The sequence below is a fragment of the Kribbella sp. VKM Ac-2568 genome, from assembly GCF_004345365.1.
Lineage (GTDB): Bacteria > Actinomycetota > Actinomycetes > Propionibacteriales > Kribbellaceae > Kribbella > Kribbella orskensis.
This window is the reverse complement of record NZ_SLVF01000013.1, coordinates 1-113,718: the sequence shown is the minus strand read 5'-3', so window position 1 is coordinate 113,718 and position 113,718 is coordinate 1. Positions and strand designations below refer to the sequence as shown.

The 113,718-nt window shown below is 68.4% G+C and carries 107 protein-coding genes and 2 pseudogenes (1 of these 109 only partly in view); 50 read left to right on the top strand and 59 right to left on the bottom strand.

The window, feature by feature from the left end; genetic code table 11:
- The 3 genes from EV648_RS44400 to EV648_RS32650 all read right to left on the bottom strand — a co-directional run.
- Nucleotides 1-66: the beginning of an EamA family transporter gene (locus tag EV648_RS44400; RefSeq protein ID WP_241995813.1), read on the bottom strand. The gene continues 288 nt to the left of window position 1, outside the view; only the first 66 of its 354 coding nucleotides appear in the window; the start codon lies at nt 64-66; its stop codon lies beyond the left edge, outside the window.
- Nucleotides 15-647: an EamA family transporter RarD gene (gene rarD / locus EV648_RS32655; RefSeq protein WP_241995811.1), complete on the bottom strand. Its 633-nt coding sequence runs from the start codon at nt 645-647 to the stop codon at nt 15-17. Before rarD ends, EV648_RS44400 begins: the two co-directional genes overlap by 52 nt.
- A gap of 159 nt (nt 648-806) precedes the next feature.
- Entirely contained in the window at nt 807-1,454 is a 648-nt protein-coding gene (locus EV648_RS32650) for a dihydrofolate reductase family protein (RefSeq protein ID WP_132298971.1), read from the bottom strand.
- Nucleotides 1,455-1,573: 119 nt separating this feature from the next.
- Here EV648_RS32650 and EV648_RS32645 point away from each other — a divergent pair, with 119 nt between their 5' ends.
- Entirely contained in the window at nt 1,574-2,437 is an 864-nt protein-coding gene (locus EV648_RS32645; protein WP_132298970.1) for a LysR family transcriptional regulator, read from the top strand.
- A gap of 9 nt (nt 2,438-2,446) precedes the next feature.
- Here EV648_RS32645 and EV648_RS32640 read toward each other — a convergent pair whose 3' ends face one another.
- Nucleotides 2,447-4,459 carry a translation factor GTPase family protein gene (locus tag EV648_RS32640; protein WP_132298969.1) on the bottom strand — a complete coding sequence of 671 codons (2,013 nt, stop codon included), beginning with the start codon at nt 4,457-4,459 and terminating at the stop codon, nt 2,447-2,449.
- A 218-nt stretch (nt 4,460-4,677) separates the two neighbouring features.
- Between EV648_RS32640 and EV648_RS45350 the strand changes: the two are divergent.
- The 3 genes and pseudogenes from EV648_RS45350 to EV648_RS42800 all read left to right on the top strand — a co-directional run.
- Nucleotides 4,678-5,256: pseudogene (locus tag EV648_RS45350) on the top strand (LLM class flavin-dependent oxidoreductase); the annotation flags it as partial.
- A gap of 95 nt (nt 5,257-5,351) precedes the next feature.
- On the top strand, nt 5,352-5,771 hold the full coding sequence (locus EV648_RS44395) for an LLM class flavin-dependent oxidoreductase (protein WP_241995809.1): 420 nt from the start codon (nt 5,352-5,354) through the stop codon (nt 5,769-5,771).
- Between the two features lie 210 nt (nt 5,772-5,981).
- Entirely contained in the window at nt 5,982-6,155 is a 174-nt protein-coding gene (locus tag EV648_RS42800; RefSeq protein ID WP_158294121.1) for a hypothetical protein, read from the top strand.
- Here the strand turns inward: EV648_RS42800 and pyrH are convergent.
- Together pyrH and EV648_RS32620 are read right to left on the bottom strand one after the other, a co-directional pair.
- Nucleotides 6,148-6,855 (bottom strand): UMP kinase, encoded by a 708-nt coding sequence (gene pyrH / locus EV648_RS32625; RefSeq protein ID WP_132298966.1) that lies wholly within the window; start codon nt 6,853-6,855, stop codon nt 6,148-6,150. The genes EV648_RS42800 and pyrH overlap by 8 nt on opposite strands.
- A gap of 111 nt (nt 6,856-6,966) precedes the next feature.
- Entirely contained in the window at nt 6,967-7,932 is a 966-nt protein-coding gene (locus tag EV648_RS32620; protein WP_132298965.1) for a tyrosine-type recombinase/integrase, read from the bottom strand.
- Between the two features lie 226 nt (nt 7,933-8,158).
- Between EV648_RS32620 and EV648_RS42795 the strand changes: the two genes are divergently transcribed.
- Together EV648_RS42795 and EV648_RS32605 are read left to right on the top strand one after the other, a co-directional pair.
- Complete coding sequence (locus tag EV648_RS42795; RefSeq protein ID WP_158294120.1) at nt 8,159-8,497, top strand: putative quinol monooxygenase; 339 nt, start codon at nt 8,159-8,161, stop codon at nt 8,495-8,497.
- A gap of 434 nt (nt 8,498-8,931) precedes the next feature.
- Nucleotides 8,932-9,441, top strand: a complete 510-nt coding sequence (locus EV648_RS32605) for a hypothetical protein (protein ID WP_199234940.1) — start codon at nt 8,932-8,934, stop codon at nt 9,439-9,441.
- A 22-nt stretch (nt 9,442-9,463) separates the two neighbouring features.
- On the opposite strand, the gene EV648_RS32600 is transcribed toward EV648_RS32605, so the two are convergent.
- A complete protein-coding gene (locus EV648_RS32600) occupies nt 9,464-10,171 on the bottom strand; it encodes a VOC family protein (protein ID WP_132298963.1) in 708 nt (235 codons plus the stop codon).
- 284 nt (nt 10,172-10,455) lie between these two features.
- On the opposite strand from EV648_RS32600, the gene EV648_RS32595 reads away from it, so the two are divergent.
- Nucleotides 10,456-11,037: a GNAT family N-acetyltransferase gene (locus EV648_RS32595; protein ID WP_132298962.1), complete on the top strand. Its 582-nt coding sequence runs from the start codon at nt 10,456-10,458 to the stop codon at nt 11,035-11,037.
- Nucleotides 11,038-11,172: 135 nt separating this feature from the next.
- Here EV648_RS32595 and EV648_RS32590 read toward each other — a convergent pair whose 3' ends face one another.
- Both EV648_RS32590 and EV648_RS43445 read right to left on the bottom strand, forming a co-directional pair.
- On the bottom strand, nt 11,173-11,577 hold the full coding sequence (locus EV648_RS32590; RefSeq protein WP_132298961.1) for an NUDIX hydrolase: 405 nt from the start codon (nt 11,575-11,577) through the stop codon (nt 11,173-11,175).
- 413 nt (nt 11,578-11,990) lie between these two features.
- Nucleotides 11,991-12,152, bottom strand: coding sequence for a hypothetical protein (locus EV648_RS43445; protein ID WP_199234939.1), 162 nt, complete (start codon nt 12,150-12,152; stop codon nt 11,991-11,993).
- Between the two features lie 172 nt (nt 12,153-12,324).
- On the opposite strand from EV648_RS43445, the gene EV648_RS43440 reads away from it, so the two are divergent.
- Nucleotides 12,325-12,582, top strand: a complete 258-nt coding sequence (locus EV648_RS43440) for a hypothetical protein (protein ID WP_199234938.1) — start codon at nt 12,325-12,327, stop codon at nt 12,580-12,582.
- Nucleotides 12,583-12,847: 265 nt separating this feature from the next.
- On the opposite strand, the gene EV648_RS32580 is transcribed toward EV648_RS43440, so the two are convergent.
- Together EV648_RS32580 and EV648_RS32575 are read right to left on the bottom strand one after the other, a co-directional pair.
- Nucleotides 12,848-13,489, bottom strand: coding sequence for an HAD family phosphatase (locus EV648_RS32580; protein WP_132298960.1), 642 nt, complete (start codon nt 13,487-13,489; stop codon nt 12,848-12,850).
- A gap of 444 nt (nt 13,490-13,933) precedes the next feature.
- Nucleotides 13,934-14,578, bottom strand: a complete 645-nt coding sequence (locus EV648_RS32575; protein ID WP_132298959.1) for a GNAT family N-acetyltransferase — start codon at nt 14,576-14,578, stop codon at nt 13,934-13,936.
- Between the two features lie 161 nt (nt 14,579-14,739).
- Between EV648_RS32575 and EV648_RS45345 the strand changes: the two genes are divergently transcribed.
- The 6 genes from EV648_RS45345 to EV648_RS32545 all read left to right on the top strand — a co-directional run bounded on the left by EV648_RS45345 (nt 14,740) and on the right by EV648_RS32545 (nt 19,793).
- Nucleotides 14,740-14,982 carry a GNAT family N-acetyltransferase gene (locus EV648_RS45345; protein WP_132298958.1) on the top strand — a complete coding sequence of 81 codons (243 nt, stop codon included), beginning with the start codon at nt 14,740-14,742 and terminating at the stop codon, nt 14,980-14,982.
- Nucleotides 14,983-15,096: 114 nt separating this feature from the next.
- Nucleotides 15,097-16,605 carry a serine hydrolase gene (locus tag EV648_RS32565; protein ID WP_241995806.1) on the top strand — a complete coding sequence of 503 codons (1,509 nt, stop codon included), beginning with the start codon at nt 15,097-15,099 and terminating at the stop codon, nt 16,603-16,605.
- A 99-nt stretch (nt 16,606-16,704) separates the two neighbouring features.
- On the top strand, nt 16,705-17,301 hold the full coding sequence (locus tag EV648_RS32560) for a dihydrofolate reductase family protein (protein WP_132298957.1): 597 nt from the start codon (nt 16,705-16,707) through the stop codon (nt 17,299-17,301).
- A gap of 101 nt (nt 17,302-17,402) precedes the next feature.
- Nucleotides 17,403-17,726: a YciI family protein gene (locus tag EV648_RS32555; RefSeq protein ID WP_132298956.1), complete on the top strand. Its 324-nt coding sequence runs from the start codon at nt 17,403-17,405 to the stop codon at nt 17,724-17,726.
- On the top strand, nt 17,723-18,955 hold the full coding sequence (locus tag EV648_RS32550) for an RNA polymerase sigma factor (protein WP_132298955.1): 1,233 nt from the start codon (nt 17,723-17,725) through the stop codon (nt 18,953-18,955). Before EV648_RS32555 ends, EV648_RS32550 begins: the two co-directional genes overlap by 4 nt.
- 112 nt (nt 18,956-19,067) lie before the next feature.
- Entirely contained in the window at nt 19,068-19,793 is a 726-nt protein-coding gene (locus tag EV648_RS32545; protein WP_132298954.1) for a VOC family protein, read from the top strand.
- A gap of 7 nt (nt 19,794-19,800) precedes the next feature.
- Here the strand turns inward: EV648_RS32545 and EV648_RS32540 are convergent, their stop codons facing one another.
- On the bottom strand, nt 19,801-20,646 hold the full coding sequence (locus tag EV648_RS32540) for a phosphotransferase family protein (RefSeq protein ID WP_241995805.1): 846 nt from the start codon (nt 20,644-20,646) through the stop codon (nt 19,801-19,803).
- Nucleotides 20,647-20,717: 71 nt separating this feature from the next.
- Between EV648_RS32540 and EV648_RS32535 the strand changes: the two genes are divergently transcribed.
- Nucleotides 20,718-21,671 (top strand): YafY family protein, encoded by a 954-nt coding sequence (locus tag EV648_RS32535; RefSeq protein WP_132298953.1) that lies wholly within the window; start codon nt 20,718-20,720, stop codon nt 21,669-21,671.
- Here the strand turns inward: EV648_RS32535 and EV648_RS32530 are convergent.
- Nucleotides 21,650-22,111, bottom strand: coding sequence for a GNAT family N-acetyltransferase (locus EV648_RS32530; RefSeq protein ID WP_132298952.1), 462 nt, complete (start codon nt 22,109-22,111; stop codon nt 21,650-21,652). The two genes, EV648_RS32535 and EV648_RS32530, sit on opposite strands and share 22 nt — an antisense overlap.
- Before the next feature lie 238 nt (nt 22,112-22,349).
- Here EV648_RS32530 and EV648_RS32525 point away from each other — a divergent pair, with 238 nt between their 5' ends.
- On the top strand, nt 22,350-23,252 hold the full coding sequence (locus EV648_RS32525; protein WP_132298951.1) for a toxin-antitoxin system, toxin component: 903 nt from the start codon (nt 22,350-22,352) through the stop codon (nt 23,250-23,252).
- A gap of 60 nt (nt 23,253-23,312) precedes the next feature.
- On the opposite strand, the gene EV648_RS32520 is transcribed toward EV648_RS32525, so the two are convergent.
- Nucleotides 23,313-23,846, bottom strand: coding sequence for a helix-turn-helix domain-containing protein (locus EV648_RS32520; protein ID WP_132298950.1), 534 nt, complete (start codon nt 23,844-23,846; stop codon nt 23,313-23,315).
- A gap of 83 nt (nt 23,847-23,929) precedes the next feature.
- On the opposite strand from EV648_RS32520, the gene EV648_RS32515 reads away from it, so the two are divergent.
- On the top strand, nt 23,930-26,065 hold the full coding sequence (locus EV648_RS32515) for a VWA domain-containing protein (RefSeq protein ID WP_241995804.1): 2,136 nt from the start codon (nt 23,930-23,932) through the stop codon (nt 26,063-26,065).
- Here the strand turns inward: EV648_RS32515 and EV648_RS32510 are convergent.
- The 3 genes from EV648_RS32510 to EV648_RS32500 form a co-directional block, all read right to left on the bottom strand.
- Entirely contained in the window at nt 26,062-27,717 is a 1,656-nt protein-coding gene (locus tag EV648_RS32510) for a serine/threonine-protein kinase (RefSeq protein ID WP_158294118.1), read from the bottom strand. The genes EV648_RS32515 and EV648_RS32510 overlap by 4 nt on opposite strands.
- A gap of 96 nt (nt 27,718-27,813) precedes the next feature.
- Nucleotides 27,814-28,236: a nucleoside deaminase gene (locus EV648_RS32505; protein ID WP_132298948.1), complete on the bottom strand. Its 423-nt coding sequence runs from the start codon at nt 28,234-28,236 to the stop codon at nt 27,814-27,816.
- Nucleotides 28,237-28,247: 11 nt separating this feature from the next.
- On the bottom strand, nt 28,248-29,099 hold the full coding sequence (locus tag EV648_RS32500) for an LLM class flavin-dependent oxidoreductase (protein WP_132298947.1): 852 nt from the start codon (nt 29,097-29,099) through the stop codon (nt 28,248-28,250).
- A 94-nt stretch (nt 29,100-29,193) separates the two neighbouring features.
- Here EV648_RS32500 and EV648_RS32495 point away from each other — a divergent pair, with 94 nt between their 5' ends.
- The 4 genes from EV648_RS32495 to EV648_RS32480 are packed head-to-tail and all read left to right on the top strand — an operon-like array spanning nt 29,194 to nt 31,714.
- Nucleotides 29,194-29,652 (top strand): Lrp/AsnC family transcriptional regulator, encoded by a 459-nt coding sequence (locus tag EV648_RS32495; protein ID WP_132298946.1) that lies wholly within the window; start codon nt 29,194-29,196, stop codon nt 29,650-29,652.
- Nucleotides 29,652-30,503, top strand: a complete 852-nt coding sequence (locus tag EV648_RS32490; protein ID WP_132298945.1) for a hypothetical protein — start codon at nt 29,652-29,654, stop codon at nt 30,501-30,503. Before EV648_RS32495 ends, EV648_RS32490 begins: the two co-directional genes overlap by 1 nt.
- A gap of 24 nt (nt 30,504-30,527) precedes the next feature.
- Nucleotides 30,528-30,947, top strand: coding sequence for a hypothetical protein (locus tag EV648_RS32485; protein ID WP_132298944.1), 420 nt, complete (start codon nt 30,528-30,530; stop codon nt 30,945-30,947).
- Complete coding sequence (locus EV648_RS32480) at nt 30,944-31,714, top strand: sugar nucleotide-binding protein (RefSeq protein WP_132298943.1); 771 nt, start codon at nt 30,944-30,946, stop codon at nt 31,712-31,714. The genes EV648_RS32485 and EV648_RS32480 overlap by 4 nt, the downstream gene beginning before the upstream one ends.
- 435 nt (nt 31,715-32,149) lie before the next feature.
- Here the strand turns inward: EV648_RS32480 and EV648_RS32475 are convergent, their stop codons facing one another.
- The 6 genes from EV648_RS32475 to EV648_RS32450 form a co-directional block, all read right to left on the bottom strand.
- A complete protein-coding gene (locus EV648_RS32475) occupies nt 32,150-32,515 on the bottom strand; it encodes a YciI family protein (protein WP_132298942.1) in 366 nt (121 codons plus the stop codon).
- A 2-nt stretch (nt 32,516-32,517) separates the two neighbouring features.
- The gene (locus EV648_RS32470) at nt 32,518-32,955 is read right to left on the bottom strand and encodes an OsmC family protein (protein WP_132298941.1); all 438 of its coding nucleotides are present in this window, start codon (nt 32,953-32,955) and stop codon (nt 32,518-32,520) included.
- 51 nt (nt 32,956-33,006) lie between these two features.
- Complete coding sequence (locus EV648_RS32465) at nt 33,007-33,663, bottom strand: SDR family oxidoreductase (protein WP_132298940.1); 657 nt, start codon at nt 33,661-33,663, stop codon at nt 33,007-33,009.
- A gap of 85 nt (nt 33,664-33,748) precedes the next feature.
- Nucleotides 33,749-34,171 carry a VOC family protein gene (locus tag EV648_RS32460; RefSeq protein ID WP_132298939.1) on the bottom strand — a complete coding sequence of 141 codons (423 nt, stop codon included), beginning with the start codon at nt 34,169-34,171 and terminating at the stop codon, nt 33,749-33,751.
- Nucleotides 34,172-34,214: 43 nt separating this feature from the next.
- A complete protein-coding gene (locus EV648_RS32455) occupies nt 34,215-34,409 on the bottom strand; it encodes a hypothetical protein (protein ID WP_132298938.1) in 195 nt (64 codons plus the stop codon).
- A gap of 81 nt (nt 34,410-34,490) precedes the next feature.
- Complete coding sequence (locus EV648_RS32450) at nt 34,491-36,371, bottom strand: propionyl-CoA synthetase (RefSeq protein ID WP_132298937.1); 1,881 nt, start codon at nt 36,369-36,371, stop codon at nt 34,491-34,493.
- Nucleotides 36,372-36,523: 152 nt separating this feature from the next.
- On the opposite strand from EV648_RS32450, the gene EV648_RS32445 reads away from it, so the two are divergent.
- The gene (locus EV648_RS32445; RefSeq protein WP_132298936.1) at nt 36,524-37,444 is read left to right on the top strand and encodes a threonine/serine dehydratase; all 921 of its coding nucleotides are present in this window, start codon (nt 36,524-36,526) and stop codon (nt 37,442-37,444) included.
- Nucleotides 37,445-37,450: 6 nt separating this feature from the next.
- On the opposite strand, the gene EV648_RS32440 is transcribed toward EV648_RS32445, so the two are convergent.
- Together EV648_RS32440 and EV648_RS32435 are read right to left on the bottom strand one after the other, a co-directional pair.
- Nucleotides 37,451-37,891: a GNAT family N-acetyltransferase gene (locus EV648_RS32440; protein ID WP_132298935.1), complete on the bottom strand. Its 441-nt coding sequence runs from the start codon at nt 37,889-37,891 to the stop codon at nt 37,451-37,453.
- Nucleotides 37,892-37,979: 88 nt separating this feature from the next.
- Nucleotides 37,980-38,600: a rhomboid family intramembrane serine protease gene (locus EV648_RS32435; protein WP_132298934.1), complete on the bottom strand. Its 621-nt coding sequence runs from the start codon at nt 38,598-38,600 to the stop codon at nt 37,980-37,982.
- A gap of 207 nt (nt 38,601-38,807) precedes the next feature.
- On the opposite strand from EV648_RS32435, the gene EV648_RS32430 reads away from it, so the two are divergent.
- Nucleotides 38,808-39,992, top strand: a complete 1,185-nt coding sequence (locus EV648_RS32430; protein ID WP_132298933.1) for a Cmx/CmrA family chloramphenicol efflux MFS transporter — start codon at nt 38,808-38,810, stop codon at nt 39,990-39,992.
- Here the strand turns inward: EV648_RS32430 and EV648_RS32425 are convergent.
- Entirely contained in the window at nt 39,985-41,391 is a 1,407-nt protein-coding gene (locus EV648_RS32425) for an APC family permease (RefSeq protein ID WP_132298932.1), read from the bottom strand. The two genes, EV648_RS32430 and EV648_RS32425, sit on opposite strands and share 8 nt — an antisense overlap.
- A 104-nt stretch (nt 41,392-41,495) precedes the next feature.
- Here EV648_RS32425 and EV648_RS32420 point away from each other — a divergent pair, with 104 nt between their 5' ends.
- Nucleotides 41,496-42,461, top strand: coding sequence for a DUF389 domain-containing protein (locus EV648_RS32420; protein WP_132299117.1), 966 nt, complete (start codon nt 41,496-41,498; stop codon nt 42,459-42,461).
- 118 nt (nt 42,462-42,579) lie between these two features.
- Here EV648_RS32420 and EV648_RS32415 read toward each other — a convergent pair whose 3' ends face one another.
- Nucleotides 42,580-45,828, bottom strand: a complete 3,249-nt coding sequence (locus EV648_RS32415) for a S8 family serine peptidase (RefSeq protein ID WP_132298931.1) — start codon at nt 45,826-45,828, stop codon at nt 42,580-42,582.
- Between the two features lie 180 nt (nt 45,829-46,008).
- On the opposite strand from EV648_RS32415, the gene EV648_RS32410 reads away from it, so the two are divergent.
- Entirely contained in the window at nt 46,009-46,956 is a 948-nt protein-coding gene (locus tag EV648_RS32410; protein WP_132298930.1) for a LuxR C-terminal-related transcriptional regulator, read from the top strand.
- Between the two features lie 435 nt (nt 46,957-47,391).
- Here EV648_RS32410 and EV648_RS44390 read toward each other — a convergent pair whose 3' ends face one another.
- The 3 genes from EV648_RS44390 to EV648_RS32395 form a co-directional block, all read right to left on the bottom strand.
- A complete protein-coding gene (locus tag EV648_RS44390) occupies nt 47,392-47,697 on the bottom strand; it encodes a hypothetical protein (protein ID WP_241995803.1) in 306 nt (101 codons plus the stop codon).
- A 158-nt stretch (nt 47,698-47,855) separates the two neighbouring features.
- The gene (locus tag EV648_RS32400) at nt 47,856-48,623 is read right to left on the bottom strand and encodes a YaaA family protein (RefSeq protein ID WP_132298929.1); all 768 of its coding nucleotides are present in this window, start codon (nt 48,621-48,623) and stop codon (nt 47,856-47,858) included.
- A complete protein-coding gene (locus EV648_RS32395; protein ID WP_132298928.1) occupies nt 48,620-49,564 on the bottom strand; it encodes an aldo/keto reductase in 945 nt (314 codons plus the stop codon). Before EV648_RS32395 ends, EV648_RS32400 begins: the two co-directional genes overlap by 4 nt.
- A 58-nt stretch (nt 49,565-49,622) precedes the next feature.
- Between EV648_RS32395 and pepN the strand changes: the two genes are divergently transcribed.
- On the top strand, nt 49,623-52,082 hold the full coding sequence (gene pepN, locus EV648_RS32390; protein WP_132298927.1) for an aminopeptidase N: 2,460 nt from the start codon (nt 49,623-49,625) through the stop codon (nt 52,080-52,082).
- A 201-nt stretch (nt 52,083-52,283) separates the two neighbouring features.
- Nucleotides 52,284-53,756: a septation protein SepH gene (gene sepH / locus EV648_RS32385; protein ID WP_132298926.1), complete on the top strand. Its 1,473-nt coding sequence runs from the start codon at nt 52,284-52,286 to the stop codon at nt 53,754-53,756.
- A 1-nt stretch (nt 53,757) separates the two neighbouring features.
- Here sepH and EV648_RS32380 read toward each other — a convergent pair whose 3' ends face one another.
- Nucleotides 53,758-54,312, bottom strand: coding sequence for a TetR/AcrR family transcriptional regulator (locus EV648_RS32380; protein WP_132298925.1), 555 nt, complete (start codon nt 54,310-54,312; stop codon nt 53,758-53,760).
- Nucleotides 54,313-54,439: 127 nt separating this feature from the next.
- On the opposite strand from EV648_RS32380, the gene EV648_RS32375 reads away from it, so the two are divergent.
- A complete protein-coding gene (locus EV648_RS32375) occupies nt 54,440-55,393 on the top strand; it encodes an NAD(P)-dependent alcohol dehydrogenase (protein ID WP_132298924.1) in 954 nt (317 codons plus the stop codon).
- 262 nt (nt 55,394-55,655) lie between these two features.
- Entirely contained in the window at nt 55,656-56,102 is a 447-nt protein-coding gene (locus EV648_RS32370) for a hypothetical protein (RefSeq protein WP_241995802.1), read from the top strand.
- Nucleotides 56,103-56,140: 38 nt separating this feature from the next.
- On the opposite strand, the gene EV648_RS32365 is transcribed toward EV648_RS32370, so the two are convergent.
- The 3 genes from EV648_RS32365 to EV648_RS32355 form a co-directional block, all read right to left on the bottom strand.
- On the bottom strand, nt 56,141-56,788 hold the full coding sequence (locus tag EV648_RS32365) for a response regulator transcription factor (protein WP_132298923.1): 648 nt from the start codon (nt 56,786-56,788) through the stop codon (nt 56,141-56,143).
- A complete protein-coding gene (locus EV648_RS32360) occupies nt 56,779-58,017 on the bottom strand; it encodes a sensor histidine kinase (RefSeq protein ID WP_132298922.1) in 1,239 nt (412 codons plus the stop codon). The genes EV648_RS32365 and EV648_RS32360 overlap by 10 nt, the downstream gene beginning before the upstream one ends.
- Nucleotides 58,018-58,102: 85 nt before the next feature.
- A complete protein-coding gene (locus EV648_RS32355; protein WP_132298921.1) occupies nt 58,103-59,344 on the bottom strand; it encodes an erythromycin esterase family protein in 1,242 nt (413 codons plus the stop codon).
- A gap of 174 nt (nt 59,345-59,518) precedes the next feature.
- Between EV648_RS32355 and EV648_RS32350 the strand changes: the two genes are divergently transcribed.
- Nucleotides 59,519-63,397, top strand: coding sequence for a glycosyl hydrolase family 28-related protein (locus EV648_RS32350; RefSeq protein ID WP_199234936.1), 3,879 nt, complete (start codon nt 59,519-59,521; stop codon nt 63,395-63,397).
- Nucleotides 63,398-63,420: 23 nt separating this feature from the next.
- Entirely contained in the window at nt 63,421-64,515 is a 1,095-nt protein-coding gene (locus EV648_RS32345) for a Gfo/Idh/MocA family protein (RefSeq protein WP_132298920.1), read from the top strand.
- A 1-nt stretch (nt 64,516) separates the two neighbouring features.
- Here the strand turns inward: EV648_RS32345 and EV648_RS32340 are convergent, their stop codons facing one another.
- The gene (locus tag EV648_RS32340) at nt 64,517-64,936 is read right to left on the bottom strand and encodes a helix-turn-helix domain-containing protein (protein WP_132298919.1); all 420 of its coding nucleotides are present in this window, start codon (nt 64,934-64,936) and stop codon (nt 64,517-64,519) included.
- 107 nt (nt 64,937-65,043) lie between these two features.
- On the opposite strand from EV648_RS32340, the gene EV648_RS32335 reads away from it, so the two are divergent.
- Nucleotides 65,044-65,736, top strand: coding sequence for a DsbA family protein (locus EV648_RS32335; protein ID WP_158294117.1), 693 nt, complete (start codon nt 65,044-65,046; stop codon nt 65,734-65,736).
- 97 nt (nt 65,737-65,833) lie between these two features.
- Nucleotides 65,834-66,691 (top strand): sigma-70 family RNA polymerase sigma factor, encoded by an 858-nt coding sequence (locus EV648_RS32330; protein ID WP_199234935.1) that lies wholly within the window; start codon nt 65,834-65,836, stop codon nt 66,689-66,691.
- 12 nt (nt 66,692-66,703) lie between these two features.
- Here the strand turns inward: EV648_RS32330 and EV648_RS32325 are convergent, their stop codons facing one another.
- The 8 genes from EV648_RS32325 to EV648_RS32290 all read right to left on the bottom strand — a co-directional run bounded on the left by EV648_RS32325 (nt 66,704) and on the right by EV648_RS32290 (nt 75,042).
- Complete coding sequence (locus tag EV648_RS32325; protein ID WP_132298917.1) at nt 66,704-67,264, bottom strand: GNAT family N-acetyltransferase; 561 nt, start codon at nt 67,262-67,264, stop codon at nt 66,704-66,706.
- On the bottom strand, nt 67,261-68,535 hold the full coding sequence (locus tag EV648_RS32320) for an ROK family transcriptional regulator (RefSeq protein ID WP_132298916.1): 1,275 nt from the start codon (nt 68,533-68,535) through the stop codon (nt 67,261-67,263). Before EV648_RS32320 ends, EV648_RS32325 begins: the two co-directional genes overlap by 4 nt.
- A 114-nt stretch (nt 68,536-68,649) precedes the next feature.
- Nucleotides 68,650-69,915 (bottom strand): enolase C-terminal domain-like protein, encoded by a 1,266-nt coding sequence (locus EV648_RS32315; RefSeq protein ID WP_132298915.1) that lies wholly within the window; start codon nt 69,913-69,915, stop codon nt 68,650-68,652.
- Nucleotides 69,915-70,793 (bottom strand): NAD(P)-dependent oxidoreductase, encoded by an 879-nt coding sequence (locus EV648_RS32310; RefSeq protein ID WP_241995801.1) that lies wholly within the window; start codon nt 70,791-70,793, stop codon nt 69,915-69,917. The genes EV648_RS32315 and EV648_RS32310 overlap by 1 nt, the downstream gene beginning before the upstream one ends.
- Nucleotides 70,790-71,758 carry a carbohydrate ABC transporter permease gene (locus EV648_RS32305; protein WP_132298914.1) on the bottom strand — a complete coding sequence of 323 codons (969 nt, stop codon included), beginning with the start codon at nt 71,756-71,758 and terminating at the stop codon, nt 70,790-70,792. The genes EV648_RS32310 and EV648_RS32305 overlap by 4 nt, the downstream gene beginning before the upstream one ends.
- Nucleotides 71,755-72,678, bottom strand: coding sequence for a carbohydrate ABC transporter permease (locus tag EV648_RS32300; protein WP_132298913.1), 924 nt, complete (start codon nt 72,676-72,678; stop codon nt 71,755-71,757). The genes EV648_RS32305 and EV648_RS32300 overlap by 4 nt, the downstream gene beginning before the upstream one ends.
- Nucleotides 72,679-72,682: 4 nt before the next feature.
- Nucleotides 72,683-74,062, bottom strand: coding sequence for an ABC transporter substrate-binding protein (locus EV648_RS32295; protein ID WP_132298912.1), 1,380 nt, complete (start codon nt 74,060-74,062; stop codon nt 72,683-72,685).
- Nucleotides 74,063-74,262: 200 nt separating this feature from the next.
- Nucleotides 74,263-75,042: an alpha/beta fold hydrolase gene (locus tag EV648_RS32290; protein ID WP_132298911.1), complete on the bottom strand. Its 780-nt coding sequence runs from the start codon at nt 75,040-75,042 to the stop codon at nt 74,263-74,265.
- A gap of 116 nt (nt 75,043-75,158) precedes the next feature.
- On the opposite strand from EV648_RS32290, the gene EV648_RS32285 reads away from it, so the two are divergent.
- A complete protein-coding gene (locus EV648_RS32285) occupies nt 75,159-75,542 on the top strand; it encodes a VOC family protein (protein WP_132298910.1) in 384 nt (127 codons plus the stop codon).
- A gap of 33 nt (nt 75,543-75,575) precedes the next feature.
- On the opposite strand, the pseudogene EV648_RS32280 reads toward EV648_RS32285, so the two are convergent.
- The 3 genes and pseudogenes from EV648_RS32280 to EV648_RS32270 all read right to left on the bottom strand — a co-directional run bounded on the left by EV648_RS32280 (nt 75,576) and on the right by EV648_RS32270 (nt 78,292).
- Nucleotides 75,576-76,483, bottom strand: a pseudogene (locus tag EV648_RS32280) (DUF4185 domain-containing protein).
- Between the two features lie 328 nt (nt 76,484-76,811).
- Nucleotides 76,812-77,645 carry a sulfurtransferase gene (locus EV648_RS32275; protein ID WP_132298909.1) on the bottom strand — a complete coding sequence of 278 codons (834 nt, stop codon included), beginning with the start codon at nt 77,643-77,645 and terminating at the stop codon, nt 76,812-76,814.
- Nucleotides 77,642-78,292, bottom strand: a complete 651-nt coding sequence (locus tag EV648_RS32270; protein WP_132298908.1) for a thymidine kinase — start codon at nt 78,290-78,292, stop codon at nt 77,642-77,644. Before EV648_RS32270 ends, EV648_RS32275 begins: the two co-directional genes overlap by 4 nt.
- A 179-nt stretch (nt 78,293-78,471) precedes the next feature.
- Between EV648_RS32270 and EV648_RS32265 the strand changes: the two genes are divergently transcribed.
- Complete coding sequence (locus EV648_RS32265) at nt 78,472-80,154, top strand: S8 family serine peptidase (RefSeq protein ID WP_199234934.1); 1,683 nt, start codon at nt 78,472-78,474, stop codon at nt 80,152-80,154.
- Between the two features lie 3 nt (nt 80,155-80,157).
- On the opposite strand, the gene EV648_RS32260 is transcribed toward EV648_RS32265, so the two are convergent.
- From EV648_RS32260 to EV648_RS32240, 5 genes are all read right to left on the bottom strand, one after another.
- Nucleotides 80,158-81,279: an alkaline phosphatase family protein gene (locus EV648_RS32260; RefSeq protein WP_132298907.1), complete on the bottom strand. Its 1,122-nt coding sequence runs from the start codon at nt 81,277-81,279 to the stop codon at nt 80,158-80,160.
- Nucleotides 81,280-81,285: 6 nt separating this feature from the next.
- On the bottom strand, nt 81,286-81,909 hold the full coding sequence (locus tag EV648_RS32255) for a DUF5998 family protein (RefSeq protein ID WP_132197136.1): 624 nt from the start codon (nt 81,907-81,909) through the stop codon (nt 81,286-81,288).
- Between the two features lie 52 nt (nt 81,910-81,961).
- Nucleotides 81,962-83,869, bottom strand: a complete 1,908-nt coding sequence (locus tag EV648_RS32250) for an FtsX-like permease family protein (RefSeq protein ID WP_132298906.1) — start codon at nt 83,867-83,869, stop codon at nt 81,962-81,964.
- Complete coding sequence (locus EV648_RS32245) at nt 83,866-84,678, bottom strand: ABC transporter ATP-binding protein (protein ID WP_199234933.1); 813 nt, start codon at nt 84,676-84,678, stop codon at nt 83,866-83,868. The genes EV648_RS32250 and EV648_RS32245 overlap by 4 nt, the downstream gene beginning before the upstream one ends.
- A 147-nt stretch (nt 84,679-84,825) precedes the next feature.
- Complete coding sequence (locus EV648_RS32240; protein WP_132298905.1) at nt 84,826-86,085, bottom strand: P1 family peptidase; 1,260 nt, start codon at nt 86,083-86,085, stop codon at nt 84,826-84,828.
- A 57-nt stretch (nt 86,086-86,142) separates the two neighbouring features.
- Here EV648_RS32240 and EV648_RS32235 point away from each other — a divergent pair, with 57 nt between their 5' ends.
- Nucleotides 86,143-86,655 (top strand): DUF2087 domain-containing protein, encoded by a 513-nt coding sequence (locus EV648_RS32235; RefSeq protein WP_132298904.1) that lies wholly within the window; start codon nt 86,143-86,145, stop codon nt 86,653-86,655.
- A gap of 665 nt (nt 86,656-87,320) precedes the next feature.
- Here EV648_RS32235 and EV648_RS32230 read toward each other — a convergent pair.
- The 4 genes from EV648_RS32230 to EV648_RS32220 form a co-directional block, all read right to left on the bottom strand.
- Nucleotides 87,321-89,066 (bottom strand): HNH endonuclease signature motif containing protein, encoded by a 1,746-nt coding sequence (locus tag EV648_RS32230; protein WP_132298903.1) that lies wholly within the window; start codon nt 89,064-89,066, stop codon nt 87,321-87,323.
- 941 nt (nt 89,067-90,007) lie between these two features.
- A complete protein-coding gene (locus EV648_RS42790) occupies nt 90,008-90,160 on the bottom strand; it encodes a hypothetical protein (protein WP_158294116.1) in 153 nt (50 codons plus the stop codon).
- Between the two features lie 60 nt (nt 90,161-90,220).
- Entirely contained in the window at nt 90,221-90,496 is a 276-nt protein-coding gene (locus EV648_RS32225; protein WP_132298902.1) for a hypothetical protein, read from the bottom strand.
- Nucleotides 90,496-93,213 (bottom strand): GNAT family N-acetyltransferase, encoded by a 2,718-nt coding sequence (locus tag EV648_RS32220; protein ID WP_132298901.1) that lies wholly within the window; start codon nt 93,211-93,213, stop codon nt 90,496-90,498. The genes EV648_RS32225 and EV648_RS32220 overlap by 1 nt, the downstream gene beginning before the upstream one ends.
- A 44-nt stretch (nt 93,214-93,257) precedes the next feature.
- Here EV648_RS32220 and EV648_RS32215 point away from each other — a divergent pair, with 44 nt between their 5' ends.
- The 4 genes from EV648_RS32215 to EV648_RS32200 all read left to right on the top strand — a co-directional run bounded on the left by EV648_RS32215 (nt 93,258) and on the right by EV648_RS32200 (nt 97,349).
- On the top strand, nt 93,258-94,406 hold the full coding sequence (locus EV648_RS32215; RefSeq protein WP_132298900.1) for an SLC13 family permease: 1,149 nt from the start codon (nt 93,258-93,260) through the stop codon (nt 94,404-94,406).
- A gap of 172 nt (nt 94,407-94,578) precedes the next feature.
- The gene (locus EV648_RS32210; protein ID WP_132298899.1) at nt 94,579-96,288 is read left to right on the top strand and encodes an AMP-binding protein; all 1,710 of its coding nucleotides are present in this window, start codon (nt 94,579-94,581) and stop codon (nt 96,286-96,288) included.
- Nucleotides 96,289-96,336: 48 nt separating this feature from the next.
- Nucleotides 96,337-97,104: an ABC transporter permease gene (locus tag EV648_RS32205; RefSeq protein ID WP_132298898.1), complete on the top strand. Its 768-nt coding sequence runs from the start codon at nt 96,337-96,339 to the stop codon at nt 97,102-97,104.
- Entirely contained in the window at nt 97,101-97,349 is a 249-nt protein-coding gene (locus EV648_RS32200; protein ID WP_132298897.1) for a DUF2630 family protein, read from the top strand. The genes EV648_RS32205 and EV648_RS32200 overlap by 4 nt, the downstream gene beginning before the upstream one ends.
- 123 nt (nt 97,350-97,472) lie before the next feature.
- Here the strand turns inward: EV648_RS32200 and EV648_RS32195 are convergent, their stop codons facing one another.
- The 4 genes from EV648_RS32195 to EV648_RS32180 are packed head-to-tail and all read right to left on the bottom strand — an operon-like array spanning nt 97,473 to nt 100,391.
- On the bottom strand, nt 97,473-97,895 hold the full coding sequence (locus EV648_RS32195) for a TIGR03667 family PPOX class F420-dependent oxidoreductase (protein ID WP_132298896.1): 423 nt from the start codon (nt 97,893-97,895) through the stop codon (nt 97,473-97,475).
- Between the two features lie 32 nt (nt 97,896-97,927).
- On the bottom strand, nt 97,928-98,341 hold the full coding sequence (locus EV648_RS32190) for a CoA-binding protein (protein WP_132298895.1): 414 nt from the start codon (nt 98,339-98,341) through the stop codon (nt 97,928-97,930).
- 44 nt (nt 98,342-98,385) lie between these two features.
- Nucleotides 98,386-99,039, bottom strand: a complete 654-nt coding sequence (locus EV648_RS32185) for a response regulator transcription factor (protein WP_132298894.1) — start codon at nt 99,037-99,039, stop codon at nt 98,386-98,388.
- Nucleotides 99,021-100,391 carry a sensor histidine kinase gene (locus EV648_RS32180; protein ID WP_132298893.1) on the bottom strand — a complete coding sequence of 457 codons (1,371 nt, stop codon included), beginning with the start codon at nt 100,389-100,391 and terminating at the stop codon, nt 99,021-99,023. The genes EV648_RS32185 and EV648_RS32180 overlap by 19 nt, the downstream gene beginning before the upstream one ends.
- 109 nt (nt 100,392-100,500) lie before the next feature.
- Between EV648_RS32180 and EV648_RS32175 the strand changes: the two genes are divergently transcribed.
- From EV648_RS32175 to EV648_RS32135, 10 genes are all read left to right on the top strand, one after another.
- Complete coding sequence (locus EV648_RS32175) at nt 100,501-101,268, top strand: ABC transporter ATP-binding protein (RefSeq protein ID WP_132298892.1); 768 nt, start codon at nt 100,501-100,503, stop codon at nt 101,266-101,268.
- On the top strand, nt 101,268-103,244 hold the full coding sequence (locus tag EV648_RS32170) for an FtsX-like permease family protein (protein WP_132298891.1): 1,977 nt from the start codon (nt 101,268-101,270) through the stop codon (nt 103,242-103,244). The genes EV648_RS32175 and EV648_RS32170 overlap by 1 nt, the downstream gene beginning before the upstream one ends.
- A 204-nt stretch (nt 103,245-103,448) precedes the next feature.
- Nucleotides 103,449-105,899, top strand: a complete 2,451-nt coding sequence (locus EV648_RS32165) for a DNA topoisomerase (ATP-hydrolyzing) subunit A (protein WP_132298890.1) — start codon at nt 103,449-103,451, stop codon at nt 105,897-105,899.
- 4 nt (nt 105,900-105,903) lie between these two features.
- Nucleotides 105,904-106,611, top strand: coding sequence for an LppX_LprAFG lipoprotein (locus EV648_RS32160; protein WP_132298889.1), 708 nt, complete (start codon nt 105,904-105,906; stop codon nt 106,609-106,611).
- Nucleotides 106,612-106,711: 100 nt separating this feature from the next.
- On the top strand, nt 106,712-108,391 hold the full coding sequence (locus EV648_RS32155; RefSeq protein ID WP_241995800.1) for an MFS transporter: 1,680 nt from the start codon (nt 106,712-106,714) through the stop codon (nt 108,389-108,391).
- 46 nt (nt 108,392-108,437) lie between these two features.
- Entirely contained in the window at nt 108,438-109,379 is a 942-nt protein-coding gene (locus EV648_RS32150) for a sucrase ferredoxin (RefSeq protein ID WP_199234958.1), read from the top strand.
- Nucleotides 109,376-109,939 (top strand): carbonic anhydrase, encoded by a 564-nt coding sequence (locus tag EV648_RS32145; protein WP_132192231.1) that lies wholly within the window; start codon nt 109,376-109,378, stop codon nt 109,937-109,939. Before EV648_RS32150 ends, EV648_RS32145 begins: the two co-directional genes overlap by 4 nt.
- Nucleotides 109,939-111,531 (top strand): beta-L-arabinofuranosidase domain-containing protein, encoded by a 1,593-nt coding sequence (locus tag EV648_RS32140; protein WP_241995799.1) that lies wholly within the window; start codon nt 109,939-109,941, stop codon nt 111,529-111,531. The genes EV648_RS32145 and EV648_RS32140 overlap by 1 nt, the downstream gene beginning before the upstream one ends.
- A complete protein-coding gene (locus EV648_RS44385; protein ID WP_241995798.1) occupies nt 111,510-111,872 on the top strand; it encodes a hypothetical protein in 363 nt (120 codons plus the stop codon). The genes EV648_RS32140 and EV648_RS44385 overlap by 22 nt, the downstream gene beginning before the upstream one ends.
- A gap of 302 nt (nt 111,873-112,174) precedes the next feature.
- Nucleotides 112,175-113,461, top strand: coding sequence for a hypothetical protein (locus EV648_RS32135; protein WP_241995796.1), 1,287 nt, complete (start codon nt 112,175-112,177; stop codon nt 113,459-113,461).
- Nucleotides 113,462-113,718 lie beyond the last annotated feature (257 nt).

Here is a 113,718-nt window from a genome sequence, read left to right as displayed (position 1 = left end):
CGGGCCGGCGCCGATCAGGAGCAACGTCGTCGACCAACCGTCGTGCCCGAACGCGGCCCGGCCCATGAGCTCAAGCCACACCAGATAGCCCAGCACGACCGGCAAGATGATCGTCGCCTCGACGGCGAGGCTTTCGACCGCCCCGTCGCTGCCTTCTTCTTCAACACGCCGTACGTCGCGAAAGTGAGCGCCAACCCGACCGCCACCCACGGCACGCGGCCGTAGTCGAACGTAAGCCACGCCACCGCCGCCGCGGCCAGGCTGAGCGCGAGCCTCTGCGGCCGCCGCAGTCGCTCGCGGAACAGAACCACCCCGACCACGACCGTGACCAGCGGGCTGATGAAGTACCCGAGCGACGTCTCCACCACCCGCTCGTGGTTGACGCCCCAGATGTAGATGTACCAGTTGAACGCGATGACCACCGCGGCCGCGGCGAGAACCCGCAGCGCGGCGGGCCGCTGCCTCAAGGCGCGCCACCAGCCGGCGCGCGGACGTACCCAGAGCAGCAGCGCGATGATCCCGAGCCCCCACACGAACCGGTGGGCGAGCACCTCGACCGCGCCGGCGTCGTCGAGCAACCGCCAGTACAGCGGCAGCAGCCCCCAGATCCCGTAGGCGGAGGCACCGAAGAGAAGGCCTCGGTTCATTGACGCGGGACCGTCGGCTTCTGGCACTCGGACCTGTGATCCGGTCGCTGAGGTGGATACAGACATCCTGGGTTCCTCCTTACTCGGCCGGCAACTGCTCGTGAACCATGGGGCGCGGCACGCGACGCGGCGGATCGTTGCTCCCGGCGACGACTCAGGTCAGGTCACTACCCGGTACTTGAGGTGCGTGACGCCGGGCGCCTCGACGGCACGGACCTGCTCCAGTCGCACCTCCGCGTCCCCGCGGCTGGGGAAGAGGCGAGCACCGTCGCCGAGCAACACCGGAACGACGTGGAGCTCGAGCTCGTCCAGCAGTCCCGCTGCCAGGTACTGCTGAGCGATGTGGCCGCCGCCCCAGAGCATGACGTCCTTGCCGCCGGCGGCCTCCTTCGCCTGTTCGAGCGCGGACTCGATTCCGTCGGTGACGAAGTGGTACGTGGTCCCTCCCTCCATCTCCACGGATTCACGCGGGTGATGGGTGACGACGAACACGGGGTAGTGGTACGGCGGGTTGTCGCCCCACCAGCCCGTCCACTGCTCGTCGCCCCAAGCACCACCGCCGATAGGGCCGAACATGTTCCGGCCCATCACCGCAGCGCCGATGTTCTCCTTCGCTTCCTCGACGATCCGTGCGCTCTCGTTCACCTCGCCCCCTTGCCGGCCGTGGGCTTGGCGCCAGGTGGCCAGCGGAACCACCCAGTCGTGCAGCCGCTCGCCGCCCTCGCCGAGCGGGTTCTCCTCGCTCTGGTTCGGGCCGGCGACGAAACCGTCCAGCGAGATCGAGATATGACACCTCAGCTTGCTCATCGCGCCTCCTCAGTCGGCGGCCGCTGCGGCCGCGGGAACCTTGATACCTAGAGCATGGATCGACAGATAGATGACGTCTAATGCCAATCCTGCGAAGATCACATTGATATCTTTGATCTATGCTCAACCTGGTTCATCTCAAGGTTCTGGCCGCGGTGGCCCGACACGGGTCCGTGACCGAAGCGGCGAAACAGTTGCACTACTCGCAACCGTCGGTGAGTCACCACTTGTCTCGCCTGGAAGCCGCGACCGGCGTCAAGCTCGTTCAGAAGGTCGGTCGTGGGATCCGATTGACCCCGGAAGGGCAACTGCTGGCCAACCGGGCCACCGAGATCATCGGACGGGTCGAAGCCGCGACCAACGAGCTGGAAGCACAGGTCGGCTTGCAGGCCGGGCGGGTTCGCCTGGCCGCCAACGCGTCGGCGCTGAGCACGATCGCGCCCAAGGCCGCCGCCACGCTGGCCGAAGCACACCCAGGGCTCGAGCTGAGCCTGATCGACCAGCACCCGGTCGAAGCGCTACAGATGCTGCGTCACGGCGAGATCGACGTCGCACTCATCTTCCGCTACGCCGACGCCCCGGTGGAGGAAGAGGGATTTCGCCTCGTCCACATCGGCGACGACCCGATCTACCTCATCAGCCGAACACCCGACGACAGCATTGCGAACCATCGCCACTCCGCCTGGATCGGCGGTTGCGAACGGTGCCAGGAAGAGCTGACCACCGTGTGCCGACAAGCAGGCTTCACCCCACGCATCGGATCACTCAGCGACGACATAGTCGTCGTGCAAGCCCTCGTCGCCGCGGGCGTAGGCGTCACGACCCTGCCCGGCCTTGCGCTCCAAGCCCACCGCCTACCCGACGTCCATACCACCGAAATACCCAACTACCGACGACAGATCTACGCCGTCACCTACGGCGAGCCGCCAGACCCGCCCGCCACCACCGCCTTGATCCAAGCCATCCGGGACTCCGTCCGATAGCGGCGCTGATCAGACGCGACGGAGGACGTGGAGGAGGTAGTCGCGACGGTTCAGCGGGTCGTGGTCTGTGCGCGTCCGGTCGGGGATCGGGCCGGTGACCGGTTGGTGGCGCTCAAACGACGACTCGAGAACACCCTCGCCACGGGTCAGAGCGGGAAGCTGCTGCTCCAGTTCGTAGACCGCGGCGGCGGGGATTTCTCCTTCCAGGACAGAGGTTTCGGTGCCCAGCGCCGGGACCTGCGGGATCGCGCGGAGACGGGACAGAGCCGCCAGTACAGCGCGAACGGTGTCTGTCGGGATCTCCAGCTCGAAGCGGTGCATCGGCTCGTACACCGTCGTACCGGCCTGCTGGAGAGCCGTCATCAGGACCAGCGGGGTGAGGTTGCGGAAGTCCCCGGCTGTGCTCGACATGCTCTTGTCGAAGACAGCGTGAGCGTGGCTCTGGCGCGCCGAGTAGCCCGAGTGCGTCATCACCACGGTCGCGTCGGGGATCTGCCAGCCGTGGATCCCTTGCTCGAGCGTCTCGTACACGGTCTCCTCGACCGCCTTGATGAACGCGTACGGCATGGAACCGAGTTCGACCTCCAGGCTGAAGCTCACGCCCGAGTTGACCGGGGCTGGCTCGACGCGTAGGCCGACGGTGGCCAGGAACGGGTTCCCGTCCTTCTTGTTGAACTCGACCGCCGCACCGACACCCTCCAGCCGCTCGATGCAAATGGTCGTCGTCTCGCGGAAGGTGACGTCGATGCCGAAGTCGTCGGCGAGCGTGGTCTGGATGACCTCCTTCTGCACCTCGCCGTACAGCGACACGAACGTCTCCTGCCGGATGTCGTCCTGACGCAGGTTGATCAGCGGATCCTGCTCGGCCAACTGGGAGAGCGCGACCTGCAGATTCCCCTTGTCCGACGGCCGAGTCGGCGCGATCACCGTCTCCAGCGTCGGGGGAGCGAAGTACGCGCTCTCTCCCGCTCCGGCCCTGTCTCCTCCGTCATCCGACTCGCCGGCCGCGCCGAGCTTGTCGCCGATGCGGATCTCGCCGAGTCCCCAGAGCTTGCCGATCTCACCGGCGACGACCTCCGGGCGGGTCAGCACCGAGCCGTTGTCGAAGACGCTGACCGAGGTGACCTTGGCTTCCTTGTCGCCGTGGAACCGAAGCCGGTCCCGGGTCCGGATCGCGCCTGAGAACATCCGGACGAACGCGATCTTCTCGCCCGCCGGACCCCGCTCGACCTTGAACACGGACCCGTCCACCGGGCCCTCGACGTCGCCTTGCCCGGCCGGCAGCAGTTCCCGGATCCCCGCGATCAGCGCGTCCGTCCCGGCACCGGTGATCGCCGAACCGAAGTACACCGGATGCACCAGCGCCTGCTGGGTCTGCTCCGCCAGCCGCGCCCGGAGTACGTCGTACGAGAGCGCTTTCTCGTTCTCCACGTACGTCGCCAGCATCTGGTCGTCCCGCTCGGCCAGCAGGTCGAGCATGGCGAAGGTGAAGCTCGTGTCGTCCCGCCCGTACGGCGTGAACGCGGCGCCGGGCGTGCCGAGTCGGTCGGTCGACCCCATCGGGATGACCGCCGCGGAGAGCCGGTCCGCGACGCTCTTCAGCAACGAGCAGTACTGCGCTCCGGCCCGGTCGAGCTTGTTCACGAAGATCAGCGTCGGGATACCGAGGCGCTGGAGGGTGCGCATGAGCACTCTGGTCTGCGCCTGGACGCCTTCCACCGCGGAGATGACCAGCACCGCGCCGTCGAGCACGCTGAGCGCCCGCTCCACCTCGGCGATGAAATCCGGGTGACCGGGAGTATCGATCAGGTTGACGGTGATGTCGTCGATGGCGAACGAGACGACCGCGGACTTGATCGTGATTCCGCGTTGCCGCTCGAGTGCCAGCGAGTCGGTCTGGGTGTTGCCGTCATCGACGCTGCCGACCTCGTCGATGACCCCGGCGGCGAAGAGGAGCCTCTCGGTCAGGCTGGTTTTACCGGCGTCTACATGCGCCAGGATCCCCAAGTTCAGTGTTCTCACGCAGCTTCATGTCCCTTGAACAGGTGAATGTGCCTTTCTGGGTCGACATGAAGTCAGGTCGCATGACTGCGCTCCTCGAGAACGTGAACGGCCGGTTCGGCCTGCTGGTGATCCGTCCGCGAGTACAGCAGAGAGCGCGAACCACGAGCAAACAGTTTTCTCCTGGTCGAAGTGGATTGAAAGGGTTGATTAATCGGACTATGGTCCGGTAGTTTCATATGTGGACTGCAGTCCGAATGGGTTTCATGGGATCTGGAGAGGGACTGATGGATCGTCTGGCGGGTCGCCGGATCGGTGTCGTGTTCGGGAGTCTGACGCCGCCGGAGGAGTTGGCTCGTGGGGCGGCGCTGGCGGAGGAGCTCGGGTTCGGCGACTTGTGGTTCTCCGAGGACTGTTTCTTCTCCGGGGGAGTGTCGGGCCTGACGCAGTTGCTGGCGTCGACATCCACGGCGACTGCCGGCCTCGGTCTGGCGAGCGTGGTCACGAGGCATCCCGCGGTGCTCGCGATGGAACTGGCCGGTCTGGCGCGGATGCACCCGGGCAGAGTCCGCACAGCCGTTGGCCTGGGCAACAACCACCAGATGGGCCTGCTCCCCGCACGTCCACTCACCGCCGTCACCCAGACCTTCGAGATACTGCGCTCACTCCTCGCCGGCGGCCAGGTCGACCGCCGGACGGTCACCCACGAGTACAACAACCTCAAGCTCGACTACCCACCAACCCGGCCACCCGAACTCTGGATAGGCGCCGTCAACCAACAAGCCCTCCAAACCGCAGGCAGGTTGGCCGACGGCGTCCTCCTCTCAGTCCTGGCAGGGCCGCCTATGTCAGCTGGGCAACCGAACAGGTCGCCAGCGGAGCCGCCGCCCGAGCAGGCGCGAGGGGGCAGGGCGTGGTGGGAGCGGCCGGGGCAGAGGGTGGCGGGGGAGCGGGCGACTTCGTCCCGCCGGTTGCGGCGTATGTGTTGGCGGCTGTGGATGAGGACGGGGCGGTGGCTCGGGAGGCGGTTCGGGGGGCTGTGGGGTTCTTTCTTCGGGCTGAGTCGGAGTGGGCGTTGGTGGGGCAGTCGAAGTACGGGGTTGAGGTGAGGGAGCGGATTGCGGGGGTTGGTCCGGGTGAGGAACTTGTGGTTGAGGACGAGTGGGTTGATGAGTTCGCCGTGGCGGGTGACCCCGCGACGGTGAGCGAGCGTCTCCAGCGTCTGCTCGACGCGGGTGCTGACTCGCTCGGGCTTTGGTTGTTTCCGCCGGCGCGACTCGGCGACCAACTCAAGCGATTCGCCGCTGACGTATTACCTTCGGTCGGTGATTGATCCCCGCCTCGTCGCCACAGTCGGAGCACGGACCGTCGGCCCGATCGCCTCGGTCGAACCCAGTCCAGGGCTTCATCGGCATCACCCGCGACACATCGACGCGTCTGGTGAAGAACTGACTGGATCATCGACTGGGGCGACGCGGCTTTCGGTGATCCGCTGTTCGATCTCGGGCGGTTCTCGCGGGCGGGATCGGCCTCGACCGATGCCTTGCTCAACGGCTACGGCCTCGAGCGGCCTCCCGAGCTCGAGTGGACGCTTACCTTCTACCGGGTCGTCTGGTCGGTGATGGCCCTGCACTGGGAGCACGAGGCCGACGGCGACTGGTTCGCGCCGCACCTGGATGCGATCAACGCGGACCTGCCGCTCGTGGGGCTCAGCTGATGACCGTGCCGATGTGCTCGCCGGAGCTGATCGCGGCCGCGGCGCCCTGACGGTCGATGTCGAAGACGTGCAGCGGGAGCCGGTGGTCGCGGGCGAGGATGAACGCGCTCTGGTCCATCACACCAAGGCCCTTGTCGATGACCTGCTGATAGGTGAGACGGTCGAAGCGTTGTGCGCCGGCGACCTTGTTCGGGTCCGCGTCGTAGACCCCGTCAGCCCCGTTCTTCGCGACGAGCAACGCATCGGCGCCGAGCTCGATCGCACGCTGAACTGCGGGGTAGTCGGTCGTCGTGAACGGCTGCCCGTTCCCGCACCCGAGCAGGACGATCGACCCCTTCTCCAGATGCCGGAGTGCTCGCAGGCGGATGTACGGCTCGGCCAGATTGTTGATCGGGATGGCGGTCATCAGCCGCACATCCTCCTCACCCATCGCCGCCAACCGACCGCGTAGCAAGACGGCGTTGATCACCGTGCCGAGCATGCCGATGTTGTCCGCCTCGACCCGGTCGATTCCCCAGTCCTCGGACTGGTTGCCGCGGAACACGTTCCCGCCGCCGACCACCACGGCCACCTGTACGCCGGTGTCGCGCGCGGCGATCACCTCCCGGGCGAGATGCGTGAGGCTGTCGCTGTTGAAGCCGAACTGGGCTGATCCGGCGATGGATTGGCCTGACAACTTGAGCACCAGCCTGCGGTACATCGCTTCTCCTGTCGTTGGACTCGCCACATTCTGTCCGCAACCACGTGCGACGGCTCCCCATTAAGCAACCGGCGTGCACTGCGTATCAGTCGTCCGCCGTGTACTGCGTTGCTACGCGTCCGGGGTGATCACCTCGGTGAGGGAAAGGTAGGTGCGGTTGCTCGCGGCGGCGGCTCGTTGCTCCCGGCCGGTGGCTTCGATGTAATTCTGACTGGTGGCGAGGCTCGCGTGGCCGAGCAGTCGCATGATCTCCGAGGCGGTGGCGCCGTCCTCGGCGAGCCTGGTGGCGAAGGTGTGGCGGAGCGCGTGCAGGTTCGCACCGACTGGGACGCGGTCGTGCAACCCGGCCCAGCGGTAGCACGACTTCACCAGATACTCGAGGCCGCCTCGGCCGATCGGTTCACCGGTTCGGTCCAGTAGCAGCTTGGTGGACCGGCCGAACCGTTTGCTGGGAAAGCGTCGCGCACAGGATTCGACGTACGTCTCGATGATCTTCTCCATGATCGGCTCGACGGGGATCGAGCGGTCGCGGCTTCCTTTGCCGTGGATGTGGAGGCGCATCTCGCCAGGGCGGCCGGCCAGCGAATCGGCCGTCAGCGTGCGCATCTCGGCCGAGCGGAGTCCGGCGACCAGGCCGAGCGCGATCACCAGGACATCGCGCTCGGGCCAAGGGTCTCGTGACTGCCTCGTGCCGTCGGCCGCTGAGCGCAGGAGCTTCTCCGGTGTGTCCTCGCCACGGAGAGGCTTGGGGGAGAGGGGAGGGGTCTTGGGCCGGGCGACCGCTCCCATCGGATTCCCCGCGAGCAGTCCGTCGGACACACAGAAGGTGAGGAACTGGTTCCACGTCGACCAGGCCCGAAGTACGGAACTCTTCGCGTGGTTGTCGGCGAAGGCGCCGAACGCGGCTCGCAGTACGGGTGCGGTCAGGTCTTCGACATCGAGGGTCTCCGGGTCGTCGTCGGACAGCAGTGCGGTGATGCCGGCCAGGTCGCGGCGGTAGGCGTCGGTGGTGTGGGGGGAGTCCTTGCGGGGACGCCGGGCAGCGAAGAACGCCGACTGTGCTGCGAGAACCTTCATGGGGAACTTCTACCGGCCGCCACCGACAGTTCTCCGGTGGTCTGACTCCCCCGGTCGCTTTATTTGCATAAGGCAACTATTGGATCGGTCGAAGAGTCAGAACTGCTGCATAATGGTGATTATGCATGACGGTCTGCCGGCCGCTCTCGGTGGCGAAGTCTGCACCGGACCCTCTGGGGGATACGTTCCAGGAGCAGCATCCACAGCGGCGGATCGAGAGGTTTCCATGACGATCTTTGTGCGGGCCGAGCTCACAACGCTTCCTGGCGCGCGGGACGGGTTCGTCACGCTGGCGAAGGCGCTGGCGGCCGCGGCGAACGACGAGCCGGGGACGCTCAGATACGACTGGTACGTCGAGGCCGATCCGGTGCGATTCGTCGTCATCGAGGAATACGTGGATTCGGCGGCGGCGTTCGCTCACAACGCTCACTGCGAGGAACTGCTCAGCCGCGTCGGCGAGTTCGCCAAGATGACGCTCCTGCAGGTGCACGGACAACTCAGCCCGGAACTCCGGTCCTGGCTGGCAACCGTACCGATCGCCAGGACGTTCCCGCCGCTGGACTGACGCCTCCCAACCCCTCTCGTCACCTCCTGCATAAATGGCCGATAAGCGACATTATGTCAACTAGCAGTCTGCGTACTGCATCAGATGAATCAACCAGGCAGAGCCCGCTCCACTGCCCCGGCAGCATGCCTACGGGCTGCGAGTCAACGAGCTGCGCCACCTCCAGACCGTTGACTTCGCCCGCAATCCTCACGCCCGCGAGTTCGGTGTGTTCGGCGTCTGCAAGGTCCGCTACGGCAAGGCGCGATGTGGCTCGCCGCACAAGCCGCGCAGCGTGCTCACGGTTTGGCGGTGGACGCCCGGCATCCTCGAGGACTGGCTCGCCAACGGCCGTCGCGCTCCTTCAGCACCACCGTCTGCTCCCCCATCGTGACCTCTACCTGCCCCGGTTCGAGCAGTGGATCGACGCAAAGCTCGACGGACTCCCTGAGGACGTGCGGCAACCCGTGCAGCACTTCGCGACCTGGCACCACCTGCGGCGCATCCGTGCCAAGGCGGCGTCTGGTGCGGCCACTCGTGACCCGGTCCACTCGGCGAAACAGGAGATCACCGAAACGGTGAAGTTCCTCGTGTGGCTGCACGAGACCTATCAGCGCACCGCCGCGACGTGTACCCAGCAGGACGTCGACGAGTGGCTTGCCACCGGACCGACGACGCGCAGTGCGATCAGGACGTTCTTCGTCGTTGCAAAGAAGGCGCGCCTCAACACCGCGGTGACCGTCCAGCATCGATTAGCGAAGACAAGCCCGTCGCTCAGTCAGGACCAGCGGCGCGCCTGGATCCACGAGCTCCTCACCGGCTCCAGCGAGTCACTCCCCTACCGCAGACATGCCCCTGACCTGCAGAAACACGGACTGAGTCTCATCAGATGCATCATGGAATCACTGGATGAGACGGGTCTGTCCACTTTCACGGATCGGACAAGTGACGGTCATTTGCGCTGATAAGGCGGGCCGAGTTGGCGGTTCAATCCTTGTTCGCAGCGGACACGTCGACGCATACGATTCCCTTGTTGCCGTCCTGGTCGGCGATCACGGTGAGCGAGGGCGCGTTGCTGTCATCGACGACGGTCCCACCCGCGGCGACGGCGGCGGCGATCCGTTGCGCGGCCACCTCGGGCGCCACATAGACCTCGATGTGGAACCGCTGACGCGGGGTCTCGTGCTCGTCGGCGTCCCCGAACCACAGATTCGGTACCCGTGCCGTGGCGTCTCGGATTTCGTCGCTGGGGGTTCCGCGGCCCTGGGCCTCAGCGCTCCCGGTCAGCAGGACGGCCCACACCGGGGCGATGGTCGCAGAGTGCGCCGTGTCGAGGCCGAGCTCGATGTCGCTGACCGAGGCCGGGTCGGCGTCGAACTGGTGGTCGGCGGCGATCTCGGTGATCCGTCGCGCGAGGTCGACGTCCTGCTGGGTCACCCATTCGACGACGTGTTCGGTGCCCTCGTCGTCGCGGTAGATGGCGTCGTCGGTGACCAGCTTGAGGTCGACGTACCCATTGCCGATCGACACGCGCGGGTGGTGTCCGAGAGCGTCGCCCGCCTCGCCCACCGCGGCGACGAATCGTGCGCCGGTGCCGAAGTCGTCCACCAGGTAGCGGGCATGCAGTCCCTGGGCCAGCTTGCGCCAGTCGGTCAGGTTGGCCGCGGCGATCTGTGCGCCCTTCAGCATGTCCATAAACGGGGAGCGTATCTCTGATTCAGCCGCAGCGCTGTCAGAGAATCGCCGGCAGCGCAATCGCATCCACTTCGAGCTCGCTGTGTGGCCGGCTGCTTGATGAGTCGGAGGATCGCTGGCGGGCCGACCCCGAAGGCAACGAATTGGTGATCGTGAGTGGGGCATGAGCTCGCGTTGCTCCGATTGATCGAGTCCGGCCTGCCGCCGATTTTGGCAGCGATCTGGCCGACCTCCGACGATGCGGACGTAGATCGTCCGTGTGACGCGTGCTTACGATCGGCGGCATGGTGACAAACGGATACTCGATTCAGCCATTGACTGCTCACACGTGGAACGCGTTCGCCGGCCTGGTGGAGCGGCACAACGGGATCTTCGGTGGGTGCTGGTGTATCTACTTCCACCCCGACTGTGCCGAGCGGGGGCAGGGTTACGAGGGCAACCGCGCGCTGAAGAAGCGGCTGGTCGAGGCCGGACAGGCTCATGCGGCGCTGGTGATGGTTGGCGATGAGGCGATCGCGTGGGCGGAGTACGGCACCCCGGATGAGCTGCCGACCATCCATCACCGCAAGCAGTACCTCGCCGAGGCCGACGTGGTGCCCGAGTACCGCATCACATGCATCTTCGTCGACAAGCGTCACCGCGGACAGGGCTACGCCAAGGTGGCTCTGGCCGGTGCGCTCGATCTGATTGCGGGGCAGGGTGGCGGTGTGGTCGAGGGTTACCCGCACGAGATCGGTGAGAAGAGGATGAGTAACTCGTTCGTCTACAACGGAACACGCACGATGTACGAGCAAGCCGGCTTCGAGTTCGTCCGCTCCAAGGGGATGAAGAACACCGTCATGCGCCGCACGATCCGACCGGCCTGAACCTGCCCAACCGCCGTGGGTTTGTGACGACAACCCTCAGTTACGTCCAGTAGTAGTCCGTGGGTCGCCTTCGCGCCCTCTCTCGCCACCGTGTGCAGACCGCGCGCCCATGCCGGAGCAGTCGGTTCGTAGCGGCTAGTCAGTTGCGACCTGGACGGCGCTCAGGATGCTCGACAGGCTGGCCGGGTGGGCCATCTTCAAGTCTGCGAGATCGCTGGGCCGAAACCAGTGAAGATCGTCATGCTCCTCGGGGGCGGCGTTGACAGGTTCCCCCTCCCAGCGCGTGACGAGGAACGCGTGCATGTCGAGGGTGGGGTCATTGATCGTCATCGGAATGGGCAAAGGGTCGTGGACGTGGACACCGAGTTCCTCGAGGCACTCCCGACTGACGGCCTGGTGAAGCGATTCGCCCGACTCGACATGTCCGCCGACCAGGTCCCAGCAGTCGGGGTACCACCGGCGCGATGGATGGCGATGCACCAGAAGCACGAGACCGTCGCGCACGAGTGCGGCGACTGCGATCGAAATCTTTGCGACCATGGCGGCACATTAGGCGCGAACGCACTCTGATGCCCGTTCAGCCCCGGATCGGCTCAGCCAATACGACCGATCTCGACACGCAGGGGCTCCACTAGTCTGCGTATTGCATCAGATGAAGCGTCCAACGCCGATGGGCAGCCGATCTGCTCGACGTGCGCTGCGATCCCCTACGACTTCCACTGTGAACGCTGCGACGTGGAAGCCGGACACCATCTCGGACGAATGTGCGCCCGCTGCGCCCTGTGCGACGACCTCCAGGGGCTGTTCGGGGGTGAACCGAGCGACCCTTCGCTGGTCGGACTGATCGACGCGCTCTGCGCGTCGGACCGGCCCGAGTCGATCTTCGTCTGGAAGCGCGCTCCCCCGAGGTTCAGGACCTCCTTCGCGGACTCGGCGAACGAAGGGTCCCCGTCTCACACGAGGGACTCGACGGCGTTCCCGGCAAGCCGACCGAGCATCTGCGGGCTCTGTTGCAGCATCACGGCCTTCTCCCCCAGCGTGTCCCGTATCTGCCCCGATTCGAGCAACGCGAAGCTCGACGGACTCCCCGAGAAGTGCGGCAGCCCGTTCAGCACTTCGCCACCTGGCACCACCTCCGGCGAATCCGCGCCAAGGCAGCAGCAGACGCGCGCACGCGTGGTCCGGTCCACTCAGCCGGCCCGTCGCTCAGCCCAGGACCACCGTCTCGCCTGGATCCACGAACTCGTCACCGGCACCAGCGAGTCACTCCCCTACTGCGTAGCCGGGATGCTCCTGCTGCTCCACGCCCAGCCGTTGGTCAAGCTTGTCACCTTTTCGACCAATGTCTTCGACGACGGTGATTCCGGCATGAGCATTAGCCTCGGCCGGCACCCCACAGACGTTCCCGAACCGTTCGCTTCTCTCGTGCGCGAGCACCTCGTCGCCGAGGGCCTCGGCTACAGCGCCAAGGTCGCGTTTCTCCATGGCGACAAGGGCGCTGAACCGTGGGCTCGGTACGCGGGCCGGAGGATCGCGGACCCGTGATCCATCGCTCGCGGACACACATCTGGACGCCCTGCGGTTGACTCCAACACCGGGGTTCGCTCCTGGCGGCATTTGCACCGATCGTCGCTATGTTCGGTTGAGCGCGACCCCTGGCTGCCGAAGGGCTCGGCCGGGCGCGAACCCGGCATGCGTGCCTTCAACCTGAGTCCTCACTCGTCCGCCGGCGCCCAGTGCGGCGCGCGCGAGATAGTTTCGCTCTTTTCGCTCTTTCAAAGGAGCATGGGGCACACTGGTAAATTCTCCTTCAGGTTGCATTAAGGATGATATCCTTCAATTCAATCAGAGTTTCGATTCGATAGCTAGCCTGTGAAAAGTCATGTGCCCTTGTAAAGTCGTTGTAGACAATGACACAGTCAATACCGGCCGCCACGGCTGAGTTCAGCCCTCTGGATGAATCCTCTACAACCAGTGTCTCTTCTTTGGTGGCTCCGAGTCGCTCTAACCCGGTCAGGTATGGTTCCGGGTGCGGCTTGGTGAGCTTGTAGTCCTCGCGAACGAGGACGAAATCCATGAATTGTCTGATTTGGCGCTTTTCATGGATAATGTCAAAATCCACACGTTTTGCAGTCGTCACTATGGCCATGCGGACGTATTTTGACAGTTCAGCAAGAGCGTCAACGACGCCTTCGATCTCGATGGCTTCTGTCCTAAGATATTCCTGATAATAATCATTACGAACCTCACGCTGCCTGCTGATGGTCTGTTCATCCATACCTGCCGCCCTGGCTTGGGCCCAAGTGCCCAATCCCTGGTTCATGTCCCGGAGGTATTGATCCTCGTCCAAAGTCAAACCAATGTCCGCCAGGGCACGTTCTCCAGCTTTGTAATACCAGAATTCGGTATCCACCAGAACACCATCATGATCGAAGAGTATGTACCTTTTCACTCTCTTGATCCTTTCCTAGGAGAGAGGGCAGCGAGGCAGCATGCGAACCTGAGCGCGCGAATCTAGTGCATGGTCCAACGCTATACGAGTGAACTTGAACGCAGGCTGTCCAGTACGGCTGCGTATTGCAACAGATGAATCACACCGCGCAGGCCATGGTCCCCGCCGCGCACGTCTCGAGAATGTGGCACCTGACCTGCGCAAACGCGACTTCGAGGCAGCATCCACCTGCCGGTCGGGGACACTCGGCAGCGGCCGGCACGCGGCGCATGGCGCCGACAGCGACCCGCCGCTGACCCGGGCTCGCCCAACGCCGATGGCCACCTGATCTGTTCGACGTGCGCTGTGATCCCCTACGACTTCCACCGCGAACGATGCCGTGTCGACAAGTAGCCGAATTGTGGTCACTCGCGGTGAAGGACACCCCCCCACCGTCTGATGACGTCAGGACAGGGGCAGGAGGGCGTGACAGGCCTCGATGTTGTGGAGCTGGATGTCGTCCCTGCGGCGCTGTTCCCAGTCGTCTCGGGTGAGTCGCCACCGGTTGAGCAGGGCGGGTTTGCCTTGCCTCGTTGCCCATTCGGACCCGTTGGGCTCGTAGCCGAGACCTCGCGAGATCGCGTTGGAGCCGTGGTTGTCCACGAAGGCGTCGCTGCTTGCTTCCTTCGCCCCGAGGCCGTCGAACGCCAGGTGCAGGATCGCTGCCCGCATCTCGTGCCCGAGGCCATGGCCACGCTGATCGACAGACAGCCAGGAGAAGGTCGTGACCGTTCCGAGAGTGAAGAAGTTCACTCCCGTCATTGTCTGCTCCCCGACAGGCCGGCCGTCGACCATGACCACGAAGTAGAGCCGCCAAGCATCAGGCTCGACCGTGCCGCGGCGCCGCCAGATCGCCCGAAGCCACTTGGCGACCCGCAGGTCAGGATCGGTCTCGTAGAACGACATCGGGTCGTCGTACGGTGGAGGATCGGCATGGGTCTTGCCCGCGCGCACGACATCCGCGAGCTGATCCAGCAGCTCGTCTGTGGCGCTGCGCAGCTCGAGCGTTGGCGTGCTGACGCGCACATCGAGGAGCGGATAGTTCTTCATGTACGGTCACTCTGCTCTCACGGTCGCGGGTGAAGCGGTCAGGCTGGTGCGGCGGACGTCCCTGGAGTCCGCGAACTTCTGAAGTCGATCGAGCCGCACATCGCCACGCCCCCGATGAGGGATCCAACCCCATCAGAGAGCAACGACGCACGCGATTTTGCATGACCGACGCGCCGCCCCCCATGAGCCGCGCACTGACATCCAGCAGGTACCCGAGCGTCTTCGTCATGCCGAAGCAGCGAGGCCAGGGATTCGGCTCGCCGCTCGTGCTTGCTACTTCGGAGCATGCGACACACCTCGGGTCCCTTCGCGTGACGGTCCACTCTGGTCGCAAGGCAGTGCCGGTGTACGAACGGCTGGGCTTCGAGTCGTCCCGACAGCTCCTACAGCGACCGCCGGACTAGCAGGTCGCACCTCGCACAGCTCACATGTGCTCCGTGTTGCCCCGCGCCAACTGCGGTATCTCCGCACGTCAACCAGGTGTTCTCCACACTCGATCACTGGAATGTCGAGGCCTATTGTCGGACGGCAGCATTCAGCCGATCCTGAGCGATGTCTCTCGTAATTCGATTGTGCAGTCTTGTTCCGTTGCCTGCATGTCTTCTCAGCGCCCCCTACTGCCGCGGTCGACTCCGGCCGCCTCGGGGATGTCGTCCCGCGCGGTTGCCGCGCTGCTGGACCGGCTCGAAGCGCTATCCGTCGAGTGTCACTCCCTCATGGTCGTACGCCGCGGTCACGTCGTCGCCGAAGGCTGGTGGGCGCCGTACTCGGCCGAACGGCCGCATCTGCTCTACTCGCTGACCAAATCGTTCACCTCGATCGCCGTGGGGCTCGCGATCGCCGACGGGCTGCTCTCGCTGGACGACCGGGTGGTGGACGTGTTGCCCGACCACGTTCCGGCCGACATCTCGGAGCAGGGAAACCGCATCACCGTGCACCACCTGCTGTCCATGACGGCCGGGCACAGCACGGACAGCCTCGCCGAGGCCTGGCAGCTGGAACCGGACGATCTGGTGAAGGGCTTCCTGCGCGTACCGTTCACCGAACCTGAGGGCACCCGGCACACCTACGACAATGCGACCACTTTCATCCTGGCCCGGATGGTGGAACGGGTCACGGGCCGCGGCCTGCCGGAGCTGCTCGACGAGCGTCTGTTCAGGCCGATGGGCGTCGACCACGCCGAATGGGACCGGGTGGCGAGCGGTGCCGCCTTCGGATTCCACGGGCTGCACCTCACGACGGAGGCCGTCGCCGCCTTCGGCGAGTTGCTGCTGCGCGGAGGCATCTGGGGCGACCGCCAGCTCATCCCGCGTGAATGGGTGGCGCTCGCGACCAGACGGCATATCGATACCCTGCAGCTCGAGGACGACTGGGCTAGCCCCGACTTTCTTTGCGGGTACGGCTACCAATTCTGGATGTCGCGTCACGGTTACCACGGTAACGGCGCCTTTGGCCAGCAATGCGTGGTCGTCCCGTCCCACGATCTCGTGGTCGTCGTGACCGCCGCCGTCGATCAGGGGCACGCACTACCCAGTGTCTTTTGGGACTGCCTGTTGCCCGGCCTGGATGACGCGGGAAACGCCCAGGACGACGAGATCCTCGCTGATCGGCTGCGGCGGCTGTCATTCGCGCCGGTGCCGGGTTCGGCCGCCCCGGAGCGTTCCGTCAAGGCGAGGCTCGACGCCTCCGCCGAGAATTCGGCTCTGCCAGACGGAACCACGGTGATCGTCGATCCCGTGGACGGTGGCTGGCTCCTGCGATTCGGGTCGTTCCTCAACGTCGAGGTCGGCCACGGCGAATGGCGAGAAAGTTCGCCGCTCGGCCGCCCTGTCGTCGCGACTGGCGCCTGGCAGGGCGACACGTTCGTCGCCGAGCTCTACGTCATCACCACCCCGCACCGGGTCCGGCTGGTGGTCGACGCCGACGCGGGGACAGCGGCGGCGACGTGGAGCACCGTGCCCCTGACCGGCCCCAGTCTGGCGCTACATCTGCAGTCGCCGCTGATGACACGGCCCGACGTCGCGTAGGTGATAGTGGCCAGGCTCGCCTGAGCATCGAACTCATCGCCGTTGAACAGCTCGGCTGACCAGCAGTAGCCAGTCGCTCACACAGGACCAGCGACTCGCCTGGCTCCACGAACTCCTCACAGGCAGTTCGTCGACGAGGTCTACCAGCGCGCCGACGCGTTCCTGTTCGGCCGGCGGACGTACGAGCTCTTCGCCGGCTACTGGGGTGTGAGGGAAGATCTTGAGAACCGCATCGTGGGTGCCTTGAACACGCGGCCCAAGTACGTCGCATCGAACACGCTCACCGATCCGCAATGGGCGGACACGACCATCCTGTCTGGTGACGTGGCAGCGGCCATCGGCGAGCTGAAAGCCAAGCCGGGAGGCGAGCTGCAGGTGCACGGCAGCGCCCACCTGGTCTGCTGGCTCCTCGACAACCAGCTGGTCGACGAGATCACCCTGCTCGTCTGCCCCGTGGTCGTCGGCCAGGGCACCCGGCTGTTCCCCGACAACGGACCGGACAAAGCGCTCGACCTGATCGAATCGCGAGCCTTCCCGAAGGGCATAGCGCTCCCGCCGGGCGCCCGCAGTACGCAACCGACTGAAGCACGTGCAGGGACGGCGTTCTCATGTCCCCGGAGACCCGGACCGCGAAACACCGGACGGGATACTGTCGGTGTCGGATCGGGCACGACCGGCGTACGAGAAAGTACTTGAAAGAAATCCCGGAGACGGTGTCGGATCGGAGCAGAGTAGTTCGTTGCAGGGGTGAGCGGCCGCCCACGAGGGGCGCCCCGAACCACAGGAGATGATCCTAGATGCAGTACCTGGTTTCTGTGATCGACGACAAGACCAATTCCGGCACCCCGGACGAGATGATTGCCATCAACGCGTTCAACGACCGGCTCGTGGCCGATGGCAACTGGGTCTTCGCCGGCGGCCTCTCGGACCCCAGCACGGCCACCGTCATCGACAACCGGGGTGGGGAGGCGGTGTTCACCGACGGGCCCTTCGTGGAGTCGAAGGAGTATCTCGCCGGCTTCTGGGTCATGGAGGCCCCCGACCTCGATGTGGCGCTCAAGCTCGCCGCCGAGGGGTCGAAGGCCTGCAATCGGAAGGTCGAGGTGCGGCCGTTTCTGTGAGTGTTGTCGACATCAGGGCGGTGATCACGCGGGCCCACCATGAGGAGTGGGCGCGAGTGGTCGCCGCCCTGACCCGGCGTTTCGGTGATCTCGACATCGCCGAAGAGGCAGCAGCCGAGGCGTTCGCGACCGCCGTCGAGCGGTGGCCGGCCGACGGCGTACCGCCGAACCCCGGCGCCTGGCTGACCACCACCGCCAATCGCAAGGCCATCGACCGGATCCGGCGCGAGAACAAGCGCGACGGCAAACAGAAGGAGGCTCAGATGGTGTACGACGACGACCCGCCGGAGCCTCTCGGGGCCATCGACGACGAGCGGCTCCGGCTGATCTTCACCTGCTGTCACCCGGCGCTCGCGATGGAGACCCGGATGGCGCTGACGCTCCGCATGGTCGGCGGTCTGACCGTGCCCGAGATCGCCCGTGCCTTCCTGGTGCAGGAGACTGCCATGGGACAGCGGATCACCCGCGCGAAGGCCAAGATCAAGGCGGCTCGCATCCCTTATCGGGTGCCGTCCGCGGAGGATCTCCCGGCCCGCGTCTCCGGCGTACTCGCCGTCCTCTTCCTCGTCTTCAACGAGGGCTACCTGGCGACCGGCCCCGACACCGATCCCGTCCGTCACGACCTGACCGCCGAGGCGATCCGGCTCACTCGCCTGATCCGTGCCCTCATGCCGAAGGACGGCGAGGTGGCCGGGCTGCTGGCGCTGATGCTGCTCAGCGAGGCCCGCCGCAGCGCCCGGGTTTCGGCGAGCGGCGAGCTGGTCACCCTCGACGAGCAGGACCGTGGGGCCTGGGACGCGGCGCTGGTCGCCGAGGGTCATCGGCTGGTGCGCGAGCGCCTGGCCTCTCGCGTGGCTCCGGGTCGGTACCAGATCCTCGCGGCGATCAACGCCGTGCACACCTCCGTCCGCGATGTACGCGACACCGACTGGTCGCAGATCGTCGCTCTCTACGAACAGCTCGCCCGCCTCGACCCCTCGCCGATCGTCGCCCTCAACCGGGCCATCGCGGTCGCCGAGCTCGACGGCCCGGAGGTGGCGCTGGCGGCCGTCGACCGTCTTGAGGACAAGTTGGCCGGCTATCACGCCTACCATGCGACCCGCGCCGACCTGCTGCGCCGGCTGGGCCGCAGCCAGGAGTCGCGTGCGGCGTACGACAAAGCCATCGAGCTGGCGGGCAACACCGCCGAGACCGCCTACCTGACCCGCCGCCGCGACCAGCTGGCGTAGTCGCAGATATCGCGTTGCGTGGTAGTCACCGAGCGCCTAGCGTTGCTCACCTCATGGCAGGGAGAAGCGCCCTGTATGCGGCCGTGAGTCAGCAATCGGAGATGGGACCGGGATGACTCCTAACCTGATCGCGCTCTGCTTCGATGCGAACGACCCGCTCCGGCTCGCGGATTTCTGGGCCGGCGTTCTGCGCTGGGAGACAGTCGAGGACCCCCACGACGACGGCATCGCGCTTTTGCCGAGCGACGACACCGGGTTCCGGATCCGCTTTCTTCCGACCCAGGAAGAGAAGTCCGGCCCGAACCAGATTCATTTCGATCTGACGAGCACTTCCCTGGACGACCAGCAGCAGACGGTGGCGCGGGCGCTCGAACTCGGTGGCCGGCATATCGACATCGGCCAGCTCCCCGAAGAGGGCCACGTTGTGCTCGCCGACCCCGAGGGCAACGAGTTCTGCGTTATCGAGCCCGGCAACAACTTCCTGGCCGACTGCGGATTCATCGGAGCGCTTTCGAGCGACGGATCGCAGGAGGTCGGGTACTTCTGGAGCAAGGCGCTGGACTGGCCGTTGGTCTGGGACCAGGACCAGGAGACCGCGATCCAATCGCCGCACGGCGGTCCGAAGATCACCTGGGGTGGTCCCCCGGTGAGAGCGAAGACCGGGAAGAACCGGCTGCATTTCGACCTCGCTCCCCCTGCTGACGGTGACCAGCAAGCGGAGGTCGACCGTCTCGTCTCCCTCGGGGCGACTCGACTCGACAGCAGCCAGAGCGAAGTCAGCTCGGTATCGATGGCCGATCCCGACGGCAATGAGTTCTGCGTGTTACCCCCTCGCTAGCGCGCACTCAGTTCGCCAGCGCCTCGGCGATCATGCGGTGGCCTTGTTGTTCGAACGGTTCGTCGTGGACCCGGTAAGCCCAGACCGCAGTACCGATCGCTTCGCGGATCCGGTTGCGGCGCCAGGCCTCGGGCTCGCGTGGGTCCGGGCCGTATCCGTTCAGGAAGGCTGCCTCTAGTGCTGGGTCGGTCCGGAACTGCTGGGCACTGAGCCGGGCGAAATCCGTCAGGGCCGGCCGCAGATCGGCCCGCCCGAAATCGATCACGCTCACGACGTCGTCGTACACGAGCCAGTTCCGAGGCTGCCAGTCGCCGTGGGTCGGCACGAGCGTGATCACCGGCGTTGGCCACGATCCGACCTCCTCACGCAGCCGCGCCGCGATGTCCGGCGCGATCCGGTGCGGCTGATCAAGCCACCAGAGAGCCTTGTCTCGTCCCCGCGCCTCGAACTCGGCGTCCTCGACGGCGACCTGCTCATGCAGCCACCGCAACAACTCGCCTGCCTGTTGGTAGGTGTCCGGACGCCACTCGTGGTCGGTTCCCTCGACCAACTCCCCCGGCAGAAAACGCGTCACAATCAGCGTGGCGTCCTCGTCGGCGTGCACCAACTTCGGCGCTCGTCCCCGCGCCGTCCACGGCCCGAGCCACTCACGATGCGCGCGCAACTCCCGCGCCAGGTGCCGATCGTTCTCGTCTCCCGCCTTAACCCCATAGCGAGCACCGTCAGACAGCAACTCGAGAACGGCGGTCCCCACCAACCCCCAGCTGTGATCCTTCACGACCTCGGCCCCCGGAAGCCACTCCCCCAGAAGCTCCCTCTGCCGCTGACTGAGCTGCTCAATCCCCGAAGTCACCGAAGCAGGATAGTTGGACTCAGGAGCATAAGTGTTCAGGTGGTGAGCAGTTTGTTTGGGAGGATGGGGGTATGCGCGCTGACCGGTTGGTTGCCACCTTGTTGTTGATGCAGGCTCGGGGGCGGGTGACGGCTGCTGAGTTGGCGGCTGAGTTGGAGATTTCGGTGGCGACTGCGCGGCGGGATCTCGAGGCGTTGTCTACCGCTGGCATCCCTGTCTACCCACAGCCGGGGCGGAATGGTGGCTGGTCTTTGCTCGGTGGCGCGCGGACCGATTTGAGCGGGCTGAATGCGACCGAGGCGCAGGCGTTGTTCCTGCTGGTCGGGCCTGCCGCGTCGGTGGCGCCGGAGGCGAAGGCTGCGCTGCGGAAGCTCGTACGGGCGTTGCCGGATACGTTCCGGGCGGATGCCGAGGCCGCGGCTGAGGCTGTGGTGATCGATCCAGCGCGGTGGGGTGAGCACGTCAAGGAACGACCTGAGACGGTGCGGATCCTGCAGGACGCCGTGGTCCGACGGCTCAAGGTCAAGCTGTTGTACGCCGGGCGCGGGCGGCAGGTCAGCGAGCGGCTGATCGATCCGCTGGGACTCGTCGACAAGGACGACATCTGGTATCTGATCGCGGGTACCGAGAAAGGTCAGCGCACCTTCCGGGTCGAGCGCGTCACCGAGGCGACGCTGACCGACCTGCCCGCCGAACGACCGAAGGATTTCGACCTCTCCGCGGCCTGGGCCCGGGTGGTGGACGAGATGGAGCAGAACCGCTCCTTGCTGGCAGCAACCGTCCTGATGGAGGAACGGTTCGTCTGGGTGATGCAGGACCGGCTCGGCCGCCATTGCGAGGTGGTCGGCTCGGCCGACGACAGTCGCGTCGAACTTCGGGTGACAGCCCCGAACGCCCTCGACATCGCCCGGCACCTGGCCGGCTGGGGCGGCATGATCGAGGTGCTCGGTCCCCCGTCGGTCCAAGCCGAACTCGCCCGCCTGGGCCGCGAACTGGCCGAGCGCTACGGCAACGCGATCGTGTAAAGAATGAACCCGCGATTCTCCGCGACCTGGTCGTAGAGTCGGCGCGCGGTCGCATTCGTCTCGTGCGTCGACCAATACACGCGGCCACAATTCTGCGAGCGGGCCCAGCCGGTCACCGCCTCGATCAACGCACGAGCCACGCCTCTGCCGCGAGCCTCCGGAGCGGTGAAAAGGTCTTGTAGATAACAGGAATCAGCCGACGTCGTGCTGGCGTGAGTCAGGAAGTGCGCGATCCCGACTAGGGTGCCGTCGACCTTCGCACCCAGCGCATGGATGCGCTGGCCGGCGCTGAATCCTGCCCAGGAATGATCGAAGAATTCCTCCGGCATGGTCCGTCCGTAGAATTCGTTGTATCCGGCGAAAAGCGTCTGCCAGGTTTCGCGATCCTCTGGAAGTAGTCGCCCGATCGTCACGACGGTTTCCCGGTCGTCCGGCGTCATCTGCTCTCCCCTGGTCGCCTGGTCGGGAGTGAGACGCGGGCACGGGTGATTCGGTTCGGCCGGCTGACGATTCGAGGTCGCGTGACGGTTGGGGGTCGGGTGATCACGGGTGGTGCCCGGCGGGTCCGGGTGGTGAGAGATCCGCGGGATCGGGGAGAAATGTCCCCGGGGTTGGCCTTCACGCGTGAGTAGGGTGCGGTGTTCTGTTGTGTCCCAGATCGAGTAACAGGAAGTCTCCGTGACCACTACGCCCCCTCAACCGCCCCAGAACCCGTACCCGGCGCAGCCCCCGGCCGAGGGATACGCTCCCCCGCCGGTCCAGCCCGGCCAGTTCCCGCAGTACGGGCCGCCGCATGAGCAGCAGCCCCACTACGGTGACCAGCACCAGTACGGCGACCAGCAGTACGGGCAACAGCAGTTCCAGCAGCAGCCCGGGCAGCAGTTCGCGCCGGGTCAGCAGGGTCAGTACCAGCAGCAAGGGCAGTTCCCCCAGGACCAGGCAGCGCAGGGGCAGTTCATGCCTGTTGCCCAGGGCACGCTTCAGTGCCGGTTCTGTGGTGGGATGCCTGCCGTGCAGGCGACCGTCCGCGGTCACCAGGGCCTGATCATCCTGATGCGCTTCCTCAAGCTGGAAGGGCCGTTCTGCCGCACTTGTGGTGTCGCCACGATCCGCGACATGACCGCGAAGAGCATGTGGCAGGGCTGGTGGGGCATCGGGTCGATGATCGTCAACCCGATCATGATGCTGGTGAACCTCGGCACCTACTCGAAGTTCAAGCACCTGCCGGAACCGGCTCCGGGTGCGCCCGGCCGGCCGATGGATCCGGGCAAACCGCTGTTCAAGCGCCCGGTGATCCTGGGTCTGCTGCTCCCGATCGCGCTGATCGCCGCGGTCGTGATCGGCAACCTGGGCAACCCGTCGTCGGCGGACGCCGGCGACTGCGTCCAGAACAAGGGCACGGTGGCCGACCCCAACGTGAAGGTGGTCGACTGCGGTTCCACCGACGCGGAGTTCAAGGTCCTCGGCAAGCTCAGCAGTACTGCGAACTCCGACGAGTGCGAGCAGTTCCCCGGCTACACCGTGGCCTACACGGAAGCGCGCGGCTCCTCGGGGTACACGCTCTGCCTGGGTCCGAACTGAGCCACTCCCCCTCTGATACAACCTCCGGGCCGACACGACCTGAGTCGGTCCGGAGGGTGCTCAGCGGTTGGCGGTGACTCGGGCGTAGTAAGCGCGGGCCTCTTGAGTGCGGCCCGCGCCGAGCACCCGCAGCGCCTCGGCGAGATCGGGGTACTGCGCCTCCAGCAACTCGGCAGCACCTTGCAGGTCGGCAGCCGAGGCGACATCCCGGAGCAACGACTGGATGGCGACGACCGGATCCCCCGGAGCCGGCGCCTCGGCGGGACTCCCCTGGTCCACAGTGAGCGTGGATCGCTGCGCGGCGCGGATGCCCTCGAGGCGGCGCTCCTGCTCGGCGGGCGGCAGGGAGTCCCAGCCGGACTCCCCCACCATCGCTTCCAGCTGGAGCAGCCTCGACAGCACCGTCGGGTTGCTGATCTTGGCCCGCTGCCCCGACATCAGTTGGGACAGCATCGGCGCGGACAGGCCGAGCACCCCCGCGAGCTGCGCCTGCGAGAGGCCGAGCCGGGCCAGGAGGCGCCGGAAGCGGTCGCCCAGCGGCTCGCCGTACCACTGCAGTTGCAGTTCGAGGTTCCGCGCGTGCACGTCGGTCACAACGCCTCCATGATTACTGTTTGCAAATTGCACATGCAAACGCTAGGTTGGTCGCAATGAAGCCTCAAGCTCCTGGAGACGCCATGATACGACGCCTCGCCGCCCTGGCTGCGGTATCCGCCCTGACTGCCGCGTTCTCATTCGCGAACGCTCCCGCCGCCATCGCTGAAGGTGAGCTCTCGCCGGTGATGGTGGTGCTGGACTCGTCCGGTTCGATGACCGCGCGCGACGCCGGCGGCAGCGGCACCCGGATGGACGCGGCCAAGCGGGCCGTCACCTCGATGGTCGCCGGGCTGCCCGACCAGGCGCAGGTCGGCCTGACCATCTACGGCGCCAGGACCGATTCGAGCAGCTCGGAGAAGACCGCCGGCTGCAAGGACGTCCGCGTCGTCCAGCCGGTGGCAACTGTCAACAAGCCAGTACTGACCAGAGCGGTGAGCGCGGCGAAGGCCAGCGGCTACACCCCGATCGGCCATTCGCTCCGGGTCGCGGCCGCGCAGCTGCCGAAGGAGGGGCAGCGGTCGATCGTCCTCGTCTCCGACGGCGAGGACACCTGCGCTCCCCCGCAACCGTGCGAGGTGGCGAAGGAGCTGCACGAGCAGGGAGTCGACCTCCACGTCCACGCGATCGGCTTCCGGGTCGACGCGAAGGCTCGTGCCCAGCTCGCCTGCATCGCGCAGAACACCGGCGGCACCTATCACGACGCCTCCGACGCGGACTCGCTGCTCGGAGTACTGGGCCGGGTGACAGAGCGGGCGCTGCGGCACTACGAGCCGACCGGCAAGCCGATCACCGGTACTGCGGACCCGTTCACGGCACCGACGATGACGCCCGGGCAGTACCTCGACACCCTCAACGCCGAGGAAGAGCGGTTCTATTCGGCCGAGCTGAAGACCGGCGACACGGCGTACTTCGCGGCCACGGCAGTCTTTCCCCGGGGCAATCCGCGCGACATCGAGGTGGTCGACATCAAGATCACCGGTCCCGATGGCGCGGACTGCTACCAGTCGCAGCGTGAGCTCAACACCCGCGCGAAAGACGGTGGTTCGCTGACCACAGTGCTGAGCTGGAACGGAACCGTAGCCGGCTCGTCGAAGCCGAAGGGCTGCAGCGTTCCCGGCAAGTACACCTTCCGGGTGACCCGTGATGCGCGTGGTGGCGGGGCCGACCGAGTGCCGGTGGAGCTGCAGTTGCGAGTCGAGCCGCCGGTGACCGGCAGCACGGGCGAGCAGGCTCAGACGAGTCTGGTGACGTTCGCGCAGCCGCCTGCGGGTGCGGTGCGGCCCGTCCGCGGTGGCGGTTCCTTCAACGAGGCGACGACGCTCGACGGCTCCGGCCGGTACGGCGAGACGATCTATTACGGCGAGGAGCTGTTCTACCGGGTGAAGCTGGACTGGGGTCAGGGTCTGGCGTACCGGGTCACCTTCGCCGGGCGGCCCGATGGGGCGACCACGAACATCCGGACCGGACTGTTCAGCCCGGTGCGGGCGGAGATCAAGTTCGACACCACCGCCTACACGGGGACGACGCAGATCCTGCCTTCCAGCGGGAAGCCGATCGCGACGCCGCGGGCGGTCTACCTGAACCGGAACGCGAACAACTCCGACTTCCGCAAGGCCAGCGTCGACGGCTGGTACTACATCATCGCCAAGCTCGGAGTCGCCAGCGGCGACGCCCCGGCAGGCGGAGTACCGGTGACGATCGACGTGGCGGTCGCGGGTGACAAGGTCGCCGGACCGGAGTACGGCGCGTCGACGGGCGAGACGCCTTCCACACCGACGCCGAGCGCATCGTCGGAACCGACGCCGTCGGGTTCGACCACGAACGAGGCCGGCGGCCAAGGTGGCGACGACAAGGTCCAGCCGGTTGCGGACGAGTCCTCCTCGTCGCTGCCGTGGATCGCCGGCGGGGCGGTCCTGGTACTCGCCCTCGCGATCGTCGCCGCGGCCCTGATCATCCGCAGCCGCAAGTCGTCAGCCCTGCATCCGGCCAACGGACCCGGGTACGGCGGTCCTGGCCAGAACGGCTACAACGGAACTGGTTACGACGGACCTGGGGTGAATGGTCCGGGCTACAACGCGCCGCCGCCGAGCGGGCCTGGTCCGAACGGACCGCAGAACGGACCGGGCCAGAACGGGCCGGGTCAGAACGGGCCGGGTCAGAACGGGCCGGGTCAGAACGGGCCGGGTCAGAACGGGCCGGGTCACGGCTGGTCCTAGACCTTGACCCATAGATAGGACGAACCTTGCTGACGGCACTCGACCCGGGTGCCGTCAGCAGTCGTTTCCACAGCCCCGGCTTCCTGCCAACCGCACGGATCCCCCATCTTGAGCTGCGCATTGGGAGCGCGCGTGACTGACCCGGTCGGCACCGTCGACGGCGTCCCACTGGCCGACCCGCTTGGCGACACTGTCGGCGGCGATCCCCCGCCCTCCTCACCCCCATCAAGCAACAACACCCCAACAACCCCAGCCACAACCAACCCCACGAGCCCGACACCACCCAGCACCAGACGCCGCCGCACCGGCCTCCCCGCCGTAGGCGACACACCCGCGGCGGCACCCGGCGACATGGACGGCCTCGTTGACGGCGACGGGGTCACGGACAGCGAGGTGGACGGCGACGCACCCGGCGAAATGGAGTGCGACGTGGACTGTGACGCGTCCGCGGCTGCACCAGGCGACGTGGACGGCGGCGGCGTCGGCCTCGGCGGGGGCCTCAGACGATCCGCCGATGCGCCTGCAGCGTGCTCCCGCTCAGGCCGCCTTGTCCCGGCCGGTTGCTGGTCGGCTGGATCTCCGGGCACCCCGTGCACGACAGGAACGGTAGGCAGCTCGGCCGACGAAGCTGCAGTAGGCCAGCCCTCGGCCCGTTGCCCAGCGCCCGGTCGGGCCGAGGAACCCACCGCTCGCGCCTGCTCACCTCCGCGCGCCAGGGCGGAGGGAGCCTCGACCGGCACCTCCTTCGGTGCCGCGGATGGTGTTGCGGATGCCGCGGGTGGTGTCGCGGCTGGCGTGGGCAACTTGGTGTAAGGCGTGGGGAGGGGTGGGAGTTGGTTGAAGACTTCGATCAGTTCGCCGTCTGGGGTGTGGGCTGGGATCTGTGGTGCGGTGGCGAGGACGGGCGCCAGGGATTCGAGGGCTGCCTCGGCTGAGTCCGGGCGTCGGGCGGGTTCGGAGTGGATCAGGGATTCGACGACAGCCCAGACGATGCCGGTCGTGTTCGGGCGCGAAGGTAGTGGGCCGGCGGCTGGGGGTTCTTCGCCGGTGAGGAGTTGCCAGGCGGTGACTCCGGCGGCGTAGAGGTCTTGCTTGGTTGACGGGGGTTCGCCTGCGAGGGCCTCGGGAGCTACGTAGCCGGGGGTGCCCACGACGGCTCCGTGCTGGGTGAGGCGCGGCTCCCCGAGGGACAGCGCGATGCCGAAGTCGCTGAGACGGAGTACGGGGATGCCGGTGCCAGTGGTCTCGAGCAGCAGGTTGGCGGGTTTCACATCGCGGTGGACGAGCCCGGCTGCGTGGACCTGTTCGAGGGCGCGGAGGAGTTGGGCGAGCAACTCGGCGGCGTAGCGCTCAGGCAGGGCACCGAAGTCGGCGACCAGGCTGTCCACCGAGCCGCCGCCGACGAGGTCCATCGCGAGGAGCGCCTGGTCGTCGTCCGCCGCCCAGCCATACGGGCTCAGCACGTTCGGGTGGTCGAGTCGCAGCCCTTGCTCGCGGACGAAACGGAGGAGAGCGCCCGCGTGGCGCTGGCGCAGTACCTTCGCGGCGCAGAGACGTTCCAGGCGGCGGTCCCACGCACGCCAGACCGTACCGGTCCCGCCTGAACCGATCGGGTCGATCAGCTCGAACCGCCCGGCGAACACGTCTGGCACCAGCGGTCCTCCTCTCACCCGGCCCGCGGCATACCTTGCCAGCCCACGGGTCCCCAGGCGAGTTCACCCACCCTGGGGTCCACCGGGTGAGAGAGGTCAGTTGTAGTAGCCGTCCACCGGGACGCGTGCCTCGTCGTACAGGTTCGGGCCTTCCTGTGGGACCGCGGGGAACGGACCGCCGGACTTGAGGGCGTTCAACTGCTCGCCGGACAGGGCGTAGACGACGTGGCCCAGGCCGGAACGTTCGATCGCGCCGGCGCACATGCCGCACGGCTGGCAACTGGTGTACATGGTCGTGCCGGCTGCCGTCTCCGGATCCAGGTTGGCCGCGGCCCACTTGGCGAGCTTGAGCTCGGGATGGGCGCTGATGTCGTTGTCCGTGATCGAGGTGTTGTGGTCCTCGGCGATCACCGTGCCGTCGGGTCCGGCGAGTAGCGAGCCGAAGGGCGGATTGCCGGATTTACGGGCCGTTGCCGCGAGCTCGATCGCCCGCCGCAGGAGGTCATCCCGTGCTGTCACTGCTGCTCCCATCATTGATGTCTCGACTGTTTCCAGGCGGCCGCGACGGTCGCGAGCGCCTGCCATGCTTGTTCGGGACGCTCGGTCTCCGCCGGGTCGCCGACGAACGGATCCAGTACGACGGCCTCCGCGCCGAGCAGGCGGAGTTCGTCGAGATCCCCCATCACCTGGTCGATCGAGCCTTCACCAGCGACCCGTACGTCGTCAGCCACCGGCTCGTCCGTCAAGCGCAGCAGGATCCGTGGCGCGAATCCCGGGACTGACCGGCCTTCCTCGTCCGCGAGCGCCTTCAGCCGATCGAGCGCGCCGCGCATCCAGTCGACCCGCTCGCGCAACGGATGCCACGCGTCGCCGTACCGGACCGTACGACGGAGTCCGGCGTCCCCGCGTCCGCCGACCCAGATCGGGATGTCGCCACTACGGTAGTCCGCGTCGTTCTCCCATGCCTTCCGGATGTCGCGGAGAAGCTCGTCGGTGAGCTTCCCGCGACGAGCGAAATCGACGCCGAGCGCCACGAACTCCTGCCGCGCCCAACCCACGCCCATCCCCAGCACGAGCCGGCCGCCGCTGAGCTGATTGAGGTTGGCGGCCATCCGTGCCACCAGCAGCGGGTGCCGGTACGGCGCGATGAGCACGGTGGTCCCGAGGCGAATGGTGCCGGTGACTCCGGCGAGCCAGCTCAACGTGGTGAAGGGCTCGTAGAAAGGCGCCGGGTACTGCTCCGCCACGTCGGGTGTCACCGCGACATGGTCGGACACCATCAACAGGTCGTAGCCGAGACCTTCCACCGTGCGGGCCCAGTCGCGGAGCCGGCCGGGGTTGGTTCCGGGGCCGAAGTTGGGGACGTTCACACCGATTTCCACGCCCATCAGGCTATCCAGCCGGAACGTCCTGGTTGAAGAGAATCCTCGCCGAAAAGCGGGTGTTCGGCCGTGGATTCCCCGGTATCTTGGCCGAATGACCGAGACTCTCGATCCGACCGACTGGGCCATCCTGGTCGAGGTCCAACACGACGGGCGGATCTCGCTGACCGAGCTCGGCCGCCGGGTGAACCTCAGCGCCTCGGCGACCACCGAGCGGGTGAAGCGGCTGGAGTCGATCGGCGTGATCAGCGGCTATCGCGCGGACGTGGACCTGACGAAGGTGGGATTCCCCGTGCTGGCCGTAGTACGGCTGAAGTATCCGGGCAACAAGCACGGTCCTCTGCACAAACTGCTGGACGAGCGGTTCGAGATCCTCGAGTGCCTGCGGACCACCGGTGACGACTGCTACACGTTGAAGGTCGCGGCCGGGTCGATGGCGCATCTGGAGCACCTGGTGAACGAGCTGACCGAGTTCGGCAGCACCACGACGAACCTCGTCTACAGCGAGACCCAACCGTACCGCGGACCGCAGGCGCCACCGCCGGAGCTCTGATGGAGGTCCTCGGGATCGAGGTCTCCCCCGCACTCCTTCACCAGTGGATCGGGTGGCTCGCGCCGGATCGGCAGCCGTTCTACCTGACCGCCAAGCAGATCGCTCTATGGGGCCTGGCGCAGGATGACACCGAGCCTGACCGTCAGCAGCGGGATACGTATCACTCGTACGGCGTCGACGGGCGGCTGAGGTCCGTCTGGCTGGACGAGTCGACCTTCATGGATCTGCCGCGCACTACCCGGGCCGGCCTGGTGAGAGCGCAGGTGGTCCATGAGCGTGGGAGTGTGCCGACCGTCAGGGCGTGGCGCGACGTATTCGGGCCGGAGATCCGCCTGCAGGCCGACGGGCATCGCTTCGTCTGGTGGAAGTCGCTGCTGCGGGACTCGGCCGCCGACGTATTGCCTCGCATCGTGAGCGAAGCCCTCGGCCCGAGCCACCACCGCGAAGTACCGGAGTCTGTTTGGGCGTTGGCAGCACCGCTCCTGCCGCGCGCTCGCGAACTGGCCGGCACGTTCCCCGACGGCAGCGGGCCGAACTGCTTCGGCACGGTGATGGCGGCCGCGGGTGTCGATGGAGCGGCTGACACCTGGATGCAGCGGGAGCCCTTCGACCAGTGGCTGGCCGACAACACCACCCGCGGCGGGCGGGACGACGTACCGGGCACCGTACTTGTCTGGCGTGACGCCGACCGCCTGGTCCAGCACGCGGCGATCACCATCGGCGCCGGCTGGACCCTTCACAAACCGTCCCAGTCCTGGACGTCCCCACGCAAGATTCGCACCGCCCCCGAAGTCCGTCGCTCTACCCGTACCCCTGGCTGGCATCTGACCCGCCACACCCTCCACCCCTGAAACCACCCGCCCTAGGATCACCTCATGCATGCCCGCCAGCGTGTCACTCGGTCTTCGTTCACCCACCCGCTCCTCCCGATCGTTGCCCCGCAACCGTTGCCGGCATTGCCGGAGCGCATCTGGTCAGCTGAGGACTGGGCCACGCTCGAGCTCGGCCACGAGTCCGGGAGCATGGAGGAGAAGTGGGATGTCGTCGCTGAGGGGGACGTCCTCTTCCTGCACCGCAGCTGGACCGGCTTCTGTATCTATGAGGTCACCCTCGCGCCGGTCACCGACGGCGGCCGGCGCATCGTCAGCGCCGTAGTGGAGCGCTCTCCGGAGCGCTACAAGAAGGCTGACGACGAGTACGACGGCGCTCTCCTGGAGCTGGTTCTCACCTCATACCTGCTCGGCGAATCGGCTCTGGAGCTTCGGGCCCGATTCCAGGAGCTGAGCAGCAGATGAGGATTCTGGTGACCGGGGGGTCCGGGGAGTTGGGGCGGGAGATCCGGCGGGTTGCGCGGCATGAGGTTGTTGCTTGTTACAACAGTGTGCCGGTGGACGGTGGGGTGCGGGTCGATGTGCGGCGGCGGGATGAGGTGGAGGCTGCCGTGCAGGAGGTGCGGCCGGACGCGATCATCCATACGGCCTATCTCCAGTCTGACTGGGTGACGACGGCCGACGGGGCGGCGAACGTAGCGATCGCGGCGCGTGGGATCCGGCTGGTGCATGTGTCGAGTGACGCGTTGTTCTCCGGGAAGGACAGCCCGTACGGCGAGGAGGCGGTCCCGGATCCCATCACGCCGTACGGCGCTGCGAAGGCGGCGGCCGAGACCGCCGTACGCGCGATCGATCCGACCGCGGTGATCGCCCGCACTTCCCTCATCGTCGGTGGCGGGCGGATCGAGCGATGGGTGCGGGGGCTCGTCAAGGGTGGGCCGGGGGCGCTCTACACCGACAACATCCGGTGCCCCATCCACGTCACCGATCTCGCCAGCGCACTGCTCGAACTACTCGAGTCAGGTCACGCCGGTATCGCGCATGTCGGTGGAGCAGACGCGGTCAGCCGCCACGAACTCGGCCAGTTGATCGCAGTACACGAAGGGCTCGACCCGACGAAGCTCCCCACCGGCTCGAACCCCTCGGACATCCGCCTGGACAGCACGAAAACCCAAGACCTCCTCAAAACCCACCTCCGCGGAGTCCGAGAATTCCTCACCCCACCCGCTTAGGTGCGAGGAAGTGCCCACCTCGCTTGGCAGATAGGCGTTCACCAAGACGGCCCGGTTCGTCGACTCCGCCAGGAGCCGCTGATGCTCCAGGCTCATCCGGTGCAGCTGTTCAAGCGGACCGCCAGCACTCAGCAACAGCACCTGTCTCGCGGGCCCGAGCCCTCGTGATGGGTCCGGTCACCATCCGGGGACCTCGGACAGGAAATGGGGTGCCCCAGGTCCCGCTTGGGTGTTGAAGGTCCCGCTTGGGTGTTCAAGGTCCCGCTTGGGTGTCCCAGGTCCCGCTTGGGTGTTCGAGGTCGCCGCTCGTACCACTGCGGCCGGCTTCACGTACTCCGGCATCGTGATGCCGGCGGACTCCACATCGTCGACGATTGCGCCGCTGATCTTCAGGCCGGTGGTGGTGGGGCTGGGGTCAGGCCCATGAGGCTGGGCTTAGCTCCACGGGGCGGGGGTGCTGGGGTCCCAGATGGGGCGGACTTCTATGGCGCCGTAGCGGGCTGAGGGGTGGTGGGCGGCGTGGGCTACGGCTTCGTCCAGGGTGTCGCACTCGAGGATGCAGGTGCCGCCGATCAGTTCCTTGGTCTCGGCGAACGGGCCGTCGGTGATCGACACCTCGTCGCCTTCCTCCGTCGGCCGGACCCGGACGGTCCGGGCACTCGCGGGTGCGTGCAGCCCGGTGCCGCCGTCCTTGAGGACTCCGCGTTCGAGCATCTCCTCGGTCCAGCCCTCGCAGCCCTTCGCGAAGGCGTCGTCGGGGACGAGTGAGACGTCGGCGCAGATCAGCAGCAGGAACTGCATGCTCACTCCGTCTCGTCGACCAGCCGGGCGGTGACCGGCGTACCGATCTCCACCGTGCGGCTGACCGTGCAGAGCCGGTCGTGCGACATCTTCAGCGCGCGCGGCAGCGCCTCGCGCGCCTTGTCGCCGTCCTCGCCCTCGGGGAAGCGGATGGTGAACTCGACCACGAGGTCCTCCATCCGGTTGCCCTGCTCGGGGTCGCGGAGCTTGTCGCCGCGGACCACCGCGCGGAACTCGGCCGGCTCGGCCCGGCGGGTGGTCACCGTGTCCACGTCGATCGCCGAGCAGACGCCGATCGAGGCCAGGAACAGCTCCACCGGGGTGAAGTCGGTGTCACTGCCGGATCCCACCGAGATGCTGCCGCCGCGCACGTTGCGCACCTCGTACTTGTTGTTGGCCGTGCGCTCGAACTGCACCTGGCGGAGAGAGTCGTCGCCCATGTCCATCACAATCTGTTGCCATCGGCAACGTAAAGGGTCAGCTTCAGAAGATCAGCCTGCGAGGTTGTTCAGGGCCTCGTCGATCGGGGTGTCGCCGGCGATCAGTTCCAGCGTGCGGCCGATCGAGGCGGGATTCGAGCAGAGTCCGGCCAGCACGAGCGCCACGTCGTCACGGCTGATCCGGCCGTACCCGGTCTTGTCGTCGAGCAGCACCTTGCCGGTGCCCGGGTCGTTGGTGAGCCCACCCGGCCGCAGGACCGTCCAGTCCAGGTCCCGGGACCGCAGATCGTCCTCGGCCGCCTTCTTCGCCCGCAGGTAGATCGTGAACTGGTCGTTCGGGTCCAGGTCGCCGAAGTTGTCCGCGCCCATCGAGCTGACCTGCAGGTGCCGCCGTACTCCGGCCCGCTCGGCCGCATCCGCCAGCAGTACTGCGGCGCCCTTGTCGACCGTCTCCTTGCGCTCGACCCCGCTACCCGGGCCCGCACCGGCGGAGAAGATCGCGACGTCGGCGCCGGACAGCACCGCGACGACCGAGTCGCGGTCGGCCTTCTCGAGATCCAGTACTGCGGCCTCGCCGCCCGCCGCGGCAATGTCGGCCTCGTGCGCGGGGTTCCGCACCAGTCCGACCACCTCGTGCCCGTCAGCGGCCAGGATCTTCGTCAGCCGCAGGGCGATCTGTCCATGTCCACCAGCTATCACGACTCGCATGCTCCCGAGCCTAGGTCACCGCCCGCCCGACCGTGAGGGCCCGGGCCCCGGCGTCCCCCTGGGCACCGGGATCGGAATTCAACCGTCACCCGCTCCTGAAGTCCTCGGCGGTCATTCCGACGGCGTGTCCTTCCGGCCATTGGACGAGCTCGACCAGGTAGCCGTCGGGGTCGCGCACCATCGTGACCAGCGGCTCGTCGGGACCGGCGGTCGGCCGCGCCGGATCGGTCTGGATGCCGTGGGCGGCCAGGGTGGCGATGGTGGCGTGCAGGTCGTCCGTCTGGATGGCGAGGTGGTTGAGGCCGCCGGTATCGGTGACCGGCCGGGCGGGGTCGTGCGCGAGTTCGACGGTGACGAACGGGTCGTCCGGCAACTGGAGCATGGTCAGGGAGCCGAAAGGGGTGTCGGGAACGGTTCCGACGACGATGTAGCCGAGTGCCTGGTAGAACCCGCGGGAGCGATCCAGGTCGGTGACGCGGAGTCCGACGAGCAAGGTGCGCACGGTCATCTCCCTGATGGTCTGACGTCCTGCAGGTTCGCTGTGTCCATGATCAGTGTTCGACGCCGTAGAGCAGATGCGTGACACGGTTGCCTTGGGCCACGCGGGACGGGTTGCCGAGCGTGACGTTGTCGCCGGGTTTCATGGCGCCGAAGAACGGCCTACCGCCACCGAACACGACGGGCACGACGTTCATCACGATCTGGTCGATCAGACCGAGCCGCAGTGCCTGCCCGCCTGGGGCCATCGTCGTCAGCGATGTAGCCGTCGGCCGACACCGCCGCGCAACCCATGATTGCCTTGCCCATGAGGTTTCCTCTCGTCGCTGTCAGTCGGAGTGCCGGAGGATCGGGCGTAGGGTCTCGAGCACGGTCGCGTCCTCGATGGTGGAGGGGACGGGCTCGTCGCGGCCGTCGGCGATACCGCGCATGGTCTTGCGGAGGATCTTGCCCGATCTGGTCTTCGGCAGGGCCTCGACGACCGAGACCTCCCGGAAGGCCGCGACCGGGCCGATGTCGCGGCGTACGGCGGCGACCAGTTCGTCCCGCAAGGTCTCCGGGTCGATGGTGACACCGGCCTTGAGTACGACGAGTCCGCGCGGCAACTGTCCCTTGAGTGCGTCGTGGACCCCGATCACGGCGCACTCCGCGACCGCTGGATGGGCGGCGAGCACAGCCTCCATGCTCCCGGTGGACAGACGGTGGCCGGCGACGTTGATGACGTCGTCGGTCCGCCCCATCACGAAGACATAGCCGTCGGCATCGATGTAGCCGGAGTCACCCGTCAGGTAGTACCCGTCGTACCGGCTCAGGTAGTTGTCGATGTAGCGCTGGTCGTCGCCCCACAGCGTCGGCAGCGCACCCGGCGGGAGCGGCAGCTTGATCGCGATCGCCCCCTCCTCCCCCGCGGCCTGCTGAACGCCCCCGGCGTCGAGGATCTGCACGTCCCACCCCGGCAGCGGCACCGTCGCCGACCCGGGCTTCACCGGCAGCGGCTCGAGCCCGCGCGGGTTGGCGACGATCGGCCAGCCGGTCTCCGTCTGCCACCAGTGATCGACGACCGGTACGCCGAGCTTGTCGTGCGCCCAGTGGTACGTCTCCGGGTCGAGGCGTTCCCCGGCCAGGAAGAGCGTCTGGAACCGGCCGAGGTCGTACTTCGCGATTTCGCCGCCGTCGGGATCGACCTTCTTGATCGCGCGGAATGCGGTCGGAGCGGTGAAGAGCGCTTTCACGCCGTGCTGCGAGATCACCCGCCAGAAGGCGCCGGCGTCCGGAGTACCGACCGGCTTTCCTTCGTAGAGGACTGTGGTCGCACCGACGAGCAGGGGCGCGTACACGATGTAAGAGTGGCCGACGACCCAGCCGACGTCGGAGGCAGTCCACCAGACGTCACCCGGGCCGATGCCATAGACCGCGCCCATCGTCCAAGCCAGCGCGACCGCGTGACCACCGTTGTCGCGGACTACGCCCTTCGGCTTCCCGGTCGTGCCGGAGGTGTAGAGGATGTACAGCGGATCGGTGGCTGCCACGGGCTCCGGCTCGACCGGCGTCACCCCGGAGATCGCGGTTTCCCAGTCGAGATCGCGCTCTCCGAGTTTCCCCGGCGCGATCTCGCGCTGCAGCAGCACGGTGTGCTCCGGCTGATGGGTGGCGAGCGCGAGGGCGGCGTCGATGATCGGCTTGTACTCGACCACCCGCGTCGGCTCGATCCCACAGGACGCCGCCACGATCACCTTCGGCGTCGCGTCGTCGATCCGGGCGGCCAGTTCTTTCGGCGCGAACCCGCCGAACACGACCGAGTGGATCGCCCCGAGCCGGGCGCAGGCGAGCATCGTGATGACGGCCTCGGGCACCATCGGCAGGTACCCGATCACCCGATCGCCCTTGCCGACTCCCAGCTCCTTGAGCGCGCCCGCGAAGAGCGCGACCTGGTCCCGCAGTTCGCCGTAGGTGTAGCTGCGAGTCGTCCCGGTGACCGGCGAGTCGTAGATCAGCGCGGTGCGGTCGCCGTTGCCGGCCTCGACGTGCCGGTCGAGCGCGTTGTACGACGTGTTGAGCTCGCCGTCCGGGAACCACCGGTAGAGCGGCGCGGCCGAGTCGTCCAGCGCACGGGTCGGTGGTCGCGTCCAGGAGATCGCGCCGGCCGCCTCCAGCCAGAAGCCCTCGGGATCCGCCAGGCTGCGGCGGTAGGTCTCGTCGTACGTACCCATCTGCATGCCTCCGTCTCGCGATGAAGCCACCGGCAGTCTTACCCATCCAGCATCCCCGCAACAGCCCACCACGCGAGCCGCCCGGGTCTGAACCGGCACTCACCCGAGCCACCGGTGGATCGTGGTTGTAAGGGGCGTGGCAGGGTTGAGGCATGACTGTGACTCGTGAGGATGTTCAGCGCGCCGCCACGCGGATCGCCGGCCGGGTACGCCGTACGCCGGTGCTGCAGGTTTCGCCGACGCTGACGCTCAAGCTGGAACTCCTGCAGCACGTCGGGTCGTTCAAGCCGCGCGGCGCGTTCAACCGGCTGCTCTCGGCCAAGGAGCAGGGCCTGCTCACGGGCCAGGGCGTCGTTGCCGCGTCGGGTGGCAACGCCGGGCTCGCGGCCGCCTATGCCGCACGCGAGCTCGGGGTGCCGGCGCGGATCTTCGTTCCCGTGAACGCGCCCGCCCCGAAGGTGGCCCGGCTGCGGACGCTCGACGCGGACGTGGTGCAGGTCGGCAACGAGTACGCCGAGGCGTACGAGGCCGCGGCGGTGGCGTGTGAGGAGTCCGGGGCCTTGCTGGTGCACGCCTTCGACCAGCCGGAGGTCGTCGCCGGGCAGGGAACGATCGGGCTGGAACTGCTCGAGGACCTCGATGACTTCGACACGGTGCTCGTCGCGGTGGGTGGAGGCGGGCTGATCGCCGGGATCTCCACCGCGATCGGCGACCGCGCCAAGGTGGTGGCGGTCGAGCCCGAACTGGCTCCCACGCTCGCCCGGACGCTGGCGGCCGGCGAACGGGTCGACGTACAGGTGGGTGGTCTGGCGGCTGACTCGCTCGGTGCCCGCAGATTGGGAGAGCTCGCGTTCGAGGCGGTCAAGGCCAACTCCGTGCGGTCGGTGCTCGTCGACGAGGACGCCATCGTTGCTGCGCGCAACGAGTTGTGGCACGAGTACCACCTTGCGGTCGAGCATGGCGCGGCGGTGAGCTACGCGGCGTTGCTGAGCGGCGCCTACCAGCCGGTGGACGGCGAGCGGGTCGTCGCGGTCATCTGTGGGGCGAACACAGATCCTTCGACGCTGGGCTGACCTGGGTCAGGCGAGACGCAGCGTGATGAAAGGGATGGTGTCTCCCGGCAGGACATAGCGCTCGAACTCGACGAAGCCGTGCGACTCGGCGAACCGGAGTCCGTCGGTGTTGGACGCGAGGATGATGGTCTCGATCCCGTCGGCGTCGAGCTTCCTCGCCTCGGCCAGCTCGTGCTCGTAGAACTGCTCGCCGAGGCCCTGGCGGCGGTGGGCCGGGAGAACGCGGACGATCACCGTCGCCGCGGGCGTCTCGTCGTTCGGGGGGCGGACGGTCGAGCAGCCGACCAGTTCGTCGCCGGCGTAAGCGACGGCGAGACGGTTGCGCCGGACGCGTTCGCGGACCTCGTCGAGGGACAGCGGGTCCGTCGGGATGATCGTGTTGTGGACGTGGCGCCACTGTTCGAGGCCGGCGTCGTCACTCGGCTGTTCGATCCGCAGAGTCGGCACCGCGCAAGCGAACAACACGAACTCGAGCCAGTCAAACCCGATTCACAATCCCCTGCGGGACGAGGCGGGAGCAGTTCGAGCGGTGGGCTCAGACGCGTGGCGAGGCGGTGTGTTTCGGGCGGTCGTCGGCGAGGACCCAGGCGGCGAAGATGCCGGCGATGCCGCCGAAGAGGTGGCCCTGCCAGGAGATGCCGTCCTGCGGGAGCAGACCGCTGAGCAGGGCGCTCCCCCAGACCAGGACGACGACCACGCCGATCAGCACCTGGCTGATCCGGCGGTTGAAGATGCCGCGCGCGATCAGATAGGCGGCGTACCCGAAGACCAGTCCGCTGGCGCCGATCGTGATCGTGTTCGGTGGCGAGATCAGCCAGGTGCCGAAGCCGCCGAGGGTGACGATGATGGCCGTCACGGCGGCCAGCCGCTTCGCCCCGCTGACCGCGATCAGCAGGCCCAGTGTGACCAGCGGCAGCGTGTTCGAGATGAGATGCCCGAAGCCCATGTGCAGGAACGGCGCGGTGATGATGCCGAACAGACCGTCCGGCTGCCGGGCGATGATCCCGTACTGATCGAGCTCGCCGTTCAGCGCGGTGTCGACGACTTCGCTCACCCACATCAGCCCGACGAGCAGGACCAGCAGCTTCACTCCGCTGCTGATCTTCGCGCCATCCACGACGCTGCTGGCGCGCCGCGCGGGAGTCGGGGAACTCATGTCTCAACCATGCCCGATCCGGCCAAACGACCCCGGCCGATCGGCGTTTCCCGGCGGCGTGTCAAGCGGCCGGCCCGATGTCAATAGCTGCAACAGCGGTGAGTGATCCCACTGTGGCCGTGCGTGTCGGGCCTGTGTCCGACACACTGGGAGGCCGGTCGCGAACACCGCCCGGCCAAACACCGCAGTTCCGGAGGGGGATTCGCGTTGCCGATCGCCGTCTACGTCCTCGGGCTCGCCATCTTCGCCCAGGGCACGTCCGAGCTGATGCTCGCGGGCCTGCTGCCCGAGCTCGCCACGGACCTGGACGTGTCGATCCCCGCCGCCGGTCTGCTGATCTCCGCCTTCGCGGTGGGCATGCTGCTCGGCGCTCCGATCCTGGCCGTGGTCACCCTGCGCTGGCCCCGCCGTACCTCGCTGCTCGTGTTCCTGGCGATCTTCGCACTCACCCACGTCGCGGGCGCGCTCACGCAGGACTACGCCGTACTGCTCGCCACCCGCGTCGTCGGCGCCTTCGTGTACGCCGGGTTCTGGGCGGTGGCCGCCGTCACGGCGGTCGGGCTGGTGCCGGTGAACAGCCGGGCCCGGGCGATGAGCGTGGTCGCCGGCGGCCTGACCATCGCGACCATCGTCGGCCTCCCGGCGGGCACGGTGATCGGTCAGCACCTCGGTTGGCAGGCGGCGTTCTGGGCGGTGGCGTTGATGTCGGTCCTGGCGATGGTGGGAGTGCTCGCCACGATCCCGCCCGTTCGTCCTGATCCCGACACCGCGCCCCGGATGATCTCCGAGCTCCGCGGGATGTGGAACCCCCGGCTGTGGCTGTCGTACTGCACCACCGCCCTGGTCACCGCCGCGATCCTGGTCATCTTCAGCTACCTCGCTCCCCTGCTCACCGAGACGACCGGTCTCCCGTCCGGCGCGGTCCCCGCCGTCCTCGCCCTGTACGGCGTGGGCTCGCTGATCGGGATCACCATCGGCGGCCGGAATGCCGACGCCACCCCGTTCCGGACGTTGTCGGTCGGGATCACCGGGGTGGTCGCGCTCTCGGCCGTGCTGGCGATCTGGGCGTCGGTGCCGGTGGTCGCCGTCGGCGCGATCTTCCTGCTCGGCGGTTTCGGGTTCGCCACCAACCCGGCGCTGAACGCCCGGGTGTTCAGCCTGGCCGAGGAGGCGCCGACGCTGGCAACCGCGGTCAACTTCTCGTCGTTCAACGTCGGCATCACCATCGGACCCTGGCTCGGCGGCCTCGCCATCGACGCCGGCGCCAACTACCGCGCGCTCGGCTGGATCGCCGTAGCCCTCGGACTGGTCGCCCTCGGCACCGTCGTCCTCGCCGCCCAGCCCTCGCTCCGCCGGACGGCGACGACGACCCATCCCACGAAGATCAGTTGACCGGGCCGCTCGAGTCGAGGTGGCTCGGGTCGAAGTCGGACTTGCGCTTGAAGACGTATTTGTTCAGCAGCCAGGTGATCGCCCAGAGACCGACGCCGATCACCATCAGCCAGCCGGCGATCTTGTAGTCGTCCGAGGCCCGGCCGGACAGTGGGCTGGCCAGGTAGACGCAGAGGATGCAGCCCAGGATCGGCAACGCGGTCGGCGCGCGGAAGTGCTTGTGCTCCACCTTGTCGCGGCGCAGCACGAGCACCGCGACGTTGACTATCGCGAACACGCACAGCAGCAGCAAGGCCGTCGTACCACCCAGGGCGGTGAGGTCGGCGTACCCGATCAGGAGGAACGCCAGCAGCGTGGTGAACAGGATCGCGACCCACGGAGTACGGCGCTTGTGCAGGATGCGGCCGAGCGGACCCGGCAGCACCTTCTCGTGCGACATGCCGTAGAGCAGGCGGCTGGCCATCAGCATGTTGATCAGCGCCGAGTTCGCCACCGCGAACATCGTGATCCAGGCGAAGATCTGCAGCGGGAAGTCCGGCGCGCCGGCCTGGACCACCTTCAGCAGCGGGGTGGCGCCCTTGTTGAGCTCCTCCGGCGAGACGAGCGCGACGGCCGAGATCGCGACCAGCACGTAGATGACGCCGGTGATGGTGAGGCCGATCAGCATGATCTTCGGGAAGATCTTGACCGGGTCCTTCGTCTCCTCGGCCATGTTGACGGAGTCCTCGAAGCCGACCATCGCGAAGAACGCGAGCGCGGTCGCCGCGGTGACGGCGCCGAACGGCGACTCGCCGTCCGGGGTGTTGAACTCGGTCAGCCGGGCGGTGTCGCCGTCGCCGTTGGACAGCGCCCAGGCGCCGATCGCGATCACGATCAGCAGACCGGACAGCTCGACCAGGGTCAGTACGACGTTCGCCTTGACGCTCTCGCCGACGCCCCGAAGGTTGACCAGGGCAATCAACGCCATGAACGCCAGTGCGGTGATCATCAGCACCGAGCCGCGGTCCGGGTCGATCTTCACCGCCGAGAAGAAGTTCGCCGCGAACGCCTTGGAGGCGCTGGAGGCCGACGTCAGGCCCGAGCACATCACCGCGAAAGTGAGCAGGAAGGTGAGGAAGTGGATGCCGAACGCCTTGTGCGTGTAGACCGCGGCGCCACCGGCCTTCGGGTACTTCGTCACCAGCTCGAGGTAACTCGTTGCCGTCAGCATCGCCACGATGAAGGCGCACAGGAACGGCAGCCAGACGGCGCCACCGACCTCGCCTGCCACCTTGCCGGTCAGCGCGTAGACGCCGGTGCCGAGGATGTCGCCGACCACGAAGAGCAGGAGCAGGCCCGGTCCCATCACCCGTTTCAGCTCAGGACGGTCTTCGGTGGTCTTGGCCGCGGTGTCGCTCATCCTGCCTCCCTGGATCGTCGAGCCAGCAGTCGATCACAGTCGTGGAGCACCGGCCCGGGCCTGCGGCGTGCCCTGCTGAAGAAGGCTGACACCATGTCCGGGTGATGCATCTTCGTCTCATCGTCCCACCGGATCGCACCAGCCGCGTCCTGGACCCGCTCGTCGCCGACGACCGGGTGACCAGCGTGGTGATGCTGCCCGGCGCCGCGCATCGCCCGGTGGGCGACGTGATCGAGTGCGACGTCACCCGCGAGGCGACCTCGGACATCCTGTCCTGGTTGAAGAAGCAAGGACTGTACGACGAGGGCTCCGTCGCGGTGACCGAGGTCGGCGCGGCCCCGTCCCGCAACGCCAGGGCCACCGAGAAGGCCGCTCCGGGCGCACCGGACGACGCGGTGATCTGGGACGCGGTGGTCGACCAGGCGTACAACGAGACGGCCGGCTCATGGTCGTACTACGCGTTCCTCACCCTCGCCACGATGATCGCGGCCGTTGCCGTCATCACCGATTCCTCCATCCTGGTGGTCGGCGCGATGGTGGTCGGTCCGGAGTTCGGCGTGGTCGCCGCGCTCGCGGTCGGCATCGCGCTGAAGACCGGCCACCTGAGCGTGCGGGCGATCGCCTTGCTGTTCAAGGGTTTCCTGCTGGCGATCGCCCTGACGGTTCTCGCCGCCCTGCTCGCCCGGGCGGTCGGCTGGATCGACACAGCGGACGTGACCGGTCCTCGTCCGTTGACCGGGTTCATCTGGCGGCCCGACCGCTGGTCGGCCGTCGTCGCGGTACTGGCGGGCTGCGCCGGTGTCCTGTCGCAGACGGCCGGTCGCTCGAACGCGCTGGTCGGTGTGTTCATCTCGGTCACCACGGTCCCCGCCGCCGGCGATCTCGCCCTGTCGATCGCGCTCTGGGCGCCGGAGCAGATCACCGGGTCGGCCGCGCAACTCGGCATCAACGTGGTCGGGATGACGATCGCCGGCGTGATCACCCTGCTCCTGCAGCGACAGATCTGGCGGCTCTACCTGCGGCACGGACCCGGGAAGAGAGCTGGGGCGGGCGCGCGCGTTGAGGCTTGACCGGGCGTCCCCTGTCCGGTCCGCGCGCGCCCGGTGGTCCAGTGGTACCCAATTCAACGGAATCCGGCCACGGTCCAGGGTGACGTAGTCCGGACATGTCGCGAACACGACACCGTCGTCAAAGGACCGGAATCGCGCGGATGACCGTCTGGTCGACGGTGCCTCCGGACGCGTCCGAGGCGGTGGCACGCAGCGACAACGCCTGGCCGGGCAGCACCGCCCAGGGCGGCACGATCGCTGTGTAGCCGTTCGTCGTCGGCACCGTCACCGCCCGGGTCCAGCGACCGCCACCGTCCGTGGAATACCAGAGAGCGGCACCCGTGACTCGACTCGCGGTCGATCGCAGCAGGTGCCCGACCTGCAGATCGATCTGCAGCGGACGCCAGGCGGCCGCCCGGCCCAAGCCGTCGACCTTCGCGTCGTAGGCGATGTCGAGCAACGCCGGCGGTTGTCCGGTCGCCTTCGTCGGATCGGGCGGCGGCGCCGAGGTGAAGTTCCAGGTCGTCCGGGCACTGCTGGAGCTCGGGAACACGGCTGGATCGAGCTCCCAGCTCTGCTCGAGCTTGAAAGTCCCGCTCCCGTTGGGAATGCCGAAGTAGCTCGAGCCCGCGGTGACCTCATTGACCAGTACTCCGTTGCGATACAACGCCAACCGGCGGTTCTTCACGGCTGCCGCCACGGGCTTCCCGTGATGGAACGCGTCCGCCACCCCGATGTCGACGAACAGGTACGTCGGAGTGTGCGAGGCCGCGAACACCGTCGGATGCAACGCGACCCCGAAGGTCCGTTCCACCCGGGCACCCGTAGGGAACGGCAGATTCTCCCGGTCACACAGGTTCGTCGTACTGGCCGCTGTGACCGTCAGGCACTGGTTCCACTCGGCGCCTGGGTCGGCCGTCAAGAGCTCGACCTGCTTCGAGGGAACCTGGACCGTCCGGCGGTTCACCCAGCCGATCCCGGTCTCGGCGGTCGACCAAGCGCGTTCCACCCGTTGCGTGCCGGGTCCGGAGCTGCTGCCGAAAGTGTTCTCGACCCGGGCCATCCTCTGCAGATCCCGGCGCTCGAGCCGCGGGGACAGCGGCAGTTCGAACCTGTCCTTCACGAAGAGCAACTCGTAGACATTCGGGTCTCCCGAGCGGACCGTTCCGACCGGCTCCAGCCGCCAGCGATTGGATGCCTCGAACGCGCCCGCGGGCGACACCTTGGTGGTCGGCTGGACGAAGATCGTGCCGCCGGCGATCTGGTCCGGAGTGAAGAACCAGAAGTCGCTGAGCCCACGGCTGGTGCTGTGACGGGAGACACCGAGCGCTGACTCCGCCAGCGTCGTCTGCCGCTCGGCGACGGTAGGCGCACGCAGTACCTGGGCCTTCCGCGCGTCGATCACGTACGACGTGTCGCTGGTCAGCGGGATCTCCGAGGAGCCGGCCAGGGCGAAGGTCTTCGGTCGATCACCGTCGGCTGGTGTCTCCACGGCAGCGAGGATGCTGAGCCGCCCGGGATCGAGGCGCGTCCTGGCCTCGCCCTTGGCGTCGAGCGCCAGGTTGATCGAGCCACCGGTGTTGTAGTTGAAGACCGTCGCCACGCCACCCGCATACGGAGCGCCGGAACGGTCGAGCACTCGCACGGACAGGTCGTACCGCTCCGGCTCGTCGTACGCCCCGAAGGGCAGGTGAAGCAGCCGCTGCTGATCCGCACCGAGAGCCTCGACACTCCCCTGCCACATTCCGTCAGGCAGCAGCGCGGGATCCACCGTCACCTTCGACGACGCCGTACCGCCGGCCGGGATGGTCAGCGTGGCAGGCTCGGCCAGTACTGCGTTCGCGGGTGCCTCGACGTTCGTCGAGCTCTTCTCGGCATCCACCAGAGAGAGCGTCACCGGTGCCGTGCTGGAGTTCGTCAGGGTCAGCACCTGACTGCGCGCGGCCTTGTCCGGATAGCGCAGGTAGGCGAAGTCGAGCGACGCGAGATCGACCGACACCTCACCAGCCGTGGCCAGCTGGAGATCAAGCACTCCGCCGCCGTTGGTCCAGCCGTTGAAGACCTTCGTGGCGTCGGCCTGCGTGGTCAGGTCGGCCTTCAACTGCTTCCACGTGTGGTCCGGGTGCTGCTGCAGCATCAGCGCAGCTGCACCGGCGACCAGCGGAGTCGCCTGGGAGGTGCCGGACATCGCCACATAGAGGTTGCCGTCGCGGGCTCCTGCTCGCGCACCAAGGAGGTTGACCCCCGGCGCCGACAGATCGGGCTTGAGCCGATAGGTGCCGCGGGTCGGGCCCTCGCTGGAGAAGATCGCCTGCTTGCCCGCGGCATCGACCGCGCCGACCGTGAGCGCCGAGGCCGCAACGCCCGGGCTGCCGATCGTGTACGGGTTCGCGCCGAGGTTGCCGCGGTTCCCGGCGGCGGCCACGAACAGCGTGCCGGTGGTCGCGGAGAGCCTGTCGAGCGCCTGGGAGACGAGGTCGTCGCCGTCGGCGGGCGGCGAACTGAGGCTGAGGTTGACCACGTCGGCTCCCTGCGCGGCGGCCCACTCCATCCCGGCGATCACCCAGGACTCCTGACCGAAACCGTCGTCGGCCAGCACCTTGCCCGAGATCAGGTCGACCTCCGGCGCGATACCCCGGCGAGCGCCGTCCGATCCGGCGCCGCTGCCGGCGATGAGCGAGGACACGTGAGTGCCGTGACCGTTGTCGTCGGCCGGGCTCGTGTTCCCGGTGAAGTCGGCCTCGGCGTCCACCTTGCCCGCCAGTGCCGGGTGACCGGAATCGACGCCGGTGTCGAGCACCGCGACCTTCACCCCGCGCCCGTCCAGCCCGCGCTCCCAGGCGGCCGGCGCCTTCACCTGATCGAGGTAAGGGTCCCGCGGCGCTTCGGTGGACCCGGATAAAGCGGTCGCGCTCAGCCGCCGATCGAGCCAGAATCTACCGGTGACCGCCTGTCGTCCGGTAAGTCGTTCACCGAGTGCGGCCGCGCGGTCCTTCGGCAGCACCCCCGCGCTCGCCCCGAGGCTGGGCAACTCGCGCTCGATCCGGACCGCGCCCGGATCCACTGACCGGGCGTCCTGTCGCACGACGACCGGGAGATCGGCCCGGTGCGCGTCGTCGTACCCCATCTCGACCAGACCGGTCACGTCGAACAGCGCGGGGTCCAGCACCGACGGGACCAGCGGCTCGACGTCCTTCGGGATCACGCTCACCCGGCCCGCGTCCCGGCGTACCGAGAACGCGCCACTGCCCGGCGTCCGCGGCTCGATCCGGACCGCAGGGTCGCCCTTGGCGTCCGGAGCACCCAGCGTCACCTTGTCGCCGGTCAGCAGCGTGACAGTGCTTTCCGAGCCGTACTGCGCTGTCGCCGGGCTGGTGTCCTCAGGCATCGGCACCGCCTGTGCAGGGGAAGCCGACAAGACAAAGACGACAGCGGCGCTGAGGAGAGAACTGAGGACGGCACGAGCTCGGGGCGGGGTCACTGTGCAGTGGTATCGAATCCGCGGCTGTCCAAGCTACGAGATAGCGTGACGGATGCCGGACATGTCGGGAATAGGTCAGGAGGCTGCATGCTCGAATCCCTCGGAGTGACTCCCTCGGACGAGGAGGCGTACCGGGCTCTGCTGGCAGCCCCCGGCTGCGGTCTCACCGACCTGGCCAAACGCCTCGACCGCGACCTCGACGACCTGGCCGGGACCGTCGAGCGGCTCGAGCAACTCGGCCTGCTGACCACCACCGCGGACCAGCCGATCCGGTTGCTGCCGACCCGGCCGGACGTGGCCGTCGACGCGCTCGTCGCCGTACGCCGGGCCGAGCTCGACCGGGTTCGCGCGGAGGCGCGGGTGATGGTGTCGGAGCTCCGGGCGCAGGAGCAGCACCGACCGGAGAACCTGGTCGAGGTGATCGTCGGGCAGGAGGCGATCGCCGCCCGGTTCGCCCAGCTCCTCAACGGCACGCAGGAACAGCTCCTGGTGCTGGACCGTCCGCCTTACGCGTCAAGGCCCGGGCAGTCCGACCCCAGGGTGCGCGGGCTGCTCCGTGAGGGCGTCTCTGTGCAGGGCATCTACTCCCCCGACTCGCTGGACGTCCCCGGCGGAGTCGACGAGGCCTACAGCGCGGCCGATGCGGGCGAGACGTCGCGGGTGCATCCGCAACTGCCGATGAAGCTCGCCGTGTTCGACCGCAAGGTCGCGCTGCTCCCGCTGTCGGTGGATCAACTCGTCGACAGCGCGCTCGTCGTCCACCCGTGTGCGTTGCTGGACGCGCTGATCGAGATGTTCTCCCTGCTCTGGGACCAGGCGGTTCCTGTCGTACCGGCCAGGATGGATCCGCTGGACGCCCGCCTGATGACGCTGCTCGCGGCCGGGTTCAAGGACGACGCGATCGCCCGGCAGCTCGCGCTCAGCAGCCGGACCGTCGGCCGTCGCGTCGCCGAACTGATGGAGACCCTCGGCGCCCGCACCCGCTTCCAGGCCGGCATCCACGCCCAGCGCCGCCGCCTCCTCGAGGACACCTGAGGTACGCGGATCCCGCGGAGAGGTCTGAGCCGGGTCGGGGCGATCATTTCGGGGCGGGGTGTACCGAGTGACAGGGAGTACTGGGGTCGTCGCGGAGATCCCAGGCGTGGAGTGCCTGCCGGGGTGGTGTGTGCGGCGACGACTTCCTGTCCGTCGGTACGCCGCAGGCCCTCGGGGTGGGTTTCGCCCCGGTGGGTGGTGGATTTCGCCTGGGCGGGTGGTCGTGATGCCGATTCGGGGCTGGCGTGGGCGAGTTGTTCGACCACTTGCAGGTTGTTCGCCATGAAGCTGCCCGCCGCCACCGCCCGGGCCGGCTGGCGGGTTGCTCGTGGCTCGTGGCTCGTTTCGAGGGTCCGCTGGCGGGTTGTACGGCGCCTGGCGACTTGCAAGGCGCCAGCGGGCGTACAGCCCGTCATTGGAAGGCCGGTCTCTGGCCTAACGGGCCGACCGGGTGCGGCGGTGGGGACCGCGGACACCTTCTGAGGGCAGGGCAACTTCCCGGCCGAGCTCGCGGCCGAGGCAGGAGGACGCCGATCTCGCCCACCTGTGCCAGTGCGGGAACTTGTCCCGGCTGTAGCCGGTGCTGGAGCCTTCGGCCCGCACGGTGAGACTCGCCAGCTGCGTCTGCGCAGTACTGGCCGGCGGCGGGTCGGGCGGGTAGGCCAGGGCCGGACCGGCGCCGACAACCCAGGCTGTCGCCGCAGCGACAGTGGTGATCGAGAACGTGAGTGGGCGACGCATCTTCAGGCCTCCGAGGTTGGGCGGTGCCCCCCTGACGAACTGCGCTGCTCCAACCCTTCCCCGTGATCAGCCCCGGGAAAACCACTCACCAATGAATCCGAGGTGAATGGTCCTTTCCAGCTACGACTCCAATGTCGACTCGTGCGCCTTCGAGGTCGTCAGTCGTGTTCCACCACGGTGAGGGCCCAGCCGGTGGCGGTGCGGTCGAGCTCGGCGTTCCACTGGTCGGAGATCAGTTTGTGGAGGGCCTTCGGCGTTCCGGGGTCCTTGCCGGACTCGAGCAGATAGCGGGCGACGAGGCCGCGGGTGTGCTTGGCGTTGTGGGAGACGACCGAGCGGACTCCGCCGCGCTCGCGGACCACCGAGACCGACACCCACTTCGCCGCCTGTACTCCGACCGGCCGCCACGCTGCCGCGTAGGTCGAGGACCGGCAGTCGACGATGACCGAGTTCCCCGCGGCGCCTTCGAGGGCAGCCGCGAGCGGATCACGCCAGACCGAGGCGAGCGACCCATGCCCCGGCAACGTCGCACCCATCGAGAGCCGGTACGGCGGGACGCGGTCGGCCATCCGTAGCGCACCCCAGGCGGCTGACACCACGAGCAGCCGAGCACCGGCCCGTCGCTTGGTCCCCGCGGACAACGTGGAGTACCCGAGGGCGTCGTACAGCACGCCGGAGTACAACTCGGAGACGGGCACGGCCGGCTCGGTCCGCCAGCGCGTGTTCCGCTCGACCTCGTCCTTCAGCGACGCCCCGACACCCAGTACGTCGTACGCGTCGGCTGAGGCGCTCACCTTGGCCAGCGAGTCCAGCACGGTCTCGCGGACGCCGTTGAGCTCGGGGAACGACAGGGACGGCAGTTCCACCGCGCGGCCGCGCGAACGACCGGTCTTGCCCTCGGACGGCGGCAGCAGGATCAGCGTCACGTCAGGTCGTCCAGAGCGGCCAGGTCCTCCACGCTCGGCTCCCACAGACCGGCCACGACGTTCTGCTCGATCTGCTCGGGCGTGGTGGCTCCCGCGATCACCGACGCGACCGCCGGCTGTGCCGCGAGGCCACCGATCGCGACATCGAGCAGCGTCAGATCCCGCTCGGCGGCGAAGGTCTCCAGCGCCTCGATCCTGTCGAAGTCGGCGCGGGCGAGCCAGTCCGGCATCTTGGCCAGCCGGGTGCCCTCGGGAGCGCCCTGGTCGCGCTTGTACTTGCCGGTGAGCAGACCGGAGGCGAGCGGGAAGAACGGCAGCACGCCGATCCCGAGCTGCTCGCAGGCCGGGATCAGCTCGTCCTCGGCCTCACGCTCGAGCAGCGAGTACCGGTTCTGCGCGCTGATGAAGTGCTCCAGCCCGGCGGTCCGGGCGGCCCAGTCGGCGTCGACCACCTGCCAGCCGGCGAACTGCGAGCTGCCGATGTACCGCACCTTGCCCTCGGCAACCAGTTCGGACAGCGCGGCCAGGGTCTCCTCGATCGGCGTGACCGGGTCCGGCACGTGCAGCTGGTAGAGGTCGATCCAGTCCGTGCCGAGCCGGCGCAGGCTCGACTCGACCGCCTTGCGGATGTACCGCCGGGAGCCGCGCACGCCCCAGTCCGGGCCGTTGTCGCCCTTCATGTCGCCGCCGAACTTGGTGGCGATCACCACCTCGTCGCGCCGCTTGCCGAGCGCCCCGCCGAGGATCTCCTCGCTCGATCCCTGCTCGCCGCGGTAAACGTCGGCGGTGTCGAACAAGGTGATGCCGGCGTCCACCGCCGCGTTCACCACGGTGTCCGCCCGGTCCGCATCGATGCGGCCCCCGAAGTTGTTGCAACCCAGCCCGACCACACTCACGGTCAGGCCGGAGTCGCCCAGCTGGCGGTACTCCATGTCGGTCATGGGCAAACTGTATCGATGCCTCTGCCGGACCGTTGGGCGACCGCATAGAGTGCTCGGCATGCCGAGCCTTACCGTCGATGGCGCCCGCACCAGGGCCGCCGCGCTCACCGTCCACTCGTACGACGTCGACCTCGACCTGACCCGGGGCGACCGGACGTTCGGGTCGACCACCAGGATCGTCTTCTCCGCCGCCGCGCAGACCACCTTCCTCGACGTCAGACCCGACGAGCTGGTCTCCGTGACGCTGAACGGGACGCCCGTCGACGTCGCCGCGCTCGACGACGGCCGGCTGCCGCTGACCGGCCTGGCCGCGGAGAACGACCTGGTCGTGGTCGCGTCGATGCTGTACTCGAACGACGGCGAGGGCCTGCACCGCAGCGTGGACGCCGCCGACGGGCTGACCTACCTGTACGCGATGTCCTTCCTCGACGCGGCGCCCCGGATCTTCGCCTGCTTCGACCAGCCGGACCTCAAGGCGCCGTACAAGGTCAGCGTGACCACGCCGCAGGAGTGGATCGTGCTCGGCAACGGCGCCGCCACGCAGGTCTTCCCGGGCCGCTGGGAGCTGACCGTGACCAAGCCGCTCTCGACGTACTTCGTGACGCTGGTGGCCGGGCCCTACCACCAGATCCTCGGCGAGCACGACGGCATCCCGCTCGGCCTGGTCTCGCGGCAGTCGCTGAAGGAGGCCCTCGACCGGGAGGCCGAGGACCTCTTCACCGTCACCGGCCAGGCCTTCGACGAGTTCCACCGGCTGTTCGGGTACCGGTACCCGTTCGGTGAGTACCATCAGGCGTTCGTGCCGGAGTTCAACGCCGGCGCGATGGAGAACCCGGGCTGCGTGACGTTCCGCGACTCAATGGTGTTCCGGTCCGCCGTGACCGATGGCGAACGCAGCAGCCGGGCCCGGACCGTGGTGCACGAGATGGCGCATCAGTGGTTCGGCGACACCGTGACCATGCAGTGGTGGAACGACCTGTGGCTGAACGAGTCGTTCGCGGAGTACATGGCCCACCGGGTCTCGACCACCGCGACGAAGTACACCGACAACTGGATCGACTTCGCCTTCATCCGCAAGTGGTGGGGCCTGCAGGCCGACCAGCGGTCGTCGACGCACCCGATCGCGGCCGACGCGGTGAAGGACGCGCTCGCCTCGCTCGACGACTTCGACGGCATCTCCTACGCCAAGGGCGCGGCCGTACTCAAGCAACTGGCCGCCTACCTCGGTGACGACGTGTTCCTCACCGGCGTCCGCGCGCACATCACCTCGAACGAGTTCGCCAACGCCACCTTCGCCGATCTGGTCGCGAAGTGGACCGAGGCCGGCGCCGTCGGTCTCGAGACGTGGGCGCAGAACTGGCTGCGGACTCCCGGCGTCGACACGATCAGCGCCGAGCGGACCGCGACCGGCATCAAGCTCCGCCGCAAGGCACCCGTGGACCACCCGGCAGTCCGGCCGCACCAGCTCACGGTCGGCGGGTACGACGAGTCCGGGAACGGCGTCTCCGTACCGGTCCTGCTCGACGCCGACGAGGTCGAGGTGGAGCTCGACCCGTCCGTGGCGGTCGTCGTGCCGGATGCCGCAGACGACACCTGGGCCAAGATCCGGCTCGACGCGGACAGCCTCGCCAAGCTGTCGGTGGTGCTGCCGAAGATCGAGGACGGCGTCACCCGGGCGGTCGTGCTGAACAGCATCCGCGACGCGGTCTCCGACGGGGAGCTCGACCCGCGTCTCGGCTTCGACGTACTGCGGGCGGCGCTGGCGCACGAGACCAGCGACATCGCCGTGGCGACGATGGTCGGCTGGGCCCACACCCACCTGCTCGGGATCTACCTGCCGTACGAGCCGTACCGCGGACAGCTGGCCGAGGTGGTGACCGGGCGCCTCAGCTCTACTCCGTCAGGTACCAGCCTGCAGCTCGCGGTGGTTCGGAGCGTCGTTCGGCTGACGGACGACGTGGAGCTGCTGAAGGGCTGGCTCGCCGGCGTCGACGTACCGGAAGGTCTCGCGATCGACGCCGACCTGCGCTGGCTGATCACACTGCGGCTGGCTCGCCTCGGGGCGATCGGCGATGCCGAGATCGACGCGGAGCTCGAGCGGGACAACTCGTCCGAGGGGATCGTGCACGCGACCCGCTGCCGGGCCGCCCTGCCGACCGCCGAGGCCAAGGAACGCGCCTGGGCCCAGATCATGACGGACGAGGACCTCGCGAACTACGAGCTGTACGCCGCCTGCGAGGGCTTCTGGCATCCCACCCAGGTCAAGCTGACCGCGCCGTACGTGCAGCGGTTCTTCGACGAGATCGCCGGGACCGAGAAGCTCCGCACCGGCTGGGTCGTCGCCCAGAGCGCCGCGCTGGCCTTCCCGGTCTACAACATCGACGAGCGAGTGACCCGGTTCGCGGCCGACCTGGTCGCCGACGAGTCGGTCTCGGCCGGCATCCGGCGCTCGGTCGGCGACCGAGCCGACGACCTCAAGCGAGCCCTTGCGATCCGGGCCGCGTACGGCGGGAACTGACCGGTTTCGAGGGTCTCGGAGTCGCCGTCACACCGGGTTGTGACTAATGTGACTGGTGTGACGACAAGGACCCTTCTGAGCAGGCAAGATGTGATTTTGTGACGTAACCTCCACAATGACCGCCGGGCACGGCGCGCCGGTCTTGGTCGAGGCGTACGTATCGGGAGAGACTGTCGAGAACCGCACAGGAGAACAAAGGCAATGCGCGAGGCGAGGCTCGTTGGCCTGAGCCAGGATGGCAAGCAGATCATCCTGGCGATGGCAGAGACGGGTGAGGAGTTCGCCATCCCGGTCGACGACCGGTTGCGTGCGGCCCTGCGCGGCGACCGTGCCCGACTCGGCCAGCTGGAGATTCAAATGGAGAGCGCGCTCCGCCCACGAGACATCCAGGCTCGGATCCGAGCCGGCGAAAGTCCCGAGGCGGTTGCTGCCGTCGCCCAGATGCCGATGGAACGCGTGATGGCGTTCGCCGGTCCGGTGCTGGCCGAGCGCGACCACGTCGCGAGCCTCGCCCAGCGCGCGTCTGTCCGCCGTCGTGGCGGCGGCGACGCCCCGACCCGCAACCTCGGCGCCTGGGTGACCGAGCGCCTCCGGATGCGCCAGGTCGACCCGGCCTCGGCCGAGTGGGACGCCTGGCGTCGCGACGACGGCCGCTGGGCCGTCCGCGTCTCCTACTTCGCCGAGGAGAACGACGAGAAGATCGCGATGTTCGCGTACGACGCCCCGGGGCGCTACGCGGTGCCGGACGACGACGAGGCGCGGTGGCTCGTCGGCGAGCAGGCCCAGGTGATCGCGCCGCCGAGCGAGCGTCGCCTGACCGCGGTGGCAGATTTCGACCTGAGCCTGGCGCCGGACCACGGAGCGGACAGCTACGAGGCCGGCTTCGAGGACACGATCAGCCTGCCGCGCGGTCGCGGCCAGCAGGCCGATCGCGACGCGAACCGTGACACCGGTCGTGGGTTCGGCCGGGAGGCCGCTCCCGAGACCGGCCGCGGCTTCGGTCGCGAGTCGGGTCGTGATGCCGGTCGTGACTCGGGTCGTGATCATGGGCGTGACTATCGGGAGTCGGCGCGGGATGCCGGCTTCGGCCGGGATGGCCGGGACGCGTCGCGGGACAGCGGGCCGCGCCGGGTGCACTCGGTGCCGAGCCCGGACGAGGAGCCGACGCTGATCGACGTACCGGCCGAGCAGCCGCCGGCACTGCGCCCCGCAGGACGGGCTGTTGAGCGGCCGGCTCAGTTGCCGGTCGAGGCCTCTGCGGGCGCGCCGCCGGAAGAGCGTGCCGCCGCACCCGAGAACCGCTTCAACGAGCGGCGGATGACTCCTCCGGTCGAACAGCGCCAGCCCGAAAAGCGTCAGCCCGAGCAGCGTCAGCCTGAGCAGCGGGAAGCGCCACGTCCCGCTGATCCCCGTCCGGCTGAGCCGAAGCGGGAGGCTCCGCGACCGGCCGACCCACGGCAGCGCGCCCCCAAGCCCGCCGACCCGCGCCCCCACGCGCGTCCCGAGACTGAGCGCCCGGCCGAAGCTCCCCCAGCGGCTGCCGCGTCCGACGAGCAGCAGACCGCTGACCAGGCGTCTGCCGCCGAGCCCAAGAAGAAGCCGGCCAAGCGCGCCTCCAAGCGCGCCAGCGTGCCGAGCTGGGACGAGATCATGTTCGGCAAGAAGGCCGACTGAGTCAGGCCCAACTCTTGGCCTCGGCGATCACCGCCGAGGCCAACTGTGCTGTCTGGTTCGCGAGCTGCTCGGGTGTCGAGGGGCGGCCGTTGTCCAGCCACCAGGTGATCGCCTGCACGAACATCGCCCCGACCAGCGTCGGGACCAGCTCGCCCGACGGCTTCGGCGGAAGATGCTCCGACACCATCGTCGCCAGCGACGCGCGCATTCTGGTGGCGAACCACGGACTGCCCTTCTTGCCCAGCAATGCGCCGTACAGGCGTTCGTAGCGGGCGACGTGTTCGAAGAACGCCGCCCAGCGCTCCAGCGGTGGTCGTTCCGCGCCGTCCGTCATCGTGCCCAGCAGCGCGGCCATCGCCTCGTCGAAGATCTGCTCGACCAGCTGGTACTTGTCGCGGTAGTTGCGATAGAAGGCAGCCCGGCTGACCATCGCCCGCTCGGTGATCTCGCCGACGGTGAGGCGATCGAACCCGCGCTCCTCGATCAGCTCGACCAGCGCCTCGCGGAGCAGTTTGCGGGTGCGGCGCACTCTGACGTTCTCCGATGACTGAGACATTTCCGGCTCCTTGTCCCGATCGGGACACCTCGGCGGTTCTGAGACTGGTTGCGCGCCGGGTGACGACGGCAGGGTTGTCCTAGACATATTGCCCGAACTGAGACAACCTGTCTCGCTGAGGAGAACGATGAGCACGACGACGATGCGCGCGGTGGAGTACACGAAGTACGGCGCCGCGGACGAACTCGCAGTACGAACCGTCCCGAAGCCGGAGCCCAGGAAAGGCCAGGTTCTCATCCGGGTCCACGGCTCGAGCGTGAACCCGACCGACCTGCAGATCCGCTCCGGCAAGCTGCGGATGATGACAGGGCGCCGCTTCCCGAAGCGGATCGGCCTGGACTTCGCCGGCGAGGTTGTAGCGGTGGGTTCAGGGGTGAGCGACCTCGCGGTCGGGCAGCGGGTGTGGGGATTCCTCGGAGAGGTGTCGGGTCGCACCGGTGCCGCCGCCGAATTCGTCGCGGCCAAGGCGACCGCCGTCAGTCTGGCGCCGTCCTCGATCGAACTGGTGGTGGCCGGTGCGCTGCCAAGCGTCGGCGTGACCGCACTACGCGCGGTGCGTGATGTGCTGAAGGTCAAGGCGGGCGAGCGGCTGCTGGTGGTCGGCGCGAGCGGCGGCGTAGGCAGCACCGCGATCCAGTTGGCTTGTGCGTTGGGTGCTGAGGTCACGGCCGTCTCCAGCGCCCCCAATCACGCCTTCTGCCGCGAACTCGGCGCAAGCCACGTGGTCGACTACACGGCTCCGGGTCGGCTGAGCGGCCAGTTCGCTGCGATTCTCGACTGCCACGGCTCGTCGCTCAGCACCTATCGCCGGCTACTTCGCCGCCGCGGGCGAATGATGAGCACTGCCGCGAGCGGAATGGCCTACGCGATGCTGTCGACGATCCTTCCGGGGCCCCGGGTCCGGGTGATGATGGCGCGCTCACACCGCGAGGTGCTGGCCGCACTCGCCGAGCACGTCGACCAAGGTGACCTCCGGCCGGTGGTGGAGGCGGTCTATCCGCTGGCGGGGGTCGCGCGAGCCCATCGGGAGGCCGAGACAGGACACGCGCGCGGAAAGAAACTGATCGCCGTCCTCGGCTGAACTGCGCCGGCACCTCTCGGTCGGGTCGAAGGGCACGACGTGGTCCAGGTCAGTGTGGTCGATGGTTCACTACGGACAGGCGTCTCAGATCGCGGTCGGTGTTTGGCAGGGCGGGAGGTCTCTGCCATCATCTTCCGCATGCGTATCTCGCTGTGTTGTCGCTGCTGTTGTAGCTGACGCGCGCCGTCTCGGCGCACGAGGCCCTGTCCATCCCAGGCCCGCCCGCCGACACCAGCACACACAGGATTCCGGATTCGCCGCAATGAACCTCTCTGCTTTCGCCGACCTGCTCGCGTCCCGTGGGCTGCGCCTGCTGCCCGGCTCCCACGCCGTCCCGGTCGAGCTCCTCGTCCAGTTGCCTGACGCAACGATCGCGCGCTTCACCGCTCGCGGCACCACGCTGCGCCTACGGCAGTACTCCCCCGACGCGCTGACCTCGATCGTGATCGCCGCCGAGTGCGGTTGCGGCGACCACCACCCCCGCACCGGCCCGAACCGCGTCACCCTCAGCACGTACGCCGTACCGCTGGTCGAGCACGTCCTCGACGGCGAGCTCCTCTTCGGTTGGCAGCACCACGAGGCCGGCGCCCTCCGCCTGCCCGACGCCTCCACCCACTTCTTCACCCTGCTCAACCAACTGACGGCATCCACCACCGGGGCCGCAGGCGTTGCGACCGAGGAGACCCGCACCCTCGTCGGCGTTGCCTGACCCCGGCGGTCCGCGATCACCCGCTCGGCGAAGGCGCATCAGACGCCGTTCAGGTAAGCGAGGACAGCCAGGACGCGACGGTTGTTGTTGTCGTCATCGGTGATGCCGAGCTTGCCGAACAGAGAAGTGGTGTGCTTGCTGATGGCACTCTCACTGAGGAAGAGCCGCCCGCCGATGGCCTGATTGGACAACCCTTCGGCCATCAGGCTGAGCACGTCGTGTTCGCGCTCGGTGAGCCGTTCGAGTCGCCGGTTCGACGGCCCGCTGGAGAGCAGCTTGGCGATGACGGCCGGGTCCATGGCGGTCCCGCCTGCGGCAACGCGTTCGAGCGCGTCGATGAACTGATCGGCGTCGAACACGCTGTCCTTGAGCAGATAGCCGATGGCACCCGTGCCGTCGGCCAGGAGTTCGCGGGCATACAGCTGTTCGACATGCTGGGACAGGATCAGGATCGGCAGGCCAGGCACTTCGCCACGGGCGGCCAGCGCTGCGCGCAGGCCCTCATCCGACTGGGTCGGCGGCATCCGGACGTCGACGACGGAAACATCCGGCCGCCACTTCAGCAGCGCCTCGAGCGTCTCGGGTCCGGTGGTCGCCGTCGCCACGACCTCGTGTCCGTAGGCCTCGATGAGGCGGACCATGCCGTCGCGCAGCAGGTAAAGGTCTTCGGCTACAACTATTCGCATGGCACCACCATCTTGACGCGGGTCGGACCGCCCACCGGGCTCGTGATCTCCAGGGTCCCGTCGAAGACCGCGAGGCGGCGGCGCAGCCCCGCGAGACCACCGTCGGCCGATGTCTCGGCACCACCCCGGCCGTTGTCCTCGACCTCGACCACGATGTCGGCGTCGTCCCGGGCGATGGAGATCCGCGCTCGGGTCGCCCGGGCGTGCTTGACGACGTTGGTCACCAGTTCGGCGACTCCGAAGTACAGGGCGGACTCGATCGGCGGGTCCAGGTGTAGCCGGCCGCCGGCGTCGACGCTCACGTCTAGCGGGAGATCCAGGGCAAGTGCGCGGACGGCGTCGACGAGCCCTCGCTCGTTCAGCACCGGAGGGCTGATTCCCTTGACCAGTTCGCGCAGCTCGGTCAGCGACATGGCGGCTCCGGCTCGCGCGTCCCGAAGCAGCGCTCTGGCCTGGCTGGGATCTGTTTCCATCAGCTTCTCGGCAGTCGCCAAGGAAAGCCCGAGTGCGACCAGGCGGGCCTGCGCTCCGTCATGCAGGTCCCGCTCGATCCGGCGGATCTCGGCAGCCTGCGCGACCGTCGTGTCTGCCCGCTGGGCCGTCAGCTCACCCACCCGGTCCGCCAGCATCGCAGCCGATGCCCCCAGGAAGCGGACGGTTACCGGCTCGACCGACCGCCAGGCGTAAGGGGCGGCGGCGATAGCCACGACCAGCCCGAGCACGGTCAAGGCAGCCGTCGATCGACTGAACCCGAGGACCGCTACCGCGATACCGGCAGGTGGGATGGCCGCAGGCACGCCCACGGCGATCGCGGCGATCCCTAGGAATCGCAGATCCCGCCAGGTCGCTGGATCGCGCCACCGGAGCCGCAACTCCTGGTCCTCGCGAGCTTCCTTGCTGGTACGCGAATAGGAGGTGCCGTTCCACCAGTACCCGGTGGACAGCTGGACGACCGGCGCGGCCTCCAGGTACCCGGGCGTGATGACGGTGCCTGTCCATCGTGCAACGAGGAAGCGGAAGATCCGGCAGATCGGACGCGACAGGGCGAACGTGGCGACAGAAGCCAGCACGAACAGCGGGATCCACGACCACGGGTTCGAGGCCCACCAGACCGCCAGCACCACGGCCCCAGCCCACACGACCGGCACCAACGTGCTGACGACCGTCGCCACGCACGCCCGCACGAACCCCACCCCTGCACTCTTCACCCACGAAGTCGCTTGTCGCATGTCTCCACTCTGCATCCCCCGATGCCCACGACCTGCCGGATCACCGCCGAAGTAGGCCTAGCCCCACCACACCGGCCGCCCACCCCTACTCCAGTGGGCGGGATGGGGTCGAGGTCGCGACGTAGGCGAGGCCGTCGTACTCCCGGGTCAGATGAGTTGGAGCGAACTGCATCTTGTAGGTCCAGCGAGACACGAAGGCCCCGTAACTGCGGAAGACGTGTGGTTCCTCGAGCCATCGCTTGACCGCGGTGGGCGCGCTCGCCGCGCTGCGGAGGTCGAGCAAGTGATCGCCCGCGTTGGCGGCGGCGAGCTGACCTTCGAGCGAGTTGAAGCCGCCGCGCTCGATCTCGTTCGAAACGACCGGGCCGTCCAGCTTGCCCGGCCACGGTCCGGGCCACAGTCTCCGCGCGCGGAAGAAGCCCGAGCCGAAGACCAGCGCCAGCGCGTAGTACTCCGATCCGAAGCGTTTCCGGAGGTGCCACCCCATCGGGTGGAGCTCCGCGGTCTCTCGGCTGGCTGCCAAGTGCCCGTTGTGCGCCCACACCGCAACGCGCTTGGCCGGGTCGTCGCCGACCAACCGGCCGACGGCGCCCGCCATGAAAGCGTCACGCGCGGCGAACACCGTCTCCGCCGGGTCGTCGTGCTGACGTGGCCGAGCGACCAGTTCGGCAGCCCGCACCAAGATCTCCGCGTGCAGCAGAACCTCCGCCGAGGCCTGCTCGCCCTGCAGGAATCCCAGCAACTTCTCCGCGTCCCGGACCACCTTTCGTTCCGGATCGGGAGCGGACCCGGGCGACGCGTCCCGCAGTGCGCCGAGCTTCGCGTCGAACTCCTCGAGCCAGTCCGCATCGGCGTGCGCGGCTCTCACCACGTCGACCGAGGTCGAGCAGCGCTGCGGATCGATGCCGGCGAATCCCACCTGCTCAGCGGCCGGGCGGCCCTCGTTGTAGGAGCGCATCCACTCGACCAGCGCGACGACCTCTTCGGTCCGCGAGGTCCAGAACCCCAGGCCGCTGACGACACTCGCCGCATCGCCAACGCCGTGCCGCACGTACGCGTCGACCGCGGGCGCGGCGGACTCGCTCGCCTCCATCGCGAGCACCGAGAACCCGAGCTCGGTCACCAGGTACTCGAACAGCCGGTGCTTCAGCTGGAAGAACTCCCGCGTCCCGTGGGTCGCCTCCCCCAGCCCGACCACCTGTACTCCGTCGAGCGCCTTCCCCAGCGGACGGAGATCGTCGACCGGAGCCCCGGCGACCACCCCCGCCAACGGCCACGCGTGCTCCGACAACCAGTTCCGTACCTCTGCCGAGCCCTCGTTCGCCACCGGGAGAGCCTATCCAGGCGGCCGAGTCACGCCGCCGCCACCACGCTCTTGAATTAGTAACACGCATGGTTTAATTTACACGCACGTTACCGCTGCGTGTGCGGCAGCTCACGTCCGGCTGCCGTCCCAGCGGTCCCTCGCTTGCTTCCGGCCCGCCACCTGGAGGTCCCCCGAATGACCCGACGCCTGCTGGCGGGACTACTTCCCGCCCTGCTGCTGACCGGCGTACTAGCCGCTCCGGCAGCTCATGCGGCCACCATGTATCCGAGCGGCGTCGGCGCCGATCTCGGCCCGACACCCACCACTCTCGGCGTTCAGCCCGCCGCCGGCGAGGACCCGGCCGGACTGCAGACCGGTACCGAGCAGGGCCGCACCTACTGGCGTACCAACCAGGCGGCGAACACCGGCTTCCTCTCGTTCGACGTCGACCGGGACTATGTCGAGGAGCTGAGCACCGACGACGTCGTGGTCACGGTGACCTACCTCGACAGTGGCACGGGCACGCTCGAACTCCAGTACGACGCGGCCGCCGATCCCACCGCGCGAGCCGATGACGTGCAACTGAAGAACACCGGCCTTTGGCAGACCGGGACCTTCGCGCTGGCGGACATCGGGTTCACCGACCGCCTGGGCGGCGCGGACCTGCGCCTGTCCGGCAGCGGCGACATCACCGTTGCCGGACTGCGCATCAGTACTGCGGGCGCGTCGGTCGACCTCGGTGCGAACCCGGTCCAGAACGGCATCACTCCACGGGCCGGCGACCGCCCCGAGAACCTCGTCACCGGAGTACAGGACGGGCGGCCGTACTGGCAGACCGACCGGACGGCGCCGTCGCCGGGCACCAACTTCCTGTACATGAACGTGTCCGACACCTACCTGTACGACAACCGGAGCCTGGTGCTCGTCAGCATCGACTACTTCGACGAGGGCAACGGCCAGTTCGGACTGCACTATGACTCCCCCGGCGAGACGATCCCGGAGAAGTTCAAGAACTCCGAGGTGGTCAGCTACGGCGACACCAAGACGTGGAAGACGTACACGTTCGCGCTGAACGACGCGGTGATGATGAACCGCTCGAACGGCTCGGATTTCCGGATCCACATCGGCAACGGCGCGGCCGACCTCAAGGTCGCGGCCGTCCGGGTCGCGAAGGTGGCCACGGTCGTCGACGTGACCGAAGGTCTGGTCGACCTGATCGACGAGGCCGCGCGGGTGCAGAAGGCGGCGCGCGAGGGAACGCGCGACGGCCAGTTCCCGGTTGGCAGCAGGGTTGCCTTCCTCCAGGCGATCGATGACGCCCGAGCAGTCGCGGCCACCCCCGGCGTGACGGACGTCCAGGTCAAGGCGGCTCTCACCACGCTGCAGTCGAAGCTCGATACCTTCACCGCCTCCGTGGTCGACACCAACTTCGCAACCGCCGGTACTGCGAGTGCCAGCGGCTGGAGCGACGCGGCCAAGGCGAACGACGGTGACCACGAGAGCGCCTGGACCAGTGGCGCGGGCGACTCCTGGCTGCAGGTCGACCTGAAGAAGCCGCGCTCGGTGAATGACGTCCGGGTGGAGTGGGGTCAGACCTCCTCCCCCGACTACACCGTCCAGGTGTCCAACGACGGCAGCAAGTTCACCACGGTCGGCCAGACCGGCTCACCCGGCGCCAACCAGTTCAGCAAGACCCGCTTCGCCACCACCAAGTCGCGGTACGTGCGGGTGGCGATGACCGGCGCCGACACCTTCGTCGTCAAGGAGCTCGAGCTCCGTGAGTCCCCGGTCGTCACGCCGCAACCGACCTTGGTGAGCACGGTGAATCCGACCGAGGACGGCGTGGTCGCCGACTTCGACGCCACGAGGTACGGCGCGGACCGCAGCGGTCAGAGGGATTCCACCAAGGCGATCCAGAACGCGATCTACGCCTGCCAGGACGCGGGCGGTGGAACCGTCTGGCTCCCGGCCGGCAAGTACCTGGTCAAGGACACCCTCGAGGTGCACGCGTTCTGCACCCTCCGCGGCGACCGTCGCGACCCGGACACGACCGGTCCCGGCCAGAACCACGGCGACTACGGCACGGTGGTGATCGCGGATCTTGCCTCGGGCAACGACGGACCGTCCCTGTTCCGGATCGGCGGGTCGGCCGGCGTGATCGGCGTGACCACCTACTACCCGCGGCAGAGCGCGACCCAGCCGGTCCCCTACAACTACACCTTCGAGATCCCCGGCGGCGCCTGGATCGGCAACGAGAACTACATGATGGCCACCGTCTCCGACGTCACGATGCTCAACTCGTACCGCGGTATCGGCATCAGCACGATGCCGAACGACCGGGGTTCCGCGCCGAGCTCCGGCCAGGTGCACGAATCGTCGACGATCCGGAACATCCGGGGAACCGCTCTCTTCGAGGGCGCCCGGGCCTACAACGGCGCCGACGTCGGCACCTGGGAGAACGTGACCTTCAGCAACAGCTACTGGGCCTCCGCCCCGAGCACCTACAAGCCGCCGTCCCGCGCGGCGCTCGACGGCTGGACCCGCGCCAACGGCACCGGGCTCGTGCTCGGCGACCTCGAGTGGGACCAGTTCCACCAGACCACGCTGTCCGACTACAAGGTGGGCATCCACGTGGTGGCGGGTCAGCGGGCCCAGTTCACCGGCAGCTTCCTGCAGCCCGACGTACGCCGTACCGACGTGGCTCTCAAGGTCGACGTGATGGACGACCGGTGGGGTATGACGGTGGCCGGCGGCCGGATGGAGGGCAGCGCGGGCGCGATCGAGAACAACTCGCGCGGCTACGTGAAGATCACCGGCACAGAAGTCCAGGGAGCGCTCTCCGGCATCGTCCACAGGATGGCCGGCGCAGCACCGACCTACACCCAGCAACCGCTGCCCGCTCCGGCCCGGAAGACCCTGTACGTCGCGGCGGCGCCGCATGGCGTCGGGTATCTCCCCGCGGCTGACGCGACGGGCTCGATCCAGAAGGTGCTCGACAACGCCGGCCGCGCCGGAGGCGGCGTCGTCTACCTGCCGGCCGGGTGGTACCGGATCACCAGCCACCTCCGGGTCCCTGCGAACGTCGAGCTTCGCGGCGCGTCCGCAGTACCGAACCGGGACCAGGGCGGCGCGAGCGGCGGCACCGTGCTCCAGGCGTTCGAGGGACGAGCCACCAAGGCACCCGACTCCGCCACGGCGCTCGTGACGCTAGACGGCCAGCAGGCCGGGCTCCGCGGTCTCCGGGTGTTCTACCCGGAGAACAACCCAGGATCCGCCGAGGGTGTCGTCGCCTATCCGTACGCCGTTCGCGGCAAGGGCGCGCAGACCTATGTGATCAACGCGGGCTTCCCGAACGCGTGGAACGGGATCGACCTGACCACCTACCGCAACGACGGGTTCGTCGTCCGCAAGGTGGCCGGCGCCTTCTTCGACCACGCGATCGCCGTCGGCCGCAGTACCGGCGGGCGGATCGAGGGCGTGCTGTCCAACGGCAACGCGGTCACCCGGGTCGGCTACCAGCAGCCGAACTGGATGAACGAGGGCAGCATCTTCGAGCTCGTGATCGACAAGTACATGCGCAAGACCGCCAAGATCGTCACCGTCGACGGGGCCACCAGGCTGACCTTGTTCAACGTCTTCGCCTACGGCTTCCACGACGGGCTGGTGGTCAACGACGGCCAGGTCGACGCCTTCAACCTGGGCACCGACAACCTCGGCGAGGGCGGCTTCACCGTCAAGGTGGTCAAGGGCGACGTCGAGGCGACCAACCTGGCCCGCTACAACGGCGCCACCAGCACCGGGCCGGTGACGCTGCACAACGTGATGGTGATCAACGTCGTCCAGCGCGGCGTCTCCGTGGCGGCGGTCGGCAACGGCACGGTGAAGATCGCGGGGAACGAGTCCGAACCCGGCACGTACGAAGTCGGCGCGCAGGTGACCGTGACGGCCACGCCTGAATCGGATAGCGTTTTCCAGAACTGGACCGTGAACGGCGAGATCGTCTCGACCGAGCAGTCGTACACCTTCACCGTCACCGCGGACCAGGTGCTGACGGCGAACTTCACGGCCAAGTAGCGAAGAAGCGACGAAAGGGCGAGATGTCTGACTCGACGAACAACCACCAGGTCGCCATCGTGGGCTGCGGCATCATCGGGCGCACCCACGCCGACACCATCGCGGCGCGACCGGACGCCATCGTGACCGCCCTGGTCGACGGTGACGCCGCCGCCCGAGAGGCGCTGGCTGCCAGGCTGAAGGAGGCCGGGCAGCCGGAGCCGAAGGTGTACGACGACCTGACCGCGACCCTGTCGGGATCGGATATCTCGCTCGTCGCGATCTGCACGCCGAGCGGAACGCACGCCGCGCTCGCCGAGCAGGCGCTGAACGAGAAGAAGCACGTTGTCATCGAGAAGCCGCTCGACGTCGACCTGATCCGGGCCCGCCGCCTCGGCGCGGCGGCCACCCGGGCCGCGAACCACGGAGTGATCTCCTCGGTGATCAGCCAGCACCGGTTCGACCCGGGGAGTGCTCTCGTCTCCCGGGCCATCCGGGACGGGCGCTTCGGCCAACTCACCTCGGCCGTGGCGACCGTCGCCTGGTGGCGCAGCGACGAGTACTACGCGTCCGCCGGCTGGCGCGGCACCTGGGCGCAGGACGGAGGTGGCGCGCTGATGAACCAGGGCGTGCACACCGTCGACCTGCTGCTGTGGTTCATGGGCCGGCCGGTGAGCATCCAGGCGCAGGCACTCCGCGCCGCGCATCACGCGATCGAGGTCGAGGACACCGTGGTCGCCACGCTGACCTTCGAGAACGGGTCTGTCGCCACCCTGCACGCGACCACGGCGGCCTTCCCCGGCGGGCGCACCCGGGTCTCCGTGCACGGCACTCAAGGAGGTGCCGAGCTCGAGGACGACGTGCTGCGCCGCTTCAACGTCGACGGCTCGAAGGACGAGGTGCCCGTGGAGGCGGAGAAGCCGGGCGGCCACGTCGCGCAGTACGAGGACATCTTCAGTGCCATCGACAGCGGCGAGCAGCCCGGGATCACCGTGCACCACGCGATCGAGGCGCTCGCCACCGTCCGCGCCGTTTACATCGCGTCCACCCTGCAGCGCCCGGTCAAGTTCATCGACGTCCTCGAAGGCCGTTACGACGACGTCGAGGTCAGCCGCGGTATCCGCCTCCCACCGGCCTGACTCAGCCGTCGGTGTCGAAGGCCGCCTGGTGCCGGCGAATCTCCCCATGGTGATCGGCGGACCAGGCGGCCAGCGCCAGGACGGTGGACAGGAGTGACCCGCCGAGCTCGGTCAGCGAGTACTCGACGCGCGGCGGCACCTCGGCGTACGCGGTCCGGTCCACCAGACCCATCCGTCGCAACTGCTTCAAGGTGAGCGTAAGCATCCGCTGCGAGATCCCGGGGATGGCATCGGCCAACTCGGAGTAGCGGGTCGGCCCGTCGGCGAGAGTCCCGATGATCAGCACGCTCCACTTGTCGCCGACCAGGTCCAGCACCTCCCGGATGAAGTCGGCGTCCAGGTCGTCCCAGTGCGAGCACGGACCCGGCACCCGCTTGACGTTCGCACGCACGTTCGTCCGCGCCGTCCGGACCTCTGCCATGTCCGTGCCACCTCTCCCCACGCACATGAATGTGCCTTTTGTATGCCTCCGAAACTATCGCACAATGGGGCTACGAACACAAAGTAAGTTTTGGAGAGGTCATCATCATGAAGATCGAGTTCTGGTCGGACATCATCTGCCCGTACTGCGGCCTGATGGACCACCGGCTGCACCTGGTCCAGGAGCGGTTCGGGCACGACCTGGAGATCGTCCACCGTTCCTTCCAGCTGCATCCGGACCTGCCGCGGGAGGGCATCACCCAGCGCGACCTGTTCGCGGCGGCCGGGGTGCCGACCGAGGCGGGCGTCCGCACGATCCGCCGGATCGAGGAGTCCGCCGGGGCCGACGGACTCACGCCGTACCACGCGCTGGACCGCACGCTCGGCCCGACGGACTACGCGCACGAGTTGCTCGCCTACGCCACGGACCAGGGGCGCGGCAACGAAATCTGGTCGGCCATGTTCCGAGCGCACTTCGGCGAGCCACGCGCGCTCTGGACGGTTGACGCCGTACTGCGGTTCGCGGGCGAGGTCGGTCTGGATGGAGCGGCCGAAGCCCTCGGCAGCCGGCGGTACCGCGACCGGGTGCAGGCAGACCAGCGGGAGGCCGAAAGCCTCGGCGCCCAGGGAATGCCGTTCATCGTCCTGGACGAGCGCTACGCGATCCCCGGCGCGATCGGCACCGAGGACCTGTTCGCGGCGGTCACGAAGGCCTGGGCCGAGCACACTCCCAAGCTCTCAGTCATCGGCGGCGCCGAGGGCGTCTGCGGTCCCGACGGTTGTGCGGTCACATTCACCTAGGCCCATTGGTCAATGTAGGTAGTCACCTGCCTGAGGCCTGTCACATCTTCCGCGTTCTGTCAGTCAGACAGGTGACCGACAAACGCGGAGGATGGCGATGATCGACGAGAGTGTCTGGCTGGCGGAGCGGTTCGAGGAGAAGCGTGCCCATCTACGGGCCGTCGCCTACCGCATGCTCGGCTCGGCCGCCGAGGCCGACGACGTGGTCCAGGAGGCTTGGATCCGGCTCAACCGCTCCGACGCGACCGAGATCGACAACCTCGGCGGCTGGCTGACCACGGTCGTCGCCCGGATCTGTCTGAGCCAGTTGCAGAGCCGGCGGTACCGCAGCGAGGAGCCTCTCGAGGAAGCACCGCCCGGCCTCAGCCCGGTCGACCCGGAGCGGGAGGTCCTGCTCGCGGACTCGGTCGGCGCGGCCTTGCTCGTGGTACTGGAGACGCTGACCCCGCCCGAGCGCCTCGCGTTCGTGCTGCACGACCTGTTCGCCGTGCCGTTCGAGGAGATCGCGCCGATCGTCGACCGTAGTCCGGCCGCGGCGCGGCAGCTCGCCAGCCGGGCACGTCGGCGGGTGCAAGGGCGAACCGCGGTCGTGGAGCCCGACCAGGTCGTTCAGCGCGAGGTGGTCGACGCCTTCCTGGCCGCCGCGCGCGGAGGCGACTTCGAGGCGCTGCTCGCCCTGCTCGATCCCGAGGTGGTCGCGCGCACGGACCAGGCCGGGGTATCGCGCGAGATCCGTGGTGCGGTCGCGGTGGCGAGTGGCGCTGTCAGCGTCTCCGCGGCGGCCGGCACGTTGGCGTACCCAGCCCTCGTGGACGGCAAGGTCGGCTTCCTGGTCGCTCCGGGTGGGCGGCTGCTGCGGGCGATCCGCTTCACCATCGACGGCCGCAAGATCCGCGAGATCGAGGTCATCAACGACCTCGAGCGGCTGCAGACCCTGGAGCTGACGGTGTTGTGACGGGGGTTGTGATCAGATCTCACCAGGGGCGCGGGCGTTGAGGATCCGCTGGAAGAGATGGCAGTCGCGCCAGGCGCCGGCTATGTGCAGATAGTCCGGCGCGCTGCCGATCTGGACGAACCCGCACTTCTCCAGAACGCGCTGGGAGGCAACGTTCTCAACCAAGGTGCTCGCCTCGATCCGATGCAGCCGCAGCTCGGTATCAGCGAGCTCGGCGACCGTCTGGACCCCCTTCGTCGCCAGCCCGCGACCGAGCAGCTCCACGTCGACCCAGTAGCCGAGGCTGGTGCTGCGGAACGGGCCGGGCACGATGTCGGTCAGCGTCATCGCGCCGACCACCCGGTCCTCCGAGATCATCAGCCACGGCACGACCTGGCCGTTCTTGTACCGCTCCAACTGCGCCTGCAGCCGCTCCTTCTGACCAGCCTCGGTGAACCACCCTTCCGAGCGGACCGGTTCCCACGGCGCGAGGTGGTCACGGTTGCGCACTTGTGCGGCGGCGAAACCGGCTGCGTCGTCCAGCGTCGCCACCCGGAGCAGAACGTCGGGTGCAAGAGAGCGTTCGAGAGTCACTTCGGCAGCCTACGAGCCTGACTCGATCCACCCACCCGTGGGGTGAAGGCGTCGTGGAAGATCGTCGAGGCGGCGCCGACCGCGGCCGCGTCGGCCTGCAACATCGACTCCTCCACCGCGACCGTCCGGGTGCCTCGCGCGATCGGGTGGGAGTTGACCGCCCGATCGATCTCGGCGAGGAACACGTCGGCGATCTCCTTCTCGAACGCCGGCCCACCCAGCACGATCAGGTCGATGTCGAGCAGATCGACCAGTCCGACGGCCCCCTGCGCGATCACCGAAGCGACCTGGGTGACCGCCCGCTGAGCTGCCTCGTCACCATTCGCGGCGGCCTTGCAGACGGCCTTGTATCGCTTCGCCTCGTCGGTCGCGGTCTTGTCGGTCTCCACATAACCGAAGCCCTCGGCGATGACCGGCAGCGAGGCGGTCGGGTTGCACTCGGCCATCATCCGCGGCCCGGTCTGCTCGTCCCACTCCCCCATCTTCAGCGCGCAGAGCTGGCCGAACTCGCCGGCGTTCGCGGTCCCGCCGCGGTAGATCGAGCCGTTCAGGATCAACCCGCTGCCGACACCGGTCCCGAGGTACAGGTAGGCGAAGTCGCGAGCGCGCGCCGACCGGCCGATCCACCGCTCACCGATCGCGGCGGCCGTGCCGTCCTTCTCCACCAGCACCGGGTGGTTGAGCTTCTGCTGCAGCAGTTGACGGATCTCCAGACCACGCCAGGCCGGCTGCAGCGGCAGGTCGAGCAGAGTGCCGTCGGCATTGATCGGCCCCGGTACCGCGACGCCGACGCCGAGCATCGAGGCGGCATCCACCTGGCTGATGCTCAGCGCCGCGGTGACCGTGGCGGCCGCGAGATCGACCAACCGCACCGCGTCCAGATCAGCGGCCAGGTCGACGGTCTCGCGCCGCACGATCGTGCCGTCCAGATCGACGACCGCGACGGTGAGCAGTTCGGGGTCGATGTGGATGCCGACCGCGTGCGCCGCGTTCGAGCGCAGCCGGACCGGAGTACGCGGCTTGCCGAGCCGCTCGGCGCGCTCCTGCGCCTCCTCGACCAGGAGGCCCTGCTGGAGCAGGATCCGCAGGATGCGCGACACCGACTGCTGGGTGAGCCCGGTCCGCCGGGAGATCTCCGTCCGGCTGATGATGCCGGCCAGCCGGATCGTCTCGATGATCACGGCCTCGTTGAAGGAGCCCAGGTCGTACTGGTTCGCACCCGAACGCGTCGGCTCGTCGAGCACCGCCGAGTCACTGTCAGGCGTGACCATCGCCCACCTCCCTGTTCTTGCTTTCCCCGTTTGACGACAATCCTTGGAGCCCCCCACGGCTAGCCGCGATGCTACCTACCGCGACCGCCCTTGGCGCTCAACTGCGCCGAGAAGTCAGGGTGCCTCCAAAGCTCCGTCGATCCGCCGTACGCCGGCCGCCCACTCGTCGTGGCCGGACAACTTCGCTGGATAACGGGCAGCGGCCTCCAGATCGACGTCGATCCCCCAGCCCGGCGCCTCGTTCGGCCGCAGCCAGCCGTCCTCGATCCGCAGCGTCCCGGGGAACACCTCGTGGATGGCGTCGTTGTAGATGTGGCCCTCCTGGATGCCGAAGGCCACCGAGCTCACGTCGAGCGCCACGTTGGCCGCGGCGCCGATCGGCGAGGTGTCACCCGGACCGTGCCACGCGGTACGGACTCCGCAGAGCTCGGCGAGGTCCGCGATCTTGCGGGCCGCCGTCAGGCCGCCGATGTCGGAGATGTGGGAGCGGATGAAGTCGACCCCGCCATCGCGGACCAGCCGTACTGCGTCTCCCATCGAGGTGGTGAGCTCGCCGACCGCCAACGGCACGGGCGAGGCCGCACGGACCTCCGGCAGCCGGTCCCAGTGCTCGGGCGCCAGCACGTCCTCGAGGAAGAACAACCGGTACGGCTCCAGCGACCGAGCCAGCAGCACCGCTTCCTTCGGAGTCAGCCGGGAGTGCACGTCGTGGAGCAGTTCGACGTTGTCCGGCAGGGACTGCCTGGCCGCGGCGAACAGGTCGGGCGTAGTACGGAGGTAATCGCGGGCGCTCCACCCGTTCCGGTACGGCGCGTCCGGGTACAGCGTGGCGAGCCGGGGTGCGCCGTATCCGCCGCCACCCGGGGTGGAGACCTGCAGGCGGACGTGGCGCCAGCCCTGCGCGACGAACTCCTTCGCCTGGTCGATCGTCTCCTCGATGGTGATGCCACCGGCGTGGATGTAGGTGTCGGCCGCGGCCCGGACCTTCCCGCCGAGCAGTTCGTAGACCGGCATCCCGGCGCGCTTGCCGGCGATGTCCCACAGCGCCTGGTCGATGCCGGAGATCGCGTTGTTCGTCACCGGGCCGCCCCGCCAGTAGCCGGAGAACCCGGCGAGCCGGACGAGGTCGCCGATGTCGCCCGGGTAGCGGCCGATCAGCAGCCGCGCCAGGTGCTCGTCGACGAACGTCTGCACCGCCTTCCACCGCTGCGTGAAGGTTGCACAGCCCAGGCCGTACAACCCCGGCTCGGTGGTGTCGATCTTCACCACCACCAGCGGGATCCCCTCCGGCGCGGTCACGATCGCCTGGACCGAACGGATCCGGACCTCGTCGCGGACCGGCCAGGGCTGGGCGAAGGTGGCGGGCGTCTCCTGCGGCATCAAATCTCCAGTTCGTGAGTGGGTAGGTCGAGCTCGTACTGCGCCTGGAATCCGAGCACGGTGCGCGCGGCGGTCAGGTCCATCGGTACCTCGCGCCCGACGAACCGCCGCAGCCGGGGCACACCCGGCGCGAAGGCGTCCAGCAGTATCTCCGTCTCGTACGGCGCGTTGGTGGTGTCCGCGGCGACGAAGAACGTGTGAGCTCCGGACAACGACGCGGTCAGCCCCAGCTCGATCGCGCGCGCCGCGTCGCGGGTGTCGAGGTAGCTCCAGCCCTCGCGGACACCGGCCGCCGGGTTCTTCGCGTGGCCGTCGGCCATCCGCTGCAGCACGTCGGCGGAATTCACGTGCGGGAAGCGGAACGACACGACGTCGATCCCCCACTGCCGCCAGGCCATCCGGCAGGTGTTCTCGTCGTTCTGCTTCGACAACGAGTACCAGTCGGCGACGTCGGAGGGGATCTTCTCGTCCAGCGGGTAGTAGGCCGGCCGGATGCCGTGCGGGTTGAACGGCACCCCGAACGCGTTGATGCTGCTGGCAACCACCGCGCGCTTGACGCCGAGCGCGCCCGCCTGGGCGAGCACGTTGAAGGTCGACACGACGTTGGTGCTGTAGACGTCGTACGGCGTACCGGCCGACGGGTGCGCGAGAGCGGCGAGGTGGACGACGAGATCCACGTCCGCGAGCGCGGCCGCGACGTCGTCCTCCGACCGGGTGTCGCCGACGATCACCCGGTCGGCCTTGAGCTCGGGGTCCTCGACGATCGTCAAGGCCGTCACCAGAGACCCGAGCTCGGTCAGGTGACGCGTCGTGACGGAACCGATCCGCCCCGCAGCGCCCGTCACCAGCACCCGGCGCCCCGCCAATGGAGAATTCACTCCTTGATACCTCCCGACATCCCGACACCTCTGAGGAACTGCTTCTGGAATACCAAGAAGAGCACCACAGGGATGAGGACCGCCAGGAACAACGCGCTCATCTGCAGGGAGATCTCCGTGGTCTGTGCCACTCGCGGGAGCGCCACCGAGATCGGTTGCATCTTCGGGTCCGGCAGCACCAGCAGCGGCCAGAGGTAGTCCTTCCACGAACCGATCACGGTGAGCAGCGCGACCACCCCGATGATCGGCTTCGACATCGGCAGGATCAGCGCGGTGAAGAGCCTCAGGTTGCTCGCGCCGTCGATCCGCGCCGCCTCGATCAGCTCCCGCGGGATCGCGTCGAAGTACCGCTTCATCACCAGGATGTTGAACGCGCCGGCCGCCTGTGGCAGCCAGACCGCCCAGAAGGTGTTCTGCAGGTTGAAGCCCAGGACGGGCATCTTGAGGATGGTCAGATAGAGCGGGACCAGCGAGATCACGCCGGGCAGGAAGAGCGTGGCGAGCACGGCACCGGTGATCACCGGCCCCCACTTGGGCCGGAGCACGCTCAGCACGAACGCGCCCGTCGTACAGACGAACAACGTCGAGATCAGCGAGCCGATCGCGATGATCGCCGTGTTGCCCAGGTACGAGCCGATCTGCACCTGGTTCCACGCGTTCGGGATGTTCTGCCACTGGATACCGGACGGCCACAGCTGCATCGGGCCGCGGAGGATGTCCTGGCTGGTCGACAACCCGGACTTCAGCAGCCAGAGCAACGGCCCGACGCCGGCGACCACGACGCCGATGAACAGCAGCACCTCGATGACCGGCAACCCGTACTGGACCAGTGGCCGGCGCCGGTCGGCGTGCGAGATGATCCCTCGCTCCTGCGGTTCCGCCGTACGGCGTTTGCGTGTGGTGGCCGGGGCCGCCTCCTCCGGCGTGGTGGCGACCTGTTCTTCGATGATCGGGAGACTCGTCATGTCGTGCTCCAACGCCGGGTGAGGAAGTGGTACACGACCGACAGCACGCACAGCACCAGCGCGAGCAGCACGCTGAGCGCGGTGGCGGCACCGAAGTCGCCGTTGATGAACGCATACCGGTAGATCAGCAGCAGGATCGTGGTGGTCGCGTTGTCCGGACCGCCGCCGGTGAACAGGAACGGCTCGGTGAACACCTGGAACGTGCCGATCAACTGCAGCAGCATCATGATCAGGATGATTCCGCGGATCTGCGGGATGGTGACGTGCCAGACCCGCCGCCAGATCCCGGCGCCGTCCAGCTCGGCCGCCTCGTACAGCTCGTTGCGGACACCGGTCAGCGCGGCCAGGTAGATGATCGCGGTGGCGCCGGCACCGGCCCAGGTCGCCTCCAGCACGATCGCCGGCATCGCCAGGTCGGGCGAGTTCAGCCAGGCGAACGGCCCGATCCCGAACCAGCCGAGGACCGAGTTGAACAGCCCCGAGGTGCCGGGGTCGTAGAAGATCTTCCAGAGCAGGATCGCGACCACCGGCGGTACCACCGCCGGCAGGTAGGAGAGCACGTTGTAGAGCCAGCCGGTACTGCGCAGCTCGCTGATGAACACCGCCAGGAACAACGGCACCGGGAAGCCGAAGATCAGCGCGAGCAGAGCGAAGTACAGGGTGTTCTGGGTCGCCTGCGGGAGCTGCGGGTCGGTCAGCACATAGCTGAAGTTCGACCAGCCGACCCACTCCGGTGTGGTGACGAGGTTGTTCTTCTGGAAACTCAGCACCAGCCCGCGCACGATCGGGCCCCAGGAGAAGTACAGGAAGGTCAGCACCAGGGGCAGCGCGAAGACGATACTGCTCAGCCCGCCGGAGCGGAACCAGGTGGAAAGGCTCCGGCCGGACTGAGAAGCGGGGGTGCGGGTGAGGACAGCCATCGGACTACCGCGCCAGGCGGGCGTCGATCTTCGAAGCGGCGTCGGAGAGTAACTTGTCGATGTCCGCGTCCTTCTTGGTCAGCACCTGCTGCACGACCGGGTCGAGCAGCGCGTAGACCTCTTGCCCCTTGTTCGACGGCTCCGGCAGCAGCTTGAGCGTCTTGGTCGACTCGACGTAGCCCTTGAACTGTTCGACCGGCACGTTGTTGTAGGGCTCGCGCCACTTGTTGTACTGGTCGTAGGTCTCCTGGCTCAGCGGCGTGACGCCCGGCCGTCCGACGAAGCCCTTGTCCGCGATCGCGTCCTTGGCGTTCTGGATCGCCACCGTCTGGTCGGTGTACTTGTCGAACTCCTGCGACTTGATCCACTTCAGCGCCGCGACGATCTCGTTCTTGGTCGACTTCGGGTTGATCATCTTGATCGAGCCACCGGTCAGCGTGCCGAACGGGCCGCCGTCCTGCGGCAGCGCGCCCTCGCCGAAGTCGGCCGGCTTCATGCCGAAATTCTTCACGCACATGTCGTAGGCGTCCGGCGCCTGCATGATCATGCCGATCTTGCCGGCGGCGAAGTCCTGCCGGGCCTCTTCCTGGTTGTAGAGGAAGTTGGTGCCCATCGTGTTGTCGGTCCAGCGCATGTCCTTCAGCAACTGCAGCGCCTTCTTGGTCGGCGCGTCGTTGAAGGTGCTCTTCTTGCCGTCGTCACTCTGGACGGTGCCGCCCATGCTGTAGGTCATCGTGGTGAGCATCCAGCCACCGGTGTTGTCCTTGGTCAGCTGCGCGTAGCCGGCCTTGCCGGTCTTCTCGGTGATCTGCTTCGCGTACTGCCGGACCTCGTCCCAGTTGGTCGGCGGCTTGTCCGGGTCCAGGCCGGCCTGCTTGAACAACGTCCGGTTGTAGGCGAGTCCGACGGAGAAGGCCTCGAACGGCACGCCGTAGATCCGGCCCTTGTCGTCGGAGACCAGCTTGAGCGTCTCGGGGTTGAGATCCTTGGTCAGGTCGACCAGCTTCAGCTCGTCGGTGATGTCGGGCAGTTGCTTGTTCGGGATCATGTTCAGCGGCTCGGTGAAGCTGATGCTCATCACCGTCGGCAACGAGCCGCCGGCCACCTGGGCCTGGAAGGTCTGCGCGTCCCACTCCGTCTCGGTCGACTTCACCGTGATGTTCGGGTGCGCGTCCGTGAACTTCTTCACGTTGCGGTCGAACGTGGCGACGTCGGCCGGCTTGTCCGGCTTCGGCCGGTTCCCGACCGTGATCGTGACCGGAGCGTTCTCGTCGACCGATCCGCCAGTGGTCGCCGCGGGGGTGCTTCCGTCCGCACACGCTGCCGCGGTCAGCATCGCGGCTGCCGAGGTCAGGGCCACGACCAGCCTTGCCGTTCTCGTCATCGGAACTCCTCAGGTTTCCGCCCCCACCAGTGGGCGGTTCAGGGGTGTGGTCTGGGCCACAGAAGCCCAATTTCCGAGTAAGTTAAACCATGCGTGTTACTTTATCAATGGCAAGTTCGGTCACGGTTCGAACACCTCTCAAGTCCGTCCGCAGACGCGGGGAAACCGTTCGCCGCGGCTGCTGCCTGCGCTCTCGGCGCCTACTGGTCGAGCGCGCCCATCGGCATGTACTTCGGGGTCTGCTGGTCGCTGAGGAAGTCCACGAGCAACTGGTTCACGAGCCCCGGCTTCTCGATCGGGAGCGCGTGCGACGTGCCGGGTACGACGGCCAGCTGGGTGTCGGGAATCGCCTTCGCCACGGCCACGCTGTGCTCGATCCGCACCCCGTCGTCATCGCCCTGCATCACCAGCACCGGCATCGTCAGCGCCTTCAGCTCGGCCAGGTCGAGATCGGGCATCGTCAGCCACATCTGCGCCCACTTGTCGAACACGACCTGGAAGTGCTCCGGACCGTCCGGCGTCAACGGCTCGTACCGCGGCCGGAAGAGCGTGGTCAGCTCGGCGAGCCCTTCCTCCGTGAAGAGCGCGTCTCCCGCGGGAGTGGCGCCGTCACGGGTGAGCTCGGTCCCAATCAGGACGAGCTTCCGCACCAGCTCGGGCCGGCTCAGTGCCAGACGGGCAGCCACCTTGCCGCCGTCGCTCCAGCCGATCACGAACGCGGACCCGATCCCGAGGGCCGCCATGAATGCCGCGGTGTCTGCCGACATCAACTCCATCGTCACGGGTCCCTCGACGTCGGGCGACCTGCCGTGACCCCTGCGCTCGGGCACGTACACGCGGTACTGGCCGGCGAGGCCGCGGACCTGGGCGAGCCAGCTGTCGGCGGTTCCACCGCCGCCGTGCAGCAACAGCACCGGATCACCTTCGCCGTGCACCTCGTAGTACATCCGAACGCCGTCCGCGTCTACGTACTCGCCCATGCCGAACAACCTTCCGTCGCCGATCCTCGTCCGGGTCAGAGGGTACGTAATGTCGAAAAGGCGGCTCGGGGGTACGACGTACCGGGTGACAACGAATGCTCTGAGCAGGAGGAAACATGGCCGACGCGGTAGTGCACTTCGAGATCATCGGTAGCGACCCGGCCGGGTTGAGGAGCTACTACGGAGAGCTGTTCGGGTGGGAGTACAGCACCGACGACGCGGTCACCGAGGCGGTGTCGGAGCCCGGCAACTACGGGTTCGTCGACGGCACCACCACGGGTGACGGCAACGGACTGAACGGCGGAGTCGGCGGCGGCAAGAACCACTCACCCAAGGCGCTCTTCTACGTCGGCGTGCCCAACGTCGAGGAGGCGCTCCGGAAGGCGGAGGCTCTGGGTGGCACTCGTTTGATGGGTCCCGAAGGCGTGCCGGGCAAGCTGATCGTCGGGCAGTTCACCGACCCCGAAGGCAACCTCGTCGGCGTCGCCGGCCCCGCCTGAATCACCGGGCGGAGCCGCCTGAGTTGCCCGTGGTCAGCCGAAGCCGCGGACGCGGAACTGCATGACTCGGTACGGCCAACCGGCGTCCGTCTTCCACTGGCTGACCGACAGGTGCATATCGCTGAGAGTGGAGCCGGGGATGATGTAGCCGCCGTAGAGCTGAGCTACGTGGTTGTCGTCCTCTGCTCCCCAGGCGCCGCCGTAGATCAGGGTCTGGCGGTACGCCGTGTAGAGGTTCGAGGTCGGGGTGTCCATGATGATGCCGTCGATCCGGTAGTCGCCGGCGTTGAACCAGGTCAGCACCCACTTCCCGCCGAGCGGCCGCAGGCTCATCTCCCCGAAGCTGCCGGTCAGGATCGGCGTCGCGGGGTTGCCCCACGCCCAGACCCCGTCGCGGAACCCCCACGGCTGGTACGCCGCCGGGTTGGCGATCTGGTCGCTCCGCACCCGCTTCAGGATGTCGGCTTGTTCCGCTGGAACCCGGTCGAGTAGACGTAGACGTACCCGTCGTTGCCCTCGCCCCAGGTGAGCAGCTGGAACAGTCCGCCGTCGATGTCGCTCGGGAACTTCGCGCCGGTGTGGTACCAGCTGGCGCCGGAGTTGTCGCTGCGCCAGATCTCGGTCCACACCACGTTGCCGAGCCCCTTGTTCACCATCGCGTGCAGGTACATCGACCCGCCGAAGGTGATCACGTCCGACGGCAGCACGGTGGAGAACGTCGGGTTGTCGTGCGGGTAGTCCCACAGCTGCTGGGCGGCGGCTCCCCCGACCGCGCCGGACCACTTCACTCCCCCGGCCAGGTTCGTCGTGGTCGACCACAACGCCACCGGCGACCGCCACCAGCCGCCGCCGACCACCGGATTCTCGAAGGTGTCGCCGAACATGAACAGCATCCGCCCGTCGGGTGTCCGCACCGGGAATCCCAGATCCGTCGCCTGCATCCGGAACTGGTTCGTCAGCCCTGGGCCGGTCAGGTCGGCCACCTTGTTGGTGACCACGGCCTGGGTTCCACGGGTGGCCGCCTCAGCGGCTGCCGGTACGGCGAGCAGCGCGCCGGCGCCGACCGCGGCCTTCAGGAAGGTGGATCGGCTGAGTGTCGGTTGGGGTGGCATCGTGACTCCTCGGGGGCGTGGGAAATCGATTGCCCACGACCTTGGCCGAGGCGTCCGGACAAGTCAAGAAGTCCCAGCGCCCGCAGCGGGGCCGCCTTCGATCCTGATCGAAAGGTCAGCGACCCGTGATCGCAAGGTCAGCCCTCTGATCGAAAGGTCAGTCCTTGCCGGTGGCGATCGGCCGCGACGGGTCGGTGATCCACTCGGACCACGAGCCGACGTAGACGGGTGCGTGTACTCCGGCGATCTCGAGCGCGAGCGCCTCGTGCGCGGCGGTGACCCCGGACCCGCAGTACACGCCGGTCTCGCCCTCGGCGGAGACACCGAGTCCGGCGAAGCGTTCGCGGAGTTCCTCGGCGGGGAGGAAGTGGCCGGTGGCATCGACGTTGGCGGTGGTCGGGGCGTTGACCGCGCCCGGGATGTGTCCGGCGACCTTGTCCATCGGCTCCACCTCGCCGGCGAACCGCTCCGGCGCGCGCGCGTCCAGCAGTACGCCGGACTCCGCCACCGCGGCGGCACCTTCCGCGTCGAGCATCGGGACGTGTCCGGGTGACGCGACGAAGGACCCCTTGCTCTCCGGAGGAACCGCGGTGGTCACCTCTCCCCCGGCCTCCTGCCACCCGGCGAGACCGCCGTCGAGCACCCGTACCTCGCTGAGGCCGAAGTACCGGAAGATCCACCAGGCACGAGCCGCCGCCGTCGAGTTCACCGCGTCGTACACGACCACACGGGTGTCGGCGTCGACGCCGGCCCGGCGTAGCGCCGCCTCGACAACGCTTGCCTCAGGCAACGGGTGGCGACCACCGGCACCGGGCGGACCGGCGAGTTCTGCGTCCAGGTCGACGAAGTACGCCCCGGGCAGGTGGCCGGCGTCGTACGCGTCGCGGCCGGGCGGGCCTGCCAGGTTCCAGGTCACATCGAAGAGGACGGGGCGGTCAGTGGCCGACCGCAACTCACCAGCCAGGGAGTCGGCAGAGATCAGCGGGTTCATACGGCGCCTCCGAACGGGAGTACCTCGGGTGAGAGGGTGGCGCGGGCACGCGCGGCGGTCAGGCGGCGCCGGTGGTGGCGTCGGCAGAGCACCTCGTACGCGACGTCGGCCGCGTTCGTGACCATGTCGCCGACGACCAGTTGTTCGCCTTCGGTGACCATCTCGCCGGCCACGGTCCGGGCGTTGTGGGTGGCGCGTTCGCCGCACCAGCACAGTGCCTCGACCTGGAGCAGTTCCATCCGGTCGGCGAGCTCGACCAGCCGGGCCGAGCCGGGGAACATCCGGGCGCGGAAGTCGGTCAGGATGCCGAAGCAGAAGACGTCGATCTGCAACTCGTCCACCAGCCGCGCCAGCTGCTCGATCTGCTCGGCCTGGTAGAACTGGGCCTCGTCGCAGACGACGTAGTCGATCCGGCCGCCCTGGGTGAGCTCGTCGACCACGTACTGCCAGAAGTCGAAGTCCGGCTTGACCTCGATCGCCTCCGCCTCGAGCCCGAGCCGCGACGACAGCGTCGACTCGCCGGCTCGGTCGTTGCTGGTGAAGATCCTGCCCAGTCGGCCGCGGGCCGCGTGGTTGTGATCCATCTGCAGCGCCAGCGTGGACTTGCCGCAGTCCATGGTCCCGGTGAAGTAGAGCAGGTCAGCCACGGGCGCACATCCTGCCAAGTCGTCCTGCCGTCAGTGACACCGGGGGGACACCGGGGGGACACGGAGCGGTGGACAGGGCTGTGATCGGAGCTGGCGCCGAAGCTCGGGTCGGTGCTGGGGTCGGTCCTGGGGTCGGAGCTCGGGTCGGAGCTGGGGTCGGAGCTGGGAAACGTCGGCTTTTGTTCTGGACCTCCTGCGGGTTCTACTTGATCGTGCGCAAAGCCCTGATCTCCTTAGCTCTCACGCTCAGCCTGCTGCTGACGGCCGCCGCGCTGCCGTCCGTGGCGGCACCGATGCGGGGCGAGGCCGGCCTGCGCGCGTACTTCGTCATCACCGCCCCGAAGCAGACCGGCGCCGTGCTCGGAGCCGTCGGTACGAACGCCGGCTCGGTGTACGCCGCGTACGACGCGATCGGCGTGCTGGTGGTGCACTCGGCCAACCCGGAGTTCGCCACCGAGATGCGCACGGTGAATGGGGTCCAGAAGGTCGGCGCGACGCGGACCTCGGACCTCCCGGCGGCCGCCGCGAACCCGGCGATCCCGCCGGCGCTGAACGAGGCCCCCGACACCACCCCGGAGGTCCCCCGCCCGGACATGACCGCGATCGGCGCGGACAAGGCCTGGGAAGTGAACCCGGGCTCCAAGTCGATCACCGTCGGCGTGCTCGACACCGGAGTGGACGACCAGCACCCCGACCTGAAGGCGAACTTCGACGCGAGCAAGTCCGCGTCCTGCGCCTACGGCAAGGTGGACGCGCGCCCGGGTTCGTGGCGGCCGGTCAACGAGCACGGCACACACGTCGCCGGGACGATCGCCGCCGCCAGGGACGGCAAGGGCATGACCGGTGTCGCGCCGGGCGTGAAGGTGTCGTCGATCCGGGTGGCGGAGGAGGGGAGCACCTTGTTCTTCCCGGAGAACACCGTCTGCGCCTTCGTCTTCGCCGCCGACAAGGGCGTCTCGGTCACGAACAACAGCTACTACACCGACCCGTGGATGTTCGTCTGCCCGAACGATCCCGACCAGGACGCGATCCTGGAAGCGGTCCGGCGCTCGGTCGCCTACGCGGACTCCAAGGGCGTCGTGAACGTGTCGGCCGCGGGCAACGAGGACTACAACCTCGCCGCGAAGTCCCTCGACGAGAGCAGTCCCAACGACTCGGAGCCGGCCCTGCGGCAGGTCACCAACGACTGCCTCAACCTCCCGGGCGAACTGCCGAATGTGGTCGAGGTGGCCTCGATCAACCCGTCGACCAGCCTCAAGTCGAACTTCTCGAACTACGGCTCGAACAAGATCACGCTGGCGGCGCCCGGCGAGAACGTCTACTCGACCATCCCGGGCGGTGGCTACCAGACCCTGCAGGGTACGTCGATGGCCTCGCCGCATGTGGCCGGTGTCGCCGCACTCGTCCGCAGTGCGAATCCGAATCTGACGGCTCAGGAGGTCCGCGCCCGGCTGGCCGCGCAGGCGAATGACCTGCCGTGTCCTGTCGCCTCGGGTGGCGAGTGCACGGGCTCCGACGCGAACAACTCGTACTACGGCGAGGGGCTCGTCGACGCGGCCGAGGCGGTCGGCGCCGCCGACCAGGCTCCCCGGGTGGGAGTCAGCATCACCAAGCCGTCGGACCAACTGGGATTCGGCAGCCTTCCGGCGATCCCCTTGCTGATCAAGGGCCTGAGCAGCACCGGCGAGATCAGCTACACCGCGACCGGGTTGCCGCCCGGCCTGACCATTGATCACGAGCGCGGCTGGATCACCGGCGTACTGACTCCGGGGGCCGGTCGCTACAAGGTGACCGTGACCGCGCGGGACGCCGAGGCGAAGACCGCGCAGGCCAGCTTCTACTGGAACGTCTGGAGCTTCTGAGCGCTAGCCGGCGTCGACGAGGAGGGGGATCGCCATCTCGTCCTCGGTGAGCGAGCCGTGCAGACCGATCAGCCCGGCCTCCTGCGGATACCGCCGTGAGGCCACGAGCGCGACAGGGCCCAGCGAGGCGACGATGACGTCGCCGAGCCGCGGCGCAACCCGCTCCTCGACCGGCCCGAACCACCCACGGGCGACGGCGTCGTCACGGCTCACCACCAGCCCCTTGTCGCCCAGCCGCTCGCGGTACGTCGCCAGTACGTCGTCCGCGGCGCCGTCCAAGCAGTACAGGTGACGGAAGCGGGACTCGCCACCGATCAACTGCAGGCCGTCCGTCAGTGCGGGCTCCGCATCGAGGTCGATCCGGTTCTCCGGCGCCACATCGATCATGCCGTGATCGGCGACCACCACGAGCACGGCGTCCCGGGGCAGAGCGGAGCGGACCTGGGATGCGAAGGCGTCGGCAGCGGCCAACTCCTTGCGCCACTGCCAGGACTCGCTCCCCTGCCCGTGGCCGGTGTAGTCGAGCTGCGAGTCGTACACGTAGACCAGTGACGACTTGCCCTCGCGACTCGCGAACCTGGTGGCGTCGAGGCGATCCTCCACGGTGTCCGCGCCGCGATGGGCACTTCCGCGGAAGGCGGCCGCGGTCAGTCCGGACGTGTCGAAGCGGGCCTTGCTGACGTTGCGAGTGGCAACACCGGCTGCGGCGACCCGCTCGAACACGGTCCGGTGTGGCTGCCATTTCCGCGGATCGACGGGAGCGTCCCAGGCGAGCGCGTTCAGCAAGGCGCCGGTCTCCGGCACGATCGAGGTGTAGCCGACGATCCCGTGTGCCCCCGGCGGAAGCCCGGTGCCCAAGCTGCTCAGACTCGCCGCGGTGGTCGACGGAACGCCCGCTGTCAGGCTCCTCCCGGACAGCGAGGACAGGTACGGCGCGAGCTCTGCGTTGCGGCGCAGGAGATTCCACCCGAGCCCGTCGAGCAGCAATACGGCGTACCGGGGTGCTGGTGGCAGGTCGAGCAGGTTCAGCTCGTTGGGGACGGACAGGGCGCCGGCAACCGACGGCAGCACGTCCGCGAGTGACCCGCCGCCATAAGCAGGCAGGACCGGGGTCGGGTCGGACATCGGCCCCTACCCGCTGGTCGCGAAGGACAGCGCTGCCGCGAAGTCGAGCACCTGCTGGATGCCTGCGGGGCCGTCGGCGGCGGCACTGATTCGCAGGGAGATGTCGTCGGCGGCGACAGACCCGGTGTAGCCGTGGTCGGCCTCGCAGTTGGGGTCGGCGCAGACCGCCGGCTCGAGGTCGATCCGGTTCACCATGCCCCAGCCGATGGTCAGCACGACCTCACCACCGGCCGCGGGGTCGGCCTTGCCACCGGAGGCCTTGGAGGCATAGCCGGCCGGGTTCGGCACGACGCGGTTCACGACCACGGCGTTCACCCGGTTGAGCGGGATCGCCTCGGTCGAGGTGGACGCGTAGGGCGCCCGAATCAGGTCGTCCGCGGCGTGCTCGTCGGTGTGCCCGACGATGAGCCGGGTCGGGGTCAGCGCCAGGATGGTGATGTGGCGCCGCACCTCGTCGCGGTCGAACGTCGGCTCATGCTGCAGCACGAACGCCCGGATCGGTTCCTTGGCGACGGCGATCGCGAGCGAGTCCGTCACGACATCTGGGTAGTAGCCGCACCGGTCGATCGCGTCGCGTAGTTCGGACGAGGCATCCACGAGCTCCGGGACCGGCGCATTCAGGTCACGCATGACCTCATCCTTGCATGCGCCGGGCCCGGAGCCCGATCGGTGCTGTGGGTAACTACCCGGCGCTGGCCTTCCGGAGTACCGGTGCGCCCGCCGCGCCGGCCACCGCGACCAGCACCACGCCGACTACGACCTGGCCGAGGAGCAGGATCACGCCGGAGCTGCCCCGGGTGACGACCTGTCCGCCGCTCAGCGCCAATCCGCAAAGTGCGCCGAACCCGACCACGGGGAGTCCGACAGCCACCACTGGTACGACGGCCGCGAGCCGGGCGGAGCGCTCGATCACCTGCAGTGGCACGCCGGATCTGCGCAGGGCCTTCGCTGGAGCTGCTTGGTCGAGGGCTGTTCCGACGGCACCCGCAGCGGTGGAAGCCGCACCTGTCACAAAGACCAGGCCGAGCAGGAGAGCCACGCCGAGGCGCATGTCCATGAAGACCCCCGCGTCCTGCTTGTCCCGCTCCGCGTCCGTCAGAGGTACCTGGCTCGGGACCACGTCGTACAGGACCGTCCTCAGCCTCTCGCGCTCGGTGGTCGAGACGGAGATGCTCACGGACTGGTCGCCCGTCGTGACCTCGCCCTTGAATCCGGCCTCGGAGAGTCGTTTCCTCGCGTCCTCGGCGACGACCGCCGTCTGACCCTGGTTCGTGTAGAGCTGGAAGGAGACGTCCTTGCCGTCCTGGGTCAGTCCGTACGGCATGAAGAGCGCGAGGAAGCCGGTGACGAAGCCACTCAGCACCAACGCGGCCACTGGTCGGAACGCGCCCTTGGGATCGTCGGCGAGTCGCCTGCCGGCCAGGAGAACCACCGGGCCCTTCGCAGTACGGGCCAGGAACTTGCCGATCACCTGCACCGCCCACGGGCCGACCACCCGGACTGCGAGGGCGGCTATGCCGATGCCGATCACCAGAGGCAGTACTGCGCCGCCGGTGCCGAGAACTGCGAGCATGATCGGGCCGATCACCAGCAGGACGAGTCGGAGCGCGCTGGTGGACTTCCTGGTCTGGCCGCGGACGACGCCGAGCGGGGTGATGCTCACCCGGCCGAGCCCGATCAGCGCACTGATCACCGACAGCACCGGTACGGCGACGAGCACGATAAGGGTGACCCACCAGCTCGGCGTCAGGTCATGCAGGTACCAGCGACCGCCGCCGAGCGGGATCCGCGCGATCAGCGGGCTGAGCACGACGTAACCGATCAGGCCCGCGATGGCACCGAGGAATCCGAGCACGGCTTGCTCTACCGCACTCAGCCAGAGCACCTGTCTCCTGGTTGCACCAGCAAGTCGCAGTGCGGCCAGGCGATGCTCTCGGCGCTTGGCGGCGACGCCTGCTGCTTGGCCGACCAGGCTCAGGAGGGGGAACAGGACCAGAGCGATGCCGAAGGCCACCAAAGCGAGCAGCATCGCCATGCGGCTGTCCATGGCATTGCCGCGCCAGGTGTCGAGGTACCGCGGGTGATCCGACTGCGCGACGCCCGGTGAGTCTTTCGCGACGCCCCGGATGACGATCAGCTCGTCCGGCGAGGACAGGCCCGCATCGGAGATGATCCCGGTCGGTTGCTCGAGCTTGTACCGCGTGCGCAGGTCCTCCGACCAGCGTTTGGCGAGCTCGGGCGAGACGAAGACCTCGCCTGGCTTGGGTGCGTGCGAGAGGCCGGGAGGCGGCGGCAGTTCTCCGTCGCGCTTCGGGTTGTTGATGGCAAGGTCTACTCGGTTCACCGGTTCGCCGGCGACCATGTCGTGCACCTCGTTGACGGCACCGACCGCGGTCTTGGGCTCACCGTCGTCAGTGTTGCGCCAGCCGATCCGGTCGGACCGGTGGGTCAGGCCAAGCGACCCCGCGATCAGGAAGCTGACGAGAAGCGCCACGATCGCGGTCGCGCCCAGCGCCGCGAGATTCGCCGCCCGGCCGCCGGGTCCCGGGCGACGGACGAACCGCAGGCCCAGGTCGGTCATCGGGTTCATCGCTCGCTCACCCGACCGTCGACGATCCGTACGACGCGGTGGCACCGTGCAGCAACCGCATCGTCGTGGGTGACGACGACAACCGCCGCGCCACGATGGGTGGCCGCGCCGACGAGGAGGTCGATCACCTGTGCGCCAGTAGCCGCGTCGAGCGCACCGGTCGGCTCGTCTGCGAAGACGGCCTGGGGTTCGCCGACGAGGGCTCGGGCGATGGCGACACGCTGCGCCTGGCCGCCGGAGAGTTCTCCGGGGCGACGGCTGACCTCGGCGGACAGGCCGACCTGGGCGAGCATGTTCCGGGCCCGGCCGATCGCCTCGCGGCGGGAGACACCGTCCACCATCAACGGCAGCGCCACGTTCTCGTCCGCGGGGAGTTCCGCCAGGAGTTGGTTGTCCTGGAAGACGAACCCGAGCCGCCGACGCCGCAGTACGGTCCGTGCCGCGTCGCCGAGCTGGTCGACCCGCTCGCCGCCGAGCCAGACCTCACCTTGGTCGGGAGTGAGAATGCCCGCCAGGACGTGGAGCAGCGTGGTCTTGCCGTTGCCGCTGGGGCCCATAACCGCCAGCGCCTCCCCCGCCTGCACGGTGACATCGACACCGGCCAGCCCCACCACGTCGCCGTAGTACTTCACCAGCCCACGACCAGTCAGCACGGTCCCTTGATGCGGGATGCCTTGCGGGTTGGGCTGTTGTGGGTGGCCCGGGAAGGGTTGCGCCTGCGGGTGCTGCGGGTGGAACGGCTGGGACTGGGACTGGTTCTGGGGTGCGTGGGGCGAGGGCTGCGTGGTGTGGGGACGCTGGAAGCTCATACCGGAAGGTTTTCGCGAACGGCGTTCTGGAGCGTCGGTCCCTGGACCGGTCTTCCGCCCACCTTTGGTCGCCTTCGGACCAGCCGGCGTAGTCCCCTGGTAGTACGCCTGGTTAGCCGTTCGAGAACGTTCTGGTAGTACGCCCGGTTAGCCGTTCGAGAACGCCGACGGATAGGCGTCCCGATAACTCGGCAGTCTTCCCTCAGGCGTCTCCACCGACTCGGCCGCCAGCACAGCATGCCCAACCGCCCGCGCCAACGTACTCGCCCCCGCCGCGAACACCCCTTCCAACAGCAACAACGCCCCCTGATCAGTCACTCTCAGCACAGCGGGCACATCGGGCACCGCGGGCACCCCAGAGGCCGAAGCCGGCGCAGGCGCTGACGGCCCGGCCGTGGTAGTAACGGCGGAAGCCGAAGCCGCCTCAGCCGATGCGAGGGCCTGCGCCGCCGGGGCCTCCCCGGCCAGAGCCTCCCCCGCCGGAGCCTCCGCCGCCGGAGCCTGCTCAGCCGAGGGCTGGTCTGGTGCCGGGCGGGGTTTCGGTGGGGGGTTGCCGGTGGAGAGGGCGAAGATGGTGTCGCCGTCGAGGAGGGTGTGAACGGGGTCGATGGCTCGGGCCAGGCCGTCGTGGGCGACCATCGCCATCCGCTTGACTGCCGCCTTGTCGAGCGGGGCGTCGGTGGCGACCACCGCGATGACCGTGTTCATGCCTGGAGCAGAGCCCGGCGGTGCCGGTGGTGGTTCGACCGGGGTGCGGAGTACAGGGAACTCCCCTGGCAGGCCATAGCGCTCGGCATACAGGCGGCCTTGGCTGTCGACGGCCGAGCCGACGGCGTTCACGATCACCAGCGCGCCGACCGTCGTACCGTCAGGCAGCCTGACACTCGCCGAGCCGACACCGCCTTTGAGCCCACCTACCCTGGCTCCGGCCCCTGCACCGTAGTTGCCCTGAGCAACGGGATCCTTGCTGGCGGCCTCGATCGCCGCGAGCGCCCAGCCGCGGTCCGGGCGTGCTTGGAACGCCCCGCCGCGCCCGAGGTCGAAGATCACCGCGGCCGGAACGATCGGTACCACGTCGTTCTCGAAGGGTCCGACCCGCACTCCCTGCCCGCGGTCCTCGAGCCACGACATCGCGCCGGCGACCGCGTCGAGGCCGAAGGCGCTGCCACCGGTGAGGACGATCGCGTTCGCGCCCGGGTTGGAGTTCACCGGGTCGAGGAGGTCGGTCTCGCGCGTCCCCGGAGCGCCGCCGCGCACATCCACGCCCGCGACCGCCCCGGCCGGGACGTGCACCACCGTCGTACCGGTCAGGTACGGCGCGTCCGTGCGCTCGATCTGGCCGACGAGCACCCCCGGGACGTCGGTGATGGCGTTGTGCGGACCCGGGACGGGCAGCTCGGTCGTCATGCGTTCTGTCTAGCATCTCCGGAAAATCCGGTTGCCGCCGACATTACGTTGGATGGCATGAACACCGACCAGCTCTGTGGATCACTGGCCGAACCGTCGAGACTGCGCACGTACTCCGCGGTCGTCCTCGGCGCGCGCAACCCGGAGCAGATCGCCGGAGTCACCGGACTCGACACCGCGGTGGTGGTGAAGGCGGTGCAGCGACTGACCAAGAGCGGCCTGATCAGCTTCGACCGCGAAGGGCTGCACGCCGAGGAGGACGTCTTCAAGGAGGCGATCCGCACCAGCCGCCCCGCGCGCGAGCCGCTCGATCCGGATCCCGCCCGGGACACGATCCTGAAGGCGTTCATCCGCGACGGCCGGCTGACCGGCTTCCCGACCTTCCCGGCCAAGACTCGCATCGTCCTCGAGTACCTGGTCAACTCTTTCGAGGCCGGCCGCGACTATCCCGAGGCCGAGGTCAACACCATCCTCAACACCTGGCACCCCGACCACGCCGGCCTCCGCCGCCTCCTCGTAGACGCCCGCCTCCTAACCAGATCCGACGGCATCTACCACCGGACCAACTGAACGCCCCCTGATCGACGACCCCACTAGCTGAACGGCCCCCTCATCGCCGAGATATCAGGCCCAGAGACCCTGCTGGACCTGTCGACGCCGGGCACCGACAGCGAACCAGTTGGACCGCCGCCGCCGACCGGTTCGGCGTGATAGTTATCGCGACGTGGGTTTCCCGGCCATACGCGGCCACCGGCGTCACCACCACTGCCATGCTCCCGGCTTCCCGCAGTACCGCTCCCGGCTTCCCGCAGTACCGCTCGCGGCTTCCCGCCGTACCGCTCGCGTCGTCACTGCCGGTACCGACGCTGGGTCCGACACTGCCAGCCGATCGTTCTGTGAGGGCATCGACGAGCCGCCCGACCGCGCCTCCGAGGTTCGCAGTATCGACAAGCTCCCAAGTACCTCCGTGCTTGACCAAGCCGAGCAGGTCCTACCACCGCAGGGTCCGGTCGTACTGCTGCAGGGTCCGGGCGCAGTGCCGCAGGGTCGACACCTCCTGGCCGACGGGGTGCGCGGGGCGACCCTGAGGCTGTCCATCGCAGGCAACAGTGATTCGGCCGGACCGCACCGACGGCGGCTGCACCACATCGGAATGAGCCGGTCCTTCATGGGCTTCTGCGGGCCCGGCATCCACATCGGCAGTAGCTCGAGGCGGCATGGTGCCAGCGCGATGGTCAATCCGTTCGGGGGCATGGTGGTTCTGCGTGGTGGCCGGTGCCGGATGGTTTCACGTGGCGCCAGTCCCGATTGGTGGTGGCCGGTGGCGGGTTGTTGACGTGGTGCAGCGCCCGGTGACCTGGGGTTGGGTCGCCGGGTGGAGGGGTGTGGTTGCCGGAGCCTTGATCGGGCGGGTCGGCATCGCCCCAGGGGTCGAACTGTGCCACCGCGGTGTTCCCGGTCCTGGTGCATGCCGGGTCGTGGGTGCGGCTCCGGTCAGGGCTGTCCGCCAGTCCGCGCTCGCGGTGACTGCTGGTGGGTGTGCGGTACCGGGTTCGGGTGGGGTTGGGTTCGGCCCAGGCGGGTCGGGCGACGGTGACGGTGCCGTGGTGGAGGGTGATGGTCCAGTGGCCGTGGTGGGTGTCGATGTGGTGGCGGCGGCAGAGCAGGACCAGGTTGGTCAGGGCGGTGGGGCCGTTGTCGATCCAGGAGATGAGGTGGTGGGCGTCGCAGAAGATGGGTGGGGCTTGGCAGACCACGCAGCCTTTGTCGCGGGCGTTCAGGGCGCGGCGCAGGGCGCGGTTGACGAAGCGTTGGGCCATGGCGACGTCGAGGGGTTCGGAGTTGGCGCCGAGCACGATCGGGATGATCTGCGCCTCGCACGCCAACCGCCGGATCGCGCCCGCGGACAGCCCTTCGCCGTGCACCAGGGTCCCGACCGCATGGGCACCGGCGTCGGTGAGGTCTTTGAGGTCGATGGTGACAGTGATGTGTGCTTTCGGGCCGTGCCCGGCCTCCGCCGCCGCGCTTCTCGCAGGAGCGCCAGTGTGGGTGGCGCTACCGGCCGCCGCTGGCGTGCCGTTGCCGCTGGGCGATCCGGCGGTCTCGGCATCGTCCAGGGTTGCTCCGGCCGGGTCGGCCGCCTGCGCCGGGTCGGGTGGGGTGGCGGTGGTGATGGCGTTGGAGGCGACGTTGAGCACGTCGGTGAGGGCGTCAGCGCGGCGCTTGTCCGGGCCGCGCGGGTCCAACTCACCGGTGACGGTCTTGCGGGGCTTGGAACCGGACAGGATCAGGGACTGGAACAGTTCGGCGTTCTCGTTGGCCAGGTAGCCGCTGAACTTGACACCCCGGTCCGCGGGCCGCAGCCGCAACTCTTCGCGGGCGTAGGCCTTGTCTTCTTCCGGTGCGGGGCCGTCGGCGTCGAGCAGGTCGCGGATCCGTCGGGCCGCCTTGCGCAACTCCGTCGGGGCGAAGTGGCGGCCTAGGGAGACGAGTTGTTGTTCGGCGACGGCCAGGTCCTCGACCGCGACGGTCTTGGGCACGTTCTCCAGTTCGGCGACGATCGCCGCGGCCTGCGCCGGAGACAACACCACCCCCACACCCGCACCGGCTTCGGCGTCGGCCTCCACGCCCGGGTCGCTGTCCGGCTCGTTGTCCGGCTGGTCCGGATTGGCGTCTGCCGGATCTCCGACACTGTCGGCGGTGGGTGGGAGGGCGTTGGTGATGGCGGGGTACTTGCGCAGTGCTTTGGCCAGGGCCAGGTCGCGCTTGATCACGCCGGGGTCGAGGCGGTGCCGGAAGGCGAGGAGGCGGGCGGTGTCGCCGGCGCCGAGGGTGGCGGCGTGGCCGGTCGCGTCGTAGGCGGCCAGGACCTGCAGGCGGTAGGTCTGCAGCCGGGAGATCTCGGCGTGGAGCGCGTCGAGAGTCGTCAGCTGTTCGCTGTCACTCATCGACCACACCGGCCGCTCGCCCAAGATCTCCATACCCAAGACTCTAGACACCCCCTCCGACAGTTTCTGGTCCGGAAGGCCCTTATTTGTAAGGGATTCCGAAGGTTGGCCGGAATTGTGCCGACACTCCGGATACAGACGAGTTGTCCACAACCTCAACCGAACCTGTGGACCCGCGAGAAGGCTGGGCGGAACGGGACCCCAGGCCCGGAGAACGCGAGGCGGTGGCAGTTCACGGCGAGTCAGGCGGTGAGGTGAGGTGGGCAGAGTGGAGCGGGATCAGCCGATGGGGGCGAGGCGGGGCGGGGCGAGATGGGGGCGAGGCGGGGCAGGATCGGGCGAGACGGGTCGGGGCGAGATGGGGGCGAGGCGGGGGAGGCGGCGGGCTCGACATCTGCGGTCGGCCCGGCGGTGCGGGCCAGCCGGCTGATCTGGGAAGGTGTGCTGGCCGCAACTGCCCAGGCGGGGCGCGTCCGGCGGTCGCGTTCCCGGCGGGTTCGATGCTAGCGGCAACCACCTGCGCAGCGAGGCGCAGGACGCAACTGCCGGCCGCCGCTGTGACGCAGCTGGCGGGCTGCTGAGCACTCCGGGCAGCGCGCGCTGGGGGCGCCGTGACTGCACGGCTCCAGACACCCCTGGCCCACTACCAGCGTGTTGACTGAATGCTTGCTCGAGGGACGCCAGGTCGGGAAGAGACTTCAGCAGTGGGAGCACCTGGGCTGCTGCGAACCGGCCGTGGGAGTCGTCCAGGTCCTCGTTGGCATGCCGCAGCAGCACAGATCCGAGCTCCCGCCACGGTGTCAGCCGACCGACGTTGTCCCAGTCGACGAGCCAGTGCGCTGAACGGCCGGAGGCGTCACCCTTGCCGTCGAGCGCCCGCAGCACCTTCGTGGTCTTCAGATCCCGGTGACAGCAGACCTGCTCGCCGATCGGCGCGCCGTTCACCAACTCCGTCAGCTCGCACAGCCTCGGCACTAGCCGCGCAGAGTCGACGCCCAGCTGACTCCGGCACGCTCGGCCACGTCCACCAGCGCCGGCCAGTCGACGTCGACCCGGTGGTAAAAAGGCACGACGTCGGTAGCCTCGTGAGCCGAGCCGTGCCAGTCGAGCGAATGGATACGGCCCATCTGCGCAGCCAGCCAACTGGTGGCGCTGACATCTCCCCTGTCAGGCACCTCGCCGTCGACTCACTCGTACAACCGCCACCAGCCACCGTCGTGGTCGATCATGTAGTCGCCATCGATCGGCTCAGGACTCGGCACTCCACCCCTGGCGCACGCAGCGCGGAACGCCACCTCCCCGCGGACGGCTGCCTCGGCCGGCTCGAACCAGAACGGCTGCTTGGCCACGAACGTCCCTACATCGGTATGCAGCATCCACACCGCGCCCATCGCACCGCGGACGACCTGCTCCAGCTCGTGCGCGGACCGCTCGACGAGAACCTCCGCCACTCCAGCCGGCATCAGGTGAGGCGGCGGGCGGGTGCGTCTTGCCTGGGCTTCTCGTTGGGGGCTATCCGGATGGAGGTGTCCAAGACAGTGGCCCCTTGGGCGGCGACGAGGACTGACCGGAGGTCCAGGCGGACGACCTCCTCGAGCTCGAGCGTCAGGCGGGAGACTCGGTGGACGAGGTTCTCGATGGCGGAGATGTCGACCGGGTCCGAGCCGCGGTAGCCGTAGAGCAACGGCGCGGCGCGCACCTCGCGGACCATCTCGGCGGCGTCGACCGTCGTCAGGGGCGGCATCCGGTACGAGCGGTCCCCCAGCAGATCCGTCGCGACGCCCGACAGGCCGAACGACACCACCGGGCCGTAGGACACGTCCTCGATCGCGGAGATCACCACCGGTACGCCGGGCGGCGCCATCTTCTGGACCACGAACTGCGCCCGCGCCGGGTCCGACGCCACACCGAAGGTCTGGGTCATCTCCTCCCAGGCCTCCCGCATGTCCTCCTCGTCGTGGATGTGACGCCAGATGTCGGCCAGATCGGGGCGCATCCGCCACTGCTCGGCGGTCGCCTTCAGGATCACCTCGAAGCCGAGATCAGCTGCGCGGGCGACCGCCTCGTCCGCGGACAGCACCGGGAACGCCGGCAGCACGCCGATGTCGTAGAAGCTGAGCAACCGCTGCCGATCCGCGTCGTCCAGGTCGGCACCGCGAGGATGCCGCTGCAGGAACTCCGCGACGAAGTCCTCGGCGCCGGCCGTGTCGATGTCGGGCAGGTCGGGGATCCGAGTGTCCGCCCGACGCCGCCACTCGGCGTACTGGGTGGCCTTGGCGAGCGCGCCCACGGCGTACTGCGGGGAGGAGAACGACGGGATCGAGCCGCGGGCGGCGCCGCCGTGCTCGTCGGGGACGCGGAGTTGCTCGGGCACGCTGCGCGAGGCGAGGAACGTCGACAGGACAGGCTTGTCGGAGCCCGCTGCGGCCGCGGCGAGCACCTGGGCGACCTCGGCGCCGTTCGACAGGACGGGCGGGGTGAAGATCACCACGACCGAGTCGACCTGGTCATCGGCGAAGACCTCACCCAGTGCATCGCGGAACTCGTCGGCGGTGGCCTCCGCGTTGAGCGTGCGCGGCCGCCCCGCAACCTCCAGCCCACACCCGGCGACGGTGTCGAGCGCCTGCAGCGTCAACGCGTCGGAGTTGCTCACGATCGCGACCCGGCGGCCCTTGGGCAGCGGCTGGTGCGCGACGAGCTGGGCGACGTCGAACATCTCACCGGGCGTGTCGACGCCGATCAGCCCACTCTGCCGGAACAGCGAGTCGACAGTTGCCGAGGGCAATTGACTGCGCCGGACGGTGTGGCCGAGCGGGACGCCCTGGGTGGCCCGGCCGCTCTTCAGCGCGATCACCGGCTTGCGGCAGGCGAGCCGCCGCGCGACCCGGCTGAACTTGCGCGGGTTGCCGAGCGACTCCAGGTAGAGAAGGACGACCTCGGTCCCCTCGTCCGAGTACCAGTACTGCATCAGGTCGTTGCCGGAGACGTCCGCGCGGTTGCCGGCCGAGACGAAGGTGGACAGGCCGAGCCCGCGCCCTACCATGTCCGCCAGGATTGAGACGCCGAGCGCACCCGACTGGCAGAAGAACGCGACTCGGCCCCGGCTCGGCATCAGCGGCGACAGCGTCGCGTTCAGCGATACGCCAGGGGCGGTGTTGATCACGCCCAGCGCGTTCGGCCCGATCACGCGCATCCCGTACGACCTGGCCAGGCCGACCAGTTGCCGCTGCAGCTTTCGCCCCTCGTCACCCACCTCGGCGAAGCCGCTCGACACCACGACCAGGCCACGCACGCCCTTGGCCGCGCAGTCGATGATGACGTCCGCGACCATCTCGGCGCGGACCGCGACCACCGCCAGGTCGACCGTCCCCCGGACGTCCCGGATCGTCGGGTACGCCGGTACGCCGTCGATCTGGTCCTCGGTGGTGTCGGTGTTCACCGCGTACAGCCGGCCGGGGAAGCCGTCGCGCAGGTTCCGCAGCAGAGCGTTGCCGATCGTGCCCTCGCGCCGACTGGCTCCGATCACCGCCACGCTCGCCGGAGTCAGCAGCCGCGCGATCGACAGGGCCTCGGACCGCTGCTCGCGCGCCTGCATCACGCCGAAGGAGGTGTCGGTGGGCGCGATGTCGAACTCGACCATGATCACGCCGTCCTCGAACTCCCGGGCGACCTTGTAGCCGGCCTCGGTGAAGACGGTGATCATCTTGCGGTTGTCCGGCAGCACCTCGGCGATGAACCGGGCGATGTGGTGCTCGCGGGCCGCCTGGGCCAGGTGCTCGAGCAGTAGCTGTCCCAGGCCCCGGCCCTGGTGCGCGTCCTCGATCAGGAACGCGACCTCGGCAGTGTGCGGCCCGGTTCGCTCATAGCGCCCGACGCCGATCATGTCGTCGCCGACCAGGACGATCAAGGCCAGCCGGTCCACATAGTCGACCTGGGTGAAACGCGCCACATCCCGGTCGGACAACTCCGGGTACGGCGCGAAGAACCGGTAGTACTTCGACTGCTCCGAGACGCGCGCGTAGAACGCCACCAGCAGGTCCGCGTCGTCCGGGGTGATCGGCCGCAGGTGGGCTGTCGCCCCGTCGCGCAGCACCACGTCGGCTTCGTAAACCACCGGGTAGCCCGCTGGGTGCGCCGGGGCATACTGGGCCGGTCGCTGAGGCTGCTCCGGCGCTGTCACGCGGCCAGCGTACTCAAACGGGGGCATCGGAGGCCTGGAATTCCATGTGGTGGTTGAGCGCGCTCGGCGGAGCCGTGGCGCTTCTCACCCGACTGCTGGCGGCGGACGACGCTGTCGCCGTGATCGAGCGCATCGCGCCCGTGCTGGTCTTCCTGGTCGCCGTCACGGTGATCGCCGGGCTCGCCGACGCGGCCAAGGTGTTCGAGGTCGCCGCCCGGGAGGCAGCACACCTGGGCCGCGGCCGGACCTGGCGCCTGTGGCTGCTCGTCGTCGCCCTGGCCACCGCGCTGACCATTGTGTTGTCCCTCGACACCTGCGCGGTGCTGCTCACTCCGGTGGTCCTGGCGATGGCACGCCAGCTCGACATCCCACCCAAGCTCTTCGCCTTCACCACCGTCTGGCTGGCCGGTACCGCGTCACTGTTGCTCCCCGTCTCGAACCTCACGAATCTCCTCGCTCTCCACCGCTTCGACCAGCTCGGCCTCGGACTGCGCGACTACCTGGGCCTGAGCTGGCGACCAGCCGTCGCGGCGGTGCTGATCACCGTCGTCCTACTGGCCGTGCTGTTCCACCGCGACCTGCGCCGCAGCTACGTCGTACCGCCGACGCCCGGGATCGACGACAAGGTGCTGTTCTGGGGAGCCGCCGGGGTCTGCCTCGCCCTGGGACCGGCCTTCGTGACGGGTGTCAACGTCGCCTGGCCGGCCAGCGCGGGCGCACTCGTGCTCCTCGTGCTGTTCGCGGTCCGCCGCCCGTCCGAACTGACCTGGGCCCTATTGCCCTGGCGCCTGGTCGTCACGGTCGTCGGGTTGTTCCTGATCGTCGGCGCGCTGACGGCGCACGGACTGGAGCATCTACTCGACGACGTGGCGGGCACCGCCCCCGGCGGCCTGCTCGCAGACCTGCGCCTGACCGGAACCGCCGCACTCGGCGCGAACGCGGTCGACAACCTGCCGGCGTATCTCGCGATGGAACCGCTGGCCGCGGCGGAAGGCCGGCGGATGATGTTGCTGTTGATCGGGGTGAATTGCGGCTGCCTGCTCACCCTCTGGGGGTCGCTGGCCACCCTGCTCTGGCGAGATCGCTGCATCGCCGCCGGAATTCACATCTCGTGGTGGTCCTTCCTGTGGCGCGGCCTGGTACTGACCCCGCTGGTCCTGATCGGCACGGTCCTGGCCCTCAACCTCAGCTGACGGGGAAGGCGGACCTTCAGCTGAGGTTGAGGCCGTCCGGTGGCGGCGAGGCCATCGGACCCACGGAGAAGACCAGGGATCGAACATGCGTTCGACTGTAGTCACTCCTGCGCACAGAGTCCAACCGGATGTCGCGTTGCCGTTCGGAGGGTGGTCCGCAATAGTGCGGAACATGAGCGAGGAACAGAGCACGTCCGAGCCCACCCGCGCCTTTCGCGAAGCGCGCGACTTCCTGCTCGCGCACCGCGAGGACTACGAGACCGCCTACCGCGACTTCGACTGGCCCCGGTTCGACCGCTTCAACTGGGCCTGCGACTGGTTCGACGCGCTGGCGGTCGAGCAACCCGAGGTCGCCGCGCTGACCATCGTCGAGGAGGACGGCGAGGTCAACTCGCTGACCTATGCGGAGATGGCCGAGCGCTCGCGCCAGGTGGCCGGCTGGCTGACCGGGGCTGGGCTGCAGCCGGGCGACCGGGTGCTGATCGTGCTCGGCAACACCATCCCGCTGTGGGAGGTGATGCTCGCTTGCATCCGCGCCGGCGCTGTGATGATCCCGGCCACCACCCTGCTGACCGACTCGGACCTCGCCGACCGGATCACCCGCGGCGGCGTACGGGCCGTGGTGACGAGCAGTGCGGACGCGCCTCGCTATGAAGGTATCGCCGATCACTGCATCCGCGTCGGCATCGGTGGACCTGTGGACGGCTGGCTCGACTACGAGGACTCTCGGGGGTACGACGGCCCTGTGCCCGAGGTGGACACCGCTGCCGACGACTCGCTCCTGCTCTACTTCACCTCCGGTACGACGAGTCAGCCGAAGCTGGTCGAGCACACCCAGGTGAGCTACCCGGTCGGGCACCTGTCGACGATGTACTGGATCGGACTGCAGCCGGGTGACGTCCACCTCAACGTGTCCTCGCCGGGCTGGGCGAAGCACTCGTGGAGCAACGTCTTCGCGCCCTGGAACGCGGGTGCGACCGTCTTCCTCTACAACTACACGCGCTTCGACGCCGAGAAGATGCTGCAGGTGCTGGCGACGTACGGCGTGACGACGTTCTGCGCGCCGCCGACCGTCTGGCGGATGCTGATCCAGGCGGACCTGTCGGCCGTCGAGATCCAGATCCGCGAGTGCATCTCGGCCGGCGAGCCGCTCAACCCGGAGGTGATCGAGCAGGTCCGCAACGCCTGGGGCGTGACAATCCGAGACGGCTACGGGCAGACCGAGACGACCGCGCAGATCGGCAACCCGCCGGGCCAGCCGGTCAAGCTCGGCTCGATGGGCCGTCCCCTGCCCGGGTACTCGATCGCCCTGGTCGACCCGACCACCGACGAGGTCGGCGACGACGGCGAGATCTGCATCGAGCTCGCTCCCCCGCCGGTGGCGCTGATGCGCGGCTACCGCGACGCGAAGGAGCTCACCGAGGAGTCGATGCGCCGCGGTTTCTACCACACCGGCGACGTCGCGAGCCGGGACGAGGACGGCTACATCACCTATGTCGGCCGCTCCGACGACGTCTTCAAGGCGAGCGACTACCGGATCTCCCCGTTCGAGCTGGAGTCCGTCCTGATCGAGCACCCGGCCGTCGCCGAGGCGGCCGTGGTCCCGTCGCCCGATCCGGTCCGGCTCGCGGTGCCCAAGGCGTACGTCGTACTCGCGGCCGGGCGGGAGCCGTCGCGCGAGCTGGCCGGGGAGATCCTGCAGTTCTGCCGGGACCACCTCGCGCCGTACAAGCGGATCCGGCGGATCGAGTTCGCCGAGCTGCCGAAGACGATCTCGGGCAAGATCCGCCGGGTCGAGCTGCGCGCGGACGAGGCGGCCAAGGTCGAAGGTGGCGAGCGGACCGAGCACTCCTACGACGAGGCGGACTTCAAGCAGGCCTGACCGGCCGAGCTCCACCGGTTCGGCCGTACGCCGTGCTGCAATGAGCGGATGTCCTCCGACACCGGCCTCGGGATCGCTGCGGTGGTGGTTCTGCCGCTGCTGATCGCGATCGCAGTGGTGAGCTCGCGATTCGCCTCGCTGCGGCACGACAAGGGCATCGTCACGGCGGCGCTGCGGGCGGTCGTCCAGCTCGCCGTGGTCGGGCTGGTGGTCGGCTTCGCGCTGCAGTCGACGCTGGGCGCGCTCGCGTTCATCGCGGTGATGCTGTCGGTCGCGACCATCACGAGCGCCCGGCGGGTCCGGTCTACTGCGCTCGTCCCGGGTCAGTACGCGTTCTCTGCGGTCTCCATCGGCTGCGCCGCGATCGTCGTTCTGCTGCTGCTGGTGCTGCCCGGGGTGGTGCCGCGCAACCCGGAGACGCTGCTGCCGATGGGCGGCATCATCATCGGCGGCGCGATGAACGCGACCACCCTGGCCGGGCGGCGGCTGCTGTCGGAGTACGGCGGGCGCTTCGGGGAGTACGAGGCCGGGCTGTCGATCGGGTTGATGCCGCCGGACGCCTTCAAGCTGGTCGCCGGGCCGACGGCCGGGGACGCCCTGCTGCCCGCGCTGGACCAGACCCGCACGGTCGGCCTGGTGACGCTGCCCGGCGCCTTCGTCGGGATGGTGCTCGGCGGAGCTTCACCGACTGCCGCCGCCGCGCTACAGCTCGTAGTACTGATCGGGCTGATCGCGGCGGAGTCGATGGCGATCCTGATGATGACCGAGTTGCTGGCTCGGGCGTCGCTGCCGGACGGGCGTACCGTTTCCTCATGACCGACGACAAGAGCCTCTTCCACCGCATCGACGAACTCGTTGCCGAGGAGCATGAACTCCGCACCAAGCACACCTCCGGCGGCATCGACGACCAGGACGAGCGGACCCGCCTGCGCGCCCTCGAGGTCGAGCTGGACCAGTGCTGGGACCTGCTCCGGCAGCGCCGCGCCAAGCGCGAGTACGGCGAGGACCCGGAGTCCGCCCAGGCCCGCTCGGCCGACGTGGTCGAGGGTTACATCAACTGACCCACCACCGGGTTCGCCCGCCACGAGGACGGGCGAACCCGGGCCAGGTGTAGCACTGCATTCAGAATGTGGTCGGTCGATCGCGCAGGGTCGCGGGCTGTCCGGTTGCTGCCAGGCCGGAGGTCAGAACCCGCGGAGCTTGTCCGGCGTGATCCGGACCAGCACCGGGTAGCCCCGGTGGAACTGCTCCGGGGTCATGTTCAGCCCCGCCAGGCCTTCGGCGTACTTCGAGGCGTAGGCGGCGAGCTCCTCGTCGGTGGCCGGCTTGTCGTCGATCACCGCGTCCCCGGAGAACACGCCGACGCCGCCGCCGGTGTGGGTGGCGTTGAAGTTCAGCGAGACCCGCGGGTTGTTCGCGATGTTGTGCAGCTTCGCCTTGCCTGCCTGGCTGAAGACGAGGATCTGCTCGCCGTTCCAGAGGAACCACACCGGGTTCGGCGCCGGCGTACCGGACTTGCCGACGGTGGTCAGCCACAGCACCAGCTCTTCGTCCAGCTGCCGGGTGATCCGGGTGCCGAAGCCGGTGGAGGTGTCGATCGTGATCATCTGAACCCTTCGATCCGTGTCGAGCCGTTCGGTCAGGACGGACCCAGCCGCCCCCACTCGATCGCCGGGCAACGGTTCATCACCATCGTCAGCCCCGCCGCCGTCGTGCGCGTGTAGGCGTCCGGATCCACTACATCCAGCTGGAACCAGACCGCCTTCGCCTTGATTCCGACCGCCTCGTCCGCGATCCCGCCGGCCAGCTCCGACCGGACGAACACGTCCACGCAGTCCACCTCGAACGGGATGTCAGCCAGCGACGCATAGCCCTGCTCGCCGTGCACGGTCTCGGCGGACGGGTGCACCGGCACGATCCGCTTGCCGTGGCCCTGCAAGAACCGCGCCACCCCGTACGCCGCCCTGCTGGTGTTGTTCGACAGTCCAACGACCGCCCAGGTCTGGCAGTCGGCGAGCACCTTGCGGATGTCACTCTCATCAGCCCACGTCATACCGCGATCCTCCCCCACGGCCCAAGGAATCACCCGCAGACAGGTCAGCCGCGCAGATAGGTCAGCACGGCGGAGACGCGGCGGTCCAGGCCGTCGTCGAGGTGGAGCTTGGCGAAGATGTTGCCGACGTGCTTGCGGACGGCGGCCTCGCTCACCACGAGTTGCTCGGCGATCGAGGCGTTGACCCGCCCCTCGGCCATCAGAGCGAGTACTTCGAGCTCGCGCGGGGTCAGCGCTGCGAGCGGCCCGTCGTCGCGGCGGCGGGCGAGCAACTGCCGGACCACCTCCGGGTCGACGACCGTGCCACCTTCCGCCACCCGGTCCAGCGAGGCGAGGAACTCTCTCACGTGCCCGACCCGGTCCTTCAGCAGATACCCGATCCCCCCGGTCGTTGTCTCGAGCAACGACGAGAGGTAGGCGTCGGCGACGTACTGGGACAGCACCAGGATGCCGATGCCGGGGAAGTCGGCACGGATCGCGGCCGCGGCCCGCAGCCCCTCGTCGCTGTGCCCGGGCGGCATCCGGACGTCGGTGATCACGACGTCCGGCGGCTGCTTGCGGACGACGGCCAGCAAGGTGTCCCCGTCGCCGACCGCGTCCCGTACTTCGTGGCCGGCGCGATCCAGGATGCTCGCCAGACCCTCGCGGAGCAGCAGCGAGTCTTCGGCCAGCACGATGCTCAGTCGTCGAGCCGGCACGGGCACTCCATCCTCAGGCGGGTCGGCCCACCAGGTGGGCTGGTCAACTCGAGTGTCCCGCCCAACGCGTCCAACCGCGTCACCAACCCAGCCAACCCCGTCCCACCCGCCGAACCTGTACTGCCCGTGGAACCCGCGCCGCCCGCCTGCAACGTCCCGCCTCCCGGACCCGCATCGCTGGTGCTGCCGGTCGCGTTCGAAGTGCCCAGGACCGCGCCGCCGATGCCGTTGTCGGTGATCGTGACGACCAGCCGATCCCCTGCGATCCAGCCCTCCACCTCGCACCGTGTCGCGGCGGCGTGCTTGGCCACGTTCCCGAGCGCCTCGCTGACGACGAAGTACGCCGCCGCCTCGATCGGCGCCGGCAACCTGTCCGGCAGCGACATCCGCACAGTCACCGGGAGCGGACTTCGATCCGCCACCTCCCGCACGGCGGCCTCGAGCCCGTGGTCGACCAAAACGCGCGGATGAATCCCCCGAACCGCCTCCCGCAGATCCGCCAATGCGGCCTCGGCCTCACCATGCGCCTTCACGACCAACCGGCGTCCCTCCCCCTCAGGCAGGTCGAGCTCGGCCAGGCCCAGCGTCATCGTCAGCCCGACCAGTCGCTGCTGGACCCCGTCGTGGAGGTGCCGCTCGATCCTGGCCCGCTCGGTCTCGAACGCGTCCACCAGGTCGAGCCGGGACCGGCGGAGCTCGGCGAGGTTGCGGCGGAGCTCCTCCTCCCGGGCTCCGAGCAACGCCTTCGCCAGCTCGGATTCCGCCGCGGCGAGGACGCCGACGACGTACGAGCTGACGACGAACCACACCGGACCGAAGGCGACGAGGAAGATGAAGCCCTCACGCGGGTTGTCGAGGACCCATGGCCCCATACCCATCTGGTCGTAGGCCGCGATGACCGGAGCCCCCGCCGTGAGAAGCAGTGTCGTACCGCAGATGCCGGCGATCAGGGCGTTGAGCGGCCACAGGAAGACGCCGAGCAGCAGGCCGTAGCCGAGGGCGCGCAGCGAGGCACGTTCCCGTCGGCGGAAGATCTGCCGCTGGCGCCGGGAGTAGGTCGAGGGAATGGCCGCGTGCGGGCTCGCGATCCCCGCTGGGACGACCAGTCGGGCACGCCAGCGCTCGACGATGCCGATCAGTACTCCGTAGAGCGGGATGGAGGCCATCAGCAGGACGCCGACCACGATCGGGCTCAGCACGATGCTGACCACCACGGACACCAGCAACACAGCGATCGTCAGGACGCCCACCGGGACCGAGCTGAGCAGGTAGGCATAGCTGCGCCACGGCCAGGCCGAGACGAGGTACCGCCTCGAGGCCAGCGCTCCCCATGCGGCGTCCGGTCTCTCCACGCGCCCAACCCTAGGGCCGCGGGCGGGCCGTCGTCGGTAGCGTGAGCGCTACCCCCGGTCTCTCTCGCAGGCCAGCGATCCGCAGCGCCGATCCGGCTTTGCTGGAACCATGACCAGCACCGCGCCGCCGCGCCCCTTTGTCGTCCAGAGCGAATCACCTGCTCTGCTACTCGACGGCATCACCAAGACCTACCGCTCGAAGGCCGGCGCGGTCGACGCGCTGCGCGGGGTCACCTACCAGTTCACCCGTGGCTCGTTCACCGCGGTGATGGGTCCGTCCGGCTCGGGCAAGTCCACCTTGCTGCAGTGTGCGGCGGGGCTCGACCAGCCGACCAAAGGCATGGTCATGCTCGGTGGTGTCGAACTGGGTGGCCGTGACGAGGTCGCGCTGACGAAGCTGCGCCGCGAACAGATGGGATTCGTGTTCCAGGCCTACAACCTGCTCGGCTCGCTCACCGTCTACGACAACGTCGCCCTACCCCTCCGGCTGACCGGGCGCCGGCCGCGTCGCGAGGACGTGTACCGCGTCCTCGACCAGGTCGGGCTGGAGGGCAAGGCCAAGCGCCGTCCGGCCGAGTTGTCCGGTGGACAGCAGCAGCGCGTCGCGATCGCCCGGGCGCTGATCACCGGACCGGCCGTCTTCTTCGCGGACGAACCGACCGGCGCCCTGGACAGCAGCACCAGCCGGCAGGTCCTCACCTTGTTGCGTCAGGCAACCGACCGGACCGGTCAGACGGTGGTGATGGTCACGCACGACCCGGTCGCCGCCGCCTTCGCCGATCGGGTGCTCTTCCTGTCCGATGGTCTGGTCGCCGGCTCCCTCGACCGTGGTGACGCCGCCCGGATCGCGGCCGCCATGAGCGAACTGGAGGGCTGATGTTCTTCCTCAGCCGTCAGACGGTCCGCCGGCACCGCTCTCTGTATGCGGGATCCTTCGTCGCCCTGGCGGTCGGCGTCTTCCTGCTCGGACTCGCCGCCACCGCGACCGCCGCCACTGTCGCGTACGACGGGCCGGCCGCCGCTAGCATCACCGTCGACCTGCCACAGGCCGATCCGCCGCAGCAGGTGCGGGTACCGCTCTCCGACGCGGACGTGTCCGGACTGCAGACCGTGCTCAGCCTGGTCGCGGTGATCAGCGGGTTCATCACGATCTTCGTCATCGCGAGCACCTTCGCCTTCGCGGTGGCGTCACGGCGTCGTGAGGTCGGACTGCTGCGGCTGATCGGCGCGACACCCCGGCAGGTCCGCAGGATGGTGCTCGGCGAAGCACTGGTGGTGGCACTTGCCGCGGCCATCACGGGCGCGGTACTGGCTCAACTGGCGACTCCCCTGCTGCTCGCCAAAGCGTCGTACACCGAGCTCGCGCCGGTGAAGCTCGAACCGGCGAGCCCGTGGGTGCCGCTGCTGATCGCGATCTCGGCCGGGCTGGTGGTGGCCATGCTCGGTGCTCGGTCGGCCGCCCGTCGCGCCGCAAAGGTCGCCCCGGTCGACGCTCTCCGCGAGGCAGAGCTGGAGCCGACGCGGATCGGGGTCGTGCGGATCGGCTTCGGGCTGCTCTTCCTGGCCGGCTCGATCGTCCTTCTCGCTCTGATCCGGCCTGGCACGGGAGAGGCGGTGATACCGCTGTCCATGTTCACGCCGATGTTGCTCGTCATCGCGCTGACGCTGCTGGCGCCCCTGGTCGTGCCATGGATCGGCCGGTTGTGGGCGCTGCCGCTGGTCGCCTGGACGCGGGTCTCCGGGCGCCTGGCCCGCAGCAACGTGGTCGCCACGCCTCGCCGCAGCGCATCGCTGGCGGCACCGATCCTCGCCATCTCGGCGATCGCCGGGTCGATGGTGCTCACCTTGTCCTTCGCCGCGGACGCGGCCGCCGCGACCATCCGCGACACGCTGCGAGCGCCCATCGTCGTCACCGCGCCGGAGCACGGAGCGGCCGTGAGAGAGCGCATTCTCGGGACGACCGGCATCGCCGCGGCCGACGGCGCCATCCCGATCGACCTGATCCGGACCGACGGCGACTCCGCCGAGGTCGAGACCGCCGAGGGCATCGACCTCGCCGCGGCCACCCGCACCCGGGCGCTATCGCCGATCTCGGGTGACCTGACCAACCTGACCGGCAAAACAGTTGCCATCAGCAAAGAACTGTCCGGCTTCGAGGGCTACGACGTCGGCGACGAGATCACCGTCACCTACCTCGACCGTACGGCGGACCGGCTGCGGGTGGTCGCGATCCTCCCAACCGCGCCGGGGGTCACCGCATCGATGGTGCTCCCGCCCGAACTGGCTCGTCAGCACGCGCCCGAGGCGACGCCGAGCCAGTGGTTCATCCTGCCCGCGCAAGGATCCGACGCCGGAGCATTGGTGACGGCTCTGAACGAACGACTCACCGGCACCGGGGCGAGCGCAGTACCGGCTGTTGAGTGGGAGGAGGCTCAGGGGGAAGCGCTGCGGCAAGGGAATCGGTTCGGGCTGATCCTGCTGCTCGGACCCGCCGCGCTCTACAGCGCGATCGCGATCGCCAACACGTTGCTGATGGGGAGCCTCCAGCGGCGGCACGAGTTCGTCACGTCACGGTTGCTCGGTGCGACGCCCGCTCAGATCCGCCGGATGGTGCTGTGGGAGTCCTCGCTGGTCGGCGCGGTCGCGCTCAGCCTCGGAACCGCGATCACCGTCACGGTCGGGGTGCTGATCCGCCGCGCCATGACGGACGGGATGAGCGACGTGCCCGCGACCGTGCCGTGGACCGTTTTGCTCGGAATCGCCGGCCTCTGCCTGGTCCTGGCAGTTGGAGCCGCCCTGGCGCCGACCGCGTTCATCCTCAAAAGGTCCCACCCTGGCGCCGCAATGGAATAGACCAGAATGACCTTCCACCCGGCCTGGGCGGCGTGGCGGAGTACCGGCTGTTGTCGGCGGATGGGCGTACGGTTGGCGGCGAATCGTCGTGGAGGCCGGGTCGCTGCCGCGGTTCCTGGGGCTCACCAGGGACAATGGCGCTGCCGCCGGACCGCCGCGGCGCGCTCGCAAGAGTTGCTGGCACCGAGGAGCACGTAGACCCGTATGGCACGCCGTACCAACACCACCGCCGAACCCGAGGACTTCGAGGAGCACATCCTCGACGTCGACGTCTCCGACGAGATGCGCAGCAGCTACCTGGAGTACGCCTACTCGGTGATCTACTCCCGGGCCCTGCCGGACGCCCGCGACGGGCTCAAACCGGTCCAGCGCCGGATCCTGTTCTCGATGGCGGAGAACAACATCCGCCCCGACCGCGGCCATGTGAAGAGCGCCCGTGTCGTCGGTGAGGTCATGGGTAAGTACCACCCGCACGGCGACGGCGCGATCTACGACGCCCTGGTCCGTACCGCGCAGCCGTGGTCGATGCGCGTCCCGCTGATCGACGGCCACGGGAACTTCGGATCCCTGGACGACGGTCCGGCGGCGATGCGGTACACGGAGTGCCGGATGGCGCCGCCCGCGGTCGCGATGACCAACGGCCTGGACGAGAACGTCGTCGACTTCAAACCGAACTACGACGGCCGTGAGGAAGAGCCGTCGGTCCTGCCGGCCGCCTTCCCGAACCTGCTCGTCAACGGCGCCGCCGGGATCGCCGTCGGAATGGCCACGAACATGGCCCCGCACAACCTGGTCGAGGTGATCCAGGCGCTGCGGCATCTGATCAAGACGCCGGGCGCCGACCTCGACGACCTGATGCGCTTCATCCCGGGCCCGGACCTGCCGACCGGCGGCAAGATCGTCGGCCTGGAAGGCATCAAGGATGCCTACCTGACCGGCCGTGGCAGCTTCAAGATGCGCGCCACCGCCCGGATCGAGAACGTCACCCCGCGGCGCAAGGGCATCGTGGTCACCGAGCTGCCGTACACGGTCGGCCCGGAGAAGGTGATCGAGAAGATCAAGACGCTGGTGCAGGCCAAGAAGCTGCAGGGCATCGCCGACGTCAAGGACCTCACCGACCGCAGCCACGGCACCCAGCTGGTGATCGAGGTGAAGAACGGCTTCGTCCCCGAGGCTCTGCTGGAGCAGCTCTACCGGCTGACCCCGCTGGAGGATTCGTTCCACGTCAACGCGGTCTGCCTGGTCGACGGCCAGCCCCGCACGCTCGGCCTGCGGGAACTGCTCGACGTCTACCTCGGCCACCGGTACGACGTCACCCGGCGACGCAGCGAGTTCCGCCGGAAGAAGGCGCAGGACCGGCTGCACATCGTCGACGGTCTGCTGGTCGCGATCCTGGACATCGACGAGGTGATCCAGATCATCCGGACCAGCGACGACGCAGCCGCCGCGCGGACCCGGCTGATGGACATCTACGACCTGACCGAGGTGCAGACCAACTACATCCTCGACATGCCGCTGCGCCGGCTGACCAAGTTCTCCAAGCTCGAGCTGGAAACCGAGAAGGGCGAGCTCGAACGCGAGATCGAGAAGCTGACCGCGATCCTCGACGACGAGACGCTGCTGAAGAAGATCGTCTCCGAGGAGCTCGCCGAGGTCGCGAAGACCTACGGCACCCCCCGGCGTACCGTGCTGCTCGAGTCGTCCGGCGCGACCAAGACCGCGGCCGTCCCGCTCGAGGTCACCGACGACCCGTGCTGGGTGCTGATGAGCTCGACCGGCCTGCTGGCCAGGACGAACGGCGTCGAGCCGTTCGGCACCGGCGACGGCCGGGCCAAGCACGACGCGATCGTGTCCGCGGTGAAGAGCACCGCCCGCGGCCAGTACGGGCTGATCACCAGCACCGGCCGGCTGATCCGGCTGGAGTCGCTCGACCTGCCCGCCGTACCGACGACGGCCAACGCGCCGAACCTGCAGGGTGGCGCGCCGGTCGCCGAGTTCGTCTCGCTGGAGCCCGGTGAGAAGGCGCTCGCGCTGACCACGATGGACCCCGACTCGGTCGGCGTCGCCCTCGGTACCGGGACCGGCGTGGTGAAGCGGGTCCTGCCGGATCACCTGAGCAACCGGGACTCGTGGGAGATCATCCGCCTGAACGACGGCGACGAGGTGGTCGGCGCGGTCGAGCTGACCACGGGTGACGAGGAGCTCTGCTTCATCACCAGCGACGCGCAACTCCTGCACTACAACGCTTCCGTGGTCCGGCCCCAGGGCCGTACTGCGGGCGGCATGGCCGGGGTTCGACTCACCGGTGGCGCGAAGGTGACCTTCTTCGGCGCCGTCGACCTGGCCAAGGACAACTTCGTCGTGACCATCTCCGGGTCTTCGTCCGCCCTGCCGGGCACCGAGGTCGGAGCGGTCAAGGTGACGCCGTTCAGCGAGTACCCGGGCAAGGGCCGAGGCACCGGCGGTGTCCGGTGCCACCGGCTGCTCAAGGGCGAGGACGGGCTCCTGCTCGCCTTCGCGGGAGCGTCTCCGGTCCGGGCCAGCGCGAACAGCGGCGCCCCGGTCGACCTGCCCCCGCTGGACGCCCGCCGCGACGGCTCCGGCGTACCGGTGGCTCAGCCGATCGCCGCGGTGGCCGCGGACCTGGCAGGCTGAGCACATGAAGAGACTGGTCGCGCTCGGCGCGGCGCTGGTGCTGACGGTGACGCTGGCCGGTTGCAGCGACAAGAAGGACGACGCGGCGGCCAAGAAGGGCGACGACCCGGTCGCGCTGCTGACCGAGGTCAAGAAGACCATCGACGAGGCGGCCAGCGTGCACATCGTGCTGACCGGCCGGGACCTCCCGGACGGCGGACAGACGCTGGCCAGCGGTGACGGCGTGGCGACGCACGCCCCTGCGTTCAAGGGCAAGCTGACCGTTCGCGCGGCCGGTGCGCCGATCGACGCGGAGGTCGTCGCGGTCGGCAGCAAGGTCTACGCCAAGCTGCCGTTCACCCCGAAGTTCATCGAGCTCCCGCCGTCGCAACTGGCCGGGCTGGGTGCGCCCGACCCGGCGGTCCTGCTGGACCCGGAGAAGGGCCTCACCTCGGTCCTGCCGACCCTCAAGGACCCCGTGATCAAGGGCGAGACGCGGGACGGCGCGAAGGTGCTCACCGAGGTCACCGGCTCGGTCCAGGGCAAGAACCTGCAGGGCATCTTCCCGAAGGCGCCGGCCGACCAGGACTTCCCGAGCACGTTCAAGATCGACAAGGACACCAAGCAGTTGGTGTCGGCAACGATCACCGGGCCGTTCTACGACGGCGCCACCAGCAGCTACGACGTGACCCTGGACAAGTACGGCGAGCAGGTAGTGATCACCAAGCCGTGACGACCCCTACACCGTGATGAGCTTCGAGCCGTGACGGATCAAAGGGCCGGGACGGCCGCGGCGATGGCGCTGCACAGCGCAGGCGGGTGGAGGTCCGGCCGTGGCGGATAGTCAGGTGGCGACCGGGTCGAGGGCGCGGCTGACGCTTGCCTCGATCGCCGTCGCCTTCGCCGCGGCGGACACCTACGTCGTCGTCCTGGCATTGCCGGACATGATGGCCGGCGTCGGCCTGTCCGCGGACCAACTGCAGCGGGCCGCACCGATAGTGTCCGGCTTCCTGCTCGGCTACATCGCCGTGCTGCCGTTGATCGGCCGCATCGCGGACGTCGTCGGCAGGACCCCGGTACTGGTCGGCGCGCTGCTCCTGTTCGCAGTGGGCTCCTTGATCACGGCCGGCGCCTACGACCTCTCACTGGTGGTCACCGGGCGGTTCCTCCAAGGAGTAGGCGGCGGTGGACTCGTCCCCGCAACGCTTGCCCTGGTTGCCGATCTCTGGCCACCAGAGAAGCGAGGACTCCCCCTCGGCGTCGTCGGCGCGGTCCAGGAGCTCGGCGCAGTACTAGGTCCATTGCTGGGTGCCGTTGTCCTGGCGATCGCCGATTGGCGCTACATCTTCTGGCTGAACCTAGTAGTGGCGGTCGTCCTTGCTCTGCTGCTCCGCGGCCGACATCGACCTCCGATCTCCGCTGCAGTGGGGTTGCTCGCCTGCATAGCGCTCGGACTCACCCTGACATCGCCCGACCGGCTGGCGAACGGCGTGACCCTCGGACTGCCCTTCGTCCCGTTCACCGGCGAATCACGGCTCCTAACCCCGATCGGCCTCGTCACGCTCGTGCTCGCGGTCTTGTGGCTCGCGCTGGTCCTGGTGAAGAGCCGCTCGAGTCTCCGCGGCCTCTTGAAGCAGGTGGACCTGCTCGGAGCGACACTGCTCGCGCTGGCGCTGGCAGGAATCGTTCTGGCCTTCGCCACGGCTGATCCCGAGCGTGAGGTGATGGCGCCCGCCGGACCGTGGCTGCTGGTTGCCGCCGCCGTCTTCGCGATCGCCTTCGCCCTGTGGCAACGCCGTACTGCGCAGGCGATCGTTCCGCCCGGGTTGCTGGGCTCCAAGGCGGCCTGGGGATCTCTCCTGGTCAGCTTCCTGGTGGGAGCCGCACTGATCGCCGCACTGGTCGACGTGCCCGTCTTCGCCCGTACTACGCAGGGTGGCGGTCAACTGGCGGCAGCCCTTGTGCTGGTGAGGTTCCTCGTCGCCCTGCCTGTCGGTGCGGTCGTCGGAGGCTGGTTGACCCGTCGCTACGGGCTGGGACTGATCACTGGGGCCGGACTCGCTCTGGCCGGTGCCATGTTCGTGCTGATGGCCTTCTGGGAGCGGGACGCCCTCGACCACGCTCTGGCGACGATCGCGTTGTTGCTGTGCGGGTTCGGCTTCGGACTGGCCCTCTCCCCCGTCAACACCGCCATGCTCGCTGCGACCCGGCCCGACAGCCACGGACTGGTCAGCGCTCTGGTCGTAGTCGCCCGGATGGTAGGGATGCTCGTAGGTGTATCGGCCCTGACCGCGATCGGGCTGCGCCGCTACTACACGCTGGTGGACGACATCCCATCTCCCAACGAGCTCTGCCCGGCGAACCCCGGAACCTGCCGTCCGTTCATCGATGCACTCCGCGAAGCGGCCATTTCACAAGTGCACACGATTTTCGCCGGGGCAGCCGTCTGCGCGTTCGCGGCCGCCGTACTGGCCGTTCTGCTGCTCGGGCGGCGGGCGGCTGTCCACAGGTGATGATCATCATGCGGGTGACCGTCTCAGCTCGCGTACCGTAACGGTTGTGAGTGCACGTATCGACGGGACCGGCGCACCGGGCCTCTGCTCGGCCATCTGCCGGCAACTGCAGGAACCTCTGCCGGGGTCGGCGATCGTCGCCGCCGGCTGGCTCGTAGTGGAGCAGCCCGGGCCGTGGGGTGCGAAGGCGCCGACCCAGAGCCACCTGGATCCCGACTTCGGGGCGAGGATCGACACCGCCGCCAAGAAGGCCGACCTCCGCTTCGGGCTGATCCGCAAACCTGGCACGCACGCGGACGCGGTACCGCGCGCCCATCAGGTGTACGTCGCGTGCACCCTGCAGGGCAGGACGTGGCTGCTCGGTGGCTCTGTCAACGACCCGAAACAGCTCGACTCGCTCGACCTCGATGCCGTCAGCCGAGGTGACCTTGACGCGGTGGTGGCGTCCCTGCCCGAGTTGTCGCGGGTGACCGAGCCGGTGCTGCTGGTCTGCACCAACGGCAAGCGGGACGAGTGCTGTGCCCTACTCGGCCGCCCGATCGTCACGGCGATGGCTGCCGTGGCGCCGGGCCGCGTCTGGGAGTCGAACCACCTCGGCGGGCACCGCTTCGCACCCACCGCCACCCTGCTCCCGGCAGGGACGATGTATGGTCACCTCGACCTCGAGACGGCCAAGGCCATCCTGACCGCGGCCGACCGCGGGAAGATGGTGCTGGACAACCTGCGCGGCCGGTCCACCTGGACCAAGCGCGGGCAGGTCGCTGAGATCGCCGTCCGCACCCTCATCGGCGAGGCTGCGCTGGACGCGATCAGCGTCATCGCGGAGGACCTGGAGACCGTCACGGTGGGACACGCCGACGGCCGGGCGTGGACCGTCCAGGTCACCAGTGAGACCGCCCATCCACCCCGCCCGGAATCCTGCGGAAAGGAACCGTTCGCCATGTCGATCCTGCGTGCCGGAACCATCACCCCGGGACTCCCCCGATGAAGGCCGAACCGCCGACGAGCGCCGAAGCCGCCGTCAGCAGTGAAGGGTCCGGGCAGAACACCCCGCTGACCGGGTTCGAGGACCTGCTCGCGGCCAACTCGGAGTACGCGGCGAGCTTCGCCTACAGCGGCTTCGACGGCATCGCCCACGCCGGCATCGGCGTGGTGACCTGTATGGACTCCCGGATCCCGCCGCTGGAGATGCTCGGGCTCAAGCCCGGCGACGCGAAGGTACTGCGCAGCGCCGGTGGCCGGGTCACCGAGCTGACGATGACCGGCCTCGTGCTCGGCGTACAACTGCTCGGGGTCCGGCGGATCATGGTGATCCCGCACACCCGCTGCGCGATGGCCGCGATGACCGAGGACCAGCTGCGCGAGAAGGTGGAGCTCGCGGCCGGCAAGCCCGCCGGATACCTGCCGCTGAACGTGGTGCCCGACCAGTTGGAGGCGTTGCGCCGCGACGTCGCCGCGGTGCGCGAACACCCGCTGATCGGCAACGACGTACTGGTCGGCGGCTTCATGTACGACGTGGACACCGGCAGGCTGAGGCAGATCAGCTGATGCCGGAGCTGGACGACTCAGCACAGTCTCCCGAAGAGTCGTGGCTCGCCGCGCCCGAGTTGCGGCCGCTTCCGCTCGGCACCCTGCGCCCGGAGGGCTGGCTCCTCGAACGGTTGCGCCAGCAGGCCGACGGCATGGCCGGACACCTCGACGAGTTCTGGCCGGACGTGGCCCGCAGCGGCTGGATCGGTGGCGACGCCGAGGGCTGGGAGCGCGGCCCGTACTGGCTGGACGGGATCGTCGGGATCGCCCACCTGCTGGACGACGACCGGCTGAAGGCCAAGGTCGACCACTGGGTCGGCTACATCCTGGAGCACCAGCACCCGGACGGCTGGTTCGGCCCGCGTTCAGGCGAAGCGACGTACGCGGATCACGATGTCTGGCCGCGGATCATCGTGCTCAAAGCGTTGTTGCAGCACCTCGACGCGACCGGTGATCCTCGGGTGCTCCCGGCGTCCCTGCGCTTCTGCGAGCTGCTCGACGGTCTGCTGGACGAGTGGCCGCTGCGCGAGTGGGCCCGGTCGCGGTGGACGGACGTGGTCTGGGTCATCCACCAGCTCCACGACCTGACCGGCGAGGACTGGTTGTTGCCGTTGGCAGCGAAGTGCCAGGCTCAGGGATTCGACTGGTTCGCCTATGCCGACCGGTTGCCGTTCACCGAGAAGGTGCCGGAAGCAACGTTACTGGCCTACCAGGAAGAGGCCGGCGGCACCTGGATGAACGACGGCCACCTCTCCTCGCACGGCGTCAACGTCGCGATGGGTCTGAAGGCGATGCCGGTCTGGTGGCGGCAATCCCCCTCTGACGACGAGCAGACCCGGCTACTGCGGATGATCGCGTCCCTGGACCAGCATCACGGGCAGCCGAACGGGCTGTTCAGCTGCGACGAGCACCTGGCCGGGCTGCATCCGAGCCAGGGGACGGAGACCTGCACCGTCGTCGAGTACCTCGCCTCGCTCGAGGTGGCGCTGGAGTCGTGGGGTGCGGTCGAGCCCATTGCGGAGCGTTTCGAGCGCCTCGGCTTCAACGCGTTGCCGGCGAGCGTCTCCCCGGACGAGTGGACCCACCAATACGTGCAGCAGGCCAACCAGGTCGTCTGCCACGTCACCGAAGACCGGATCTACACCAACAACGGTCCCGACGCGAACATCTTCGGCCTCGAACCCCACTTCGGCTGCTGTACTGCGAACCGCCACCAGGGCTGGCCCCGGTTCACCACCCACCTCTGGATGCGGTCCGCCGACGGTGGCCTCACCGCCCTGTCGTACGCGCCCTGCTCCTTCGAGCTGGGTTCCCTGAGCGTGCAGGTATCCGGCGGCTACCCCTTCGAGGACGACGTCACGATCAGCGTCCGCGGTTCGGAGGTGGCGCCGCTCCGGCTCCGGATCCCGGCCTGGGCAACCGAGGCGTCCCTCGCGATCGACGACGAGAAGCCGATCGCGGTCACCCCGGGTTCCGTCCACGAGCTCAAGCGGGACTGGATCGGTCACCACACCCTGCGTCTGCACCTCGGCCCGGCGATCCAGGCGGTCCCCGACCCAGCGGCGCGATCACCGTCGAACGCGGGCCTTTGGTCTACGCCCTGGCCCTGACCGAGGACTGGCGGCGGATCGGCGGCGAAGATCCGCACGCCACCTGGGAGGTCCACCCGGCCTCGCCGTGGAACTACGCCCTCGCGATCCACCCGCACGACGTAGCGCAGCACGTCGACGTGGATCGGCAGTCGGTCGGTGAGCGGCCGTTCTCTCCCGCGGCCGCACCGATCCAGCTGCGAGTGCGCGGGCGACGGATCCCCTGGGCTCTCGAGCACGGTGCCGCGGCAGCACCGCCACCCAGTCCGGTGGAGTCTGCAGAAGAGTTGGAGGAGCTCGTCCTCATCCCCTACGGCTGCACCACGCTCCGGGTGACGGAGCTGCCGTGGACAGTCAGCTGATGGAGACCTTGCCGGTGTCGAGGTCTCGCGAACCGCCGGTTGCCCTCGACCAGCCGCTGCAGCGCTTCATTGCCGTTGGCAACAGGTGGCTGGGTCAGGAAGCGGCGGCGTGTTGGGGCGGGCGGCGTGGTCACAGACGGTCTCCTCACGAGATGCGGCGCTGGGCGACGCCACACTTCAGAAGGTAATCCCTTGCATACTGTCTGCCATAGTCAAGCCTGTTCCGATCTCTCGGCGGACCCGGGCAGATCTGATAGACAGCCGTTATGAGACTCCGCCCAAGCTCTTTCTCTCGTGCCACGGTGGCCGGTGCGCTCGTGCTCAGCACCGCTCTCACCGCCGCCCCACCAGCCACCGCCACCTCGTCCACCACGGCTGGCCCGGCGAAGACCTGCTCCGATCAGACCGTCGCCGGGACGGTCGAGGAGCAGCGCCTCGACAACGGCATCGGCGGCGGCCCGTCCGTGCCCGCCGAGATCCTGGCCCGCTCCGGCTTCGACAACCAGGTAGCCCTGTTCGGTCACCTGCTCTGCGCTGTGCCGAGTCGCGCCGCCGCCTCGATCCTCGTCCGCGTCAAAGGCGAGGTGCTCTGGAAGACCGCGACCTACCGCGCGCAGCACCCGCAGACACCACCCGCACTCCCCTCGACCGATGACCGCGGCCTCTACTGGGCTCGCATCTCGATGGCCCACGCGCTCCGCCAGTGGCAGCCCCGCTTCAGCCTCAGTACTGCGGAACGCGCGGCGCTGATCCGGACCCTCGAGTACTCGTCACGCGGGATCACCAGCAGCCGGTTCAGCTCCGGAGTACACGGCTCCGGAGTAGAGAAGGTGCTGGTGACCGGATTCGACCCGTTCACGCTGGACGCGGACATCCGGATCGGCAACCCGTCCGGGGCGAACGCGCTCAGCCTCGACGGTCAGCGCTGGAGGGTGAACGGGAAGACGTACGAGATCCAGACCGTGGTGTTCCCGGTCCGCTACACCGACTTCGACGAGAACATGGTCGAGGACGCGCTCGCGCCGCACTACCGCCCGGGCGCTCAGCACGCCGACCTGGTAATGACCGCGAGCCAGGGCCGGGTCGGCATCTTCGACCTCGAGGTGTTCAACGGGCGCCGCCGCTCGGTCAGTTCCATCGGTGACAACAACAACCTGTGGGGCGGTGGGACCGTCAACGCGCCAGTCGTCTCCCCGAGCATGCCCGCCGGACCGGAGTGGCTGACGACGAGCCTTCCGACGGCCGCGATGGCAGCCACGGATGTCACGCCCTTCCGCACCCGGGTCAACACCTCGGTCCTGGAGATCCCCGCCGGCGAAACCCTCCCGGTACGGCGTCCGCTCGGGCCGACGCCCGGCTCTGTCGCCTCCGAAGGCGCCGGTGGCGGCTACCTGTCGAACGAGGTCGCCTACCGGAACACCCTGCAACGCGACCTGCTCGACCCGACGATGCCGGCCGGCCACCTCCACGTGCCCGTCCTGCAGTTCGACCGGGCGAACACCACCGCGATCACCGACCCGACGTACGAGGCCAACCGCGACGCGATCGTGGCCGGCGCCCACGCCATCCTCCGCAACGGCCTCGGCTGAGCCACTGCGCTGCCTCCTCGCCGAGGGGGCAGCGCAGTCAGTCAACTGCCGGCGAAATCTGCGCGCGCGGCGTGGTAGTCCGCGTCAGAAGGCGGTCCAGTGCCGGTGCCTCGACGCCGGCCTCCGCGTAGCCGTCGGACAACATCAAGGGCGCGCTGTCGATCTAGACGCATTTTCCGCAGTTTGATGTGTCTACTGCTCGTCGTGTTCTGGCCAGGGGAGTTCGATGGCGAGTAGGTCGAGGATGCGGCGTTGGG

Excerpts from the sequence above, each read along its gene's own strand:
- rarD (WP_241995811.1), bottom strand. The coding sequence starts at position 647 with ATGAACCGAGGCCTTCTCTTCGGTGCCTCCGCCTACGGGATCTGGGGG.
- EV648_RS32650 (WP_132298971.1), bottom strand. The coding sequence starts at position 1,454 with ATGAGCAAGCTGAGGTGTCATATCTCGATCTCGCTGGACGGTTTCGTC.
- EV648_RS32645 (WP_132298970.1), top strand. The coding sequence starts at position 1,574 with ATGCTCAACCTGGTTCATCTCAAGGTTCTGGCCGCGGTGGCCCGACAC.
- pyrH (WP_132298966.1), bottom strand. The coding sequence starts at position 6,855 with ATGTACCGCAGGCTGGTGCTCAAGTTGTCAGGCCAATCCATCGCCGGA.
- EV648_RS32620 (WP_132298965.1), bottom strand. The coding sequence starts at position 7,932 with ATGAAGGTTCTCGCAGCACAGTCGGCGTTCTTCGCTGCCCGGCGTCCC.
- EV648_RS42795 (WP_158294120.1), top strand. The coding sequence starts at position 8,159 with ATGACGATCTTTGTGCGGGCCGAGCTCACAACGCTTCCTGGCGCGCGG.
- EV648_RS32600 (WP_132298963.1), bottom strand. The coding sequence starts at position 10,171 with ATGGACATGCTGAAGGGCGCACAGATCGCCGCGGCCAACCTGACCGAC.
- EV648_RS32595 (WP_132298962.1), top strand. The coding sequence starts at position 10,456 with ATGGTGACAAACGGATACTCGATTCAGCCATTGACTGCTCACACGTGG.
- EV648_RS32590 (WP_132298961.1), bottom strand. The coding sequence starts at position 11,577 with ATGGTCGCAAAGATTTCGATCGCAGTCGCCGCACTCGTGCGCGACGGT.
- EV648_RS43440 (WP_199234938.1), top strand. The coding sequence starts at position 12,325 with ATGCTCCTGCTGCTCCACGCCCAGCCGTTGGTCAAGCTTGTCACCTTT.
- EV648_RS32575 (WP_132298959.1), bottom strand. The coding sequence starts at position 14,578 with ATGAAGAACTATCCGCTCCTCGATGTGCGCGTCAGCACGCCAACGCTC.
- EV648_RS45345 (WP_132298958.1), top strand. The coding sequence starts at position 14,740 with ATGACCGACGCGCCGCCCCCCATGAGCCGCGCACTGACATCCAGCAGG.
- EV648_RS32555 (WP_132298956.1), top strand. The coding sequence starts at position 17,403 with ATGCAGTACCTGGTTTCTGTGATCGACGACAAGACCAATTCCGGCACC.
- EV648_RS32545 (WP_132298954.1), top strand. The coding sequence starts at position 19,068 with ATGACTCCTAACCTGATCGCGCTCTGCTTCGATGCGAACGACCCGCTC.
- EV648_RS32535 (WP_132298953.1), top strand. The coding sequence starts at position 20,718 with ATGCGCGCTGACCGGTTGGTTGCCACCTTGTTGTTGATGCAGGCTCGG.
- EV648_RS32530 (WP_132298952.1), bottom strand. The coding sequence starts at position 22,111 with ATGACGCCGGACGACCGGGAAACCGTCGTGACGATCGGGCGACTACTT.
- EV648_RS32515 (WP_241995804.1), top strand. The coding sequence starts at position 23,930 with ATGATACGACGCCTCGCCGCCCTGGCTGCGGTATCCGCCCTGACTGCC.
- EV648_RS32495 (WP_132298946.1), top strand. The coding sequence starts at position 29,194 with ATGACCGAGACTCTCGATCCGACCGACTGGGCCATCCTGGTCGAGGTC.
- EV648_RS32490 (WP_132298945.1), top strand. The coding sequence starts at position 29,652 with ATGGAGGTCCTCGGGATCGAGGTCTCCCCCGCACTCCTTCACCAGTGG.
- EV648_RS32485 (WP_132298944.1), top strand. The coding sequence starts at position 30,528 with ATGCATGCCCGCCAGCGTGTCACTCGGTCTTCGTTCACCCACCCGCTC.
- EV648_RS32480 (WP_132298943.1), top strand. The coding sequence starts at position 30,944 with ATGAGGATTCTGGTGACCGGGGGGTCCGGGGAGTTGGGGCGGGAGATC.
- EV648_RS32475 (WP_132298942.1), bottom strand. The coding sequence starts at position 32,515 with ATGCAGTTCCTGCTGCTGATCTGCGCCGACGTCTCACTCGTCCCCGAC.
- EV648_RS32470 (WP_132298941.1), bottom strand. The coding sequence starts at position 32,955 with ATGGGCGACGACTCTCTCCGCCAGGTGCAGTTCGAGCGCACGGCCAAC.
- EV648_RS32465 (WP_132298940.1), bottom strand. The coding sequence starts at position 33,663 with ATGCGAGTCGTGATAGCTGGTGGACATGGACAGATCGCCCTGCGGCTG.
- EV648_RS32460 (WP_132298939.1), bottom strand. The coding sequence starts at position 34,171 with ATGACCGTGCGCACCTTGCTCGTCGGACTCCGCGTCACCGACCTGGAT.
- EV648_RS32455 (WP_132298938.1), bottom strand. The coding sequence starts at position 34,409 with ATGGCCCCAGGCGGGCAGGCACTGCGGCTCGGTCTGATCGACCAGATC.
- EV648_RS32450 (WP_132298937.1), bottom strand. The coding sequence starts at position 36,371 with ATGGGTACGTACGACGAGACCTACCGCCGCAGCCTGGCGGATCCCGAG.
- EV648_RS32445 (WP_132298936.1), top strand. The coding sequence starts at position 36,524 with ATGACTGTGACTCGTGAGGATGTTCAGCGCGCCGCCACGCGGATCGCC.
- EV648_RS32435 (WP_132298934.1), bottom strand. The coding sequence starts at position 38,600 with ATGAGTTCCCCGACTCCCGCGCGGCGCGCCAGCAGCGTCGTGGATGGC.
- EV648_RS32425 (WP_132298932.1), bottom strand. The coding sequence starts at position 41,391 with ATGAGCGACACCGCGGCCAAGACCACCGAAGACCGTCCTGAGCTGAAA.
- EV648_RS32420 (WP_132299117.1), top strand. The coding sequence starts at position 41,496 with ATGCATCTTCGTCTCATCGTCCCACCGGATCGCACCAGCCGCGTCCTG.
- EV648_RS32415 (WP_132298931.1), bottom strand. The coding sequence starts at position 45,828 with ATGCCTGAGGACACCAGCCCGGCGACAGCGCAGTACGGCTCGGAAAGC.
- EV648_RS32410 (WP_132298930.1), top strand. The coding sequence starts at position 46,009 with ATGCTCGAATCCCTCGGAGTGACTCCCTCGGACGAGGAGGCGTACCGG.
- EV648_RS44390 (WP_241995803.1), bottom strand. The coding sequence starts at position 47,697 with ATGCGTCGCCCACTCACGTTCTCGATCACCACTGTCGCTGCGGCGACA.
- EV648_RS32395 (WP_132298928.1), bottom strand. The coding sequence starts at position 49,564 with ATGACCGACATGGAGTACCGCCAGCTGGGCGACTCCGGCCTGACCGTG.
- pepN (WP_132298927.1), top strand. The coding sequence starts at position 49,623 with ATGCCGAGCCTTACCGTCGATGGCGCCCGCACCAGGGCCGCCGCGCTC.
- sepH (WP_132298926.1), top strand. The coding sequence starts at position 52,284 with ATGCGCGAGGCGAGGCTCGTTGGCCTGAGCCAGGATGGCAAGCAGATC.
- EV648_RS32380 (WP_132298925.1), bottom strand. The coding sequence starts at position 54,312 with ATGTCTCAGTCATCGGAGAACGTCAGAGTGCGCCGCACCCGCAAACTG.
- EV648_RS32375 (WP_132298924.1), top strand. The coding sequence starts at position 54,440 with ATGAGCACGACGACGATGCGCGCGGTGGAGTACACGAAGTACGGCGCC.
- EV648_RS32370 (WP_241995802.1), top strand. The coding sequence starts at position 55,656 with ATGAACCTCTCTGCTTTCGCCGACCTGCTCGCGTCCCGTGGGCTGCGC.
- EV648_RS32365 (WP_132298923.1), bottom strand. The coding sequence starts at position 56,788 with ATGCGAATAGTTGTAGCCGAAGACCTTTACCTGCTGCGCGACGGCATG.
- EV648_RS32360 (WP_132298922.1), bottom strand. The coding sequence starts at position 58,017 with ATGCGACAAGCGACTTCGTGGGTGAAGAGTGCAGGGGTGGGGTTCGTG.
- EV648_RS32350 (WP_199234936.1), top strand. The coding sequence starts at position 59,519 with ATGACCCGACGCCTGCTGGCGGGACTACTTCCCGCCCTGCTGCTGACC.
- EV648_RS32345 (WP_132298920.1), top strand. The coding sequence starts at position 63,421 with ATGTCTGACTCGACGAACAACCACCAGGTCGCCATCGTGGGCTGCGGC.
- EV648_RS32340 (WP_132298919.1), bottom strand. The coding sequence starts at position 64,936 with ATGGCAGAGGTCCGGACGGCGCGGACGAACGTGCGTGCGAACGTCAAG.
- EV648_RS32335 (WP_158294117.1), top strand. The coding sequence starts at position 65,044 with ATGAAGATCGAGTTCTGGTCGGACATCATCTGCCCGTACTGCGGCCTG.
- EV648_RS32330 (WP_199234935.1), top strand. The coding sequence starts at position 65,834 with ATGATCGACGAGAGTGTCTGGCTGGCGGAGCGGTTCGAGGAGAAGCGT.
- EV648_RS32320 (WP_132298916.1), bottom strand. The coding sequence starts at position 68,535 with ATGGTCACGCCTGACAGTGACTCGGCGGTGCTCGACGAGCCGACGCGT.
- EV648_RS32315 (WP_132298915.1), bottom strand. The coding sequence starts at position 69,915 with ATGCCGCAGGAGACGCCCGCCACCTTCGCCCAGCCCTGGCCGGTCCGC.
- EV648_RS32305 (WP_132298914.1), bottom strand. The coding sequence starts at position 71,758 with ATGACGAGTCTCCCGATCATCGAAGAACAGGTCGCCACCACGCCGGAG.
- EV648_RS32300 (WP_132298913.1), bottom strand. The coding sequence starts at position 72,678 with ATGGCTGTCCTCACCCGCACCCCCGCTTCTCAGTCCGGCCGGAGCCTT.
- EV648_RS32295 (WP_132298912.1), bottom strand. The coding sequence starts at position 74,062 with ATGACGAGAACGGCAAGGCTGGTCGTGGCCCTGACCTCGGCAGCCGCG.
- EV648_RS32290 (WP_132298911.1), bottom strand. The coding sequence starts at position 75,042 with ATGGGCGAGTACGTAGACGCGGACGGCGTTCGGATGTACTACGAGGTG.
- EV648_RS32285 (WP_132298910.1), top strand. The coding sequence starts at position 75,159 with ATGGCCGACGCGGTAGTGCACTTCGAGATCATCGGTAGCGACCCGGCC.
- EV648_RS32275 (WP_132298909.1), bottom strand. The coding sequence starts at position 77,645 with ATGAACCCGCTGATCTCTGCCGACTCCCTGGCTGGTGAGTTGCGGTCG.
- EV648_RS32260 (WP_132298907.1), bottom strand. The coding sequence starts at position 81,279 with ATGTCCGACCCGACCCCGGTCCTGCCTGCTTATGGCGGCGGGTCACTC.
- EV648_RS32255 (WP_132197136.1), bottom strand. The coding sequence starts at position 81,909 with ATGCGTGACCTGAATGCGCCGGTCCCGGAGCTCGTGGATGCCTCGTCC.
- EV648_RS32250 (WP_132298906.1), bottom strand. The coding sequence starts at position 83,869 with ATGAACCCGATGACCGACCTGGGCCTGCGGTTCGTCCGTCGCCCGGGA.
- EV648_RS32245 (WP_199234933.1), bottom strand. The coding sequence starts at position 84,678 with ATGAGCTTCCAGCGTCCCCACACCACGCAGCCCTCGCCCCACGCACCC.
- EV648_RS32240 (WP_132298905.1), bottom strand. The coding sequence starts at position 86,085 with ATGACGACCGAGCTGCCCGTCCCGGGTCCGCACAACGCCATCACCGAC.
- EV648_RS32235 (WP_132298904.1), top strand. The coding sequence starts at position 86,143 with ATGAACACCGACCAGCTCTGTGGATCACTGGCCGAACCGTCGAGACTG.
- EV648_RS32230 (WP_132298903.1), bottom strand. The coding sequence starts at position 89,066 with ATGGAGATCTTGGGCGAGCGGCCGGTGTGGTCGATGAGTGACAGCGAA.
- EV648_RS42790 (WP_158294116.1), bottom strand. The coding sequence starts at position 90,160 with ATGGGCCGTATCCATTCGCTCGACTGGCACGGCTCGGCTCACGAGGCT.
- EV648_RS32225 (WP_132298902.1), bottom strand. The coding sequence starts at position 90,496 with ATGCCGGCTGGAGTGGCGGAGGTTCTCGTCGAGCGGTCCGCGCACGAG.
- EV648_RS32215 (WP_132298900.1), top strand. The coding sequence starts at position 93,258 with ATGTGGTGGTTGAGCGCGCTCGGCGGAGCCGTGGCGCTTCTCACCCGA.
- EV648_RS32210 (WP_132298899.1), top strand. The coding sequence starts at position 94,579 with ATGAGCGAGGAACAGAGCACGTCCGAGCCCACCCGCGCCTTTCGCGAA.
- EV648_RS32205 (WP_132298898.1), top strand. The coding sequence starts at position 96,337 with ATGTCCTCCGACACCGGCCTCGGGATCGCTGCGGTGGTGGTTCTGCCG.
- EV648_RS32200 (WP_132298897.1), top strand. The coding sequence starts at position 97,101 with ATGACCGACGACAAGAGCCTCTTCCACCGCATCGACGAACTCGTTGCC.
- EV648_RS32195 (WP_132298896.1), bottom strand. The coding sequence starts at position 97,895 with ATGATCACGATCGACACCTCCACCGGCTTCGGCACCCGGATCACCCGG.
- EV648_RS32190 (WP_132298895.1), bottom strand. The coding sequence starts at position 98,341 with ATGACGTGGGCTGATGAGAGTGACATCCGCAAGGTGCTCGCCGACTGC.
- EV648_RS32175 (WP_132298892.1), top strand. The coding sequence starts at position 100,501 with ATGACCAGCACCGCGCCGCCGCGCCCCTTTGTCGTCCAGAGCGAATCA.
- EV648_RS32170 (WP_132298891.1), top strand. The coding sequence starts at position 101,268 with ATGTTCTTCCTCAGCCGTCAGACGGTCCGCCGGCACCGCTCTCTGTAT.
- EV648_RS32165 (WP_132298890.1), top strand. The coding sequence starts at position 103,449 with ATGGCACGCCGTACCAACACCACCGCCGAACCCGAGGACTTCGAGGAG.
- EV648_RS32160 (WP_132298889.1), top strand. The coding sequence starts at position 105,904 with ATGAAGAGACTGGTCGCGCTCGGCGCGGCGCTGGTGCTGACGGTGACG.
- EV648_RS32145 (WP_132192231.1), top strand. The coding sequence starts at position 109,376 with ATGAAGGCCGAACCGCCGACGAGCGCCGAAGCCGCCGTCAGCAGTGAA.
- EV648_RS32140 (WP_241995799.1), top strand. The coding sequence starts at position 109,939 with ATGCCGGAGCTGGACGACTCAGCACAGTCTCCCGAAGAGTCGTGGCTC.